At 50.8% G+C, this 114,644-nt stretch carries 116 protein-coding genes, 6 tRNA genes and 1 pseudogene (2 of these 123 only partly in view); 46 read left to right on the forward strand and 77 right to left on the reverse strand.

All coding sequences use genetic code 11. The annotated features are described in order from the left end of the window. A protein-coding gene (locus OGY15_RS15265; protein ID WP_286539895.1) for a VOC family protein crosses the window boundary here: on the reverse strand, positions 1-9 show its 5' portion. The gene continues 558 nt to the left of window position 1, outside the view; only the first 9 of its 567 coding nucleotides appear in the window; its start codon is at positions 7-9; its stop codon lies beyond the left edge, outside the window. A 238-nt stretch (positions 10-247) separates the two neighbouring features. On the opposite strand from OGY15_RS15265, the gene argS reads away from it, so the two are divergent. Both argS and mrdA2 read left to right on the forward strand, forming a co-directional pair. Beyond that, positions 248-1,981 (forward strand): arginine--tRNA ligase, encoded by a 1,734-nt coding sequence (argS, locus tag OGY15_RS15270; RefSeq protein ID WP_101742217.1) that lies wholly within the window; start codon positions 248-250, stop codon positions 1,979-1,981. A gap of 184 nt (positions 1,982-2,165) precedes the next feature. Next, the gene (gene mrdA2, locus OGY15_RS15275) at positions 2,166-4,103 is read left to right on the forward strand and encodes a peptidoglycan DD-transpeptidase MrdA2 (protein ID WP_210905215.1); all 1,938 of its coding nucleotides are present in this window, start codon (positions 2,166-2,168) and stop codon (positions 4,101-4,103) included. Here the strand turns inward: mrdA2 and bglB are convergent. From bglB to tar, 11 genes are all read right to left on the reverse strand, one after another. Further along, positions 4,075-5,214 carry a beta-galactosidase BglB gene (gene bglB, locus OGY15_RS15280; protein ID WP_286539899.1) on the reverse strand — a complete coding sequence of 380 codons (1,140 nt, stop codon included), beginning with the start codon at positions 5,212-5,214 and terminating at the stop codon, positions 4,075-4,077. The genes mrdA2 and bglB overlap by 29 nt on opposite strands. Further along, the gene (locus OGY15_RS15285; RefSeq protein ID WP_278238146.1) at positions 5,215-6,801 is read right to left on the reverse strand and encodes an MFS transporter; all 1,587 of its coding nucleotides are present in this window, start codon (positions 6,799-6,801) and stop codon (positions 5,215-5,217) included. 262 nt (positions 6,802-7,063) lie between these two features. Then, on the reverse strand, positions 7,064-7,456 hold the full coding sequence (flhE, locus tag OGY15_RS15290) for a flagellar protein FlhE (protein WP_187258819.1): 393 nt from the start codon (positions 7,454-7,456) through the stop codon (positions 7,064-7,066). Then, complete coding sequence (gene flhA / locus OGY15_RS15295) at positions 7,456-9,534, reverse strand: flagellar biosynthesis protein FlhA (RefSeq protein WP_151225617.1); 2,079 nt, start codon at positions 9,532-9,534, stop codon at positions 7,456-7,458. Before flhA ends, flhE begins: the two co-directional genes overlap by 1 nt. Beyond that, on the reverse strand, positions 9,527-10,678 hold the full coding sequence (gene flhB / locus OGY15_RS15300; RefSeq protein WP_187258818.1) for a flagellar biosynthesis protein FlhB: 1,152 nt from the start codon (positions 10,676-10,678) through the stop codon (positions 9,527-9,529). Before flhB ends, flhA begins: the two co-directional genes overlap by 8 nt. Positions 10,679-10,836: 158 nt before the next feature. Next, positions 10,837-11,481 (reverse strand): protein phosphatase CheZ, encoded by a 645-nt coding sequence (gene cheZ / locus OGY15_RS15305; RefSeq protein ID WP_029139578.1) that lies wholly within the window; start codon positions 11,479-11,481, stop codon positions 10,837-10,839. A 13-nt stretch (positions 11,482-11,494) separates the two neighbouring features. Beyond that, the gene (cheY, locus tag OGY15_RS15310) at positions 11,495-11,884 is read right to left on the reverse strand and encodes a chemotaxis response regulator CheY (protein WP_210905219.1); all 390 of its coding nucleotides are present in this window, start codon (positions 11,882-11,884) and stop codon (positions 11,495-11,497) included. A 19-nt stretch (positions 11,885-11,903) separates the two neighbouring features. After that, positions 11,904-12,953: a protein-glutamate methylesterase/protein-glutamine glutaminase gene (locus OGY15_RS15315; RefSeq protein ID WP_038641470.1), complete on the reverse strand. Its 1,050-nt coding sequence runs from the start codon at positions 12,951-12,953 to the stop codon at positions 11,904-11,906. Next, positions 12,950-13,822, reverse strand: coding sequence for a protein-glutamate O-methyltransferase CheR (gene cheR, locus OGY15_RS15320; protein ID WP_187252260.1), 873 nt, complete (start codon positions 13,820-13,822; stop codon positions 12,950-12,952). Before cheR ends, OGY15_RS15315 begins: the two co-directional genes overlap by 4 nt. A 19-nt stretch (positions 13,823-13,841) precedes the next feature. After that, entirely contained in the window at positions 13,842-15,443 is a 1,602-nt protein-coding gene (gene tap, locus OGY15_RS15325; RefSeq protein WP_210905220.1) for a methyl-accepting chemotaxis protein IV, read from the reverse strand. Between the two features lie 43 nt (positions 15,444-15,486). Continuing rightward, a complete protein-coding gene (tar, locus tag OGY15_RS15330; protein ID WP_151218860.1) occupies positions 15,487-17,142 on the reverse strand; it encodes a methyl-accepting chemotaxis protein II in 1,656 nt (551 codons plus the stop codon). A 404-nt stretch (positions 17,143-17,546) separates the two neighbouring features. On the opposite strand from tar, the gene OGY15_RS15335 reads away from it, so the two are divergent. Further along, positions 17,547-18,806: a dicarboxylate/amino acid:cation symporter gene (locus OGY15_RS15335; protein ID WP_210905221.1), complete on the forward strand. Its 1,260-nt coding sequence runs from the start codon at positions 17,547-17,549 to the stop codon at positions 18,804-18,806. A gap of 69 nt (positions 18,807-18,875) precedes the next feature. Here OGY15_RS15335 and cheW read toward each other — a convergent pair whose 3' ends face one another. From cheW to flhD, 6 genes are all read right to left on the reverse strand, one after another. After that, the gene (cheW, locus tag OGY15_RS15340) at positions 18,876-19,379 is read right to left on the reverse strand and encodes a chemotaxis protein CheW (protein WP_080858824.1); all 504 of its coding nucleotides are present in this window, start codon (positions 19,377-19,379) and stop codon (positions 18,876-18,878) included. Between the two features lie 20 nt (positions 19,380-19,399). After that, positions 19,400-21,448 (reverse strand): chemotaxis protein CheA, encoded by a 2,049-nt coding sequence (gene cheA, locus OGY15_RS15345; RefSeq protein ID WP_286540072.1) that lies wholly within the window; start codon positions 21,446-21,448, stop codon positions 19,400-19,402. Positions 21,449-21,458: 10 nt separating this feature from the next. Beyond that, a complete protein-coding gene (gene motB / locus OGY15_RS15350; protein WP_151218863.1) occupies positions 21,459-22,388 on the reverse strand; it encodes a flagellar motor protein MotB in 930 nt (309 codons plus the stop codon). Next, the gene (gene motA / locus OGY15_RS15355; protein ID WP_016153442.1) at positions 22,385-23,272 is read right to left on the reverse strand and encodes a flagellar motor stator protein MotA; all 888 of its coding nucleotides are present in this window, start codon (positions 23,270-23,272) and stop codon (positions 22,385-22,387) included. Before motA ends, motB begins: the two co-directional genes overlap by 4 nt. Before the next feature lie 124 nt (positions 23,273-23,396). Beyond that, positions 23,397-23,981: a flagellar transcriptional regulator FlhC gene (flhC, locus tag OGY15_RS15360; protein WP_085951062.1), complete on the reverse strand. Its 585-nt coding sequence runs from the start codon at positions 23,979-23,981 to the stop codon at positions 23,397-23,399. Further along, positions 23,978-24,319, reverse strand: a complete 342-nt coding sequence (gene flhD / locus OGY15_RS15365; protein ID WP_003034622.1) for a flagellar transcriptional regulator FlhD — start codon at positions 24,317-24,319, stop codon at positions 23,978-23,980. The genes flhC and flhD overlap by 4 nt, the downstream gene beginning before the upstream one ends. A gap of 792 nt (positions 24,320-25,111) precedes the next feature. Here flhD and uspC point away from each other — a divergent pair. Continuing rightward, on the forward strand, positions 25,112-25,540 hold the full coding sequence (gene uspC, locus OGY15_RS15370) for a universal stress protein UspC (RefSeq protein WP_286539917.1): 429 nt from the start codon (positions 25,112-25,114) through the stop codon (positions 25,538-25,540). A gap of 17 nt (positions 25,541-25,557) precedes the next feature. Here uspC and otsA read toward each other — a convergent pair whose 3' ends face one another. The 6 genes from otsA to OGY15_RS15400 all read right to left on the reverse strand — a co-directional run bounded on the left by otsA (position 25,558) and on the right by OGY15_RS15400 (position 32,426). Continuing rightward, entirely contained in the window at positions 25,558-26,979 is a 1,422-nt protein-coding gene (gene otsA, locus OGY15_RS15375) for an alpha,alpha-trehalose-phosphate synthase (RefSeq protein WP_210905222.1), read from the reverse strand. After that, entirely contained in the window at positions 26,954-27,757 is an 804-nt protein-coding gene (otsB, locus tag OGY15_RS15380) for a trehalose-phosphatase (protein ID WP_252837682.1), read from the reverse strand. The genes otsA and otsB overlap by 26 nt, the downstream gene beginning before the upstream one ends. A gap of 175 nt (positions 27,758-27,932) precedes the next feature. Beyond that, on the reverse strand, positions 27,933-28,919 hold the full coding sequence (gene araH, locus OGY15_RS15385; protein WP_151218866.1) for an L-arabinose ABC transporter permease AraH: 987 nt from the start codon (positions 28,917-28,919) through the stop codon (positions 27,933-27,935). Between the two features lie 14 nt (positions 28,920-28,933). Beyond that, complete coding sequence (araG, locus tag OGY15_RS15390) at positions 28,934-30,448, reverse strand: arabinose ABC transporter ATP-binding protein AraG (RefSeq protein ID WP_151218867.1); 1,515 nt, start codon at positions 30,446-30,448, stop codon at positions 28,934-28,936. Between the two features lie 115 nt (positions 30,449-30,563). Further along, positions 30,564-31,553, reverse strand: coding sequence for an arabinose ABC transporter substrate-binding protein (locus tag OGY15_RS15395; protein ID WP_151218868.1), 990 nt, complete (start codon positions 31,551-31,553; stop codon positions 30,564-30,566). Positions 31,554-31,868: 315 nt separating this feature from the next. After that, the gene (locus OGY15_RS15400; RefSeq protein ID WP_151218869.1) at positions 31,869-32,426 is read right to left on the reverse strand and encodes a DJ-1/PfpI family protein; all 558 of its coding nucleotides are present in this window, start codon (positions 32,424-32,426) and stop codon (positions 31,869-31,871) included. Positions 32,427-32,969: 543 nt separating this feature from the next. Between OGY15_RS15400 and OGY15_RS15405 the strand changes: the two genes are divergently transcribed. Further along, positions 32,970-33,473 (forward strand): non-heme ferritin-like protein, encoded by a 504-nt coding sequence (locus tag OGY15_RS15405; protein ID WP_151225622.1) that lies wholly within the window; start codon positions 32,970-32,972, stop codon positions 33,471-33,473. Positions 33,474-33,553: 80 nt separating this feature from the next. Here the strand turns inward: OGY15_RS15405 and OGY15_RS15410 are convergent, their stop codons facing one another. Continuing rightward, positions 33,554-33,805, reverse strand: a complete 252-nt coding sequence (locus OGY15_RS15410; protein ID WP_003034595.1) for a DUF2766 family protein — start codon at positions 33,803-33,805, stop codon at positions 33,554-33,556. A 129-nt stretch (positions 33,806-33,934) separates the two neighbouring features. On the opposite strand from OGY15_RS15410, the gene OGY15_RS15415 reads away from it, so the two are divergent. Next, positions 33,935-35,167: an MFS transporter gene (locus OGY15_RS15415; protein WP_286539929.1), complete on the forward strand. Its 1,233-nt coding sequence runs from the start codon at positions 33,935-33,937 to the stop codon at positions 35,165-35,167. A 32-nt stretch (positions 35,168-35,199) separates the two neighbouring features. Here OGY15_RS15415 and OGY15_RS15420 read toward each other — a convergent pair whose 3' ends face one another. After that, a complete protein-coding gene (locus OGY15_RS15420; protein ID WP_151218872.1) occupies positions 35,200-35,838 on the reverse strand; it encodes an RpiB/LacA/LacB family sugar-phosphate isomerase in 639 nt (212 codons plus the stop codon). A 268-nt stretch (positions 35,839-36,106) separates the two neighbouring features. Here OGY15_RS15420 and yecR point away from each other — a divergent pair, with 268 nt between their 5' ends. Together yecR and ftnA are read left to right on the forward strand one after the other, a co-directional pair. Beyond that, the gene (gene yecR / locus OGY15_RS15425; protein WP_151218873.1) at positions 36,107-36,442 is read left to right on the forward strand and encodes a YecR family lipoprotein; all 336 of its coding nucleotides are present in this window, start codon (positions 36,107-36,109) and stop codon (positions 36,440-36,442) included. A gap of 192 nt (positions 36,443-36,634) precedes the next feature. Further along, positions 36,635-37,132, forward strand: coding sequence for a non-heme ferritin (gene ftnA, locus OGY15_RS15430; RefSeq protein ID WP_151218874.1), 498 nt, complete (start codon positions 36,635-36,637; stop codon positions 37,130-37,132). Positions 37,133-37,177: 45 nt separating this feature from the next. Here the strand turns inward: ftnA and OGY15_RS15435 are convergent, their stop codons facing one another. Continuing rightward, positions 37,178-37,417 carry a YecH family metal-binding protein gene (locus tag OGY15_RS15435; RefSeq protein WP_151218875.1) on the reverse strand — a complete coding sequence of 80 codons (240 nt, stop codon included), beginning with the start codon at positions 37,415-37,417 and terminating at the stop codon, positions 37,178-37,180. A 225-nt stretch (positions 37,418-37,642) separates the two neighbouring features. Between OGY15_RS15435 and tyrP the strand changes: the two genes are divergently transcribed. Then, entirely contained in the window at positions 37,643-38,854 is a 1,212-nt protein-coding gene (gene tyrP, locus OGY15_RS15440) for a tyrosine transporter TyrP (protein ID WP_286539934.1), read from the forward strand. A 26-nt stretch (positions 38,855-38,880) separates the two neighbouring features. Here the strand turns inward: tyrP and OGY15_RS15445 are convergent, their stop codons facing one another. From OGY15_RS15445 to uvrY, 12 genes are all read right to left on the reverse strand, one after another. Next, entirely contained in the window at positions 38,881-39,546 is a 666-nt protein-coding gene (locus OGY15_RS15445) for a YecA/YgfB family protein (RefSeq protein WP_151218877.1), read from the reverse strand. Between the two features lie 209 nt (positions 39,547-39,755). Beyond that, on the reverse strand, positions 39,756-40,037 hold the full coding sequence (locus tag OGY15_RS15450; RefSeq protein ID WP_151218878.1) for a heavy-metal-associated domain-containing protein: 282 nt from the start codon (positions 40,035-40,037) through the stop codon (positions 39,756-39,758). Then, a complete protein-coding gene (locus OGY15_RS15455; protein ID WP_151218879.1) occupies positions 40,034-40,390 on the reverse strand; it encodes a mercuric transporter MerT family protein in 357 nt (118 codons plus the stop codon). The genes OGY15_RS15450 and OGY15_RS15455 overlap by 4 nt, the downstream gene beginning before the upstream one ends. After that, positions 40,368-41,510, reverse strand: coding sequence for a transglutaminase-like domain-containing protein (locus OGY15_RS15460; RefSeq protein ID WP_286539939.1), 1,143 nt, complete (start codon positions 41,508-41,510; stop codon positions 40,368-40,370). Before OGY15_RS15460 ends, OGY15_RS15455 begins: the two co-directional genes overlap by 23 nt. Positions 41,511-41,706: 196 nt before the next feature. Further along, on the reverse strand, positions 41,707-42,177 hold the full coding sequence (locus OGY15_RS15465) for an SRPBCC family protein (RefSeq protein WP_151218881.1): 471 nt from the start codon (positions 42,175-42,177) through the stop codon (positions 41,707-41,709). 13 nt (positions 42,178-42,190) lie between these two features. Then, positions 42,191-42,856 (reverse strand): LolA family protein, encoded by a 666-nt coding sequence (locus tag OGY15_RS15470; protein ID WP_286539942.1) that lies wholly within the window; start codon positions 42,854-42,856, stop codon positions 42,191-42,193. Between the two features lie 260 nt (positions 42,857-43,116). Further along, a tRNA-Leu gene (locus tag OGY15_RS15475) sits at positions 43,117-43,203 on the reverse strand. Positions 43,204-43,215: 12 nt separating this feature from the next. Further along, positions 43,216-43,289: transfer RNA gene (locus OGY15_RS15480), tRNA-Cys, on the reverse strand. A 51-nt stretch (positions 43,290-43,340) separates the two neighbouring features. After that, positions 43,341-43,416, reverse strand: a tRNA-Gly gene (locus OGY15_RS15485). 151 nt (positions 43,417-43,567) lie between these two features. Next, a complete protein-coding gene (gene pgsA / locus OGY15_RS15490; RefSeq protein ID WP_043016768.1) occupies positions 43,568-44,116 on the reverse strand; it encodes a CDP-diacylglycerol--glycerol-3-phosphate 3-phosphatidyltransferase in 549 nt (182 codons plus the stop codon). A 55-nt stretch (positions 44,117-44,171) separates the two neighbouring features. Further along, on the reverse strand, positions 44,172-46,004 hold the full coding sequence (uvrC, locus tag OGY15_RS15495) for an excinuclease ABC subunit UvrC (protein WP_210905229.1): 1,833 nt from the start codon (positions 46,002-46,004) through the stop codon (positions 44,172-44,174). Continuing rightward, positions 46,001-46,657: a UvrY/SirA/GacA family response regulator transcription factor gene (gene uvrY / locus OGY15_RS15500; RefSeq protein ID WP_151218899.1), complete on the reverse strand. Its 657-nt coding sequence runs from the start codon at positions 46,655-46,657 to the stop codon at positions 46,001-46,003. The genes uvrC and uvrY overlap by 4 nt, the downstream gene beginning before the upstream one ends. Positions 46,658-46,971: 314 nt before the next feature. Here uvrY and OGY15_RS24850 point away from each other — a divergent pair, with 314 nt between their 5' ends. Then, positions 46,972-47,097, forward strand: a complete 126-nt coding sequence (locus tag OGY15_RS24850) for a hypothetical protein (protein ID WP_502872308.1) — start codon at positions 46,972-46,974, stop codon at positions 47,095-47,097. Positions 47,098-47,116: 19 nt separating this feature from the next. Continuing rightward, positions 47,117-47,341 (forward strand): DUF2594 family protein, encoded by a 225-nt coding sequence (locus OGY15_RS15505; protein WP_016153474.1) that lies wholly within the window; start codon positions 47,117-47,119, stop codon positions 47,339-47,341. A gap of 66 nt (positions 47,342-47,407) precedes the next feature. Here OGY15_RS15505 and sdiA read toward each other — a convergent pair whose 3' ends face one another. The 8 genes from sdiA to OGY15_RS15545 form a co-directional block, all read right to left on the reverse strand. Beyond that, positions 47,408-48,130 carry a quorum-sensing transcriptional regulator SdiA gene (gene sdiA, locus OGY15_RS15510; RefSeq protein ID WP_151218900.1) on the reverse strand — a complete coding sequence of 241 codons (723 nt, stop codon included), beginning with the start codon at positions 48,128-48,130 and terminating at the stop codon, positions 47,408-47,410. 230 nt (positions 48,131-48,360) lie between these two features. Further along, positions 48,361-49,113 carry an L-cystine ABC transporter ATP-binding protein TcyN gene (tcyN, locus tag OGY15_RS15515; protein WP_137397256.1) on the reverse strand — a complete coding sequence of 251 codons (753 nt, stop codon included), beginning with the start codon at positions 49,111-49,113 and terminating at the stop codon, positions 48,361-48,363. Continuing rightward, entirely contained in the window at positions 49,110-49,778 is a 669-nt protein-coding gene (gene tcyL, locus OGY15_RS15520; protein WP_151218902.1) for a cystine ABC transporter permease, read from the reverse strand. Before tcyL ends, tcyN begins: the two co-directional genes overlap by 4 nt. Before the next feature lie 21 nt (positions 49,779-49,799). After that, complete coding sequence (gene dcyD / locus OGY15_RS15525) at positions 49,800-50,786, reverse strand: D-cysteine desulfhydrase (protein ID WP_286539951.1); 987 nt, start codon at positions 50,784-50,786, stop codon at positions 49,800-49,802. A 107-nt stretch (positions 50,787-50,893) separates the two neighbouring features. After that, on the reverse strand, positions 50,894-51,694 hold the full coding sequence (gene tcyJ / locus OGY15_RS15530; RefSeq protein ID WP_151218904.1) for a cystine ABC transporter substrate-binding protein: 801 nt from the start codon (positions 51,692-51,694) through the stop codon (positions 50,894-50,896). 100 nt (positions 51,695-51,794) lie between these two features. Next, on the reverse strand, positions 51,795-52,346 hold the full coding sequence (gene fliZ / locus OGY15_RS15535; protein ID WP_016150547.1) for a flagella biosynthesis regulatory protein FliZ: 552 nt from the start codon (positions 52,344-52,346) through the stop codon (positions 51,795-51,797). Positions 52,347-52,403: 57 nt separating this feature from the next. Continuing rightward, positions 52,404-53,123 (reverse strand): RNA polymerase sigma factor FliA, encoded by a 720-nt coding sequence (locus tag OGY15_RS15540; RefSeq protein WP_003030465.1) that lies wholly within the window; start codon positions 53,121-53,123, stop codon positions 52,404-52,406. Between the two features lie 162 nt (positions 53,124-53,285). Further along, a complete protein-coding gene (locus OGY15_RS15545; protein ID WP_044711118.1) occupies positions 53,286-54,779 on the reverse strand; it encodes a FliC/FljB family flagellin in 1,494 nt (497 codons plus the stop codon). A gap of 255 nt (positions 54,780-55,034) precedes the next feature. Here OGY15_RS15545 and fliD point away from each other — a divergent pair, with 255 nt between their 5' ends. The 4 genes from fliD (at position 55,035) to amyA (ending at position 58,788) form a co-directional block, all read left to right on the forward strand. Next, positions 55,035-56,438: a flagellar filament capping protein FliD gene (gene fliD, locus OGY15_RS15550; protein WP_044711120.1), complete on the forward strand. Its 1,404-nt coding sequence runs from the start codon at positions 55,035-55,037 to the stop codon at positions 56,436-56,438. 15 nt (positions 56,439-56,453) lie between these two features. Beyond that, on the forward strand, positions 56,454-56,861 hold the full coding sequence (fliS, locus tag OGY15_RS15555; protein ID WP_286539959.1) for a flagellar export chaperone FliS: 408 nt from the start codon (positions 56,454-56,456) through the stop codon (positions 56,859-56,861). Beyond that, positions 56,861-57,232 (forward strand): flagella biosynthesis regulatory protein FliT, encoded by a 372-nt coding sequence (fliT, locus tag OGY15_RS15560; RefSeq protein WP_151218906.1) that lies wholly within the window; start codon positions 56,861-56,863, stop codon positions 57,230-57,232. Before fliS ends, fliT begins: the two co-directional genes overlap by 1 nt. Before the next feature lie 68 nt (positions 57,233-57,300). Continuing rightward, positions 57,301-58,788 carry an alpha-amylase gene (amyA, locus tag OGY15_RS15565; protein ID WP_210905232.1) on the forward strand — a complete coding sequence of 496 codons (1,488 nt, stop codon included), beginning with the start codon at positions 57,301-57,303 and terminating at the stop codon, positions 58,786-58,788. 40 nt (positions 58,789-58,828) lie between these two features. Here the strand turns inward: amyA and yedD are convergent, their stop codons facing one another. Beyond that, positions 58,829-59,242 (reverse strand): lipoprotein YedD, encoded by a 414-nt coding sequence (gene yedD / locus OGY15_RS15570; RefSeq protein WP_151218908.1) that lies wholly within the window; start codon positions 59,240-59,242, stop codon positions 58,829-58,831. A gap of 164 nt (positions 59,243-59,406) precedes the next feature. On the opposite strand from yedD, the gene yedE reads away from it, so the two are divergent. From yedE to OGY15_RS15595, 5 genes are all read left to right on the forward strand, one after another. Continuing rightward, on the forward strand, positions 59,407-60,633 hold the full coding sequence (gene yedE, locus OGY15_RS15575; RefSeq protein ID WP_373276874.1) for a selenium metabolism membrane protein YedE/FdhT: 1,227 nt from the start codon (positions 59,407-59,409) through the stop codon (positions 60,631-60,633). Then, on the forward strand, positions 60,630-60,863 hold the full coding sequence (gene yedF, locus OGY15_RS15580; protein ID WP_000790504.1) for a sulfurtransferase-like selenium metabolism protein YedF: 234 nt from the start codon (positions 60,630-60,632) through the stop codon (positions 60,861-60,863). The genes yedE and yedF overlap by 4 nt, the downstream gene beginning before the upstream one ends. Positions 60,864-61,038: 175 nt before the next feature. Continuing rightward, entirely contained in the window at positions 61,039-61,401 is a 363-nt protein-coding gene (locus OGY15_RS15585; protein WP_151218909.1) for a GtrA family protein, read from the forward strand. Continuing rightward, entirely contained in the window at positions 61,398-62,333 is a 936-nt protein-coding gene (locus OGY15_RS15590; protein WP_187252245.1) for a glycosyltransferase family 2 protein, read from the forward strand. The genes OGY15_RS15585 and OGY15_RS15590 overlap by 4 nt, the downstream gene beginning before the upstream one ends. Beyond that, positions 62,323-63,765, forward strand: coding sequence for a glucosyltransferase domain-containing protein (locus OGY15_RS15595; protein ID WP_151218910.1), 1,443 nt, complete (start codon positions 62,323-62,325; stop codon positions 63,763-63,765). The genes OGY15_RS15590 and OGY15_RS15595 overlap by 11 nt, the downstream gene beginning before the upstream one ends. 227 nt (positions 63,766-63,992) lie before the next feature. Here OGY15_RS15595 and fliE read toward each other — a convergent pair whose 3' ends face one another. Next, positions 63,993-64,307, reverse strand: coding sequence for a flagellar hook-basal body complex protein FliE (gene fliE / locus OGY15_RS15600; RefSeq protein ID WP_071696982.1), 315 nt, complete (start codon positions 64,305-64,307; stop codon positions 63,993-63,995). A 216-nt stretch (positions 64,308-64,523) separates the two neighbouring features. Here fliE and fliF point away from each other — a divergent pair, with 216 nt between their 5' ends. The 14 genes from fliF (at position 64,524) to rcsA (ending at position 76,033) form a co-directional block, all read left to right on the forward strand. Next, positions 64,524-66,206 (forward strand): flagellar basal-body MS-ring/collar protein FliF, encoded by a 1,683-nt coding sequence (gene fliF, locus OGY15_RS15605; protein ID WP_151224638.1) that lies wholly within the window; start codon positions 64,524-64,526, stop codon positions 66,204-66,206. Beyond that, positions 66,199-67,197, forward strand: coding sequence for a flagellar motor switch protein FliG (gene fliG, locus OGY15_RS15610; RefSeq protein ID WP_003030443.1), 999 nt, complete (start codon positions 66,199-66,201; stop codon positions 67,195-67,197). Before fliF ends, fliG begins: the two co-directional genes overlap by 8 nt. Then, positions 67,190-67,897: a flagellar assembly protein FliH gene (gene fliH, locus OGY15_RS15615; RefSeq protein ID WP_286539971.1), complete on the forward strand. Its 708-nt coding sequence runs from the start codon at positions 67,190-67,192 to the stop codon at positions 67,895-67,897. Before fliG ends, fliH begins: the two co-directional genes overlap by 8 nt. Then, entirely contained in the window at positions 67,897-69,267 is a 1,371-nt protein-coding gene (fliI, locus tag OGY15_RS15620; protein ID WP_047410431.1) for a flagellar protein export ATPase FliI, read from the forward strand. The genes fliH and fliI overlap by 1 nt, the downstream gene beginning before the upstream one ends. A 21-nt stretch (positions 69,268-69,288) precedes the next feature. Beyond that, positions 69,289-69,732 (forward strand): flagellar export protein FliJ, encoded by a 444-nt coding sequence (gene fliJ, locus OGY15_RS15625; protein ID WP_016153491.1) that lies wholly within the window; start codon positions 69,289-69,291, stop codon positions 69,730-69,732. Next, positions 69,729-70,943, forward strand: coding sequence for a flagellar hook length control protein FliK (gene fliK, locus OGY15_RS15630; protein ID WP_151218913.1), 1,215 nt, complete (start codon positions 69,729-69,731; stop codon positions 70,941-70,943). The genes fliJ and fliK overlap by 4 nt, the downstream gene beginning before the upstream one ends. A 104-nt stretch (positions 70,944-71,047) precedes the next feature. Further along, positions 71,048-71,515 carry a flagellar basal body-associated protein FliL gene (gene fliL / locus OGY15_RS15635; RefSeq protein ID WP_016153493.1) on the forward strand — a complete coding sequence of 156 codons (468 nt, stop codon included), beginning with the start codon at positions 71,048-71,050 and terminating at the stop codon, positions 71,513-71,515. 4 nt (positions 71,516-71,519) lie between these two features. Further along, a complete protein-coding gene (gene fliM, locus OGY15_RS15640) occupies positions 71,520-72,524 on the forward strand; it encodes a flagellar motor switch protein FliM (protein WP_048218013.1) in 1,005 nt (334 codons plus the stop codon). Further along, complete coding sequence (fliN, locus tag OGY15_RS15645) at positions 72,521-72,934, forward strand: flagellar motor switch protein FliN (protein WP_286539977.1); 414 nt, start codon at positions 72,521-72,523, stop codon at positions 72,932-72,934. The genes fliM and fliN overlap by 4 nt, the downstream gene beginning before the upstream one ends. Next, positions 72,934-73,311: a flagellar biosynthetic protein FliO gene (fliO, locus tag OGY15_RS15650; protein ID WP_187253003.1), complete on the forward strand. Its 378-nt coding sequence runs from the start codon at positions 72,934-72,936 to the stop codon at positions 73,309-73,311. The genes fliN and fliO overlap by 1 nt, the downstream gene beginning before the upstream one ends. Further along, a complete protein-coding gene (fliP, locus tag OGY15_RS15655; protein ID WP_252837696.1) occupies positions 73,311-74,048 on the forward strand; it encodes a flagellar type III secretion system pore protein FliP in 738 nt (245 codons plus the stop codon). The genes fliO and fliP overlap by 1 nt, the downstream gene beginning before the upstream one ends. A gap of 9 nt (positions 74,049-74,057) precedes the next feature. Further along, on the forward strand, positions 74,058-74,327 hold the full coding sequence (gene fliQ / locus OGY15_RS15660) for a flagellar biosynthesis protein FliQ (RefSeq protein WP_003030425.1): 270 nt from the start codon (positions 74,058-74,060) through the stop codon (positions 74,325-74,327). An 8-nt stretch (positions 74,328-74,335) separates the two neighbouring features. Next, positions 74,336-75,121, forward strand: a complete 786-nt coding sequence (fliR, locus tag OGY15_RS15665) for a flagellar biosynthetic protein FliR (protein WP_151218915.1) — start codon at positions 74,336-74,338, stop codon at positions 75,119-75,121. Between the two features lie 288 nt (positions 75,122-75,409). Continuing rightward, on the forward strand, positions 75,410-76,033 hold the full coding sequence (gene rcsA / locus OGY15_RS15670; RefSeq protein ID WP_103771252.1) for a transcriptional regulator RcsA: 624 nt from the start codon (positions 75,410-75,412) through the stop codon (positions 76,031-76,033). Positions 76,034-76,087: 54 nt separating this feature from the next. On the opposite strand, the gene dsrB is transcribed toward rcsA, so the two are convergent. Continuing rightward, positions 76,088-76,276: a protein DsrB gene (dsrB, locus tag OGY15_RS15675; protein WP_003030419.1), complete on the reverse strand. Its 189-nt coding sequence runs from the start codon at positions 76,274-76,276 to the stop codon at positions 76,088-76,090. A 163-nt stretch (positions 76,277-76,439) separates the two neighbouring features. Between dsrB and yodD the strand changes: the two genes are divergently transcribed. After that, positions 76,440-76,667, forward strand: a complete 228-nt coding sequence (yodD, locus tag OGY15_RS15680; protein ID WP_286539984.1) for a YodD family peroxide/acid resistance protein — start codon at positions 76,440-76,442, stop codon at positions 76,665-76,667. A gap of 206 nt (positions 76,668-76,873) precedes the next feature. Here the strand turns inward: yodD and OGY15_RS15685 are convergent, their stop codons facing one another. Both OGY15_RS15685 and OGY15_RS15690 read right to left on the reverse strand, forming a co-directional pair. Then, positions 76,874-77,056: a YodC family protein gene (locus OGY15_RS15685; RefSeq protein ID WP_151224641.1), complete on the reverse strand. Its 183-nt coding sequence runs from the start codon at positions 77,054-77,056 to the stop codon at positions 76,874-76,876. A gap of 77 nt (positions 77,057-77,133) precedes the next feature. Continuing rightward, positions 77,134-78,045, reverse strand: a complete 912-nt coding sequence (locus OGY15_RS15690) for a DUF808 domain-containing protein (RefSeq protein WP_210904640.1) — start codon at positions 78,043-78,045, stop codon at positions 77,134-77,136. A gap of 178 nt (positions 78,046-78,223) precedes the next feature. Between OGY15_RS15690 and yedA the strand changes: the two genes are divergently transcribed. After that, positions 78,224-79,144 carry a drug/metabolite exporter YedA gene (gene yedA / locus OGY15_RS15695; RefSeq protein WP_210904639.1) on the forward strand — a complete coding sequence of 307 codons (921 nt, stop codon included), beginning with the start codon at positions 78,224-78,226 and terminating at the stop codon, positions 79,142-79,144. On the opposite strand, the gene OGY15_RS15700 is transcribed toward yedA, so the two are convergent. From OGY15_RS15700 to OGY15_RS15710, 3 genes are all read right to left on the reverse strand, one after another. After that, complete coding sequence (locus OGY15_RS15700) at positions 79,136-79,603, reverse strand: very short patch repair endonuclease (protein ID WP_151224642.1); 468 nt, start codon at positions 79,601-79,603, stop codon at positions 79,136-79,138. The genes yedA and OGY15_RS15700 overlap by 9 nt on opposite strands. Next, positions 79,584-81,014, reverse strand: a complete 1,431-nt coding sequence (locus OGY15_RS15705) for a DNA cytosine methyltransferase (RefSeq protein ID WP_151218917.1) — start codon at positions 81,012-81,014, stop codon at positions 79,584-79,586. Before OGY15_RS15705 ends, OGY15_RS15700 begins: the two co-directional genes overlap by 20 nt. Positions 81,015-81,090: 76 nt before the next feature. Then, positions 81,091-81,783 carry a phosphohydrolase gene (locus tag OGY15_RS15710; RefSeq protein WP_286539993.1) on the reverse strand — a complete coding sequence of 231 codons (693 nt, stop codon included), beginning with the start codon at positions 81,781-81,783 and terminating at the stop codon, positions 81,091-81,093. Positions 81,784-82,223: 440 nt separating this feature from the next. Here OGY15_RS15710 and ompC point away from each other — a divergent pair, with 440 nt between their 5' ends. After that, positions 82,224-83,393 (forward strand): porin OmpC, encoded by a 1,170-nt coding sequence (ompC, locus tag OGY15_RS15715; protein ID WP_151218919.1) that lies wholly within the window; start codon positions 82,224-82,226, stop codon positions 83,391-83,393. A 52-nt stretch (positions 83,394-83,445) separates the two neighbouring features. Here the strand turns inward: ompC and OGY15_RS15720 are convergent, their stop codons facing one another. The 4 genes from OGY15_RS15720 to tnaC all read right to left on the reverse strand — a co-directional run bounded on the left by OGY15_RS15720 (position 83,446) and on the right by tnaC (position 87,556). Next, a complete protein-coding gene (locus OGY15_RS15720; RefSeq protein ID WP_279574340.1) occupies positions 83,446-84,348 on the reverse strand; it encodes a SphA family protein in 903 nt (300 codons plus the stop codon). A gap of 97 nt (positions 84,349-84,445) precedes the next feature. Then, on the reverse strand, positions 84,446-85,696 hold the full coding sequence (gene tnaB, locus OGY15_RS15725) for a low affinity tryptophan permease TnaB (protein WP_286539999.1): 1,251 nt from the start codon (positions 85,694-85,696) through the stop codon (positions 84,446-84,448). A 108-nt stretch (positions 85,697-85,804) separates the two neighbouring features. Further along, positions 85,805-87,220 (reverse strand): tryptophanase, encoded by a 1,416-nt coding sequence (tnaA, locus tag OGY15_RS15730; RefSeq protein WP_151224644.1) that lies wholly within the window; start codon positions 87,218-87,220, stop codon positions 85,805-85,807. A gap of 258 nt (positions 87,221-87,478) precedes the next feature. Next, the gene (tnaC, locus tag OGY15_RS24710) at positions 87,479-87,556 is read right to left on the reverse strand and encodes a tryptophanase leader peptide (RefSeq protein WP_103771344.1); all 78 of its coding nucleotides are present in this window, start codon (positions 87,554-87,556) and stop codon (positions 87,479-87,481) included. Between the two features lie 477 nt (positions 87,557-88,033). Here tnaC and OGY15_RS15735 point away from each other — a divergent pair. Continuing rightward, positions 88,034-88,246 (forward strand): annotated as a pseudogene (locus OGY15_RS15735) (class I SAM-dependent methyltransferase); the annotation flags it as partial. 294 nt (positions 88,247-88,540) lie between these two features. Here the strand turns inward: OGY15_RS15735 and OGY15_RS15740 are convergent. After that, positions 88,541-88,630, reverse strand: a tRNA-Ser gene (locus OGY15_RS15740). Between the two features lie 93 nt (positions 88,631-88,723). Here OGY15_RS15740 and mtfA point away from each other — a divergent pair. Together mtfA and OGY15_RS15750 are read left to right on the forward strand one after the other, a co-directional pair. Further along, complete coding sequence (gene mtfA / locus OGY15_RS15745; protein ID WP_151218921.1) at positions 88,724-89,521, forward strand: DgsA anti-repressor MtfA; 798 nt, start codon at positions 88,724-88,726, stop codon at positions 89,519-89,521. A 99-nt stretch (positions 89,522-89,620) separates the two neighbouring features. After that, a tRNA-Asn gene (locus OGY15_RS15750) sits at positions 89,621-89,696 on the forward strand. A 42-nt stretch (positions 89,697-89,738) separates the two neighbouring features. On the opposite strand, the gene cbl is transcribed toward OGY15_RS15750, so the two are convergent. Both cbl and nac read right to left on the reverse strand, forming a co-directional pair. Beyond that, positions 89,739-90,689 carry an HTH-type transcriptional regulator Cbl gene (gene cbl / locus OGY15_RS15755; protein ID WP_151218922.1) on the reverse strand — a complete coding sequence of 317 codons (951 nt, stop codon included), beginning with the start codon at positions 90,687-90,689 and terminating at the stop codon, positions 89,739-89,741. Between the two features lie 101 nt (positions 90,690-90,790). After that, on the reverse strand, positions 90,791-91,708 hold the full coding sequence (gene nac / locus OGY15_RS15760; protein WP_151218923.1) for a nitrogen assimilation transcriptional regulator NAC: 918 nt from the start codon (positions 91,706-91,708) through the stop codon (positions 90,791-90,793). A 326-nt stretch (positions 91,709-92,034) separates the two neighbouring features. Between nac and OGY15_RS15765 the strand changes: the two genes are divergently transcribed. The 4 genes from OGY15_RS15765 to OGY15_RS15780 all read left to right on the forward strand — a co-directional run bounded on the left by OGY15_RS15765 (position 92,035) and on the right by OGY15_RS15780 (position 97,002). Continuing rightward, positions 92,035-92,110 (forward strand) — tRNA-Asn (locus OGY15_RS15765). A gap of 208 nt (positions 92,111-92,318) precedes the next feature. After that, positions 92,319-93,635 (forward strand): shikimate transporter, encoded by a 1,317-nt coding sequence (gene shiA, locus OGY15_RS15770; protein ID WP_210904963.1) that lies wholly within the window; start codon positions 92,319-92,321, stop codon positions 93,633-93,635. Positions 93,636-93,753: 118 nt separating this feature from the next. Then, positions 93,754-95,208: an AMP nucleosidase gene (locus OGY15_RS15775; RefSeq protein ID WP_151218924.1), complete on the forward strand. Its 1,455-nt coding sequence runs from the start codon at positions 93,754-93,756 to the stop codon at positions 95,206-95,208. 15 nt (positions 95,209-95,223) lie between these two features. After that, a complete protein-coding gene (locus OGY15_RS15780; protein ID WP_286540001.1) occupies positions 95,224-97,002 on the forward strand; it encodes an aminopeptidase P family protein in 1,779 nt (592 codons plus the stop codon). Positions 97,003-97,057: 55 nt separating this feature from the next. On the opposite strand, the gene ptsG is transcribed toward OGY15_RS15780, so the two are convergent. From ptsG to yceD, 14 genes are all read right to left on the reverse strand, one after another. Beyond that, positions 97,058-98,491 carry a PTS glucose transporter subunit IIBC gene (gene ptsG, locus OGY15_RS15785; RefSeq protein WP_151218926.1) on the reverse strand — a complete coding sequence of 478 codons (1,434 nt, stop codon included), beginning with the start codon at positions 98,489-98,491 and terminating at the stop codon, positions 97,058-97,060. Positions 98,492-98,784: 293 nt separating this feature from the next. Then, positions 98,785-99,582: a metal-dependent hydrolase gene (locus OGY15_RS15790; protein WP_151218927.1), complete on the reverse strand. Its 798-nt coding sequence runs from the start codon at positions 99,580-99,582 to the stop codon at positions 98,785-98,787. Positions 99,583-99,592: 10 nt separating this feature from the next. Continuing rightward, positions 99,593-100,597 carry a DNA polymerase III subunit delta' gene (gene holB / locus OGY15_RS15795; protein ID WP_286540005.1) on the reverse strand — a complete coding sequence of 335 codons (1,005 nt, stop codon included), beginning with the start codon at positions 100,595-100,597 and terminating at the stop codon, positions 99,593-99,595. Further along, the gene (gene tmk, locus OGY15_RS15800) at positions 100,594-101,235 is read right to left on the reverse strand and encodes a dTMP kinase (protein WP_151218929.1); all 642 of its coding nucleotides are present in this window, start codon (positions 101,233-101,235) and stop codon (positions 100,594-100,596) included. Before tmk ends, holB begins: the two co-directional genes overlap by 4 nt. Beyond that, positions 101,225-102,247, reverse strand: coding sequence for a cell division protein YceG (gene yceG / locus OGY15_RS15805; RefSeq protein ID WP_187260027.1), 1,023 nt, complete (start codon positions 102,245-102,247; stop codon positions 101,225-101,227). Before yceG ends, tmk begins: the two co-directional genes overlap by 11 nt. Before the next feature lie 2 nt (positions 102,248-102,249). Continuing rightward, complete coding sequence (gene pabC / locus OGY15_RS15810) at positions 102,250-103,059, reverse strand: aminodeoxychorismate lyase (RefSeq protein WP_151218931.1); 810 nt, start codon at positions 103,057-103,059, stop codon at positions 102,250-102,252. 136 nt (positions 103,060-103,195) lie between these two features. Beyond that, complete coding sequence (gene fabF / locus OGY15_RS15815) at positions 103,196-104,437, reverse strand: beta-ketoacyl-ACP synthase II (RefSeq protein WP_151218932.1); 1,242 nt, start codon at positions 104,435-104,437, stop codon at positions 103,196-103,198. Positions 104,438-104,522: 85 nt separating this feature from the next. Next, positions 104,523-104,759 carry an acyl carrier protein gene (gene acpP / locus OGY15_RS15820; protein WP_000103754.1) on the reverse strand — a complete coding sequence of 79 codons (237 nt, stop codon included), beginning with the start codon at positions 104,757-104,759 and terminating at the stop codon, positions 104,523-104,525. A gap of 154 nt (positions 104,760-104,913) precedes the next feature. Beyond that, positions 104,914-105,648, reverse strand: coding sequence for a 3-oxoacyl-ACP reductase FabG (gene fabG / locus OGY15_RS15825; RefSeq protein ID WP_003036255.1), 735 nt, complete (start codon positions 105,646-105,648; stop codon positions 104,914-104,916). A gap of 12 nt (positions 105,649-105,660) precedes the next feature. Next, positions 105,661-106,590 (reverse strand): ACP S-malonyltransferase, encoded by a 930-nt coding sequence (gene fabD / locus OGY15_RS15830; RefSeq protein ID WP_151218933.1) that lies wholly within the window; start codon positions 106,588-106,590, stop codon positions 105,661-105,663. A 15-nt stretch (positions 106,591-106,605) separates the two neighbouring features. Next, positions 106,606-107,559, reverse strand: coding sequence for a beta-ketoacyl-ACP synthase III (gene fabH, locus OGY15_RS15835; RefSeq protein ID WP_151218934.1), 954 nt, complete (start codon positions 107,557-107,559; stop codon positions 106,606-106,608). A gap of 77 nt (positions 107,560-107,636) precedes the next feature. Then, positions 107,637-108,716 (reverse strand): phosphate acyltransferase PlsX, encoded by a 1,080-nt coding sequence (gene plsX, locus OGY15_RS15840; protein ID WP_286540012.1) that lies wholly within the window; start codon positions 108,714-108,716, stop codon positions 107,637-107,639. A gap of 122 nt (positions 108,717-108,838) precedes the next feature. Continuing rightward, complete coding sequence (rpmF, locus tag OGY15_RS15845) at positions 108,839-109,012, reverse strand: 50S ribosomal protein L32 (RefSeq protein ID WP_003036242.1); 174 nt, start codon at positions 109,010-109,012, stop codon at positions 108,839-108,841. A 16-nt stretch (positions 109,013-109,028) separates the two neighbouring features. Beyond that, entirely contained in the window at positions 109,029-109,550 is a 522-nt protein-coding gene (yceD, locus tag OGY15_RS15850) for a 23S rRNA accumulation protein YceD (protein WP_003036239.1), read from the reverse strand. A gap of 197 nt (positions 109,551-109,747) precedes the next feature. Here yceD and OGY15_RS15855 point away from each other — a divergent pair, with 197 nt between their 5' ends. Then, on the forward strand, positions 109,748-110,332 hold the full coding sequence (locus OGY15_RS15855; RefSeq protein ID WP_151218936.1) for a Maf family protein: 585 nt from the start codon (positions 109,748-109,750) through the stop codon (positions 110,330-110,332). 97 nt (positions 110,333-110,429) lie between these two features. On the opposite strand, the gene rluC is transcribed toward OGY15_RS15855, so the two are convergent. Continuing rightward, the gene (gene rluC / locus OGY15_RS15860) at positions 110,430-111,383 is read right to left on the reverse strand and encodes a 23S rRNA pseudouridine(955/2504/2580) synthase RluC (protein WP_187252642.1); all 954 of its coding nucleotides are present in this window, start codon (positions 111,381-111,383) and stop codon (positions 110,430-110,432) included. 574 nt (positions 111,384-111,957) lie between these two features. Between rluC and rne the strand changes: the two genes are divergently transcribed. Then, positions 111,958-114,644: the 5' portion of a ribonuclease E gene (gene rne, locus OGY15_RS15865; RefSeq protein WP_278238166.1), read on the forward strand. It continues 577 nt past the right edge of the window; 2,687 of the gene's 3,264 nt are visible here — the first part of the coding sequence; its start codon is at positions 111,958-111,960; its stop codon lies off the right edge, out of view.

Consider the following 114,644-nt stretch of genomic DNA (forward strand, 5'->3'; position numbering starts at 1 on the left):
GTTCGCCATAATTAAAGCTCATATCCATGTTCAAAGCGGCTAATTTACCCTGTTGCGCAGCCCCAACCAACTGCTGATTTTCTTAAGCGCGATATGAATAATTATACGTAGTTTCAATGTTTATATTTCAGGCTGCTGGCGGTGCTCGCAATGCTGACGGCAACGGGCATTTGCAGTATACTCCCGCCCTTAATTCTTAAACTGGTGCGGTCAATTTTAAGCCGCTTCATAAATGTAAGGTATTCCGGTGAATATTCAGGCTCTTCTCTCAGAAAAAGTCAGTCAGGCCATGATTGCTGCAGGCGCGCCTGCAGATTGCGAACCACAGGTTCGTCAGTCAGCAAAAGTACAGTTCGGCGACTATCAGGCTAACGGCATGATGGCTGTCGCGAAAAAACTGGGTATGGCGCCGCGACAACTGGCTGAGCAGGTGCTGACTCATCTGGATCTCAACGGGATCGCCAGCAAAGTAGAAATTGCGGGCCCGGGCTTTATTAACATTTTTCTCGATCCGGCATTTCTGGCGCAGCACGTTCAGCAGGCGCTGACCTCCGATCGTTTGGGCGTCACCCAACCGGCTAAACAAACCGTTGTGGTTGACTACTCCGCACCTAACGTCGCGAAAGAAATGCACGTTGGTCACCTGCGTTCCACCATCATCGGTGACGCTGCCGTGCGTACGCTAGAGTTCCTTGGTCACAATGTTATCCGCGCTAACCACGTCGGCGACTGGGGCACTCAATTCGGTATGCTCATCGCGTGGCTGGAAAAACAGCAGCAGGAAAATGCCGGAGAGATGGCGCTGGCTGATCTGGAAGGTTTCTACCGTGATGCGAAAAAACATTACGACGAAGATGAAGCCTTCGCAGAACGCGCCCGTAGCTATGTTGTGAAGCTGCAAGGCGGCGACGAGTACTTCCGTGAAATGTGGCGCAAACTGGTCGACATTACCATGTCACAAAACCAGTTAACCTACGATCGCCTTAACGTTACCCTGACCCGTGACGACGTCATGGGTGAAAGTCTGTACAACCCGATGTTGCCTGGCATTGTGGCCGATCTCAAAGCGAAAGGTCTGGCTGTTGAAAGCGAAGGCGCTACCGTCGTATTCCTTGATGAGTATAAGAACAAGGAAGGCGAACCGATGGGCGTTATCATTCAAAAGAAAGATGGCGGCTATCTCTACACCACGACCGACATCGCCTGCGCCAAGTATCGTTATGAAACGCTGCATGCCGATCGCGTACTGTATTACATCGACTCCCGTCAGCATCAACACTTAATGCAGGCCTGGACCATCGTGCGTAAAGCAGGTTATGTGCCGGACTCCGTACCGCTGGAACACCACATGTTCGGTATGATGCTGGGTAAAGATGGTAAACCGTTCAAAACACGTGCGGGCGGCACGGTAAAACTGGCCGATCTGCTGGATGAAGCGCTGGAGCGCGCACGTCGTCTGGTGGCAGAGAAGAACCCGGACATGCCTGCCGACGAGCTGGAAAAACTGGCGAATGCGGTCGGTATCGGCGCGGTGAAATATGCGGATCTGTCGAAAAACCGTACCACCGACTACATCTTCGACTGGGACAACATGCTGGCATTCGAAGGCAATACCGCACCGTACATGCAGTATGCTTACACCCGCGTACTGTCCGTATTCCGTAAAGCGGATATCGACGAAAGCGCGCTGGCAAATGCGCAGGTGATTATCAACGAAGATCGCGAGGCTCAGTTGGCTGCGCGTCTGCTGCAGTTTGAAGAAACGCTGACCGTTGTTGCACGTGAAGGTACACCGCACGTGATGTGTGCTTACCTGTACGACGTTGCCGGTCTGTTCTCCGGTTTCTATGAGCACTGCCCTATCCTTAGCGCTGAAAACGAAGAAATTCGTAACAGCCGCCTGAAACTGGCACAGCTGACGGCGAAAACGCTGAAGCTGGGTCTGGATACACTGGGTATCGAAACCGTAGAACGTATGTAAGTGTGCTAAAAAAATCAGGCCTGAGTTCGGATGTCGGACTCAGGCCTTTTTTATTTCCGTAAAGGGCTATCTGTAACAACTCACAAGGAATGACACATTTCCGTAGAGAGATGGAACATTTTTTGCCTGTCATCCCGGTTATGCCTCCGTATTATTAGGCGGCGAATTAATCGGGTACGGTTCAATGACATTCAGAGATTTTGAGGCGGAAGAAAAACTCTTCCAGCGGCGTGTATTGGTAGCCTTTGGCCTGGTGGTCATCTGCTTTGGCATCCTGATTTACAATCTCTACAACTTACAAATCTGTCAGCATCAGTATTACACCACCCGGTCGAACGCAAACGACATCAAAATGCTCCCCGTGGCCCCAACGCGTGGCATGATTTACGATCGCAACGGCATCCCGCTGGTGCGTAACGTCACCTGGTATGACATTTCCGTTACACCTTACAAAATCAGCGATATGAATGCCTTGATTGAGCAACTCACGCCCATCGTTGATCTCACCCCTGACGATATTGACCAGTTTCGCCATGAATTGAAAACCAGCAGCCGCTATCGCCCGGTCGTGCTAAAAAATGCGCTGACCGATGTGGAAATCGCCCGTTTTTCGGTTAACCAGTTTCGTTTCAGCGGCGTCAATATCAACAGCTATGAAGACCGCCAGTACCCTTATGGCGCGGCGCTGGCACATGTCCTTGGCTATGTTTCAAAAATCAATGATAGCGATCTGAAAACGCTGGATAAAAAAGGTCTGGCAGAGAATTACGCCGCCGATCACAACATCGGGAAACAGGGTATCGAGCATTATTACGAAAATGAACTGCATGGGAAAACCGGTTATCAGGAGGTGGAAGTTGATAACCACGGACGCATCGTGCGTCAGATCAAAGATGTGCCACCCGTTGCCGGAAAAGATATCCATCTGACGCTGGACCTGCACTTGCAGCAATACATTGAGAGCCTGTTAGCGGGCCAGCGGGCCGCGGTTTTGGTTGAAGATCCGCACGACGGCTCCGTGCTGGCAATGGTCTCAAATCCCAGCTATGACCCCAACCCGTTTGTCAAAGGCATCAGTTATCAGGACTACAACAAGCTGCTTCAGGATAAAGACCTGCCATTGATCAACCGCGTCACCCAGGGATTGTATCCTCCCGCCTCTACGGTTAAACCGTATATGGCGATGTCAGCGTTACTGGACGGCGTGATTACGCCGCAGACCAGCTTCTTCGGTGCGCCCACCTGGACCCTCCCTGGCACCGATCGACATTACCGGGACTGGAAAAAAACCGGCCACGGTATGTTGGATGTCACCAAAGCGATTGAAGAGTCTGCCGACACGTTCTTTTACCAGGTGGCGTATATGATGGGAATTGACCGGATTAACAGCATGCTCAGCCAGTTTGGCTATGGCAAACCGACCGGCATCGATCTTGATGAGGAGTATAACGGCCTGCTCCCGAGTCGCGAATGGAAACAGAAAGTGCATAAAAAAGCCTGGTATCAGGGAGATACCATTTCGGTTGGTATCGGTCAGGGCTACTGGATTGCCACGCCTATCCAGATGGTAAAAGCCATGGTCGCACTGATTAACAACGGCAAGGTTATCGCCCCTCACCTGCTCCTTGATGAAGAAAGTGGAAAAGCCATCACGCCGTATCAGGCTCCCGAAGCACCCACACAAATTGCTTCTGCTTCATCACCCTATTGGGGATTGGTGCGTCAGGCGATGTTCGGCATGGCGAATGAACCAAACGGCACGGGGTATAAGTTCTTTCACACCGCGCCTTATGGCATTGCCGCAAAAAGCGGCACATCACAGGTCTTTAGCCTGAAAGAAAATCAGACCTACAATGCGAAAATGATCCCGATACGCCTGCGCGACCACGTGTTCTATACCGCGTTTGCGCCGTATAAGAACCCGAAAGTCGCTGTGGCGTTAATTCTCGAAAACGGCGGCAGCGATGGCGTCACCGCCGCGCCGGTCATGCGTCAAATAATGGATCATCTGTTTGATCAGCAGGACAACATTGCACCAACAGAGACAACTGAACAAGCAGGTCCGATAGCAGCGGCACTATCGGACGCCGATATCAAAAATACTTACGCAAGTATTCGGTAAGGCACAGCATCGCCATCGCCTGTCCGTAAGGCATGGAGGTCCGCGGGATGTTGCGGTAGAAATCGAGATTGTGACCCATTCCGGTCCCAAACGAGGTATGCAGCAATTCACCTTCCGGTGAAATATGTTGCACAATGCCTCTGATGGCTTTTTCGGCTACTGCTGCATAGTCTTGTCCGACATAGCGTTTACGTACCGCCTTGAGGATCCCATAAGCAAATCCGGCGGTAGCCGATGCTTCCAGATACGACTGCGGGTCGTCCAGCAAGGTGTGCCACAGTCCGCTTTCATCCTGGCACTTCGCCAGCGCCGCGATTTGCGCATTCAGAACCTGCACCAGATAGCGATGCACGGCATTGTTTTCCGGCAAATCAAGTAACTCAAGGAAGTCCGGAATAACTATAGTTAACCAGCTGTTGCCACGCGCCCAACGCGCGTTGGCGAAGTTATGCTGCCCTTCATAGTTCCAGCCGTGGAACCACAACCCCGTTTCTTTATCCATCAGGTTTTGTACGTGCAGCAGGAACTGATAGGTTGCCTCTTCAATATACTCGGGACGGTTAAGCAACTTGCCAATCTTCGCCAGCGGTAAAACCGTCATCATCAACGTGTCATCCCACATCTGCTGATGATTTTCTTCCGCCAGCGTAATGTGTTGCATACCGCCGAAATCAGTGCGCGGCATATCATGCATTGCCCACTCAGCCCAACTGTCGAGCCACGGCAGATACACGGGATTACGCGTCTCTTCATAGCGATACGCCAGCGTTAAAAACGGCGCCATGGTGTTAACGTTTTTGGTTGTTGCGCCTTCAGCAAAGCGATCGGCAAACCAGCTGTTGATGATATCGCGCATCGTTGCATCGCCGGTTTGTTGATAATACTGATACATTCCGTACAAGCCGACGCCGTGCGTCCACTCCCATCCCGCCCAGCCCTTGGTATCGATAACACGCCCGTCATCCAGGCGTAACAAGAACTCGCCGGTCTCATCATGAATATTGACCAGGTTATGCGTCACCTTTTTGATCAACGCTTTTAATTCATCCCTGGCAATAAAATGTTCTGGCTGACGCAACAATGGGCTGTGTTTAACCGGGTAAACAATCATTTACTTAACCTCTGTCAATGTCGAATTCAATGCGGCACCCTTTTCCAGCTTCGGAGCCGCGGGTTTATTACGATTCAGGTAACCAATATTGTTGTTACCCCAAAGTGATTCATATGGCATGCCCGACAGCATCTCTACGGTGGCGCGTCCTTTCGTGGAAAGTCCTTCCAGCACAGGTCGCCCAGACTCACGCATTTTTGCCGTCTCTTCACGCAGGGTACTGTGTGTTTGCAGGTTCAGTTTAAAGCACAGGGAAACCAGGAAGCCCAGTGCCAGAACAATCAGCGTGCCGCAGCTCAGAATTAACAGGATGGTATGGCTGACTGCCGCAGGCTGCATGCCCTGACCGGAGACAAAACCGGACAACTGCATAATAATCCCCACCAGCATCACAGCCCCCGCCTGCGACGCTTTACGTGTTAACGTCATAATGCCGGCGAAGATCCCTTCGCGACGCTGGCCGGTAATCACTTCGTCAACGTCGGCGATATAGGTGTAGATATTCCAGGGAACGTAATTGATGCCGCCACGTCCCAGACCCGCCACGGCGGATACCAGCAGCAACAGAGAATAAACATCGCTGAGCCCGGCGTAATACAGCCCCGCGTAGGAGAGTGAACTGAGGCCAAACAGGACCACCACCATGCGATAAGACGGCGCGGGTCCGAAACGGATGCACAATGGGATCATGGCGATAACGGCAATAAACTGGAAGATAGCCATCGTACCCAGCAGATTTGACGCCATCGATGCTTCCTGCATCAGCACAAACACCACATAATAAGTAAAGACGGCGTTGAAAACGTCCTGCGCAATATAGCCGCCAAGATACATACCTAAATGTTGGCGAAAGATACGGATACGTAGCGTTGAACTCAGTTCAACAAGCAAGCGGTTCATACTCTGGCTAAAGGTCAGGCTTTTCTTCTCTTCTTCAGCTTGCAGGGCCGCCTGGGTCCACTCTTCCCGCGGGCGTTCCCAGGTAAAGAACCAGACGAAAGTCAGCATCAGTGCGCACAGCACTGAGAACACCAGACTGGCGTAGAAAAAAGACACCGGATTGTCTTTGCCAAACAGCGTCAGCAGAACACCGGGTAAGAATGAGGCCAGAATGGCTGACATTTGCGCCATCGAAATACGCGCGCCGGAGAATTTGGTTTTCTGTTTAAAGTCATCGGTCATTTCAGGCACCAGAGTTTCGTATGGCACCAGAATCATGGTGTAGACCACGTCAAAAATCAGATAGGTGAGTAGGTAGTACCAGAATCCCATATCCCCCACCCACATTAGCGAGTAACTAAAGACACAAGGGATCCCCAACAGAATAAAAAACTTACGACGCCCAAAGCGTTTACCGAGCCAGGTTGAGCCAAAGTTATCGGTTAAAAAACCCATTAACGGACTCACGATGGCATCCAGCACCCTGGCGGTAGCAAAAATAAAGGTCGCTTCGATAGGCGTCAGACCACAGAACGTGGTGTAGAAATAGAGCAGCCAGGCCGCGGTTAATGCCGTGGTGCCTGCGCCTAAAAAATCGCCAGAACCGTAGGCAAAATAGTTAACCAGGCCAATTTTTCGTGTCTTCATTGCCGTTACCCCTGCACATTATTGGGAGGCCCCACAATCCTCGCTTTGACATAGGGCATCCTTACAGGGCCACAGTAAAAGCTAACAGCAAGTGAAACCTTTCTATTTCTGCCAGGGGGATTCGCAAAATGGCAACAGCACAAAGAGTCCGGCAACGTATGTCACCTATTTTATAAAACAGTGTTTCTATTTAATCAAAGAGGCGGGCTAAAATTGCGAAGCAGCCAGCAGTTTCTGCTGCTGGCATGAATAAAGGAAAGCGTTAACGATAGTTCACAATTACCTGATTGCGCTGAACTTGCAAGGCAGGGATCAGGCGACCACCTCCTGGCACTTCCCAGACAAAGTGCATCGGTTCAATGGCGGGAACATTATTGAATCCGTTCGTGGTCCCGCTTTGCCCGTCCAGCTCAACACAGCGGGATTGAGAACATAAACGCACCCGTAAACCCGCGGGCGTTGGACCATTAAGCTCATAACGCCAGGCCACCAGCGTCATCAACCCCGAGACTGGCTGACTGGGAACCAGTGGCGCAGACGAGGCTGACTGACCACGGTAGTTTAACGTAATTCCCATTCCGCTGGCCTGCCAGGCCCCTTCTCCGGCAGCCTGCACCAACAGAGGAAAAAACAACAACCACAGTAAATTACGCATTATTTGCCTCCAATTGTCGCCGTCATGCGGATATGGCGGTTGTCGGAAAGCTCCATGTTAGATAACACCACCAGTTGCGGTATGCTGCGGCGTAAAAAGCGTGCCAGTAATGGACGCAAGGCATGATTAACCAACAAGACCGGCGGCGCACCCAACATTTCCTGACGGGCAAGCGCTTCCTGAGTCTGGGCCAGTAGTCGGTCTGCCAGTCCTGGCTCCAGCCCACCACCGCCCTGCAGCGCCTGTAGTAACAAACGTTCGAGCGGGGTATCAAGACCGATAACCTGAACTTCTTCATTACCCGGGAACCACTGCTGAGTGATAGCGCGTCCTAACGCCACACGCACCACCGCAGTAAGCTCATGCGGATCGTTTTGCAGCGGCGCATGTTCAGCCAGCGTTTCGAGAATGGTACGCATGTCGCGAATCGGGACTTTCTCGTCCAGTAAGTTCTGCAGCACTTTATGCAGCGTAGTGAGCGTCACGACACCAGGGACCAAATCTTCCGTCAGTTTTGGCATTTCCTGCGAGACGCGATCGAGAAGCTGTTGCGCCTCCTGACGGCCAAATAGCTCAGCGGCGAACTGTCCAATCAGGTGATTCAAATGCGTGGCGACAACGGTACTGGCTTCAACTACCGTAAAGCCCTGAATTTGCGCCTGTTCCTTCAATGCGCTTTCAATCCAGATAGCGTCCAGACCGAAAGCCGGATCAACCGTTTTCTCCCCCGGCAGCGACCCGGCGGCGGTACCCGGGTTAATGGCCAGCCAACGCCCCGGATAGGCGTCACCGCTGCCAATTTCCACCCCTTTCATCAAAATACGATAGCGGGCCGGCTGCAGATCCATATTGTCACGGATGTGTACCACCGGCGGCAGGAAGCCCATATCCTGAGCAAATTTCTTACGAATACTGCGAATTCGCCCCAGCAATTCGCCATCCTGCTGAAAGTCCACCATCGGGATCAGGCGATAACCCACCTCCATACCCAGGGAATCCTCCAGCTGTACGTCGTTCCATGTGGCTTCAACCACGGAGTTATTTTCCGGCATTTTCACCGGCTGCGGTTCATCCGGGGCCTTTTGTTCACGACCTCGCATCCACCAGGCCAGAGCCAGTAACGCGGCGGTAAACATCAGAAACACCAGGTTCGGCATGCCCGGAACCAGACCCAAAAGTCCAAGCACCGCCGCGCTGAGCAGCATGACGCTGGGATTACTGAACAACTGGGTCACCATCTGTTCGCCGACGTCCTGGTCGGTACTCACGCGGGTCACGATAACCCCCGCCGCAGTGGAGATAACCAGTGCAGGAATTTGAGCCACCAGCCCGTCACCGATAGTCAGCAGGGTATAACTTTCCGCTGCGCTACCCATGCTCATGCCATGCTGCAATACCCCGACCAACAGTCCGCCGACCACGTTGATCACCATGATCAAAATACCGGCGATGGCATCACCACGTACGAATTTACTCGCACCGTCCATAGAGCCGTAGAAATCCGCTTCCTGGGTCACTTCTGCGCGTCGCTTTTTGGCTTCATCTTCGCCAATCAGACCGGCATTCAAATCCGCATCAATCGCCATCTGCTTGCCGGGCATACCATCCAGCACGAAGCGTGCGCCAACCTCGGCGATACGCCCGGCACCTTTGGTGATTACCATAAAGTTAATGATGACGAGAATGACGAAGACCACGATACCGATCGCAAAGTTACCGCCCACCAGGAAGTGACCAAAAGCTTCAACCACCTTCCCCGCCGCCGCCGCACCGGTGTGTCCTTCCATCAAAATGATACGCGTAGACGCGACGTTCAGCGCGAGGCGTAATAAGGTGGTAAACAGCAAAATCGTCGGGAATGCGGCAAACTCCAGCGTACGCTGGGTGAACATGGCCACCAGCAGCACCATAATCGACAGCGCGATGTTAAACGTGAACAGCAAATCGAGGACGAAAGCCGGCAGCGGCAGCACCATCATCGACAGGATCAGCAGGATGAGGATCGGTCCGGCAAGGATTTGCCATTGCGTGGATTTCAGGTTGCTGGGCAGACGCAGCATCGCGACCAGATTAGCCATCAGTAGTCTTCTCGTTCATAAAATCCAGTGCTTCAGGCACCGGAAGGTTTTCAGGTTGTGGTGGACGCTTGCCGCCGGCGAGACGCCAACGTTTGAGCTGCCATACCCATGCCAGAACTTCGGCAACGGCGGCATATAATTGCCCCGGTATTTGCTGACCAATCTCAGCATGACGATACAGCGCACGCGCCAGTGGCGGCGCTTCTAACGTAGGGACCCGATGCTCGGCGCCAATCTCACGAATGCGCAGCGCCACCAGACCCGCGCCTTTGGCAACAACTTTTGGTGCGCTCATTTTGTTCTCGTCATACTTCAAGGCCACCGAATAGTGCGTAGGGTTGGTAACAATAACGTCCGCTTTCGGCACATCCGCCATCATGCGACGTTGTGCCGCCGCACGCTGCATTTGGCGTATTTTGCCTTTAACGTGCGGGTCACCTTCGCTTTGCTTAAATTCGTCCCGGATATCCTGGCGCGACATGCGCAGCTTTTTCAGGTGGCTGTAAATCTGAAAAAAAACGTCAAATCCCACCATCGGAATGACGCCAAGCACCACTAACAGCGCGCACATGCCGACTAAATCGAGGGCATTGCCCATCGCCGTAATTGGTGATTCTGCCATTAACCGCATCATCTCCGGCCACTTGTGCCAGAGGTAAAATCCAGCCACGCTGCCTACCAGCGTAGACTTCAGTATCGCTTTGAGCAGTTCCGCCCCGGTTTGCGCTGAAAACATGCGTTTTATGCCCGGCAACGGATTCAGCTTTGAGAACTTAGGCTGCAGAGATTTACCGCTGAAAATTAAGCCGCCAAGCATCACCGGGGAGATTAATGCCACCAGAACAACGCCGGTAATCAAAGGTAACAGCGCAATCATCGCGTCTTTGATCAGCAGGATGATTTGGCTGAGGATCAGATTTGGGTCGTTGACCATACTGTGGTCAAAACGTAATCCGGCCGACAGCATGCCGGCCAGTCTGCGGGCAAGCGACTCCCCACCAATCCAGATAATGCACACGCCCACCAGCAAAATAAGCAGTGAGGTCAGCTCTTTGGATCGGGGGATCTGCCCTTCTTCCCGTGCTTTTTCAAGTCGGTGGGGTGTGGGGGCTTCTGTTTTGTCGTCGTCGCTTTCTTCTGCCACGCATCAGACCCTGGATAGAGATATAGGCGAGAATGATGCCAGAACAGCCATCCAGCAATGGGAAGAGTAAGCGGTAAAAAAGACGGGATTTATAGCTTTAAGCAGAATTGCGTAAGAACCGGATGAGAGGCCAGCGCCCCACATCCGGCAAATAGCCATCAGAATCCGAGGCTATCCAGCAGGTCATCAACCTGATCCTGGCTTGCCACCACGCCGGCTTTTGAGGTGTCAACCTGCGGGCCGTTCAGCAAGCTTTCGTTTTCACGTTTTGGACGAGCGCCCTGCTCCGGAATATTTTCCAGCAGAACCATCAGCAGCTGACGTTCAATCTCCTGAATAACATCCATCATACGCTTGATGACCTGACCGGTGAGGTCCTGGAAATCCTGCGCCATCATGATGTCCAGCAGTTGGGCGTTGGTAAAGCTGGTATGACCGGGGACATCGCCAAGAAACTGGCGGGTATCAGTGACCAGTTCACGGGCGTCAGACAGCTCGATCGGATTTTCGAACCACTCATCCCAGCGTTTGGTCAGGTCTTTGGCCCCTTTTTCCATCGCATCCTGGTGCGGCTGCGAAGCTTCCACGCTGTTCAGCGCCCGCTCTGCCGCCTGTGCGGTCATCTGCACAACGTAATCGAGACGATCGCGGGCATCGGGAATCGCTTCTGCCGCTTCGGCAATAGCCTGATCCAGCCCCAGTTCACGCAGGCTGTCGCGCAGCATTCGGGTCAAACTGCCGATGCGCGCGATGATGTCCCCTGCTGAGTGTTCGTCAGCAGGTTTAATTTGTGGTTGCATCATCATTATCACACCCTCACATGCCCAGTTTCTCAAAGATTTTATTGAGTTTCTCTTCCAGCGTCGCTGCCGTGAACGGTTTCACGACATACCCACTGGCACCTGCCTGTGCTGCCGCAATGATGTTCTCTTTTTTCGCTTCCGCCGTAACCATCAGCACCGGCAGGGATGACATTTCGCCATCGGCACGAATGGTTTTCAGTAGTTCCAGACCATCCATGTTCGGCATGTTCCAGTCGGAAATGACAAAACCAAATCCACCTGCCTGCAGCTTATTCAGCGCGTCCACGCCATCTTCAGCCTCTTCAACATTGTTGAATCCCAGCTCTTTGAGCAGGTTACGCACGATGCGACGCATGGTGGAAAAGTCATCCACAACTAAAAACTTAAGCTCTTTGTCCGCCATAAAAAAATAAACTCCTGATTCAAATACGTATTGCCTGTCCGGCACTGATTTTCGCCAGCATTTGCTGGCTTACCTGGCTAAGATCGACCACTTCGCTTACGCCACCCATATTGATGGCCTCGCGCGGCATGCCGAACACCACACAACTAGCTTCGTTTTGCGCAATGGTCCAGGCACCCGCCTGATTCATCGCTAACATTCCGGCGGCACCATCGTTGCCCATACCCGTCAGGATCACACCCACGGCATTACGCCCCGCATGTTTTGCCACCGAATGGAACAGCACATCCACTGAAGGTCGATGCCGGTTAACCGGCGGACCATCATGAATTTTGATCTGGTAGTTCGCCCCGCTGCGCGCCAGTTCCATATGCTTATCGCCAGGCGCGATATACGCATGCCCTGGCAGCACACGCTCCCCGTCCTCAGCCTCTTTCACGGTTATCTGACACAGTTTGTTCAGACGTTCGGCGAATGAACGGGTAAATCCTGGCGGCATATGCTGGGTAATAAGAATACCGGGACTTGAAAGCGGCAATGGCTGGAGTACATGCCGAATTGCCTCTGTTCCTCCGGTTGAGGCACCAATCACCAGCAGTTTTTCCGAACTGAGTAACGGCCCCGCTTTCAAGGTCGTCGGAGCCGCCATGGGTTTATGGGCCGCCAGTTTTGCCCGTGACGCGGTGCGGATCTTCTCAGCGATCATCTCGCTGTAGGCCAACATCCCTTCACGGATCCCCAGTTGTGGTTTGGTGACAAAATCGATCGCACCCAGTTCCAGCGCCCGCAACGTGACCTCGGAACCTTTACCGGTCAGGGAAGAGACCATAACCACCGGCATTGGACGCAGGCGCATCAGTTTCTCTAGAAAGTCGAGGCCATCCATGCGCGGCATTTCCACATCCAGCGTCAGGACGTCGGGATTGTATTTTTTGATTAAATCCCGGGCGACTAACGGATCTGGCGCCGTTGCCACCATTTCCATATCACTGTGGCTGTTAATTATTTCGGTCATGATCTGACGCATCAGCGCGGAATCATCGACCGACAACACCCTGATTTTACTCATGCTTTATCCTTACCTGGCGCATGCGCATACACGGTCTGTCCACGCAGGCTAAACTCGCGCACGAGGTTGCTAAAGTTTTCTGAATGACCTGCAAACAGCAGCCCATCGGGTTTAAGAAGTGGAACAAAACGGTGCAAAATGTCCTGCTGCGTCGTTTTATCGAAATAGATCATTACGTTGCGGCAGAATATGGCATCGAATGGCCCTGGCACGTTGTACTGTTTATCCAGTAAATTCACGCTGGAAAATTCAACATGTCCCGCCAGTTCCTGCCGAACGCGTACCAGTCCCTCATGCGGGCCGGTGCCACGCATGAAATAGCGCTGCAACTGCTGGGGTGACAGCGTTTTTAGCTCATCGAGGCGGTAAATACCGGCTCTGGCTTTTTCCAGCACTTCGGTATCAATGTCGCTGGCAAAAACACGCCAGCGACCCGGGGCCATACCTAAGGTATCGGCGAGCGTAATCGCAATGCTGTACGGCTCTTCTCCGGTTGACGCCGCAGCGCTCCAGACGCGGTATTCACCGCTACGCCGACGCGCATGATCTGACAGCACCGGAAAATGGTGCCCTTCACGAAAAAACGCGGTCAGGTTGGTAGTCAGGGAGTTAATAAAGGCCTGCCACTCAGCACTGTTCTGGTTAGCTTCCAGCATGCTGAGATAGCGACCAAAGTCATCCAGCCCCAGGGTACGCAGACGACGAACAAGACGGTTATAAACCATGTCCCGCTTATGGTCGGCCAGTACGATCCCCGCACGCTGGTAGATTAATTGACATATCCGACGAAAATGCGCGTCAGACAGCGCGAGGCGCTGGGTCATCTGTAACAATAATGACGTTTGCCCGGAGGGCAGAGATGATGTCATAGCGCCTTCTCAATCACATTCAGGATACAACGGGCACAACCTGCGGCTGCGCCAATTCTTGTTTTGCTACGGTTTGCTCTTCAAGCTTAAAAAATGCGACACAGGCTGAAAGATTATCGGCCTGGGTGGCGAGTTGTCCGGTGGCGGACGCGGCTTCTTCCACCAGCCCGGCGTTTTGCTGCGTCACTGAGTCCATCTGGCTGACAGCCTGCGCCACCTGCTCAATGCCTTTACGCTGTTCATCAGAAGCTGAGGCAATCTCGCCCATAATGTCGTTAACCCGGGTAATCGAGCTGACGATTTCAGTCATGGTCCGCGCTGCCATATCAACCAACCGCGATCCCTGATGCACTCGGGTGACAGACTCCTCAATGAGCCCTTTTATTTCTTTCGCCGCCTGCGCGCTACGACTTGCCAGATTGCGTACCTCTCCGGCGACGACGGCAAAACCGCGCCCCTGCTCACCCGCGCGAGCGGCCTCGACCGCCGCATTCAGCGCGAGGATATTGGTCTGAAAGGCAATGCTGTCAATCACGCCGATAATGTCGCCAATTTTCTGCGAGCTGGCGGAAATCTCATGCATGGTGCTGGCGACCCGGGACGTCTGTTCGCCGCCTTTATGCGCGGTATCGGCTGCACTTTTGGCAATTCCTGACGCCTGGCGCGCGTTATCAGCATTCTGCCCGACGGTTGCGGTCAGTTGTTCCATGCTAGCCGCCGTTTGCGCCAGAGCCGCCGCCTGCTGTTCAGTCCGGGAGGACAAATCGTTGTTGCCCATCGCGATCTCTGAAATGCCGCGATGCATGGCTGAGCTGCCCTGGCGAACTTCGCTTACCGTTTCACGCAGTGCCTGCTGCATCTTCTTCAGGCTGGCAAAAATGGCCGAGATCTCATTGCGCCCATAAACCGCTACCGGGCGGGCCAGATTACCCGCGGCAATGCTGTCAAAATGACTGCCAATAATCGCCAGCGGCTGGACAATCATCTTGCGCGACCAGTACAACGCCGCACTGGTTAACAGCGCCGCCAGTATCACCATCGTAGCGAAAATCACCCCCGACATATGGTAATTTCTCTGGCTCTGCTCTCCTGCCGTTTGCAACACGCGGTCGATGTTGCTCTGCCATGCATTCACATTCGCATCAAAAGCATCTTGAGCCGCCTGCACCGGTGCGGTCAGAAAATCTGACAACTGATTGTTTTCAAGCCAGGTGGCCTGATGCGCGAGATCGCTGTGCCACTGATTGAAACTTTTCTCCGTCGCGCTAAACAGCGCCTTGCCTTGTTCCGTCGTATCCGACGTCGCCATAAAGCGTTTAAACATCAATTCAGACTGCGCAAGGCTATCGCGCGCGAGGGTCATCAGGGTTTTGATGTCCTCTGGCGGATAGCTCAGGGCGGTCAGCGTCCCTGCCTTATTAAGGGCCGTACTGGCCTGTAATAACACAGCGCGGGTTTGGGCCAGCGCAGCGCGTTGCTGATTACTCCGTTCGACCTGATTCAGATTCTGAAAACCGTCCCGAAATGCCCAGAAGGACAAGCCATTACTGCCAATCTGCAAAACACCGCAGAGGATTAAAATCAAAAACAGCGTGGTCGAAATTCGAATACGATTAAACATCAACGCTCCCATCGGGCGGCACTGGCCGCGGTTTAACTATCAGTCAAAATGTTTCCCAATTCGTATCTTGTTCAATGTTCTGGCGTGGGTTAGAAGCGCTCACCGCCGCAGGTAATCGAGCATCACGCGGCTTAGACGGCGCAGGGCGTGACGCAAGACGGAAAGTCGACACCGACTGCGTCAGACGGCTGGCCTGTTCTTCAAGAGCAGCGGCCGCAGCGGCCGATTCCTGTACTAAAGAAGCATTCTGCTGCGTAACGCGATCCATCTCAGAGACTGCGAGCGCAACCTGATCAATCCCCCGGCTTTGCTCGTCGGAGGCCGAGGCAATCTCGCCCATAATGTCAGTCACCCGCGTCACGGCATTCACGATGTCGTTCATCGTTTCTCCTGCGCTTTCTACCAGTACGGAACCGGTATCCACGCGGGAAACAGAATCTTCAATCAACGCTTTGATCTCTTTCGCCGCCTGCGCACTGCGGCTTGCCAGATTACGCACTTCGCCCGCAACTACGGCAAAACCACGACCTTGCTCACCGGCACGTGCCGCTTCAACCGCCGCGTTCAGTGCGAGAATGTTGGTCTGAAAGGCAATCCCATCAATGACGCTGATGATGTCGGCAATTTTCTTCGAGCTATCAGCGATTTCATGCATGGTGTTCACCACGCTATCAACCACTTTGCCGCCATGCTGCGCAGTATCGGAGGCACTTTTCGCCAGTTGCGAAGCCTGACGCGCGTTGTCCGCATTTTGCTTCACGGTTGCGGTCAGTTGTTCCATGCTGGCGGCGGTTTCTTCCAGCGCAGATGCCTGCTGCTCAGTACGAGATGAAAGATCGGTGTTGCCGCTGGCAATTTCGCTGGTCCCGGAATAAATCGCATCAGAGCCTTCACGCACCAGGGTGACGGTTTCCGTCAGCGAACGCTGCATATGATCAACCGTACTGGCCAGCTCGCCGATTTCGTTACGACCGCTGACGGCCAGAGTCGCGGTCAGGTTACCGCTGGCGATTTCCCGAATATGGGCAATGACGCGAGCCAGAGGATTAAGCAAGGTATGACGAATGCCATACCACACCACCACCAGAATCAGTACCAACACGACGGCCAGCACGCCAAGCTGCCATTGGGCGAAGTGGTAATCCCGTGCGCTTTGATCAAATGCCTGAGCATAAAGCTTCTCGCTCACGCTGGCGTACTTGCCCAGCGCCTCGCCGAGCGCATTTTGCATTCCCTGAGTTGGTTGCGCGAAATAGGCATCCATATTGCCGTTCTCCAGAAACTGAATCAGTTCTGTCAAAGCCGCATGGTATTGCTGATATTTCTCCTCAACATTGCCGCTGGCTTCAGCCATCTCCGGTAACGGGGTGATGTTTTTAAAATTTGCGTAATGCGTATCCGCCTGCGCCAGAGAGGCTTTCGCATTCTTCAGCAGATCGTTTTTCGCGCTGCTCTGCTGGTTAGACGCATCCATCATCATGCGTGCAGAAGAACGGCTTAAATTGATTCGTGTTTGCAGCATCAGATCCCATGTTGAGGTGAGTTCACTTTGCTGCTGTCGTAAATCGTTAGAGATAACAAAACTTTGTTGATTCTGCTGCAATGAAGAAAACAACAGACCACCGGAAACAAGCTGTAGCAGTGCGAAAACCCCCAGCACCATCATCAGCATTGTGACAACGCGGATACGGTTAAACATAAGGCACCTTCCTGAAAACGAGTTATCAACGTTATCGGCAGTGGCTGAGATAACTTTACGTTTGCGAAAAGGAAATCCTGAGAGACGGGAAGCCTGGCGGAAGGACGGTAAGACAGGGTTTGGTAACCACAAATTATTCACATAAAAACATCATGATTATCATGTATATAACATGCTCATTCCTTTGTGAACATGCCCAGATTGGATGAAATAGCCACCCTTGTGTGATTGAGATCACACATACACATTGTAAATACCACAACAAAATGAATAAAAAATTAAAAAAAGTTGTATCAGGTGGCGCTTTAATTCAATTTATATGATGAATATTTCGTTACCACTTAATAAGTATAAAAAATGAGTAACCGATCAATAAATGTTAAATCCTTACTGAGGGCTTTTTAGTGGCAAATGCAAACAAACTCACGTTGTTTATCGTGATCTTCATGCTGGCAGGGATCCTGTCAGGTGCGGTGATCCACTCTTATGCCTCTCCCGGCGTTGTGACCGCCTGGGCCGATAATATTACGCTTCTCACCGACATCTTTTTGCGCCTGATAAAAATGGTGATCGCACCTTTAGTATTCAGCACCCTGACCGTCGGCATTATGCGCTTGGGAGAAACATCCACCATCGGGCGCGTAGGTGGGAAAGCGATGATCTGGTTTATCAGCTCTTCCATACTGTCTATTCTGGTCGGTCTGTTTGTGGTTTCTCTTGAGCAACCCGGCAGCGGACTGAATCTGGCGATCCCGCAGGAAGCCACTGATACCGGCCTGGCCGTAGGCGGCATGAGCCTGAAAGGTTTTCTGACTCACACCATCCCAACCAGCATAGCTGAGGCGATGGCCAACAATGAGATCCTGCAAATTGTGGTGTTCTCAATGTTCTTCGGTATTGGAGGAGCATCGCTTGGTGAAAAATTCAACGCGCCACTGGTTGCCGCGCTGGATGTGGTCTCCCACATAATGCTGAAGGTGACGGGTTACGTGATGTACGTTGCGCCACTGGCCATTTTTGCCGCCATTTCCTCAGTTATCTCCACCCAGGGTCTGGGGATCCTGCTCAATTATGCGTCGTTCATCGGCGGCTACTATGTGGCTATTTTGCTGACCTGCCTGGTTCTACTGGCAGTGGGTTATATCATGCTGAAAAAAGAGGTTTTTCGCCTCATGAGCATGCTGAAGGATCCTGTTCTGGTGGCATTCACGACCAGCAGCTCTGAAGCCGCTTATCCGAAAACGCTGGAGCAATTAACCAAATTTGGCTGTTCGCCCAACATCGTGTCATTCGTATTACCTATAGGTTATTCGTTTAACCTGGTCGGCTCGATGGTCTACTGTTCCTTCGCCTCTATGTTTATCGCGCAGGCCTATAATATTCACCTCTCCTTTGCCGAAATTACCGTCCTGATGCTAACGCTGATGCTGGCGTCTAAAGGAATTGCAGGTGTGCCGCGTTCAGCGCTGGTGGTACTGGCGGCGACCATCCCGAGCTTCAATATTCCGGTTGCCGGAATTCTGCTACTGATGGGGATTGACCACTTCCTGGATATGGGACGTTCAGCAATCAACGTATTAGGTAACGGGATTGCAACGGCAATGCTGGCACAGAATGAGGGTTTACTGGAAGAAGAACCAGAACTGGTCGAGCGGGAAGCGTAAAAGATAATAATGCCGGATGGCGCGATGCTTATCCGGCCTACAAAGTTCGTCGTTGTAGGCCGGAAGCGGTTACGCTACGTGACTCGCGGCAATATCCAGCAGCGCCATTTCTTCGCTGTTTAGCAATTTCTCAATATTGACCAGAATCAGCATCCGGTCACCCAACGCCCCCAGCCCCGTCAGGTATTCCGTCGACAACGTAACCGCGAATTCCGGTGCCGGACGAATTTGCTCCGTCGTCAGCGACAGTACATCCGAGACGCCATCCACCACAATTCCGACCACCCGCTGACCCAGGTTAAGCACAATCACTACGGTGTTTTCGTTGTAATCGACATCGCTCTGGCTAAACTTCACACGCAGGTCAACAATCGGCACAATCACACCGCGCAGATTGGTGACGCCTTTGATAAACGCAGGTGTGTTAGCAATACGCGTCACCTGATCATAGCCACGGATTTCCTGCACTTTCAGGATATCGATACCGTACTCTTCATCCCCCAGCGTAAACACGAGGAATTCCTGACCTGACGGTTCGCCGGCCAGTTTAGTTACATTACTCATACCGGTCATATTATTCCCTTCTCACTCAATCAGGCGGCTGTGATCGCCACACGTTGTTCGCGGTTTAACCCCTGCAATGCAGAGACATCGACAATCAGCGCAACGCTGCCGTCGCCGAGGATCGTCGCTGCAGAAATACCAGGCACCTTCCGGTAGTTGCTTTCCAGGTTTTTGACGACCACCTGGTGTTGGCCAATTAACTGATCGACCAGCAGTGCATAGCGACGACCCGCACTTTGTAAAATCACCACAATTCCTTGTGTTGCTTCGGTTTTTGCGCCTTCAACCTCGAAGACTTTCCACAACTCAACCAGCGGTAAATACTCGCCGCGCACTTCCAGAACGCGCTCTCCCCCGGCAAGCGGATGAAGATCTTCTTCGCGCGGTTGCAGTGACTCCATCACGGCATTCAGCGGCAGGATAAAGACTTCATCCGCCACGCGTACGGACATCCCGTCGAGGATCGCCAGCGTCAGCGGCAGCAAAATTCGAATGGTTGTTCCCTGTCCCTGTTTGGACTGGATTTCAACATGGCCCCCCATCTCCTGGATATTGCGCTTCACCACATCCATACCCACGCCGCGACCCGAGACATCCGTCACCTGTTCAGCGGTTGAGAAGCCAGGGGCGAAGATCAGCATGCCGACTTCATCATCACTCATATTTTCGTGGATCGGCATGCCCTGAGAGACAGCTTTGGCGAGGATACGCTCGCGATTCAGACCAGCACCATCATCAGTGACTTCAATACAGATATTTCCGCCCTGATGCTCTGCGGAAAGCGTCAGATTACCAATTGGGCTTTTTCCGGCTTCAAGACGTTTTTCCGGCAGTTCGATACCGTGATCGAGGCTGTTACGTACCAGGTGCGTCAACGGATCGATAATGCGTTCAATCAGGCTCTTGTCGAGTTCGGTTGAGCTACCCACCTGCGTCAGTTCGACCTGTTTACCCAGCTTACCGGCCAGATCGCGCACCAGACGAGGGAAACGGCTGAACACATATTCCATCGGCATCATTCGAATCGACATCACCGACTCTTGCAAGTCGCGGGCGTTACGTTGTAACTGCCCCATACTGGTGATGAGATCGCCATGATTAACGGGATCCAGTTCATTAGAGCGCTGAGCCAGCATTGACTGGGTGATGACCAACTCGCCGACCAGGTTAATGAGCTGATCGACCTTCTCGACTGCTACGCGGATGCTGGTCGACTCGCTGGCGCGGGCTGGTTTGTCACGCTCCGCGCGGCCATGTGGCGCGTCACTGGCGGCGGCTTTTACCGCTGGCACAACGGCAACCGGCTGTGGCTTCGCGGCAACGGCTAGCGCTTCTACTTCTGCTTCTGCTTCAGTTTCAACGGCTGCAGGCGCAGCGCTGACGGTTTCAAATTCAATCTGATCAGCCTCAATCACAAAGCAGAGTACCGCGATGATGTCATCTTCCGCGAGGTTGCCATCAAGCGTAGCTGACAGCGTGTCGCTTCCTTTCACCACGTCGGTTAAGGTTGCCAGATTCCCTAGCTCTTCTTCCAGTAAATCCACTTCACTGGCTTTCAATCGCGAGAGAATAATGCGTTTCTTACTCTCTTCACAGACGGGTTCAGACTTTGCACCTGCCTCTTCCTGCATTGCTGTACTTTCAGCAACGCTCAGTTTAGCGGTATTGACCACCAACGGTGCGGTTTCACCTTTCGCTTCGAGCGCTAGCTGGCGTAACGCATTGCAAATGTACTCAAAGCTGGCGGCATCAGGCTCCTCTGAGCTTTTATAGGCGTCGAGCTGTTCCTGCATAATATCTTTCGTTTCCAAAAACAGGTTGATAATGTCGGCATTGAGCTGCATCTCGCCACGCCGCGCTTCATCCAGCAGGTTTTCCATCAGATGGGTCGTTTCCTGCAAAATGGTAAAGCCGAAGGTGCCCGCCCCGCCTTTTATCGAGTGCGCAGCACGAAAAATCGCATTCAGCTGTTCGGAATCCGGGGCTTCAGGAACCAAATCAAGCAGGTGTTGCTCCATGTCAGCCAACAGTTCGTCAGCTTCATCAAAAAATGTTTGATAAAAATCGCTTATATCCATGCTCACGCTATCACCTCGGATTGGCTGGTGGCGATGTGGGAACGCTTGCCGGCGGGAGTTCCGCAGGCTGTTGTAAGACACTTACCGGCTCATTCTGGCTTTCAGCGTTTTCATGCAAAATGGCCTCTTCCGCCTGCTTATTGAGAACCAGCAGGCTTATACGGCGGTTGATAGCGTCATCGGGACCGCGATCGCTCAGACGCATCGTGGCGGCCATACCTACCACACGTAATACTTTTCCATCATCCAGACCGCCGCTAACCAGCTCGCGTCGCGATGCGTTAGCACGATCAGCAGACAGCTCCCAGTTGCTATACCCTTTCTCACCATTGGCGTAAGGGTAATCATCCGTATGACCGGAAAGGCTGATTCTGTTTGGGATCCCGTTGAGCACTGGTGCGATGGACCGCAGGATGTCGCGCATATACGGTTCGACCTCCGCGCTACCGGTCTTAAACATCGGGCGGTTCTGGCTGTCGATAATCTGTATTCGCAACCCTTCCTGAACTAAATCAATTTTCAAATGCGGGCGTAGCGCGCGCAGTTTGGGGTCCGATTCAATCAGTTGATCAAGATCGCCGCGAAGTTTGCTCAACCGACTTTGTTCCATGCGTTTTCTTAAATCATCAATATTCGGCTGCTTATTCACCTCTCCCTGCTGCTGGGTGTAATCATCCCCGCCGCCTGGAATTGGGCTTTGGCTATTCGAAATGCGATTTCCCCCGGTTACCGCGGTGGCCAGCGGCGTACGGAAATATTCGGCAATCTGGATCAATTCTTTAGGGCTGGAGATGGAAATGAGCCACATCACCAGAAAGAAGGCCATCATCGCGGTCATAAAATCGGCGTAGGCGATTTTCCACGAACCATGCGCCCCACCACCGTGACCTTTATGCTTGCGTCGCTTTACAACGATAATGGGATGAGCCTGATTTTTCATGCGTCCTCGGTCGTCTGCTGCGCAGTTGGATTTCTCACCGCACGAACATGCTCTTCCAGTTCGATAAACGAAGGACGTTCGCTGGAATACAGAGTCTTACGACCAAATTCAACGGCAATTGGCGGCGCGTAACCATTCAGGTTAGAGAGCAGAGTTATCTTCACACACTGCATCATTTTGGTTGTTTCAGCACTTTTCTGGCGTAAAACGCTGGCGAGTGGAGAAATAAATCCATAGGCCAGTAAAATACCGAGGAATGTCCCTACCATCGCATGCGCAATCAGCGAACCCAGTTCCGCCGCCGGACGGTCAGCGGAAGCCAGAGCGTGAACAACCCCCATAACAGCTGCCACGATCCCGAACGCCGGTAATGAATCCCCCACCATCGCCAGGCTATTGGCAGGGACTTCGGCTTCACTTTCGTGAGTCTCAATTTCTTCGTCCATCAACGCTTCAATTTCAAACGTGTTCATGTTGCCGCTGATGATCAGACGCAGATAATCGACAATAAAATCAAGCATCACGGCATCTGCGAGAATACGTGGATAGCTGGCGAAGATTTCACTTTCTTTGGGGTTTTCGATATCGCGCTCAAGTGAGAACATGCCCTGCTGACGTGACTTGGCCATCAGGCGGTACAGCAGCGCCAGCAGATCCATATACATCGCTTTGGTGTATTTTGAACGACGGAAAAGCATCGGGATCGCTTTCATCGTCCCCTTGATGGCTTTCCCGTTATTGCCGACGATGAATGCCCCAATACCCGCGCCACCGATAATCACCAGCTCAGCCGGTTGATAGAGTGCCCCAAGGTGTCCGCCGGTCATCATGTAACCGCCGAAAACTGTACCAATAACAACCAGGTAACCTAATAAGATAAGCACGACATCATCCTTTCGCAATTGACTATGACAGGATGCGCAGTCGGGCAGTTAACTTGAGGTCAGGGCAAAAAAAAGCAGCGGTAATCGCTTACCGCTGCTGGAGTGTTTGTCCACACCGTATCAGTTAAACAGCTTGTTCGATCTGTTCATCCAGCAGTTGTGGAATAATATCGGCAGCATTCTGGGAAAGTTTACGTCTTTTTACGGCCCGTGACGGCGGTTGGCATAAACTGCAGGCGAAGCTGCCCGCGGGTTGGTGTGCGTGGGTGATAAAATTCCCGCCGCAACAATTGCATCTGGACAATTCTAGCAACCCACTGTCGACAAAACGCACCAGCGTCCAGGCGCGAGTTAACGCCAGCAACGGGCCTTCTTCCGGTTGTGGACATTGCTCAAGATACAAACGATACGCCTTGATTACGGCATCAACACCGCTGCACAAACCGGTTTTGAGCAGGAATTGCCATGCGTTACAAAACATCGAAGCATGAATATTTTGTTCCCACGTCATAAACCAGTCGGTGGAAAAAGGTAACATCCCTTTTGGCGGAGGACTGCCGCGTAATTCTTTGTACAGCTTGATAAGTCGACCGCGGCTTAATTGCGTTTCGCTCTCCAGCATTTGCAAACGAGCGCCCAATGTGATTAATTCCATTGCCAGCTGAATATCACGCGCTTCCTGAACAATGCTTTTTTCGCTCATCATCAAGCCCTTTTCTTACGCGCTGCATCATCGATGTCGCTTAACAGGCGTGTTGAAAGCATGATACCGGTATGTATTTGCTGGAGATCATCAACGCGAGAGTCTTGCGTCAGGCGAGTAACAGTCTGGTGATCGTCGAAACGGAAATGGCATACCAGTTGGTTGGTTTCAGCCAGTTTGACCATTTGAGGAAGTGTTAATGTTGCCAACGTATCCGCCATCTCTTCGCTGATACCAAGGCGAAACATCGCAGATGCTTTGTCCTGAACGATCAAACGTTGTGCAAGCAATAAATATGACAAATTGATGTCATAAATGTGTTTCAGCAACTCGGATGTATGCATTATTTGCATCCATAATAACCAACATTATTTTTATGCGGTAAAACCGCACCCCGTGATGTCGCCGGGAAGGCCCGGTAAAAAAAAAGCAAAAGGTCAAATACATAGCAGCGTGACGGCACTTACGCGTTGTCTAAACAGTCCTTTTTCAGAAGGCCGTATTCCTTACAAGCTCACATCAATTCTTACAAATGTCTAAGATTTTTCCTAATTCGACGCAACTCTACCCGCCACCCGTTACACATACAACGGAGCCATGCCGCGAATTTGAAGAATATGTGACGCAGATCACATAAACCAGCCAAACACTTAACATAAATCCATCAGCACAGCTTTTACTTTGCTTATTTTTTAATCCAACAATCTCCATTTCAATTCCTTTGGGACGAATATTCTTGCAATAAAAGCGAATAGTATTTTGTTCACAAACGTTAATATCACATTGTAAAATAGCGAGCTTGATCACATTATTTATGCAAAACACCGTTTCAATTAAACGCTTTATAAACAATAACTTAAATATTAAGAGTGATTAATTAATACCGGCTTGTGATAACCAGTAGAATGTTAAAATATGTTTATTTTTTATTAACACATTGTTTTCATTAGCAGTGAGTTTTACTTAAGTACCCTCAGTGTATTTACAAGTTATATGGCCCAATTATTCTATTTATAAGAATAATTAATGAATAATCATGACGGTATTCACACTATCCAGGAAGGAATGGTTGCAGTATGGAGTAAGCTGAGTAATGCTAAAAAATCCTCTCATAATTCTTAAAAAAGGAGTGAGTTATGAGCTACACACACATTCTTGTTGCGGTTGCCGCCACACCTGAAAGCCAACAGTTGTTAGCCAAGGCAGTTTCAATCGCCCGTCCTGTCAATGCCCGTATTAGCCTGATAACTCTGGTCTCAGACCCTGAACTTTATAATCAGTTTGCAGCCCCCATGCTGGAAGACCTGCGCGAAGTGATGCAAGAGGAGACTCAGGATTTTATCAACAAGCTCGGCAAAGAAGCGCAGTACCCCATTGAACATACCTTTATCACCTATGGGGCACTGAATGACCATATTCTGGACGTATGCCGGAAACACGCGGTCGATCTGGTCATTTATGGCAACCATAACCACAGCTTCTTTTCGCGCGCGTCCTGCTCAGCGAAAAACGTAGTTAGTGCCAGCCAGGTGGATGTTCTACTGGTTCCACTGGCTGGAGATTGAATTTCGTTTTTGGCGCGTCACGCCAGTTTTGAGCAGGAAGAAACTTGATCAGACAATGACTGTTTACTCTGGCGTGGGGAGACTTTTTCCAAATCGCAAATGAACCTCGCCTGCCAGTTGTCGATATCATTTTTAATGATAGTCTCAAGCATCTCAGCGTGGCGGGTAATACGCTCACCGAGCGGCATTGTCAGCGCCTGGTTTAATGCGCCAGCCACTTCATCCCGGTCATACGGGTTAACGATAAGCGCGGAAGTTAGCTCATTCGCGGCGCCGGCAAATTGTGATAACACCAGAACACCGGGGTTGGCTGGATCCTGTGCAGCCACGAACTCTTTCGCCACCAGGTTCATACCATCGCGCAGCGGTGTCACCAATCCGACATCGGAATAACGGAAGATCTTCATCAGCAATTTACGATCAAAGTACTGGTTCAGATAATAGAGCGGCGTCCAGCCCAACTGCCCATATCTGCCGTTAATCCGCCCCGCTTCGGTCTCCAGCTGATGGCGAATATCCTGGTAGGCCTGCACCTCTTCACGCGACGTTGGCGCGATCTGCGTATAGCGAATTTTGCCGTGATGCTGCGGATAATGTTCCAGCAGAGCTTCATAGGCCTGAAAGCGCTCCGGCAAACCTTTGGAGTAATCCAGACGCTCAACCGAAAAAATATTCTGCACGTTTTTAAGTTCTGCTTTTAACTGCGCGAGCTTCGGCGGCAGAGGCCCGGAAGCCTGTCGGGCAATCTCATCCGGCTCGATACCGATGGGATAAACCTGCGTGCAAAACGCTTTTCCCCATGCCCGGTGGTGTTTTTCGCCGTGTGTGGACACCTGAGTCTGAGCGGCCAGACAATCCAGAAAAGCCTGGCGATCGTTTTCGGTCTGGAAACCGAGTAAATCAAAATCACACATTTGTTCCAGCAGCGCCTGATGTGGGGGTAGCGCATTAAAAATTTCAGGCGTTGGGAAAGGAATATGCAGGAAAAAACCGATGCGGTTATTCACACCGCGTTTACGCAGTTCGCTGGCAAACGGCAACAGATGGTAATCATGAACCCAGATGATGTCGTCTTCGCTCAGCAGCGGCAGCAGTTTATCGACCAGCAAGGCATTCACCCGCTGGTAACCTTCCCATGCAGGACGCTGAAACTGAACCAGGTCCAGGCGATAGTGAAATGCGGGCCATAAAACAGCATTCGAAAACTGACAGTAATATTCTTCGTAATCCTGTTCGCTCAAATTAAACGAAGCCCAGGTAATATTGCCACGTGTGACTTTTTTTAATGGTTTGTCTTCATTACCTGTGTCACCACTCCAGCCAAACCACAGGCCACCAGCAGCTTTCAGCGCGCCCAGCACACCAACGGCAAGTCCGCCTGCGCTCCCTTTATCATCGGGTGAGGCGATACGATTAGATACTACGACTAAACGACTCATAGCCACCTCTTCTGTTTTTCGTTACTTTCGATTCTTGCTGCGAAGAGTTAATTTGCTCCAGCCAGTGCCAGACATCCTTAACGCTATCCAGTCGCCACGCGGCCTGCGTCGCTCCGCTCCCTACTTTTACAGAAATACCCCCAGCGCGATTAATTACGCCAAACCCTGTCTCATCCGTCAGATCGTCACCGAAAAAAACGGGGATCCGTCCGGCAAAAGGCGCTTCCTGCATAAATGCGGCGATCGCATCGCCTTTATTGATGCCCTTCGGTTTTATCTCCACGACGCATTTCCCGTGCTGCACAGCCAGTTGCGGCCATCTGCGCACAATCTGTTCAGCCAGGTGAATTAGCGTCGCTTCATGCTCAGGCGACTGACGATAGTGCAGCGCGAAAGCCATACCTTTTGCTTCAAGGGTTGTGCCCGGCATCGCCGCCAATGCGGTGTGTAATAGCTCCGCTGCTTCACGCTCAGTATCCTCAGCCAGGCGCACGACATGGGTTTGACCATTGATGTCACGGCGTTCAGCCCCATGTACTCCGGCAAGCGGAAACCGAAAGGGGTCGGTCAGCACGTCTAGCTCAGCCATCGAGCGCCCTGAAATCAATGCCAGCGCCCCCGCATTATGCGTCGCCAGCTGATGTAATAATTGCAGGATTGTCTCAGGGACAACGACCTGGTCTGGATAGGGTTTGATCTCAGCCAATGTTCCATCAAGATCAAAAAAGTAAGCACAGTTTGCAGATTGTTCAGGGGGTAAGATCAGTGATGCTGTCACCCGGTTATCCTCCTCATCATGGTTTGTACGCCGCGCGGATCGCGCCGTATATATGATGTATGACGGATATAAGTATAGACAGTGTGACCATGCTCGCCATTTGGAAAAACAATCGCCAGCCGGGTAGCGGCTGGCGATGAGCTGAAGCTAGACTAAAAAGTTGGGGATAAAATAATCAAACGGTACGCTTCGCTTTTTGCTTGTAACGGTCGAAGATCACCGCCGCCAGCAGGATAAGACCACGAACGACATACTGCGCGAACGGAGAGATATTCAGCAGGTTCATCGCATTCTCAACCGTACCCAGGATCAACACTCCAGCCACCACATATGAGATTTTTCCGATGCCGCCTTTGAGCGAAACGCCCCCTAACACGCACGCAGAAATCACGATCAGCTCATAGCCTATTGAGGTCATTGGCTGACCACTGGTCATACGTGATGCAAGGATAATTCCGGCAATGGCGGAGACCAGCCCGGAAAGAATAAAGATAATAATCTTGGTACGAACAACCGGAACCCCAGCCAGGCGTGCCGCCTCTTCATTGCCCCCGATGGCCAGCGTATTACGACCAAATGTGGTTTTATTCAGTAGTAAGCCAAAGGCGATGAAACAAACGACCGTGATCCAGATTGGCGCCGGCAGACCAAACCAGTTAGCGTAACCGAGCGTGAAGAAGCGCTCGTCTTCAATCCCCACGGCCTTACCGTCGGAAATAATATAGGCCAGACCGCGTACAATCTGCATGGTCGCAAGGGTGGTGATCAGGGCATTAATTTTTAAACGCGCAATCACGAACCCATTAACCAGACCGCATAGAATACCGAGCAGCAGCCCGGCAGCCACGCCAATCCACAGGCTTTCGGTCATGTTAATGACCACGGCAGTGGTGACCCCAGCGCAGGCAATCACGGACGCAACGGACAGGTCAAAGTCACCGGATGCCAGGCAAAATAGCATTCCGCACGCAACCATACCCGACATCGATACCGCCAGCCCCAGCCCCTTCATGTTGATGAAAGTTGCAAAGTTTGGCACAAACAGGGAACAAACGAGGAACAGCACGGCAAACACCACCAGCATCCCGTACTGATCCCAAATGCGGCCAAGATTTAGCGCCGACTTCGCAGCACCTGAACCCGACGTAGAAACGGAAGACATCATTCTCTCCTTATTCAGGCTACAGCCTGGCTGACTTTAGGCATAGCAAGGCTTAACGCCTGGCGCTCATCCGCCTGTTCATGAAGTAATTCTCCAGCGATTTCGCCTTCTCTCATCACCACAATACGGTCGGCGACACCGAGCACCTCTGGCAGGTCACTGGAAGCAAACAGCACGGCCACGCCGCGCGCCGCAAGGGCATAAATCACGTTATAAATTTCATGCTTAGCGCCCACATCAATGCCGCGTGTAGGTTCGTCCAGCAAGATCACCTTCATCTCTTCCGATAACCAACGACCAAGAATAGCCTTCTGCTGATTACCGCCAGAGAGGTTCATAATCAGTTGCTCCGCGCCCGGCGTTTTAATATTGAGTGAACGAATATGGTGATCGGCATTGGTCTCTTCCCAGCCGTTGTTAATCACGCATCCTCCCAGAACATGTTTACGACGCGCGCTAATGTTGATGTTGTTACGCACCGAATGGACCGGAATAATCCCTTCTGCTTTACGATCCTCCGGGCACAGCATCATCCCCGCTTCAATGGCATGGCTCGGTTTACGGATATCAATCGGTTGTTGATCAATAAACACCTGACCTGCCGTAATTCGTGTACCGCCAAACAGCCCTTTCATCAATTCACTACGTCCAGCCCCCACCAGACCAAACAATCCGACAATTTCACCGCTTCGCACCGATAAACTGATCGGCGTACGCACGCCAGGGGCTTTTACCTCATGCAAACGCAGGCGCTCTGCACCATACGGTCTGGATTTCCAGCCATAAATATCGCCAAGGTCGCGCCCAACCATCGCCTGTACCAGCGCATCGTGATCGACCTGCTGCATGTCCGTAAACGTTTTGACGTAATGACCATCTTTAAACACGGTAATGGCATCGCTGAGGGCAAAAATCTCCTCCATACGGTGCGAAACGTACAAGATGATGCGTCCTTCATTGCGCAACTCGCGGATAACGCGAAACAGATTCTCAATCTCACGTGCTGACAGGGAGCTGGTCGGTTCATCAAACGCAATAATTTTGGCGTTTCGCGCCAGCGCTTTCGCAATCTCCACCATCTGCCATTGACCGATGGAGAGGTATTTCAATGGTGTGTCGGGATCGATATCCATGCCCAGATGCTTAAGCTGGATCCCCGCTTCATAGTTCAGCAGCGAGCGGTTCACAATTCCGCCTTTATGCGGCAACTGGCCTAGATAAATATTCTCGGCAACGGTCATTTCCGGGACGAGATGCAGCTCCTGATAAATAATGGCGACACCGGCATTAAGCGCAGCAGTGGTGTCCGCAAACGAAACCTCTTGTCCGCGGATCGTCAAAGATCCCGTTGTTGGCGCATAGTTACCGCTGAGAATCTTTAAGAGTGTTGACTTCCCGGCGCCATTTTCGCCCATCAGCGCATGCACCTGACCGGCATAGCAGTCGAAACTGATATCCGTAAGCGCTTTAACGCCGGGGAACGTTTTGCCAATGCCGCGAAATGAGAGATACGGGGTAGACTGTTGCATAACGTCTCCGTGAATCAGATCTTTATGCCGGATAGCGGCGTTGCCTCATCCGGCCTACTGAGTACGCAATTCGTACGCCGGACAAGACGCATTGACGTCGCATCCGGCGTTTATGTTACTTACCGCCTAAGCCTTTCTTCGCGAGCTCTTCTTTGAAGTTATCGCGGGTAATCAGCACTACATCCGTCACTTCGGTAAACGCCGGAGGCTCTGCACCTTTTGTCACCCAGTTGTAGAGCATTTCGCTTGATTTATAGCCGTGAACGTCCGGGCTTGGCAGCAATGAGCCGTAGAACCCAGTCGCTTCGCCTTTGGACAGTTCGCTTACTGCATCAACGCCGTTGATACCAATACCAATTACGTTTGGTGCTTTGAAGCCCTGCCCTTCGGTCGCACGTACGCCGCCCAGCACGGTGTTGTCGTTCATGCCGACAATCAGCCAGTGTTTGACTTCAGGATGCTGAACCAGCATAGAGTTAGCGGCATCGAATGCGCCGGGGATATCATTTGATTTAGTTGGGACCTGGTAGATCTGTTTTTCCGGGAAGCCAGCGGCTTTAAGCGCTTCCATTGAACCAGAAGTACGACGACGTGCGGTGTCGAGTTCGTTCGCAGTTATAGCCATCACGGCGGTGGATTTCACATCCCAGCCGCGTTTTTGCATCTCCTTGTACAGTTCCTGACCCTGGCGCTCACCAATTTTGGTTGCCGCCATCATCACTAACGGCACGGTCTCCATCGGCTTGCCTTTGGCGTTGGCAAACTGGTCATCAACGGCAATGACTTTCATATCGTAGCCACGTGCCTTCGCCATAATGGCAGGCCCGAGTTTAGGATCCGGGGTACAAATGACAAACCCTTTTGCGCCACTGGCAGCGAGGCTGTCGATGGCGTTAAGGGTTTTCTCACCATCCGGAACGGCAATTTTGATCACCTCAAAGCCAAGGTCTTTACCGGCTTTATCGGCAAATTTCCATTCTGTCTGGAACCACGGTTCTTCCGGCTGTTTAACCAGGAAACCGAGCTTCATGGATTCAGCGATAGCGGATTGTGACATAATGGCAGCCAGACCGATGGCAGCCAGCGCTTTAGTGAATTTGTGCATGGTTAACTCCAGCTTTAACGTTCTTTTATGTAGGGTAAAATCAGACGATTTTTTGTAATTCGGACGTAAAACAAGGCATTACCTTTTATTGATAAGATCAATGCCAGTGCTGAGAGTATTTTTAGCGGGAAATTGATTCTCCATAAGAGAGCGGCATCACACCACAGAATTACAGTAATTGCGTACATAAATTCAGCGGGAAATGACATAAAAAAACGCGGTTTTGTCGACGGGAAAAAAGAGGAATAGCAGATTAGTCCATAACATCAGCCAACGAATCCTTGTTCCCGAATACCGAAGCATTCGGGAAAATGATTACCATTGGTAATAAATGTGGTCAGCGTGATCGCGAACCGGAGTGTCGTCGCCCAGCAGACGCGCCGAAAGCGTCAGCGCGAAATCGAAAATATGCCCTAATCCTTTGCCGCTAATCAGATTGCCATCTTCAACCACCGGCGCATCGATATATTCCCCATCGGTGACGTTTTGCCACAGCTCTCCAGAGCACACGTAGCGACGCCCCTTCAGCAGACCGTTGCCGCCCAACACCCGTGCAGCCGCAGAACACACCGGGCAGATGAGTTTCCCCTCATCATCATGACGAGCCACAAACCGGATAACCGCCTCACTGGCGGCAAGGTTAACGCTACCCTGCGGCCCGCCAGGCAACACGATGGCATCGTAGAGATACGACTGACGCGCGGCCAGCGTGCTGTCCGTTACCATCGGTACGTCATGGTAACTCACCACCGCGCGTGACTCCGCGCAGGCCAGCGTTTCAACCTCGATATTCAGTCGACGCAGAATATCAATGGTAACTATCGCCTCCGCCTCTTCAAAACCGGGTGCCAGCAGCACCGCGACTTTCTTCATATGTAACTCCTCGCTTTATCCACATAAACGAAACAATTAATGACGAATAGTTCTGGCCGTTAAATTTCTCAATTTGATTAAAACTGATCTGGCACAAAAAATTAGCTATCAGATCATTAATCCGATCGTGAAATTGCTTCGCAGCATGAACAGATAATCATCAGGAGCCAGACAATATCTTATTGTGGAAAATATTTTTGTGATTTAAAACACCATTTCATTATTGAAATTTGGATTTAATAACATAAATATCAACTCGTTGCATTCATGTCATCTATATGCAAAGAGAGCAGAAGCACAGATGGGGTGATGACAATATGTAAAAAAACATAAATACACAGATTTAAGGATTTTCTTATGTCGAAGCAAGCGTTATGCTGATTCACGATCGGGAGCGAATATAATTCGCGATCGCTAAAGGACCGGCGGAACGGATTTATTCTGCTAACAGTTATAATTGTACGTAGAGATGTAGTGCAGCGGCAGCCCGTTGTACTGGCGTTAGTAACGTACATCCCCCTTTCTGTAAATAAGGATATTGATATGGCTGCAGTTGGAATTGTTCATAAACTCAACACCCAAATGAACCTCGAGTTCTACGCATCGAATCTTTACCTGCATCTTAGTGAGTGGTGCTACGAACATAGCCTGACAGGTACCGCAACGTTTCTGCGCACTCAGGCGCAAGGTAATGTGACTCAAATGATGCGTATGTTCAATTACATGAAAAGTGCCGGGGCTAACCCCATCGTCAAGGCCATTGATGTTCCGGGTGATGAGCTGACTTCCCTTGAAGAATTGTTTCAGAAAACGTTGGACGAATATCAACAGCGCGCGAGTAAGCTCTCGCGCTTAACCAATGAAGCTGAAGCGTTAAACGATGCACCAACGATCGATTTTCTTCACGACCTGGAGAAAGAACAGCAGCAGGATGGTGTGCTGTTGCAGACGATTCTTGATGAAGTCCGCAGCGCCAAACGTGCAGGGCTGTGCATGGCGCAAACCGATAAGCACCTGCTTAACGTTGTTAACTATCAACAGCACTGATATCTGACGCCCCAACATCTGCGCCTCCCATTCTGCGAGGCGCAAAAAAACCTTTCTAAAACCTGAAACAACGGTTTATTTTAGTGAGATTCATTCTGCGGCGTGAATTTCAACTCGATCAAGGCAACCGCTTTTTGTATTGCACGCATTGTGACCGGATCGGCACCTGCAGGATGGCTGGAAAAATCGATGCTTTTCAGCTGGCTGGACATTTTCTCCCGAACTTCTACCGGGGCAATAACATCAAGAACATCCAGAATTTGCTTGATAACCAGCTGACAGGCAACAACGTCCGAGAGCAGTTCCTGATCGGCATTCAGTGTTTGGGACATAGTGAGCTCCTTATAGAAAGGTCGTCATAGTACCCATTCAGCGCTCGAAACGATAGCCGCACACGCATTACGAATACGCTGAAACTAAAAATAGTTCCAGTCAGTTTCTTTTGAGATGGCAAGCACAGCATGAGTGAAAAGTTAGCGGTTGAGAACAAACGCGGTCTTTCCCCGGCAGCATTACTTGTTGCCGGAGCTTTCTTTATGGAGTTTATCGACGGTACGGTAATTGCCACCGCCCTGCCTGACATGGCCATTAGTTTTGGCGTGCAGGCGGTAGATCTGAACATTGGCATTAGCACCTACCTGATCACTCTCGCGGTACTGCGTACCACACCTAAACATCAATTGATCACTGCTATTGCGACCCTGACGTGGCCCGCATTAGTCGCGCCTATTATTGGTCCTCCTTTGGGAGGATTCATCACCAGCTACGCCAACTGGCGCTGGATTTTCTTTATTAATGTTCCGCTGGGAATACTGGCGATTGTGCTGGCGCTACGTTTTATCCCGGATATTCATGACGACGAGCGCCGCCCGTTCGATATCGCGGGGTTTATCGCGACCTCTGTTGCGATGGTTAGCCTGGTGTATGCCATAGAGTTATTGGGAGCTCAGCAGCCGCAGGGCTGGCTGACCGCAGGGCTTCTGGCGCTAGGGGTAATGACCTTCCTGTTTGCTCTGCATCATTTTCGTCGCACCGCCTGGCCGATGAATCGTCTGGATGCCATGAGCGTTCCTACTTTTCGCGTCACCATGTACGGTGGGTCGCTGTTTCGTGCTTCAATCAGCGCAGTACCATTTTTGCTGCCGTTAATGTTCCAGGTCGGTTTCGGCATGAACGCTTTTCACGCGGGTTCGCTGGTACTGGCGGTATTTGTGGGCAATCTGACGATTAAACCTGCTACTACGCCGTTGATACGCCGGCTGGGCTTTAAGAAACTATTGCTGATCAACGGCGCACTGAACGTCCTGGCGTTGCTGGCCTGCGCATTGATCACGCCACAGACCCCCACCTGGGTTATATTACTGGTGTTGTATCTGGGCGGCGTGTTCCGCTCTGTTCAGTTTACCGGCGTCAGCACGCTCACTTTTGCGGACGTCCCCGCTTCACAAATGAGCTACGCCAATACGCTGTTCAGTACGGCAACACAATTAGCGGTAGGTTTAGGTATTTCATTAGCCGCTATTGGGATCCGCATCGGCGATGATATCAGTGAATGGCTGGCATTAGGCAATATTCCAGGGAGCAGTTTCCGGTTGGCCTTTGTCATGATTGCCATTATTTGTCTTGTCGGTATGGTGGATACGCTGCGACTCGCCCCGGATGCTGGAAGCGCAGTATCAAACAAGAACAGATAGCCCGGCAGGTGTCCCCCCCGGGCCAACAGAATTTAGCCAATTATCTCACGGACAAATGATTCAATCGCTTTGTCCTGGCAGTTCTCAAAGAAGCACTGCTGGAAGCGCGGGCCAGACACGGCGGTTTTCACCAGCTCAGGATCGATAGCGCGCAACGTGTCCAAATAGTTTTCTTTTACCACCGCCGCTTTCACTTGATTCAGTATACCAGCGTTACGCACCTGGGGCTCTTTACGCTCAGGTGGGTAACCTTCGCCGTTACGACCAGTGAACGCTTTCTCAAACATATAGCGCACATTCAACTCAGCACCCCAGCCAAAACCCTTGGCAAATGCCAGAGATAGCGCATTGCCGTTGTTGATCTGAGAGAACAAGAATGCGTCTGCCGGATCGAGGCAGTAACCACACACCACGCCCGGATGTATATTCAAAGACATCATTGCCCCCTGGCCCGTACCGCACCCCGTGACGACAAAATCCACCGCTTTAGAATTAAGCAGGATGCTGGCCATGATACCTAAATGGATGTAGGTCAGATGATGGTCATTTTCGTCGTTCATCCCGACGTTATACACGGGAAAACCTTTCTCATCCGCGACGGCCTTAAGCTCGTTATGAATGATGGCATTTTTGCTTGCCTGGCTGTTTTCCATCATCAATGCAATTTTCATTCTTTAATCTCCTGAATGCGCTGCGGTGATCCGCTGAAAGTCATAACATTCAGGCCACATTACTATTTTGCAAACTCACTTTCAAATTTAATGAAATTTGGTTTTATAAAATAATGAAGTGCTCACATTTTTCCCTCGGCAGATCAGAATGGCCTCAATAAAATGACGTCGTTGCGATTAATCGCAGGTGATCTTCAGGCTATTCAAGCCATTGCTGAGGCAGCACGTATGCCATGATGTCGTATCTCCGTATTTTCAGAGCGATCACATGAAGACCTTTATCCTTGCCCTTTTGCCGCTCGTGCTGACAGGATGCACTATTACTAAACAGGCGCAGGTCAGTGAAGCCAGCGCCATCACCGGCGTGGTTCGCCTGACCTACAACCAGGCCATACTGCAAACGGCCCGTACTGATGACTACGTTACCCAAGGAACCGCGACCAAAGAGTGTCAGCGCCTGGGTTATGCCAACGCAATGGCGTTTGGTCAACCGGTTTCAACCTGTAGCGTATATGCCGGTTCTCTGTGCTTAAATACCAAAATTACGCTCGCCTGGCAGTGTCACGGTGTCGCAATCCGCCAATCACCTTCCTTCAATTATTAATATTTCCGACCAGCATATTATTGCTGGTCTTCTGCCTTTTCATTATTTGTATCCTGAGTTTAATAGCGTTAATGCGTTTTATTCCCATTCGTATTTTTGATAAATAATTATATTATTTTACCTTTTGCAAATAATTAAATAACAAATTATAGTGACGCCACGTCAATATATTAACGTTTGTGGAGCAGAACCATGCTAAAAACAGAAATGATCGACCAACTGAATGAGCAGATGAACCTTGAATTGTATTCATCGCTGCTCTACCAACAGATGAGCGCGTGGTGCAGCTATCACAGCTTTGAAGGTGCCGCCGCGTTTTTGCGCCGTCACGCCCAGGAAGAGATGACGCATATGCAGCGTCTGTTTGATTACCTCACCGACACCGGCAGTTTGCCGCGTATTAACACGGTCTCTTCCCCTTTTGCTGAATATGCGTCTTTAGACGAACTGTTCCGTGCGACTTACGAACACGAGCAGTTAATCACTCAGAAAATTAATGAGCTGGCACACGCGGCAATGACTCACCAGGATTATCCAACATTTAATTTCCTGCAATGGTATGTTGCCGAGCAGCATGAGGAAGAGAAATTATTTAAATCTGTCATCGATAAGTTATCGCTGGCAGGGAAAAGTGGTGAAGGTCTTTATTTCATCGATAAAGAACTGGCTACGCTTGATACACAGAATTAATGTTGTGAGGTAATGAGGGCAACCCGCCATCATTACCTATTAATATCAGTGGCGGCAGATCTTGCTTTCGTGCGTAGAGAAGCCGTCTTCTTTTGCAATAAATTTTCCCTTCGCTGCTAAAAAAGCCACCAGTTCAGCTGCCGTCATATCCGTCGCAGAGCAAGTGTGAAAACGCGCCTGATCGCCAAACCGTGCCGTGATCGCCGCTTCAAGGCTGGCATTTGAATACTGCTCGCCAGATTCAATCATCATGTTGAGCACTTCGTGACCGTGAATAGATTCCATACTACCTCCTCAATAAAAGCCGTAGCCTAATGTGAACTGCATGGCGTTGCATTGCGCTAACGCAGGTTTATTCGCAGATAAGTGTCATTTGGTATACATCTTAAAGCATAAAATATCGTAAACATAAGTTTACAATCATTGTAACGGTGATTTGACGAAAATAGCGTTTTGCCTTAACCTGCGCCGCAGATATAACCATTGATTATCTCTGGGACAGAGGAAAGCGTGAAAAACAGAACCCTGGGTAGTATTTTTATCGTGGCGGGAACCACGATTGGCGCCGGTATGTTGGCAATGCCGTTGGCTGCAGCAGGCGTGGGATTTAGCGTCACGCTGGTATTGTTAGTGAGTCTTTGGGCGTTAATGTGCTACACCGCGCTGTTGCTGCTTGAAGTGTATCAACATGTACCGGCCGACACCGGGCTGGGTACGCTGGCAAAACGTTATCTTGGTCGTTACGGACAATGGGTAACGGGCTTTAGCATGATGTTCTTAATGTACGCCCTGACGGCAGCGTATATCAGTGGCGCGGGTGAACTGCTGGCTTCCAGTATCAGCGACTGGACCGGAACCACTCTTTCTCCGACCACAGGCGTGCTGCTGTTCACCTTTGTTGCCGGTGGTGTCGTTTGCGTGGGGACTTCGCTGGTCGATCTGTTCAACCGTTTGTTGTTCAGCGCCAAGATAATCTTCCTGGTGGCGATGCTGGCCCTGTTAATGCCGGATATCCATAAAGTAAACCTGCTTACGCTGCCGCTACAGCAGGGGCTGGCGCTGTCCGCCATTCCGGTTATCTTTACTTCGTTCGGTTTTCACGGCAGCGTCCCCAGTATCGTCAGCTATATGAACGGTAACATCCGTAAACTGCGTTGGGTGTTTATCACCGGTAGCGCCATTCCGCTGATCGCCTATATTTTCTGGCAACTGGCTACGCTCGGCAGTATTAACTCGTCCACGTTCATGGGGCTGTTAGCCAACCACGCTGGCTTAAACGGTTTATTGCAGGCATTGCGTGAAGTCGTAGCGTCGCCACACGTCGAACTGGCGGTGCATCTGTTTGCCGATCTTGCGCTGGCGACCTCTTTCCTCGGCGTCGCGCTGGGATTATTTGACTACCTGGCCGACCTGTTCCAGCGCCGTAATACCGTAGCGGGAAGAATGCAAACTGGCGTGGTGACCTTCGTGCCGCCGCTGGCATTCGCGCTATTCTATCCACGTGGCTTCGTTATGGCGCTAGGTTATGCGGGCGTTGCCCTGGCAGTGCTGGCGCTGCTGATCCCCTCGATGCTGGCATGGCAGAGCAGAAAACAGAATCCGAAGGCTACCTACCGCGTGGCGGGCGGTGCTCCGGCGCTGGCGCTGGTATTCTTGTGCGGCATTGTGGTGATCGCAGTACAGTTCTCTATTGCAGCAGGATTACTACCAGAAGTGGGTTAAAACAAAAGGGGCTTTCGCCCCTTTTATTAATGCAAACAGCACTGCTTATATTTCTTGCCGCTGCCGCACGGGCATGGGTCATTACGCCCTACTTTGGCATCCACTTTTACCGGTACCTTGACCGGCGTTTCCTGGGGATGCGCCATCCACCAGGCATGCAGATCCAGCGCTGCCAGTCGAATGGCATCCACGCTCTCTTCAAACGCTTCTGGTGTCAGTTTCTCAACCACCGCAAAGTTCTCTTCCGTGCCATGCAACGCGATAGCCTCGAGCGCTGGTTTTAACGTGTCTGGTAACGTAGACCAGTCCGACAACGCAACGCCGCGCATATAACCGAAGCACCATTCTTCAACGATGGTCAGTTCATGCTCGTCAATTTCACGCAAACCAAACAGCGGCTCAAACTGATCAGGATATTCATCCAGACGATCGGCCGTATCCGCCATATGTTGAAACGCCAGGTTCATGAAACGCGTCATTTCTTTTTCGGAGGACCAGCGAGGAACATACTGCGCGCCGCCCCAAATAGCGACCAGCCACTGCTCCGGTTCAATTTCATACGGTGAACTCAGCACCGCCGTCAGTAAACCATCCAGTTCTGATACATCCAGAATAGCCTTGTCTGTGTTGTACTTTGTCAGTACATCATCCAGCCATTCCAGTTCGCTTTCGTTTAATGGTCCCGTTTTCATAACGCTTTTCCTTAGTCAAAAAATCTTGCCTGTGATCATCCTACATGGCTGGAGGGATAACAGATACAAATGGGCATATGCGGCTTACAGCTGCCGCTTGTTCAGGTTAACAGGAAAAGTGGAGAATTCCGGAAGTTAACGCACAAAAGAGAACACGAAGCCGCCGGGCATCATACCGGGAAAACACAATAAAACCACCCGCAGGTGGTTTACTGTTGCTCAATACGGTTGAGCGTTGCGGTATAACCCGTTTTCGCTACTGCGTTAAGTAGAATATCGGTTGAAAAACCTTCAGGCACGATCGCTTCTGCCTGCCGGGTCTTGAGGGAGGATTTTGCTTTAATCACGCCGTCAGTGTCACGTAGCGCCTGATTGACCGAAATAACGCACAACGAGCAGGTCATGTTTTGTATATCCAGCACCACTTTTTGGTTGGCCGCCTGAGCCCACAGCGGTAACAGCAAGCATGCAACTAACGTGAAGATCTTCATTCAACTACCTCATAAAACCAGGCTACAAGCGTTGGGTAAAATAGGACAGGTAAAATCAACGCCAGCGCGCACCAGTAAAAAATGCGCGCTTGCTTCAGCGTTAACCACCCGGAGCACCACAGCCGTTTGGAAAAATAGAGCCGCCAGAAGACATGCAATAATAATCCCAGGGATAGCAGCACCAGAGGCGTACGCAAAAACTCAAACCGGGTAAAGATGGCAAAGCTCGCCGCCGAAATACCAAACAGCAGGTATAACAGCGGCCCAACGCAGCATAAACCCGCGGTGACTGCCGCCGCAGCGGCTGTCAATATAGTGAGACCCGCCCCTTTAGCGTTGTTCTGTAGCGACATAGCTGTAGGAGAACGCTTTAGGATCATAGAAATTAATCGGGTCGCCATCGACTTCAGCATAAGGATAACCAAAGTTGTTCATCGCGCCCTGCTCCGTTGCCGGATACAGCTCAAAATCACGCCCGTAGTTGAATCCAACCCAGTTCATTTCCCAGTTGCCAAACAGGTAGGTATTCACGGCCTGGACATCGGCGTCCTGATGCGATTTTTTCTCTGCCAGACGCATTTTGGTCACGTCAGCGGGATCGCAAGGTAACCAGCCGTAACCTGCCAGATAGAATTCGGCGCGGCAGTGTTGTCCGCCGCTCACGTCGGCGACTCCCGCGCTGTCGGCTTTGCCAAAAGCGCTTTTCGAATAACGTTCAAGCTTATTGGCTTTGCCCAGACGGATGCCAAACAGTTCACGCGCCGGAATGCCGCTGGCGCGCGCGAGAGCCACAAAAACGGAGCTCATGTCGGTACATTTGCCTTTGAGCATACCGCTTTTCAAGATCTCGGCCACATCACCCGTGCCACAGCCAATAACGTCGTTATCGCGTTCCATATGACTGCTGACCCATTCGTAAATCAGACGTGCTTTTTTCAGCGGGTCCGTCTCATTACCGGTGATTTTACGCGCGGTTTCCAGAACCAGCCCATCAACAGGGGTGTGTGCCGTTGGCAACAGGTACGGTTTTACATCCAGCGGATAAATAATCTGCTCGGGCGCTTGCCAGGTTTTCAGCGCGTTGTGCTTCAGCGGTTCCCAGTCGGCGGTTTCAATATCAATATTAACGTCAATCAACAATTCGCCCTGCGAATCAGGCCAGGTGGCAAACAGCGTTTTCGCACCATAGGTATTATTGGTGGTGACGTACGCCTGCTTATAGTTCCCACTAAAGGCAAGCGCTGTCATTTGTTGAAACGCGGTATCCACCGGTAGCGGGATCCACAGTTTCACCACGCCGCTCGATCCCTTTGGAGGGTTGAGTTTATACGTTTGTGATAAGACAAAGCGTCGACGCGTCACTGGCGCGCCTGAAGGCTCTGCGGCGCTTACCGTCTGGCTTAAAACCGCTGGGCCGACTAAACCGGCGGCGGAAAGGAGAACGCTATTTTTGAGAAATTGTCGACGTTGCATTAGTGTCTGTCCATGTTGTAAGAGTTGTGCTACGGAAACCGTATACGATCATCACAGCAGACAGACGCTGATAATAAAGGTGAGTCGATGGAGGCTATTCATCAATAACAGACCTGTTAACTGTGAATGAAATGAAAAACTACGTGGCCGCTATTAAGCCATTTACAGGCAAAAAAGTACAGTAACGAGGACGAGTTCAGTATACATACACATTCGTTGCCAGTTTGCGGGCTAACCCTCTTGCTCCCTCGCGCATGACCGTATCGTGATTCCACCGAAAAGCGGGGGCTGCCAGCAGTGCAAGATAATTCATCCAGCGGATCGTGGTGCGGACGTTCCAGTCATATCTGACGAAAGTCTCTGCGCCATTGGCGGAAAAAGACCATACGCCTCGCCCTTCCACCGCGCCGCTGGCTTGTCCTTCAAGCAGAGTGCAGGGCTGAATATTCAAGACGTTGATATCAAAGGTTAAGCGATAAGGGAGCACGCCTTTCCAGGTATAACGGTGCAGCGCCCCAATACCCTGCATGTCCCCTTTCTTTATCTCAACGATACGTTCCAGACTTCCCCACCATTCCGGCCACTGGTCCGGATGAGAAAAAACATCCCATACATCCTGAATTGAAGCCTCAACCCGCCAGAGCGTGGAAAACTGATAGTCAGCCATAGTCAAGATTCCCTCAAGGCGTGAAGAAATTGGCGGGGAAACGGATGTTGATAATCATAGCATCCAGCAGAACGGTTTCTGATCGCTGACCATCAGGCGCATAGCTGATCACTTTGGCAGGGAGTCCGTGATAATTATCCAGCCAGATGTCGTAGCGGTGAACACCATCAACAACCATGGTTCCCGGCCCAACCACGGACACGCGGGTTGTCGCCCGTCCTGCAATGCTCTCCTGACCAACGATGGTCGTTGTACCCGAGCGCTGCAAATGGCGAATATTACCCAGCAACACGCCAATATCAGAGCGATCCACCCGATGACCGCGCTCATCCTGGATCAATGAATTGGTGGGCGATAGGTGGAAAATGGGCAATGTACCCACACCGAATGGCCATAATGTCACTTTACCGCTGACAGGATTAAAGATAACCACTGCACCTGAATGCGGCTGGGTAAAATCCATTCGCACGTAGCCGGGTTTTTGATAGCTGTAGCGAATGATTTTGCTTTCACCCAACGGCGACGAGGAGCGCAGCATAACCTGATAAGAAGTCATGTTAGTGAATGAGCGTTGTGAAACCGCAATCGGATCGATGATCCTGCCAGTCTGCGAAAATGCTGCGCAACTCAAGACAAGTAATGCCGCAAACACGACTAGCGGAGAAAATGAGACGCTCATGACCGCCCCTGTATCAGCACTCTCTGCCAACAGGCGTCATCACCTGTCGATACTTTTATTATAGGTCTTAAATTGCGAGCCATTCCCCACTCGCGCCGATTCGCAAATAGAAAGATTGGCAACAATGGGGGTTTTGAGGTCGGTTAACGCATCAAGCAGATTTACCTGCCGCAAGTTATCCAGAATAACAGGCACAAAAAAACCACCCGTAGGTGGTTTCACGACACTGCTTATTGCTTTGATTATTCTGTTCTTTCCCATGGTACCCGGAGTGGGACTTGAACCCACACAGCGCGAACGCCGAGGGATTTTAAATCCCTTGTGTCTACCGATTCCACCATCCGGGCTCGGGAAGAAATTGGAGGCGCGTTCCGGAGTCGAACCGGACTAGACGGATTTGCAATCCGCTACATAACCGCTTTGCTAACGCGCCGAAATCTTCTGGCTTTTCAGCCGACATCCGCAATTGCCGATGTCTTTAATCTGGAGCGGGAAACGAGACTCGAACTCGCGACCCCGACCTTGGCAAGGTCGTGCTCTACCAACTGAGCTATTCCCGCATCACCAAGTAACTTTGTTAATCACTTGATTTTGTTATCGTCTGGCAATCAGTGCTGCCGTTCGATGCGTTGCATTCTACTTACCTGACGCAATGAGTCAACGATATTTTTCACCACTGACGATCGTTTGCTGAAATTTGCGTCGAAACGATCACTGTTCAAGCAAATCTCCCCATGCAGCGCTCAAATACTGGAACATTGACCACAAAGTCAGTATCGCGGCAACGAAGAAAAGTGCGATCCCTGCGTACTCAACCCAGATATTTGGACGCCAAAGCAGCCATGCCAACGCGGCCATTTGGGAAGTAGTTTTCACTTTTCCGATCCAGGACACTGCCACACTGCTGCGTTTACCCAGTTCAGCCATCCATTCACGCAGCGCAGAGATAATTATTTCACGCGCGATCATCGTGGCGGCAGGCAGCGTCACCCACCAGCTGTGATAGTGTTCGGTCACCAGCACCATCGCGATAGCCACCAGCACTTTATCAGCGACCGGATCGAGGAAGGCGCCAAAACGCGTGCTTTGGTTCCAGCGACGCGCCAGAAAACCGTCAAACCAGTCGGTGACCGCCGCGATACAGAAGATCAGCGCGCAAACGAAGGGAGCCCAGGTGAATGGCAGATAAAACGCCAATACAAAGAATGGGATCAGGATGACGCGAAACAGCGTGAGCAACGTAGGGATATTAAATTGCATATGACGGATAACTATCTGTTGTCAGTGAAATTACCCCTATGTTGCTACAGAGGGCTTAATGTTTCAACGAGTAGAAGATCTTTTCTGCCAGAGCTTGCGAAATACCCGGCACTTTTGCAATTTCTTCAATGCTCGCGTTACGAAGACCTTGCAAACCGCCCATATATTTCAACAACATCTGCCGACGTTTTGGTCCAACGCCCTCAATGGTTTCCAGCGTGCTGGTACTTTTCACCTTCGCCCGTTTTTTACGGTGTCCGCTAATCGCATGATCGTGAGATTCATCGCGGATATGCTGGATAACGTGCAACGCAGGCGAATCCGGTGGCAGGCTAAAGCCCTCTCCTTCCGGCTCAAAGAACAGCGTTTCCAGGCCGGCTTTACGATCGGCCCCTTTTGCCACCCCCAGCAATAGCGGATGTTGTTTGTCCCAGGGAACGTCCAGCTCAGCAAAAACGGCTTTCGCCTGCCCCAGTTGACCTTTACCGCCGTCGATCAAGATAACGTCCGGAATCTTACTTTCTTCAATCGCCTTACCGTAACGCCGACGCAGAACCTGATTCATGGCCGCATAATCATCACCCGGCGTAATGCCAGTGATGTTATAGCGACGATACTCCGCACGCAGCGGTCCATTGGCATCAAATACCACGCAGGAGGCAACCGTCTGCTCGCCCATCGTATGACTGATATCAAAGCACTCCATGCGTTTTACTTCCGGAAGCTTCAGTACCGATGCCAGCGCCGTCAGACGTTGTGTAATCGTCGACTGCTGGGAAAGCTTCGTGGTTAACGCCACTGCCGCATTAGTTCGCGCCAGCTTCAAATAACGGGCGCGATCGCCTCGTGGTTTCGTCTGAACATTAATCTTCCGCCCAGCCAACTCAGACAAAGAATCCGCCAACAAGGTTTTATCGCTAAGCTTAAAATCGAGCAGGATCTCACCGGGTAAGGTGCGCATCTGACTCCCCTGCAGATAAAACTGTCCGACGAAGGTTTCTACGACCTCGCCGAGCTCTGTTCCACCAGGCACTTTCGGGAAATAGCTGCGACTGCCTAACACTTTACCCTGGCGAATAAACAGAACGTGCACACAGGCCATGCCTGCATCAAACGCCACGCCGATGACGTCCAGATCGTCTCCAGTATTAGAAACAAACTGTTTTTCGGTCACGCGGCGTACGGCCTGAATTTGGTCACGAATGCGCGCAGCCTCTTCAAATTCGAGACTCTGGCTGGCCTTTTCCATCCGGGCGATCAGTTGGGTCAATACCTGATCGTCTTTCCCGGACAGGAACAGACGAACGTAATCAACCTGCTGCGCATACTCTTCCTCACTCACCAGGCCCGCCACACACGGACCGAGGCAGCGGCCAATCTGATATTGCAGACATGGACGCGAGCGGTTGCGATAAACACTATTTTCGCACTGACGAATAGGGAATATTTTCTGCAACAGCGCCAGCGTTTCACGTACCGCATAGCCGTTAGGGAACGGGCCAAAGTACTCGCCTTTGGCGTGCTTTGCGCCACGATGCATTGCGAGGCGAGGATGGGTATCGCCGCTGAGGAAAATAAAAGGATAGGATTTATCGTCACGCAGCAAAACGTTATAGCGCGGCTGATACAGCTTAATGTAGTTGTGCTCAAGCAGTAACGCTTCGGTTTCGGTGTGCGTTACCGTGACATCAATCTGCTGTATTTGCGCGACCAGCGCTTCGGTTTTACGCGACGCGAGGTTGCTACGAAAGTAGCTGGAAAGCCTTTTTTTCAGGTCTTTCGCTTTCCCGACATAGATGACCGTCCCGGCGGCATCATACATGCGATAAACGCCGGGCTGACTGGTCACGGTTTTCAGGAAAGCTTTAGCATCAAACTGATCGGTCACTGGCTTGTTAATGTCTCCGCATTACACAGGCCATGGCGAATTGCCAGGTGAGTCAGTTCAACATCGCCGTGAATGTTTAATTTACTGAACATTCGATAACGATAACTGTTCACCGTTTTAGGACTAAGATTCAGCTGTTCTGAGATCTCATTGACCTTCTGACCTTTGGTGATCATCAGCATAATCTGCAACTCACGTTCAGACAAACTGGCAAACGGGGTTTCCGTTTTCTCAGGCTCAATCTGGCTGAGCGCCATCTGCTGAGCGATGTCGGAGGCTATATAACGTTGGCCGGAAAAAACCGAACGAATCGCACTTACGACCTCCTGGGGCGCAGCCCCTTTGCTGAGATAGCCCGCGGCTCCTGCCTGCATGACTTTTGCAGGCAACGGATTTTCGGTATGGACAGTCAGCATGATCACTTTAATGTCAGCCGTTGAACGCGCAATTTTACGCGTTGCCTCAAGGCCACCAATACCGGGCATATTCATGTCCATCAGCACAACGTCAACGGCGTTTGAGCGGCACCATTTTACCGCATCCTCGCCGCAGCACGCCTCGCCGACAACTTTAATGCCTTTTATATCTTCAAGAATGCGTCGTATCCCTGCGCGCACCAGTTCGTGGTCATCAACAAGAAAAACGTTGATCAAAGGAATATCTCCAGAATAGGGATAACGCTACCGATAGTTAATCGGTCCTATGTTAACGGGTTTTATCTCAACTTTGAAATGTAAAAAACACCTGTCTTTCGATTTTGCTCTCGTTTTTGGAAATTAGATTGTACGAAGAGTGGAAACATTCAGTACTGATAACCTTTTGCCACGGTTATATCTGTGTAGCTGTTTCATAATGGTGACAAAAAGATCATATTCCTTCGCTGAATGCAAACCAAGCAGTCAAAGTTGTAACAATAATTAACGAGTAAAATACTCGAAATAAACAACAACTGGAGAAAATATATGCGCTGCAACAAGTTGTTTATTTTAATGTCCGCACCTCTCAATTGCACAAAAAACAACCACTGATATTTTTAGCCTCGCTTATGGTATACTCCGCCGCCTTAAGATTTGACATCGCACTTTTTCATTGAAACATAACGAGGAAAATAAATGAGTACGCCTGACTTTTCCACTGCTGAGAATAACCAGGAACTGGCCAATGAAGTCACCTGCCTGAAAGCCATGTTAACGCTGATGCTGCAGGCAATGGGTCAAGCCGATGCAGGACGCGTGATTCTTAAAATGGAAAAACAGATCGCACTGATTGAAGATCAATCACAGGCTGCGGTATTTTCCAGCACTGTTAAGCAAATTAAACAGGCTTACCGCCAGTAATAAGAAACCGGCTGAGAGCATCGCTATCAGCCGGTTTTGCGTCTGAAACTCAGAACGATAATTTACTCAGATAAGCCCGGTTGCAGCGGCATAACAGGCGATCTGCGTTTTGTTTGGTGCATTAAATTTCTTTTGCATATTTTTCTGGTGAAAGTTAACGGTATTTTCAGAAATCGACAGAATTATCGCTATCTCTGAAGAGGTTTTCCCCTCCGCCGTCCATTTCAATATTTCTTTTTCCCGCTTACTAAAGCGCATCTCTGGCGCCATGACCATGTCATCTTCCAGCCGCGTCAGTACCGACAAACTTTCCCGCACCAGTAGTTGCATCCTGAGCTCTACCTCATCGCTGGCAAAACAACTATTACGGACACTCGCACGCGATACCGATAAAAAACCCAACGCCCGATTAGGCAACATTAAGCATTGCGTCATTCCTTTCCGTAAACCGTGATTGCGCGCAGCATCCCACAGGGGCTGTGCATCGCGAAATAAGGAATCGTTCCAGGGTAAATGCCCCTGACTGAAGTTTTCAGGTTTCAGCACCGGGTCAATCGCAAAATAATTCTCGGACTGATAATGCGCCACCCAGGCTTTGGGATACGTCGTGTGAAGCGACGTTTTAGGCCGGGTAAAAGGTACGGGATGACGAACACAGAGCGCGTAAAAGTCGAACTCTAAATGCTGCGTCTGTTGTTGTAATTCGTTATAGACATCCTCTGCTGTCGCCATTTCCTGAAAGCGTAACAGCATGCTCCGTCGCCAGGTGAAGAAATCATGACCCTGCATACTAAGTGGTAATACCCCTGAGATTGATAATCATCCAAACATATGAAACAAGCTAACACATAAATGTATTTTATATATGTAAATTATCGGACAACTGAGCAATTACTTGAGCATTACTCAACGGCGGAAGAAAGTAACAGCATTAAACGTTAATAATAAAGCAATAATTATAAATAGTTATGCGAACAGCACTCGCTAAAAACAATTTAGACGAGTGCTGCATGCACTATTTATTGCATCAGAAACTTTTCAAGAAACTGACGGGTTCGTGGCTGCTGCGGATGCGTGAATAAGGATTTCGCTGGCCCTTGTTCTACTATCCGTCCTTGATCCATAAATATCGCCCGATCGGCCACGTCACGCGCAAAGCTCATTTCGTGCGTCACAATCACCATCGTACGCTTTTCCTGAGCCAGTTGACGGATGGTATTAAGTACCTCGCCAACCAGTTCAGGGTCGAGCGCAGAGGTCGGCTCATCAAAAAGAATCACCTCAGGGCGCATCGCCAGCGCTCGGGCAATAGCCACACGCTGCTGTTGTCCACCGGACAAGCGACGTGGATAGCTGGTTTCTTTACCTGCCAGCCCGACTTTTGCCAGCAGTTCGCGCGCACGCGCTATGGCTTCGGCTTTCGGCTCGCCTTTAACAATCACCGGACCTTCAATAATGTTTTCCAGTACCGTACGATGCGGGAACAAATTAAAGTTCTGGAACACAAAACCCACATGCTGGCGCAACTGACGAATCAGGCCTTTTTGCTGAGTTAACGAACGCGCGGTATCGATCGTAATCTCACCGACTTTAATGGTGCCCGCCTCCGGTTGCTCCAGCAAATTAATGCTTCTCAGCAGCGTGGTTTTGCCCGAACCGCTCGGCCCGATAATTGCCACCACTTCACCGGGTTTGACGTCAAGATCGATCCCATGAAGCACCGTTTGTCCATGAAATTTTTTGACCAGGTTTCTGACTTCGATAGCACTCATTTCGGCTCTCTCTCCTGGCGGTTCAGTTGCTCTTCAAAATAGTTTTGCAGTGCAGAAAGCACCGTTGCCATCACCCAATAAATCAACGAGGCCGCCAGATACATCGTGAACACTTCCAGCGTACGCGAGGTAATCAATTGCGCCTGACGGAACAGTTCCGGTACCTGAATAGTCGCGGCCAGAGAGGTGTCTTTCACCAGGCTGATAAAGCTGTTGCTCAGCGGTGGAAGTGCAACCCGCGCAGCCTGCGGCAGGATCGCCCGACGCATGGTTTGCCAGCGCGTCATACCAATACTGGCCCCCGCCTCCCACTGCCCCTTATCGATGGAAGAGATTGCCGCACGCAGCGTTTCCGCAGCGTAAGCGGCTGTATTAAGCGACAAGCCAATCATTGCTGCCGGGATGGGGTCCAGCTCAATACCAAACTGCGGCAGACCGTAATAAATCATAAACAGCTGGGCAATCAACGGTGTTCCGCGAAAGACAGAGATATAAAAGCGCGCCAGCCAGCGCACAGGCAGCAGTGGCGACAGACGCATCAGTGCCAGAATAAACCCCAGCACAAGGCCAAAGAACATCCCGCCGATACTCAGTTGCAGCGTAAAAACCGCGCCTTTGAGCAGATACGGCAGAGAATCAATCACCAGTTGGATACTTTCTTGCATTAGCGTTTTTCTACCTGGTCGTTACACGTGAGGATGGTAGGCAAACAGCGCAGGCGCCCCACCAGTATGGATAAAGAGAATTGGCCCTTCATCTTTGAAGCGTTTCTGGCTGATGCCGTCAATAAGACCCGCCATTGCCTTGCCGGTATACACCGGATCCAACAAGATGCCTTCGAGGCGCGCCAGCAGTTTTACTGCCTCCATGCCCTCTTCGTTTGGCGTACCGTAGCCCGGCGCAAAATAATCATCCCATAACAGGATATCCGCAGTGGCCGTCAGCTCCAGTTCACGGGCAATATCCTGCTGCAGCGTAACAACTTTGGGTTTTTGATCCGCCACGCTGCGCGAGACGGTCACACCGATAAGTTCAACGTCTGGCATCAGTTGCTCCAGCCCCACCGCCAGTCCGGCATGCGTTCCAGCGCTACCCGACGCGACCACCACGGAAGAGAGCGAAACGGCCCCTTCACACTGCTGGGCAATTTCCAGCGCGCTTTCCACGTAGCCCAGCGCGCCCAAAGCATTAGACCCCCCAACCGGGATCACATAAGGCCGAAACCCTTGCGCTTCAATCCGCGTCGCGAGCTCCTGCAACTGCGCATTCGGATCGGTTAGCGCATCGCACATTTCGATCTGCGTATTAAACAGGTCCAGCAGCAGACGGTTGCCATTGCTAAGATAGTTTTCAGCCGTGGTGCCAATCGGATTTTCCAGCAGCGCCACGCAGTGCAGACCAAGTTTAGCCGCAACCGCCGCTGTCTGGCGAACGTGGTTAGACTGAATCGCACCTGCGGTTATCAGCGTATCCGCGCCTTCACGCAGCGCGTCTGCGGCCAGAAACTCCAGCTTACGCAGCTTATTTCCGCCCATGGCCATCGGCGTGACGTCATCGCGTTTGATGAAAATATCGCGCCCGAGAGAGTCTGAGAAGCGCGGAAGATATTCGAGCGGCGTTGGCGCGCCAATAAATTCCAGACGTGGAAAGCGCGTTAAGTTATGCAGTGGCATATAGCCTCCGGTATTCGTTGTTGTGATGTTCTTTTTATTATGCACGTTCAGGCGCAATGAAATAAAAAAAGGCGCTGTTAAAGGCGCCTTTTTTCATCGGGTGACGATTATTTCGTCACATCCGCTCCAAACCATTTTTCAGACAGAGCCTTCAGCGTACCGTCTTTTTGCATTTCAGCAATGGCTGCATCAACCGCTTTCAGCAGATCTTCATTGCCTTTACGCAGCGCCACACCGGATTCCTGGCGGGAGAACGCTTCGCCAGTGACGGCCAGCGTATCTTTGGTTTTCTTGACCAGATCAAGCGCGGCCAGACGATCAACCAGAATGGCGTCAATACGGCCTACGCGCAGATCCTGATATTTGGTCGGGTCATCGTCATAGGTACGAATATCCACGCCCTGTACGTTCTGGCGCAGCCACTCTTCATAGTTGGTGCCCAGACCAACGCCGACTTTTTTACCTTTCAGATCGGCGGCGGTCTTAATAACGCCTTCATTGCCTTTCTTCACCAGTGCCTGAATGCCGGAGACCGTATACGGGGTAGAGAAATCGTATTTTTTCTTACGTTCGTCAGAGATAGTCACCTGGTTGATCACCACGTCAATACGTTTGGAATCAAGAGAAGCCAGCATACCGTCCCATTTGGTCGGTTTCAGCGTGGCTTTCACGCCAAGGTGCTTTGCCAGTTCCTCGGCGAACTCCACTTCGAAACCGGTCAGTTTGCCGTCATCGCCCTGAAAACTAAACGGGGGATAGGTCCCTTCCAGGCCCACCAGCAGCGTGCCGCGCTCTTTAACTTTATTTAACAGACCTTCATCTGCATAAGTCTTCACGCTCATTCCGGCGACAAGTGCAACAGCCATTACACCCATCAGAGCCTGACGTCCCAGAAGTGCTAATTTCATAGTTACCCCGAATATTGTCATTAGTGACTATCATTTATGACTAGAGTGTAAAGCGTTTGCGGTGATCCACAAACACGACTCTGTTACACCTTATTCGTTTTTAATATATATCAGAACTGGCTGTCCAGGAGGATTTCTGCATATGCCCTATATGCGTATGGGCTTTAAACTGCTCATACTTACGTAAGGCGATACGGTAATTGTTGGTGCTGGTTTCCGGCAGCCACGGGGCAAGGTTTTCGTCGAGGAACCCTTCCTGCAGCAGATCGTGAGAGATATTTTGTTCGGTCAGGTGATTCCCGAGGCGGCGCAGGCGGACAACGTATTCGCGGACTGTACCGTGGCTCATTTCAGTCTGCTCAAATAAAAACTGTTTGAAACCGATAATGTCAAAAAAGTCGCTCTGCTCTTTGCAATGCAAATCACCGCAAAAACGACACAGTGCCACCCACTCTTTTTTCTCCTGCTCCCACTCGGCTTCATCCAACAAAGTGTCCAGGCGGGCGATGGCGATTTTATTCACAATTTGCCCGCGACGAACCAGCGTGATCCTGTCGAGCAACTTAAAGCAATGGGCGCAATGCGTCTGGCTGTGTTTGAAATCTTTGAGGTAGCGGCTTAGAGGCCGTCTTTTTGATTGCTGCACCGTCATGAGAACTCCTGGTAGTCAATTCGTAATGCGGCATTGTTCAAGGGTAATGATGTACCCCTATAGCTTACCCAGCTTGGTGCGTAGACGTTTGATGGCCTGACTGTGCAACTGGCTAACCCGTGACTCCCCGACTTCCAGTACCGCGCCAATCTCTTTCAGATTCAGCTCTTCCTGGTAGTACAGCGTTAACACCAGCTTTTCGCGCTCCGGCAACGCCTCGATCGCGTCCATCACGCGCTGGCGGAGGTTACCCTCAAGAAGCTGTTGTAACGGGTTTTCCTGCTGATGTTCTTCCGTCACCAGCTCAATACTATCGCCATGCTCTTCCCGCCACTCGTCGTAGGAGAAGAGTTGGCTGTTATTGGTATCGAGCAACATCTGACGATACTCTTGCACAGGAATAGCCAGACGCGCCGCCACCTCGGTTTCCGTCGCGTTGCGTCCTAATTCCTGCTCCAGTTGCCCCATCGCCTGTGCCACTTCGCGAGCATTGCGCCGAACGCTACGCGGCACCCAATCCCGGCTACGTAGTTCGTCCAGCATTGCTCCACGAATACGCTGCACTGCGTAAGTGGTAAATGCCGTTCCTTGCAAAGCGTCATATCGGTCAACGGCATTCAATAACCCGATGCCGCCCGCTTGTAGCAGGTCATCCAGTTCTACGCTCGCCGGCAAACGCACCTGAAGGCGCAATGCTTCGTGACGCACCAACGGTACATAACGCTGCCACAGCGAGTGTTTATCCATTACACCTTCAGCGGTATACAGTGAATTCACGATAAACAGCCCTGCGTTAAATGAGTTATCGGCATGATTATCCGTTTCTGCAGGGGTTTTAATCGGGTGAATAGTGGGTGAAATGGGGGGTTATTTAGGGGTTATGGGTAAAGCCGAATGTAAAAAACCCCGCCGGAGCGGGGTTTGCGCGATAAGCGTAAATTAACGCAGCAGAGACAGAACGTTCTGCGTGGTCTGGTTAGCCTGTGCCAGTACAGAAGTACCTGCCTGTTGCAGAATGTTTGCACGAGACATGTTGGACACTTCGGTCGCGTAGTCAGCATCTTCGATACGGCTACGGGCTTCAGACAGGTTGTTTACGGTGTTACCCAGGTTGGTAATGGTAGAGTTGAAACGGTTCTGTACCGCACCCAGGTCGGAACGCAGGTCAGCAACTTTCGCCAGTGCCGCGTCGATTTTAGCCAGCGGGCTATCGGTTTTGGTGGTAGCCACTTCGTTCAGAGCTGCACCTGATTTGAAGTCGTGACCTTTAACGCTGGAGGCCAGGTACTGTTTACCAGCAACAGTTGCCACTTCAGTTTTGCCGTTCACACCACCAAACTGCACCGCTGCCTTCTGAGAAACACCAGCAGCATCCGTATAATCAACTGTTTTAGCGGTGATAGTACCGGTTTTAGCATCGTAATCAGCAGCGTAGTATTTGCCGTTGTTTTCCAGTGCATAACCGCCATCAATTGCTTTGCCGTTTTTGTCTTCAAAAGACATTTTAACCAGCGTGGTGTTACCCGCGGTAGCACCTGCAACGCCAGCACCAACTAAAGCTGTTGCTGCTGCAGTAGTGTCTGGTTTAGTGGCAGCGACGTCCACAACCTGGTTCTTAGTCACTGTTTTAGTATCAGCCAGGGTTACTGTATTTTCTTTAGCGCCAATAGTAACGGCAGTACCAGCAACAGTAGCTTTATACATCCCGTTACCAGCAGATGAACCGGTTACGTTAACGTAATAACTGCCATCTTTTTCATTAAACTGGACAGTTGCTGTACCCGTTGCACCGGTACCACCAGTAGCCGTGTCAATATCGGCACCAGTAATCGCAGCAAAGGTATCTGTACCATCTTTATAGGTTGCAGCAGTACCAACAGCAGTTGCTTTAGTGGTGTAAGCATCCTGCACGCTCAGGCTATCCAGACCCAGCGTTTTGGAGTTGATTTCTTTCAGGTTGATATCGATGGTTTCGCCATCGTTGGCACCGACCTGGATGGTCAGGGTGTTGTCTTTCGCCAGCACTTTCACGCCGTTGAACTGGGTCTGACCGGATACGCGGTCGATTTCGTTCAGACGCTGAGTGATTTCAGCCTGGATAGAGTCGAGGTCAGACTGGGAGTTAGTACCAGTAGAAGACTGAACCGCCAGCTCACGAACACGCTGCAGGTTGTTGTTGATTTCAGACAGAGAACCTTCAGTGGTCTGCGCGATGGAGATACCATCGTTGGCGTTACGGGACGCCTGAGTCAGACCTTTGATGTTAGAGGTGAAGCGGTTAGCAATCGCCTGACCAGCAGCATCATCTTTCGCGCTGTTGATACGCAGACCAGAGGACAGACGCTCGATAGCGGAGCTCAGAGAAGACTGAGATTTGTTCAGGTTATTCTGGGTCAACAGCGACAGGCTGTTTGTATTGATGACTTGTGCCATGATCTTTTCCTTATCAATTACAACTTGATGTTATTGGGCTGTTGCCCACGGTTTCTCACCGTAACCCTTGTATCGGCACCTTAATTTCGAACTTTAGAAAATTTTTACTTTCCGTCGTTTTTTTTCTTAGCCGCTGAAATACCCTCTATATGCACCACTATTCCGCGCATTATTTTTGCAAAACTATTATTAAACTTTGCGCGCAGATTGCCGATAAAGCGGTTAACTACTGTTTGCAATCACAAGGAATTAGGCATGCCTTCATTTACATCACTGGGCGTTGGTTCGAACTTACCGCTGGATACATTGCTGACAAACTTAACCACTGCTGAGAAAAAGCGTTTAACGCCGATTACCCAGCAGCAGAGCGCTAACACCTCGCGTCTGACCGCGTATGGCACGCTGAAAAGTGCATTAGAAAAATTTCAGACGGCGAACACCGCACTAAACAGTGCCGATCTGTTTAAAAGCACCACAGCCACCAGCAGCACAGAAGATTTAAAAGTCAGTACCACCGCAGGCGCTGCTCCAGGGAAATACACCGTCAGCGTCACTCAACTGGCGCAAGCACAGTCATTATCGACTACGGCAAAAATTACCTCGACTAAAGAACAGTTAGGCGATACCAGCGTCGATGAACGTACGATTACGATTTCGCAGCCAGGCCGTAAAGAACCACTGGAAATCAAATTAGGCAAAGGTGAAACCTCTCTGGAGGATATTCGTGATGCCATTAACGACGCGGACAGCGGTATTTCCGCCAGCCTGGTGAAGGTTAAAGAAGGCGACTACCAATTGGTGTTAACCGCAGAAAGCGGCACTGAAAGCGAAATGACCATCTCAGTATCAAATGATTCGAAACTGAGCGATTTACTGTCCTATGACAGCAAAGCGGGCAGTGGGAAAATGAAGCAACTGGTCGGGGCGCAAAATGCGCAATTGACCGTCAACGGCATTGATATTGAACGTCAAAGCAATACCGTAACTGACGCACCGCAGGGCATCACGCTCCAACTAACCAAAGAAGTAAAAGATGCGTCGATCACTGTAACAAAAAGTGATGAAAAGGCCACAACGGCAATTAAGGCCTGGGTAGAAGCCTATAACTCGCTGGTGGATACCTTTGGCACGCTGACTAAATATAAAGAAGTAGAACCGGGTGAAGCGGCCAGCGCAGACAACGGCGCGTTACTGGGTGATAGCGTTCTCCGTACCATTCAAAACGGCATTCGCGCGCCATTTGCTAACAGCGGCAGCGAATCCCCGTTTAAAACCATGTCTGAGATCGGCATTACGCAGGACGGTGGTACCGGCAAGCTAAAAATCGATGAAGAAAAGCTGGCTAAAGCTCTGAAAGATAATACCGCTGCCACTCGCGAACTGTTGGTTGGCGACGGCAAAGAGACCGGTATTACCACTAAGATTGCCACCGAAGTAAAAAGCTATCTGGCCGATGACGGCATTATCGATAATGCGCAAGACAATATTAACGCCAACCTGAAACTGCTGACTAAGCAGTATCTGACCGTAAGCAACAGTATTGATGAAGTCGTGGCACGTTATAAAGCCCAGTTTACCCAACTGGATTCCATGATGAGTAAGCTGAACAGCACCAGTACGTATTTGGGTCAACAATTTGCTGCGATGAGTAATTCCTGATAACACGAGGTAAGCATGTACACCGCGAGCGGTACCAAAGCCTATGCACAGGTCAGCGTGGAAAGCGCCGTGATGAGCGCCAGCCCACATCAGCTGATTGAAATGTTGTTTGATGGCGCGAACAGTGCTCTGGTGCGCGCTCGCCTGTTTATGCAACAGGGCGATATCGTCGCTAAAGGCGAGGCTCTAAGTAAAGCCATTAACATTATCGACAATGGTCTGAAAGCGGGGCTGGATCAAGAGAATGGCGGCGAAATCGCCACCAACCTGTCCTCACTGTACGACTATATGATCCGCCGTTTACTGCAAGCTAACTTGCGTAATGATTGTCAGGCTATTGAAGAAGTCGAAGGGTTGCTCGGCAACATTGCGGAAGCCTGGAAACAGATCTCACCGAAAACGACGTCCCAGGAGTCTCGTTAATGACCTCAGCCGTGGAGTTTATCAACCGTTGGCAGCGCATCGCGCTGCTCAGTCACTCACTGCTGGAACTGGCGCAGCGCGGTGAATGGGACCTGTTACTGGAACAGGAAGTTACCTATCTGCAAAGTATTGAAGTGGTCATGGAAGAGCAAACTCCACCAGGCATTACGCGAAGTATTCAGGATTTAGCCGCCGGGTACATTAAACAGACGCTGGATAACGAACAGTTACTCAAAACATTGTTGCAGCAGCGCCTGGATGAGCTCAGCAATCTCATCGGTCAATCGACCCGCCAGAAGACGCTAAATAACGCCTATGGTCGTCTTTCCGGCATGCTGTTAGTCCCCGACGCCCCCACTACCCCACAATAATTTCCCGTCTCGTCTGAATAATCTTCCATACTCCAGAGGTCGGCCAAACGACTTCTGGAGCACGGAAGATGAAAAATCCCACGTTATTGCAGTTTTTTCACTGGTATTACCCCGATGGCGGTCAACTGTGGCCCGAGCTTGCCGAACGCGCAGGCGGGCTCAATGACATCGGCATCAACATGGTATGGTTGCCCCCCGCTTATAAAGGCGCTTCTGGCGGTTATTCGGTGGGTTACGACTCTTATGATCTGTTTGATCTGGGTGAGTTTGACCAAAAGGGAACCGTCGCCACCAAATACGGCGATAAGAATCAACTGCTGGCAGCGATAGACGCGCTGAAACACAATGATATTGCCGTCCTGCTGGACGTAGTGGTTAACCACAAAATGGGCGCGGATGAGAAAGAGAATATCCGCGTCCAACGGGTTAACGCCGACGATCGCACACAAATAGACGATGAGATCGTTGAATGCGAAGGCTGGACGCGCTACACCTTCCCTGCCCGCGCAGGCCAGTACTCGCAATTCATTTGGGACTTTAAATGCTTCAGCGGCATTGACCATATCGAGAACCCAACCGAAGACGGTATTTTTAAAATCGTTAACGATTACACCGGCGAAGGCTGGAACGATCAGGTTGATGATGAATTGGGTAACTTTGATTACCTGATGGGCGAAAACATCGATTTCCGTAATCACGCCGTGACCGAGGAGATCAAATATTGGGCACGCTGGGTAATGGAACAAACCCAGTGCGACGGCTTTCGCTTAGATGCCGTGAAACATATCCCGGCATGGTTTTATAAAGAGTGGATTGAGCACGTGCAGGAGGTGGCACCCAAGCCGCTGTTTATCGTCGCCGAATACTGGTCCCACGAAGTCGATAAGCTACAAACCTACATCAATCAGGTGGAGGGAAAAACCATGCTGTTCGACGCCCCTTTGCAGATGAAATTCCACGAAGCCTCCCGTCAGGGTCGCGATTACGACATGAGTCAGATTTTCACCGACACCCTGGTGGAAGCCGATCCGTTTCATGCCGTCACGCTGGTTGCCAATCACGACACCCAACCCTTGCAGGCGCTGGAAGCCCCCGTCGAGCCGTGGTTTAAGCCACTGGCTTATGCGCTGATCCTGTTGCGCGAAAACGGCGTGCCGTCAGTCTTCTATCCTGACCTCTACGGCGCACATTACGAAGACACCGGCGGCGATGGCGAAACCTATCCTATCGATATGCCGATCATTGAACAGCTTGATGAACTGATCCTCGCGCGCCAGCGCTTCGCGCATGGGGTACAGACGCTCTTTTTCGATCATCCTAACTGTATCGCCTTTAGTCGCAGCGGAACGGACGACGATCCAGGCTGTGTGGTTGTTATGTCTAACGGCGATGACGGAGAAAAGACCATCAATCTCGGCGCGAATTACGGCAATAAAACCTGGCGTGATTATCTGGGTAATCGCGAGGAAAGCGTGGTTACCGATGATAACGGCGAAGCAACATTTTATTGTAACGGCGGGAGCGTCAGCGTGTGGGTCATTGAAGAAGTGATTTAAAACTCAACCCCGGTGGCCATAGGCTACCGGGGCGTACGGCTTATGGCAGTGGCGTAGCCAGCGGCGTTTTCTTTAACGCGTCAGCGCACTCCTGCGTTGGGCGATCGACCCGTTGCAGCGTCATACCGTCATATTCCAGCGTATTGCCTTCACGCTCAATCTCATACAGCTCGCGTTTCACCGTCACGTTGGTGAGATCGCCAGAGAGCATCGTTAGCTTGCCCGGCAGCGCGATCACTCGCTGCCACTGGCGACAGTCCAGCGTATCGCCCTCTTTTGTTACCACCAGACTGGCGATCGCTTCCGGACTCACCAGGCTGCGTTGCGGACCTTTTGACTGCCAGTACCCTTCCAGACCTGCTGGCGCTGGCGTCTTCACCACGTCGTTATAATTTTCTACTTCGGCGCATCCGGTTAGCGCCAGAAATACACCAACGATTGCTAATTTTTTCATCATTCATCCTGCATGCGAAGAAAATGGGATTGTGGCATTAAAGGCCTGATGTCGCCAGCCTTTCAGCGGTGTTGATAAAGATTGATCCAGGCAGTGTTAACTCTTATTACTCATAGTCAAAAATTCTGATCGGTGTAGTATCCACACTTCTTGTTACATACCTTCTGAGTTCAGAGGCAAAACGCATGTCATGGCAACACTTCAAACAGGCCTGGTTAATTAAATTTTGGGCCCCCGCCCCTGCGGTCATCGCAGCGGGTATTCTCTCCACTTATTATTTCGGCATTACGGGAACCTTCTGGGCCGTTACCGGTGAATTCACTCGCTGGGGTGGTCAAATCCTGCAGTTGTTTGGCGTTCACGCCGAAGAGTGGGGATATTACAAGCTGATTCATCTCGAAGGTTCTCCCCTGACCCGCATTGACGGCATGATGATCCTCGGTATGTTCGGGGGCTGTTTTGCCGCCGCGCTGTGGGCCAACAACGTCAAATTGCGCATGCCACGCAGCCGGGTGCGCATTATGCAGGCCGTTGTCGGCGGGATGATCGCCGGATTCGGCGCCCGGCTGGCGATGGGCTGCAACCTGGCCGCATTCTTCACCGGCATTCCGCAGTTCTCGCTACACGCCTGGTTTTTCGCGCTGGCAACGGCAATTGGCTCTTGGTTTGGCGCACGCTTTACCCTGCTGCCGATGTTTCGTATTCCGGTCAAAATGCAGAAAGTTTCCGCCGCTTCTCCGCTAACCCAAAAACCGGAGCAGGCCCGTCGCCGTTTCCGCCTCGGCATGCTGGTGTTTATCGGCATGATCGGCTGGGCATTACTGACTGCGATGGATAAACCCAAGCTCGGTCTGGCGATGCTATTTGGCGTTGGGTTCGGTCTGCTGATTGAACGGGCGCAAATCTGCTTCACCTCCGCCTTCCGCGACCTGTGGATTTCCGGTCGCACTCATATGGCAAAAGCGATCATCTTCGGGATGGCGGTCAGCGCCATCGGTATCTTTAGCTACGTGCAACTGGGCGTCGAGCCTAAAATCATGTGGGCGGGTCCAAATGCAGTGATCGGCGGCTTGCTGTTCGGCTTTGGCATCGTTTTAGCAGGCGGATGTGAAACCGGCTGGATGTACCGCGCCGTTGAAGGTCAGGTACATTACTGGTGGGTTGGTCTGGGCAACGTTATTGGCTCGACCATTCTGGCTTACTACTGGGATGATTTTGCTCCCGCGCTTGCCACCAACTGGGACAAAGTGAATCTGCTCAACACCTTCGGTCCGCTCGGCGGTCTGCTGGTAACCTATCTGCTATTGTTTGCCGCGCTGATGCTGATTATCGGCTGGGAAAAACGCTTCTTCCGTCGCGCAGGGCTGACGCCTGCCAAGGAGTCTGTATGAAAAACATCGTGCCTGATTATCGCCTCGATATGGTCGGCGAGCCGTGTCCGTACCCGGCTGTTGCTACGCTGGAAGCGATGCCGCAATTGAAGAAAGGTGAAATTCTGGAAGTGGTAAGCGATTGCCCGCAGTCAATCAACAATATTCCACTGGATGCGCGCAATCACGGCTATACGGTGCTGGATATTCAGCAGGATGGCCCAACGATTCGCTATTTGATTCAGAAGTAATGCAATTCTCCCGTTGTCTGACGCAGCGGGAGAATGTTCAGTGATTAAACATGCCTCAACATCAGATGCAAGACTTTATGTTCCCGCCTTTGTTTCATCTACTTAACATCATAGGTCGATCGTTCCATGATCAGATGGTAAACTGTCAAACCCTAAGAATTCGCTGATTTTTATAATGTTTAAACTATTCGCAAAGTACACATCAATAGGGGTCATCAATACGATCATTCACTGGATTGTCTTTGCTATATGCATATACGGCCTGCACACCGGACAAGCTCTCGGTAATTTTTCTGGTTTCCTCGTGGCGGTATCATTCAGCTTCTTTGCTAACGCAAGATTCACTTTTAAGTCAACGACGACAACCATGCGCTACATGCTCTATGTTGGCTTCATGGGAACGCTAAGCGCTGCTGTAGGATTATGTGCTGATAAGTCAGGTATGGCGCCTATCATCACTTTAATTTTATTCTCAGCCATCAGTTTGGTATGCGGTTTCATTTATTCTAAGTTCATTGTCTTTAGGGATGCGAAATGAAAATATCTTTGGTTGTTCCTGTCTTTAACGAAGAGGACGCGATACCAATTTTCTATAAAAATGTTCGCGAATTTGAAGAACTCAAAAAGCATGAAGTAGAAATCGTATTCATCAATGATGGAAGTAAAGACGCAACAGAATCAATGATCAACGCGCTTGCGATATCTGATAGGCTCGTGGTTCCTGTTTCTTTTACCCGTAATTTTGGAAAAGAACCGGCTATATGTGCAGGACTTGACTATTCCACTGGTGAAGCCGTCATTCCGATCGATGTTGACCTACAAGATCCCATTGAAGTTATTCCGGCCATGATAGAGAAATGGCAGTCAGGTGCAGATATTGTACTTGCAAAGCGTTCTGACCGTTCTACCGATGGGAAACTAAAGCGTAAAACCGCTGAATGGTTTTATAAATTACACAATAAAATCAGTAATCCAAAAATAGAAGAGAACGTTGGCGACTTTAGACTCATGTCCCGCCATGTAGTAGAGAACATAAAACTCATGCCAGAACGTAACCTATTCATGAAAGGCATCCTAAGCTGGGTTGGTGGCCGCACTGATGTCGTCGAATACACTCGAGCCGGGCGTATTGCGGGTAACTCAAAATTTAACGGCTGGAAATTATGGAATCTTGCGTTAGAGGGCATTACCAGTTTTTCGACGTTTCCACTTCGGATTTGGACTTACATCGGTTTTTTTGTCGCTGCTTTATCCTTCTTGTACGGAGCCTGGATGATTGCCGATAAAATATTTTGGGGAAACCCGGTAGCAGGATATCCGTCTATTATTGTTTCTATTCTATTCCTTGGTGGTGTTCAGCTAATTGGAATAGGTGTATTAGGCGAGTACATCGGAAGAATATATATCGAAAGCAAGCAGCGCCCACGCTATATAGTTAAAAAACAAGATGGAAATAAAAATGTTTTCTAAACTCGACAAGAAATTACTCTTAATTTACTCAGGACTGGCTCTATTATTCATCTATCCTTTAATACAAGCTGGAATATACTATAGGGACGACTTAGATAGATCCATAAGTGGGTATTATGGTTGGCGTGGCTTAGGCCGTCCTTTTGCAGATATTTTAGCAAGATTTTTTTCTGCAAGTGGTCATTACAATCTTGACTTATTTCCGTACACGATGCTCGCGTCCTGTGTCTTTTTAGGTGCCTCTTCACTTGCGCTCAGCAAACATTTGATCAGATCAGATGTTGCAAATGCTAAAATGGTTGCCGCACTTTTAATATTCAATCCATTCATTCTGCAAAATATCGCTTATCGATACGATAGTCTGGGAATGTCTATCGCTTTTTTCCTTGCAGTAATTGCGTATACGTATTCAAATAAAAACCTGACACTAGAGGTTGCAACAAAACTAATATCAGGAGTATTAGCCTTAACATTGTATCAGCCATGTGCAAACATTTTTATTGGTTTACTTGCTATTGACGTAATGATTATAGCGATAAAACAACACGTAAAAGTCAAAGAATTCGTAATCTTTTTATTTAAGAAAACAGCTCTATTTTTATCGTTTTACATTATCTATATGTTTTTCTTTTCTCCAAAAAACAACTCTCGCGCAGAGCTAATACCTTTGGATAAAGGAGGACTGGATTACCTTATTGGGACGTTAGCATCATTAAAAGCGTTAGTCCTTGCTTATCTTTATCATCCGGTTTACATCTATTTCGCAATCCCGATATTAATAATCTGCGTGTTTATGCTCATTACTTATCGTGCACACATCGGAAATATCGTGTCTTTTATTCTATATGGGGCCATTTCTTTTTTAATATTCATTGTTTCTCTTATGGGGCCAACCATATTGCTTCAGGATGCCCCCGTACTCCCACGTACTTTAGTCTCCTTTTCAGTTATAATGGTTATAATTGCTATACCAATCATGCATTTCTCTCCTCGCCTAAAATATATGGCACTGATGCCTGTCATTGCTTCATTTGCCTTTAGCGCTCAGTTGGGCAACACAATGAAAGCTCAACAAGAATATGAAGATTTTGTTTTCAACATGATTGCGCAGGATATTGCAAATCATAAGAGCATCGTTTCGATTGGAACTGTAGGCCAGTTAAATGCAAATGAAAGAGCAAAACTGATAATAGAAAACAAACCGCTTATAGGTCATTTCGTTTTTCCAGCCACTGAGTTTTTAGCATCCTTCCAATTAATTAACAAAGGATTATTACAAACACAGCATGGTTATAGTGATGTGCAAGAGAATAAAATTAAACTGGCTAATATGATAAACAAAGGAATCAAACCTGTATCCTCTAACCAGTATTACTCATTATTTATTTCAGATAACACCGCTATAGTCTTTTTGGGAAAATACAATAATTAGCTATTACGAGCCCTCATACTGAAATTTGAGGGCTTTTTCTTCGATAAGATGAGACTCATGACGACGGCTCAGCATCAGGCATGCCTTACGGTACAAACAGGAAATTTCACTGAGATAAAATGCCGGGAGTTTGACCGATGTGATGTGCATCCATGCACTTTTATATTAAACCGCAGATAGTGACGCAAAAAGTATGTGGTTTAATAAATATCATTAGGTTAGTGAACCTACACCTGCATCGACATCACTTCCTGATACGCCGACACCAGTTTGTTACGCACCTGAATCCCCATTTGCATTGAAACTGACGCTTTTTGCATATCGGTCATCACATCATTCAGCGCAATACCCGGTTCACCGAGGGTAAATTTCTCAGCCTGCACACGGGACGCGGTTTGCACATCGCTGATCCTGTCTAACGCCGCATGCAGTTGACCGGCAAAGCTGACGGTCGGTTGTGGCTGCATATCCTGCATTTTTGCTGACATCGCCGTAGCCTGTAGCTGGCTGATAACCCCTTCAATCCCCTGTATTGCCGACATTCTGATCCCCTGGATGATTTTTTACGTAGTTGAGATTACCAGTTAGTCAATAAGATAAAGGCGTTAAATAACGATAAAAAACCACGGTTTTTAACGCATAGAAAAATTCGAAACCGCAAATAATGAGACCGTCAATTTTTCGAGTTTGCTGACCCGGGAGTGAGTCTTGTTCCACTTTGCAAAAAACGCCGTCCACGATAAGCCACGAGGTGCGAGATGAGTGCGACAGCATCGACTGCAACCCAGCTTAAACCTCTCGAGTGGTTAAATCGCCTGCGTGCGAATCCCAGAATTCCTCTGATTGTGGCGGGAGCCGCTGCCGTCGCTATCATCGTGGCGATGGTTCTGTGGGCCAAAGCGCCTGACTACCGTACGCTGTTCAGCAATCTTTCCGATCAGGACGGTGGCGCAATTGTTACCCAACTGACGCAGATGAACGTTCCCTATCGTTTCACTGAGGGAAGCGGCGCGATTGAAGTTCCTGCCGACAAAGTCCATGAACTGCGTTTACGTCTGGCGCAGCAAGGCCTGCCCAAAGGCGGCGCGGTGGGTTTTGAGCTGCTGGATCAGGAAAAGTTTGGTATCAGCCAGTTTAGCGAGCAGGTCAACTACCAGCGCGCACTGGAAGGTGAATTAGCCCGTACCATCGAAACACTGGGACCGGTAAAACGCGCCCGCGTGCATCTGGCAATGCCAAAACCGTCGCTGTTTGTACGTGAGCAAAAAGCGCCTTCTGCCTCCGTCACCGTCAATCTCGAGCCGGGTCGTGCACTGGATGAAGGTCAGATCAGTGCGGTCACGCATCTGGTATCCAGCGCTGTTGCAGGGTTACCGCCAGGCAACGTTACGCTGGTCGACCAGGCGGGGCATTTATTAACCCAGTCGAACACCAGCAGCCGCGACCTTAACGATGCGCAGCTGAAATACGCCAGCGACGTCGAGGGCCGCGTTCAGCGTCGTATCGAATCGATTCTGTCGCCAATTGTCGGCAACGGTAATGTTCATGCGCAAGTCACCGCGCAGCTTGATTTTGCCAATAAAGAGCAAACCGAAGAACAGTACCGTCCAAACGGTGATGAGTCTCAGGCCGTGCTGCGTTCTCGTCAGTTGAACGTCAGTGAGCAGATCGGTAGTGGAGCACCAGGCGGCGTGCCGGGCGCATTGTCTAATCAGCCAGCACCCGCCAATACTGCGCCAATCGCCAACCCACCGGCGAATCAGCAAAACGCGCAAAATACGCAAAACGCGCAAGCGACGAATAACAGTAATAATGCGGGCCCGCGCAGTACTCAGCGCAATGAAACCAGCAACTATGAAGTCGACCGTACTATTCGCCACACCAAAATGAACGTTGGCGATGTGCAGCGTCTCTCGGTGGCAGTAGTCGTCAACTATAAAACCTTGCCAGACGGCAAACCGCTGCCGTTGACCGCCGAGCAGATGAAGCAGATTGAGGATCTGACCCGCGAGGCGATGGGTTTCTCCGATAAGCGTGGTGACACCCTGAACGTGGTTAACTCTCCCTTCACGGCGACTGATGACTCAGCTGGCGAACTTCCGTTCTGGAAACAGCAGTCCTTTATCGATCAGTTAATGTCCGCTGGCCGTTGGTTGCTGGTTCTGTTGGTGGCCTGGATCCTGTGGCGTAAGGCTGTTCGCCCACAGTTGGTCCGTCGTAACGAAGAAGCGAAAGCGATACAAGAACAAACACGTATCCGTCAGGAAACCGAAGAAGCGGTAGAAGTTCGCCTCAGCAAAGACGAGCAGACCCAGCAACGTCGTACGAACCAGCGTCTGGGCGCAGAAGTCATGAGCCAACGTATTCGTGAAATGTCAGATAACGATCCGCGCGTCGTGGCGCTGGTCATTCGCCAGTGGATGAGTAACGATCATGAGTAATGCCCTTACCGGTACCGACAAAAGCGTCATTCTGTTGATGACCATTGGCGAAGATCGCGCGGCGGAAGTGTTTAAGCACCTCTCCACGCGCGAAGTTCAGGCGCTCAGTACAGCGATGGCGAACGTACGCCAGATCTCCAACAAGCAGTTGACGGAAGTACTGGCCGAGTTTGAACAAGAAGCCGAGCAGTTTGCCGCGCTCAATATCAACGCTAACGAATATCTGCGCTCCGTACTGGTGAAAGCGTTGGGCGAAGAACGCGCCTCCAGCCTGCTGGAAGACATTCTGGAAACCCGCGATACCACCAGCGGTATTGAAACGCTCAACTTTATGGAGCCGCAAAGCGCCGCCGACCTTATCCGCGACGAGCATCCGCAGATTATCGCCACCATTCTGGTACACCTCAAGCGGGGCCAGGCGGCTGATATTCTGGCGCTGTTCGACGAACGTTTACGTCACGACGTGATGCTGCGTATCGCTACTTTCGGCGGCGTCCAGCCTGCCGCGCTGGCAGAACTGACCGAGGTACTAAACGGCCTGCTCGATGGCCAGAATCTCAAACGCAGCAAAATGGGCGGCGTGAGAACGGCGGCAGAAATTATCAACCTGATGAAAACTCAGCAAGAAGAAGCGGTTATTACCGCCGTACGCGAATTCGACGGCGAACTGGCGCAGAAAATTATCGACGAGATGTTCCTGTTCGAGAACCTGGTGGACGTCGACGATCGCAGTATTCAGCGCCTGCTGCAGGAAGTGGATTCCGAATCACTGCTGATTGCTCTGAAAGGTGCCGAACAGCCGCTACGCGAGAAGTTCCTGCGCAACATGTCGCAACGTGCTGCCGATATTCTGCGCGACGATCTCGCCAACCGCGGTCCGGTGCGTTTGTCGCAGGTGGAAAACGAACAGAAAGCAATCCTGCTTATTGTGCGTCGTCTGGCAGAAACCGGCGAGATGGTGATAGGCAGCGGCGAGGATACCTATGTCTAACGAATTACCGTGGAAAGTCTGGACCCCGGACGACCTCGCCCCACCGATGGCGGAGTTCGTACTGGCCGACCACAGCGAAACGCCGCTGTCAGAAGAGACAGAAGAGCCAGAGCTTTCCCCTGAACAACAGCTTGAACAACAGCTCGCACAGTTGCAAATGCAAGCCCATGAGCAAGGTTATAACGCGGGTCTGGCAGAAGGTCGCCAAAAGGGTCACGAACAAGGTTATCAGGAGGGTCTGAGTCAGGGGCTGGAACAAGGCCAGACCCAGGCACGCGCGCAGCATGCCCCCATCCATGCCCGCATGCAGCAGTTGGTGAGCGAGTTTCAGAATACCCTGGATGCGCTGGACAGCGTAATTGCCTCACGCCTGATGCAAATGGCGCTGGAAGCGGCGCGTCAGGTTATTGGTCAGACGCCAATCGTGGACAACGCTGCGCTGATTAAGCAAATCCAACAGCTGTTGCAACAGGAACCGCTGTTTAGCGGTAAGCCGCAGCTACGCGTACATCCCGACGATCTCCAGCGTGTGGAAGAAATGCTCGGTGCCACACTCAGTCTGCACGGCTGGCGACTTCGCGGCGACCCGACGCTGCATCACGGCGGCTGTAAAGTCTCCGCCGACGAGGGCGACCTGGATGCCAGCGTCGCCACGCGCTGGCAAGAACTCTGCCGTCTGGCAGCGCCAGGAGTCGTGTAATGACCACACGCCTGACTCGCTGGCTCAATACGCTGGACAACTTCGAAGAGAAAATGTCGCTGCTGCCTGCGGTACGCCGTTATGGTCGCCTGACTCGTGCCACCGGGCTGGTACTGGAAGCCACAGGTCTACAGTTGCCGCTGGGCGCCACCTGCGTCATTGAACGTCAGGACGGCAATGAAACACAGGAAGTCGAAAGTGAAGTCGTGGGCTTTAACGGCCAACGTCTGTTTCTGATGCCGCTCGAAGAGGTCGAAGGCGTTCTGCCCGGCGCACGCGTGTATGCAAAGAACATTGCCGGAGAAGGTCTGCAAAGCGGGAAGCAATTACCGCTTGGCCCTGCTCTGCTCGGGCGTGTGCTTGACGGCAGCGGAAAACCGCTCGACGGCCTGCCCGCCCCGGACACCACCGAAACGGGGGCATTGATTACACCGCCGTTTAACCCCCTGCAACGCACCGCGATTGAACACGTTCTGGATACTGGCGTACGCCCTATCAACGCATTGTTAACCGTCGGACGCGGTCAGCGTATGGGTCTTTTCGCAGGTTCCGGCGTCGGTAAAAGCGTCCTGCTCGGCATGATGGCGCGCTATACCCAGGCCGATGTTATCGTCGTCGGTCTGATTGGCGAGCGCGGTCGCGAAGTTAAAGATTTTATTGAAAATATTCTCGGCGCTGACGGTCGCGCACGCTCGGTGGTGATTGCCGCTCCGGCAGACGTTTCGCCGCTGTTACGTATGCAAGGCGCGGCTTATGCCACGCGTATCGCCGAAGATTTTCGCGATCGCGGACAGCACGTATTGCTGATTATGGATTCCCTCACCCGTTATGCGATGGCGCAACGTGAGATCGCGTTGGCGATCGGCGAACCACCGGCAACGAAAGGTTATCCACCCTCGGTATTCGCTAAATTACCGGCGCTGGTCGAACGTGCCGGGAACGGCATTCACGGCGGCGGTTCAGTCACCGCATTTTATACGGTACTGACTGAAGGCGACGACCAGCAGGATCCGATTGCCGATTCCGCGCGCGCGATTCTGGACGGCCACATCGTCTTGTCCCGTCATCTGGCTGAGGCGGGCCACTATCCGGCTATTGATATTGAGGCTTCTATTAGTCGCGCCATGACCGCGCTCATTAGTGAACAACACTATGCGCGGGTGCGTAACTTTAAACAGCTGTTATCCAGCTTCCAACGCAACCGCGATCTGGTCAGCGTGGGCGCGTATGCCAAAGGCAGCGATCCGATGCTGGATAAAGCCATCGCCTTATGGCCACAACTGGAAGCATTCTTACAGCAAGGTATTTTTGAAAGAGCTGACTGGGAAGATTCTCTGCAGGCTTTAGAACTGATTTTCCCTGGTGTGTGATTAAGCAGGAGAGCATAGGTCATGGCACAACATGGTGCATTAGCAACATTGAAAGACCTGGCTGAAAAAGAGGTAGATGACGCCGCTGTCTTATTGGGAGAGATGCGTCGTGGCTGTCAGCAGGCGGAAGAGCAGTTGAAAATGCTGATCGATTATCAGCATGAGTATCGAAACAATCTGAACAGCGACATGGGCCAGGGTATTACCAGCAATCGCTGGATCAATTACCAACAATTTATTCAGACGCTGGAAAAAGCGATTGAGCAACATCGCCAACAGCTCAATCAATGGACGCAGAAAGTAGACCAGGCATTGAACAGTTGGCGCGACAAAAAACAACGTTTACAGGCGTGGCAGACACTGCAGGACAGACAAACTTCGGCGGCATTACTGGCCGAAAACCGCCTGGATCAGAAAAAGATGGATGAATTTGCTCAGCGCGCAGCTATGAGGAAACCCGAATGATTACTTTACCCCAACTGATTACTACCGACACCGATGTAGCCGCAGGTCTTCAGTCAGGCAAAGCGGTAGATTCACCCGAGGATTTTTTAGCGATACTGGCTGGCGCATTAGGTGTGGGCGACGCACAAGGTAAAGCCGCCCCGCTGTCGCTGGCCGATTTACAGGCGGCAGGCAGCAAACTGCAAAAAGGGTTGTTGCAAAAAAATGGTGACCCAACACCGTCGCTCAAGTTAAGTGAACTGCTGGCGCAAAAAGAGATACATAGCGATGCCTCCCTTGCCGACATGACTGACGCCCAGCAACTGTTGTCAGCCCTCACGCCATCGCTGAAAGCGAATGCTATGACAACATTAGGTAAAGTGAATCAGCAGGATGAAAAAAACACCTCGCTGAGCGATGACGATCTCGCCAACCTGAGCGCGCTGTTCGCTATGCTGCCAGGCCAACCGCTGACCACACCAGCCGTTGACAGCACGCCTGTACCTGTTGATGCGACGCTTTCAACGTTAACACGCGGCACGGCACATGGCGCTATCGCTGATAACGCGGGCGATTTGCTGCCCGGTGATGCCAAAAAAGGCAAAGCGAATAATGCGGCACCTGGTGGTAGCGTAGATCAGACCAACACTCCGACGCTAACCCCGCTGACGGCAGCGGCGGCGACCCGAGCAGAAATTGAAAGCTCCCCTTCACCGACCAGCATTGGCGTGACGGCGGCGCCGTTAAGCGGCCCGCAGCCCCATGCACAACCGTTACCGACAGCCGCACCGGTGCTTAGCGCGCCATTGGGAAGCCACGAATGGCAGCAAGCACTAAGTCAGCACGTTACGCTGTTCACGCGCCAGGGTCAGCAAAGCGCAGAACTGCGCTTGCATCCGCAGGACCTGGGCCAGGTGCATATTTCCCTCAAACTGGATGATAACCTCGCTCAGCTGCAAATGGTTTCGCCGCACAGTCACGTGCGCGCAGCGCTGGAAGCTGCGTTACCAATGCTGCGAACTCAACTGGCTGAAAGCGGGATCCAGCTTGGACAAAGCAATATCAGCAGCGAAAGTTTTGCTGGCAATCAGCAATCTTCCGGGCAGCAACAGCAGGCGGGTCGCGCCCAGGGACAAGATATTTTTGCCGCTGAAGATGACGCCGTACTGGCAACGCCTGCCTCACTGCAAGCCGCAGCACGTGGTGATGGAGCTGTAGACATCTTCGCCTAACGCCAGAGGTAGCATGATTATCCGCGTCTTTTCCACGCTTTGTCGTGGACAGGACACGGGATAATCAGCCCATAAGCTGTACCGAAACAGGAAGCCCGTATCTGATGACTGACTCCGCGATTAACAAAAAAAGTAAACGCGCTATTTGGATCCCTCTGCTGGTATTAATTACCCTCGCCGCCTGCGCAACTGCGGGGTATAGCTACTGGCGCATGCAGCAGCAGCCGTCCGCCAGCGTCAAAGCGGAACCGGCTCCACCGCCTGCCCCGGTGTTCTTCGCGCTGGACACTTTTACCGTCAATTTGGGTGATGCGGACCGAGTGCTGTATATCGGTATCACGTTGCGCATGAAAGACGAAGCAACGCGTTCACGTCTGAACGAATATCTGCCAGAAGTACGCAGCCGCTTGCTGCTGCTGTTCTCTCGTCAGAACGCAGCCACGCTTGCCACTGAAGAAGGTAAGCAACAGTTGATTGCCGCCATCAAAGAGACGCTCGCGACTCCGCTCGTTGTTGGACAACCCAAACAGGTTGTCACCGACGTTCTTTATACAGCTTTTATTCTGCGGTAAAGACATGGGCGACAGTATTCTTTCTCAGGCTGAAATCGACGCATTGCTTAATGGCGATAGCGAGACTAAAGACGAACCCATTTCCGGTATCGCAAAAGAAAGCGATATTCGTCCTTATGATCCCAACACCCAGCGCCGCGTGGTACGTGAGCGTTTACAGGCGCTGGAGATCATTAACGAACGCTTCGCGCGCCAGTTCCGTATGGGATTATTTAACCTGTTACGCCGTAGCCCGGATATTACCGTGGGTGCGATCCGTATCCAGCCCTACCACGAATTTGCGCGTAATTTACCCGTTCCGACCAACCTGAACTTAATCCACCTGAAGCCACTGCGCGGTACGGGTCTGGTGGTGTTCTCTCCGAGTCTGGTATTTATCGCTGTAGACAACCTGTTTGGCGGCGATGGCCGCTTCCCGACCAAAGTGGAAGGTCGTGAATTTACCCATACCGAACAGCGCGTCATCAACCGCATGTTGAAGCTGGCGTTGGAAGGCTACAGCGATGCCTGGAAGGCCATCAATCCGCTGGAAGTGGAATACGTTCGTTCGGAGATGCAGGTGAAATTTACCAATATCACCACTTCACCAAATGACATTGTGGTGAATACGCCATTCCACGTTGAGATTGGTAACCTGACCGGTGAATTTAACATCTGTCTGCCATTCAGCATGATTGAACCGTTGCGCGAGCTGCTGGTGAATCCACCGCTGGAAAACTCGCGTAATGAAGATCAGAACTGGCGCAATAATCTGGTGCGTCAGGTTCAGCATTCTGAGCTGGAGCTGGTGGCAAACTTTGCCGACATTCCGCTGCGGCTATCCCAGATTTTAAAACTAAAACCCGGCGATGTACTGCCGATTGAAAAACCCGACCGCATTATTGCTCATGTGGACGGCGTGCCTGTACTGACCAGCCAGTATGGCACTGTGAACGGTCAGTATGCGTTACGCGTAGAACATCTGATAAACCCGATTTTGAATTCGCTGAATGAGGAACAGCCCAAATGAGTGATATGAATAATCCGTCCGATGAGAACACTGGCGCATTGGACGATCTGTGGGCTGACGCGTTAAACGAGCAAAAAACCACGCCTACCAAAAGTGCGGCTGATGCGGTATTCCAGCAGTTAGGTGGCGGCGACGTCAGCGGTGCCTTGCAGGACATCGACCTGATCATGGACATTCCGGTCAAACTAACCGTCGAATTAGGCCGTACCCGTATGACCATCAAAGAGCTGCTGCGCCTGACGCAGGGTTCGGTCGTCGCATTGGATGGTCTGGCTGGCGAACTATTGGATATTCTGATCAACGGCTATCTGATTGCTCAGGGTGAAGTGGTAGTCGTCGCGGATAAATACGGCGTACGTATCACCGACATTATTACCCCCTCTGAACGTATGCGCCGTCTGAGCCGTTAATCATGAATACCCAGGCGACAGTTTCTCAGCCGGCCGCCGTCCCCGGCTCACCGCTGGTGCAGGTCAGCGGTGCGCTGCTCGGGATTATCGTATTGATCCTGGCTGCGGCCTGGGCCATTAAACGTCTGGGATTTGCTCCCAAAAGCGCCGGTACGCGCGGACTGAAAGTTGCGGCGAGTACCTCACTGGGCCCGCGTGAGCGCGTGGTGATTGTTGAGGTTGAAGATGCACGGCTGGTGCTGGGCGTTACCGCCTCGCAAATTAACGTCCTGCACACCCTGCCCCCGGTCCCTGCCGATGCAGAAGAAAAAACGGCCTCCCCCGCGGATTTCCAGGCCATGATGAAAAGTTTGCTCAAGCGTCCCGGGAGACCCTGATGCGCCGTTTGTTACTCCTCACGCTGGCAGGCTTATGGCTTTTCAGCCCCGTTGCCCTCGCCGAGCTCCCAGGCCTGGTTAGCCAGCCGCTGCCAGGCGGCGGACAAAGCTGGTCTTTGCCAGTGCAAACGCTGGTGTTTATCACCTCGCTGACATTCTTGCCCGCCATTTTGCTGATGATGACCAGCTTCACTCGCATCATCATTGTTTTCGGCCTGCTACGAAATGCGCTCGGAACACCCTCTGCGCCGCCAAACCAGGTGCTACTCGGGCTGGCGCTATTTTTGACCTTTTTCATCATGTCGCCGGTAATCGACAAAATCTACGTCGATGCATATCAGCCCTTCAGCGAAGAGAAGATCTCCATGCAGGAAGCCATGGAGAAAGGCGCGCAACCGCTGCGTGAGTTTATGCTGCGCCAAACCCGTGAAGCAGACCTGGCGCTGTTCGCCCGTCTGGCAAACAGCGGTCCACTACAGGGACCAGAAGCCGTACCGATGCGGATTTTGCTTCCGGCCTATGTCACCAGCGAGCTGAAAACGGCATTCCAGATAGGCTTTACCATTTTTATTCCGTTTCTGATTATCGACCTGGTTATCGCCAGCGTGCTGATGGCGCTCGGGATGATGATGGTTCCACCCGCCACGATCGCGCTGCCGTTCAAGCTGATGTTGTTTGTACTGGTGGACGGCTGGCAGCTGCTTGTCGGCTCGCTGGCACAAAGCTTTTACAGTTAGAGGCGCGAAATGACTCCTGAATCGGTCATGATGATGGGCACAGAGGCGATGAAAGTCGCCCTGGCCCTTGCCGCACCTTTACTGTTGGTCGCCCTCGTCACGGGTCTAATCATTAGTATTCTGCAGGCGGCGACCCAGATTAACGAAATGACGCTGTCCTTCATTCCCAAAATTGTCGCGGTTTTTATTGCCATCATCGTTGCCGGTCCGTGGATGCTTAACCTGCTGCTCGACTACGTGCGTACGCTGTTCAGCAATATCCCTTATATCATCGGGTAGATGACATTATGTTGCAGGTGACCAGCGTTGAGTGGCTCCACTGGCTGAATCTTTACTTCTGGCCTTTGCTGCGCATCCTGGCACTCATCTCGACGGCTCCTATTCTCAGCGAGCGCGCCATCCCCAAACGGGTAAAACTGGGGCTGGGATTGATGATAACCGTCGTTATCGCCCCGTCGATTCCCCCGGTAGATGTCCCTATCTTTTCTGTTGAAGCGTTATGGCAAGCAATGCAACAGATCCTCATCGGCATCGCCTTAGGCTTTACCATGCAGTTTGCGTTTGCTGCAGTGCGCACCGCCGGGGAATTAATTGGTCTGCAAATGGGCCTCTCATTTGCAACATTCTTCGACCCTGGTAGCCGTCTGAATATGCCTGTCCTGGCGCGACTGATCGACATGCTCGCGATGCTGTTGTTCCTGACCTTTAACGGCCATTTGTGGCTGATTTCGCTGTTGGTCGATACCTTTCATACGTTGCCCATCGGCGGTAATCCGGTGAACAGTAATGCCTTTCTCGCGTTGGCGCGTGCGGGTAGCCTGATTTTCCTCAACGGACTCATGTTGGCACTGCCGATAATGACGCTGCTACTCACACTCAACCTTGCACTCGGCTTGTTGAATCGCATGGCACCGCAGCTGTCGATTTTCGTCATCGGTTTTCCACTCACCCTTGCCGTGGGTATTTCATTAATGGCGGCCCTGATGCCATTAATTGCGCCGTTCTGCGAGCGATTATTCAGCGAGATTTTTAATTTGTTGGCTGATATTGTCAGCGAAATGCCCGGGAAATAATAACCCTTAATTTTTATCCTGCTTTACTAAGGATTATCCTAAATTTAAAAAGCAACAACATCCACCAGGATATACCTGTCGCGGCTTATTTGTTTTTGTCTCACTCACATAAAGCAACATTTACTTTACTTTAAGATGTTTCCTGGCAAATTATACGCAACTTTACGGGATAGTAATTTCGCCTGAAAAACAGCGAAAGCGTCATCTTAGGTCGTTATTATTCCGTTTAGTTGTGATGAAATAATCAGGTAAGGGGAATTATCGTTACGCATTGAGTGAGGGTATGCCATGTCAACGATTATTATGGATTTATGCAGTTACACCCGGCTAGGGTTGACCGGATATCTGGTGAGTCGGGGGGTGAAAAAAAGGGAAATCAACAACATTTCCAGCGTTGATGAGCTCAGTCTCGCCTGTGTCTCTCAGCAACCCGCTGTGGTGTTTATTAATGAGGACTGCTTTATCCACGATCCTGCTAACAGCCAGCAAATAAAGCAAATCATTAATCAGCATCCCGGCACATTATTTATTGTGTTTATGGCAATTGCCAATGTGCATTTTGATGAATATTTATTAGTAAGAAAAAACTTATTGATCAGTTCTAAGTCGATTAAACCAGATTCACTGGATGAACTCCTTGGCGATATTCTGAAAAAGGAAGTGGATATTGTCATTGATGTAAATCTGCCGACCTTGTCATTAAGCCGCACCGAATCCAGTATGCTACGCATGTGGATGGAGGGCCAGGGAACAATACAGATATCAGATCAAATGAATATCAAAGCCAAAACCGTGTCATCCCATAAGGGGAATATAAAACGAAAGATAAAGACGCATAATAAGCAAGTGATCTATCACGTTGTGAGACTCACAGATAACGTTACCAATGGTATCTTTGTGAATATGCGCTAAGACGTTCTGACTGGTGGCGACTCCACCAGTCAGAATCAAAAAGCTGAACTCACCTCACTCCACTTTTTCCACAAAGATACCATCCTGATGACCTGACTCATTAAAGAACCAGATACCGAGCGGGTAGTCTTCCAGCGAAACGAGGTACATGGTGCCTTCACTAAATTCTTCAATAGCCAGTACCACGCCCGGTCGACGAGGACCGCCGTCCGTTTTGACTGTAACCCGATCATTCACCTTCATCGTTTTCCTCCTGTGGCTTTGTGCCAGTGTAGAACAATTTCCTTTTTCTGGCAGCGCCCGGCTCGTGCGATTGCGGGTTTTATCGACGGTCTATACTTAAGTTGTGCGTATCTGATGTTGGGATACGCTCCCCCGGTATCCTTAACGGTTGAGAGGTATGAGGATGAAAACCGCGAAAGAGTACAGCGATACGGCCAAACGTGAAGTCAGCGTCGATGTGGACGCGCTGCTGAAGGCAATCAACGAAATCTGCGAGAGTGAGATTCATCGTAGTCAGGATGACCCGGAACGCGTCAGCGTCGATGGGCGTGATTACCATACATGGCATGAACTTGCCGACGCGGTCGAGCTTGATATCCATGATTTTAGCGTGTCGGAGATCAATCGCTGACTGAGGGCGAAAAAAATCCCGGCCCTTATCGGGTCGGGATCAAGCTTGCTTATGCAAGAAGCACTTGAAAATTCGTTACACCAGGAAATCTGATGTGAAACAAACCTTATCTGCAATTTTTTTGCCTGACAAGTAAATAATTCTCACCAAAATGATAAATATAACTAATGGTTGAGAGTTCACCAGGTTATCTTCAAGCCAGGTGTTCAGGCATCCTGGCAGAGCGATCTTCGCTCACCCGACACCAGTTCATCTTCACGGAATGCTTCCCGTTTGACGCCAAAGCCGTCGTACCAGCGACATTCCACCATTCCGCTGGCATACCCGGTAACGATCATGCGTGGGCCCCCCTCTTTGGAGGTGACTTCCTCACTGACAGAAAAGACCATACCTGCCTCCTGTATCAAGAGAAACCTTTACACCTTAGACGACAAAGAGGCGTTTTGCGTAATCATCTCTGCGACAATTAGTGCGAAACTCCGCGTAGTCTGGCGACGGCTTTCACCAGCAGCACCACGACCCCGCCAATGATAAAACCGAGCACCAGATTCAGCAGGGTCGGAAGCATTAGCGCAATCAATGCACTTTGCTGTTGGGAAAAATGTTCAATCGCATGATGCAACGGTGATATCCCGTGTACCACGATTCCACCACCGACCAAAAACATCGCCAGCGTACCCACCACAGAGAGGGTTTTCATCAGCCAGGGAGCGACCACCAGCAATCCTTTCCCCAGCGACTGGGCAAGCGCGCTACGTTTTTCTGCCAGCCAGTAGCCAATATCATCGAGCTTAACGATAATCCCAACCAGGCCGTATACCCCCACGGTTACGACTAACGCGATGCCTGATAACACCAACACCTGATTCAGCAGTGGCGCATCCGCGACGATACCCAGCGTAATCGCGACAATCTCGGCAGATAAGATAAAATCGGTACGTATCGCCCCTTTGATTTTATCTTTTTCAAAGGTGAGAGGATCCTGCGCCGCCAACGTTGTCAGACGCTGCTGGCGCTCCTCTGGAGTCTCTTTGTGCTTACGCGCTTGCAAGGTATGGAGAATTTTTTCTGCCCCTTCAAAACAGAGAAACGCCCCGCCAACCATTAATAAAGGGGTGATCGCCCACGGAATGAAGGCGCTTATCAATAGCGCCAATGGCACAAGGATAACTTTGTTAATAAATGATCCTTTTGCCACGCTCCAGACTACCGGGAGTTCACGGTTCGCCCGCACGCCTGAGACCTGCTGCGCGTTAAGCGACAGGTCATCCCCCAATACACCCGCCGTTTTTTTCGCGGCCAGTTTTCCCATGACTGAAATATCATCCAGCAGCGTGGCGATATCATCGAGTAAGGTCAGTAAGCTACTTCCTGCCAAAGTTTTAATCCTCAATATTATTTTTTTGCAGCCATAAGTATGAAGTAAAACACGCAATGCTGAAACTGACCTTTCTGGTCAACATTTTTTTAACATCAGTACGTAATTATAAATCTCGCCAGCACGATAGTTTTGACGTTTACTATGTTGCACCTTTTTATTTCCACCGTGAGGGATTATGCGTTTCAGGCAATTGTTACCGCTTTTCAGTGCGCTATTCGCGCTGTACATCATTTGGGGTTCCACGTACTTCGTTATTCGTATTGGCGTTGAAAGCTGGCCGCCGTTGATGATGGCCGGCGTGCGTTTTCTCTCTGCCGGAGTGTTATTAACACTTTTTTTACTTCTTCGCGGACACAAGCTACCGCCTCTGCGCCAGCTCCTGAACGCCGCGTTAATTGGTATCCTGCTGTTGGCCGTGGGTAATGGGCTGGTTACCGTTGCAGAACATCAAAATGTTCCTTCCGGTATTGCCGCCGTAGTGGTCGCCACCGTCCCGCTGTTTACGCTGTGCTTTAGTCACTTTTTTGGCATCAAAACACGCAAACTGGAATGGATAGGGATAGCTATTGGTCTCGCCGGGATCATCATGCTGAACAGCGGCGGCAATTTGAGCGGTAATCCATGGGGCGCTGTTTTAATCCTGATTGGCTCAATGAGTTGGGCGTTTGGTTCAGTGTACGGCTCACGCATAACCCTGCCCGTTGGCATGATGGCAGGATCCATAGAAATGCTCGCCGCCGGTCTCGTGTTGATGTGCGCCTCACTACTTTCCGGGGAAAAATTGACCACTATGCCGACGTTTTCAGGCTTTATGGCGGTAGCCTATCTGGCCCTGTTTGGCTCTATTATTGCCATTAATGCCTATATGTACCTGATCCGCAACGTCAGTCCGGCACTCGCCACCAGCTATGCCTACGTGAATCCGGTGGTCGCCGTACTGTTGGGTACCGGTCTGGGAGGAGAAAGTCTGGCGCTCATCGAATGGCTGGCGCTTGGGGTGATCGTGTTTGCGGTGGTACTGGTCACACTCGGTAAATACCTGTTCCCTGCTAAAGCGGACGCCATTGTGACTCCATCGGAGAAGACGTTACAGTAAATGAATACCAAGCGTGTCGATCTGCGCGCTGGCGCCACCGCCGCAGATCCACTCGACGACACGTTCGGACAATGCTTCATCCCCCAGCTTTTCGCGCCCGCGCAGGGCGCACTCCCAGACAATCAGTACTCGCCAGCCCAGAGCCTGCAGCTTTTCGCAATCCCGCGCGTCACGCTGGACATTTTTGCCTATTTTTTCCAGCCAGAACGTCGTTCGTGTAGCGGGGACTTTGAATAAATAGCAATGGTGATGATGCCAGAAACAGCCGTGGGTAAAGAGAACACAACGATACTCATCCACCACGAAATCAGGGCGACCGGGTAACGTCGCATCTTGCACGCGAAACGTTACCCCCTGCTCTGTCAGCACACTGGCAAGGCGTTTTTCAATTGCGGTATCACGGGTGGCAATCGCCCGCATATTTTTACTGCGTGTTGCCTTATCGTGAACGTCTGCCATGCAGGTTCTCTTTCTCGCGAAGGGTAACCGCTTGTTTGATTTTTGGCTCCAGCAGCCTGGCAACTGCCGCAAATGCCGGGACGACCACCGAATTACCAAACTGGCGATAAGCCTGGGTATCCGACACAGGGATCCTGAACTGATAGCCCTGGGGGGATTCAAATCCCATCAGGCGCGCGCACTCTCTGGGCGTGAGCCTGCGCGGGCGGTGTTGCTGATTCTGCGGGTCATCAAAATCCTTTTCCCCCAGCGCCATGTCCCAACCGCGGTCAATAAGGATCTCGGCGCCATCCTTATAATAACGCGCCGATAATGTGCGCGTTACACTATGGGGATTGCCAGGATACACCATACCATAGCCGAATCCATTCCCCCGCGCCTGATGCTTTTTCGCATAGCGATAGAGATATTTCCACAGCACCGGCGTCAGCACATATTTCGCCTCGACGGTTGGCTCAAGCAGCTCCGCCAGCGTAGTACGCCGCTGTGGATAACGGGAGACAATATCGCGCAGCGTGAAGTCTGATTTCAAATTCAGTTCGCGGCGAAAACCGACGAGCACAATCCGTTCACGGTGCTGTGGCAAAAAATGTTGCCCATCGATAATCTTCGGATCATCCGGACCGTTATCGTGCGCATCCGCCACGTCATAACCCAGTTCATCCAGGGTTTGCATAATGATACGAAACGTTTTTCCCTGGTCGTGACTCTTCAGGTTTTTGACGTTTTCGAGCACAAATATCGCTGGTCGACGCGCATCAATGATACGTACCACATCAAAAAATAGTGTACCTTGCGTATCGCAGGCGAAGCCATGAGCTCGTCCTAACGCGTTTTTCTTGGATACACCAGCGAGAGAGAATGGCTGACAAGGGAAACCCGCCAGCAACACGTCATGCTGCGGAACATGCTGACGAATATGCTCCGCCGCCTGTTGGTCGCTAACCCCATCATGATGGCTGAGCGTAATATCACGAATATCTTCATTAAAGTGGTGCTGTTGAGGATCACAGTAGTGATTCGCTTTATAGGTGCGCACCGCATGCTTGTTCCACTCGCTGGTAAAGACGCACTGCCCGCCAATCGCTTCAAAACCGCGACGAATTCCGCCAATACCAGCAAAAAGATCGATAAAGCGAAAAGCATAATGGGGATGATGCGCGGGCGGTGTCGGCAACATAGCGTTCAGATGAGCCAGCTCAGCGTCGCTCAACCGATGCCACGTTTCATTGGCAACAACGCGCTTAAAGATGGCCGGACTCCAGCGATTCTCACCAACACCATTCAGATGAGCAACCAGCGTTTTCACGTCATATATTTCAAGCAACTTCGCCAAAATCACCTGTGCGGCGGCCTCGTTATCATCTGTCATTGGGTTCATGGAGCCTGCTACTGAAAAATTATCCTGCATACATTTAACCGACCGAAATAGATAACTGACAGATTAACATAAAATAGCGCGGTTGACGTGGCGGCTGTACTGACGACTAACGCGCGATAAAGGGTTGAATCGCTTCAAGATCCAGCTTTTCATATTCTCCTTTTAACTCCGCACTCAGCTTCGCCATGTATGTCAGCAAGAAGTCAGCATTATGCTGCGCCAAACGCCGCCCCTTTTCGGTTTGCATCGTCAGCGGCAACGTTAATAATTTGGTCTGGAAGTGATCGAGCGCGTACTGTTTATCATCGAGGCCACGTTTCCGGGCCAGTGGATCTTCCGCATCAAATAACGCCACGCCTAATGCGCCGGACACGGCAAATACCCGCGCTAAACCAATCGCACCCAGCGCCTCCAGCCGGTCTGCATCCTGCACAATTTTGGCTTCAGGGGTTTCTGGTACGATTTTGGCGCTGAAACTGTGTGCCTCAATAGCATGACACACGGCAAATAGCCGTTGTTGTGGAAAATCAGGGAAATCGCTCATCAAAACCCCACGCGTTTCCTGAGCTGCCAGTACCGACGAACGATGACGATCGGGATGGTTCTTCGGCAAACTGATGAGATCATGGAAGTAGCACGCCGTCAGCACCACCAGCCAGTCAACGGCCGTATCTGTGTTCAGCTTTTGTGCCGTCGTCCACACGCGGCGAAAGTGAAAGATGTCGTGGGCAGCGTCGTGCTCTGAATGGTTTTCACGTAGCCAGGTTTCAAATCGCGACTGCCAGTCGTGGAGTTCCATGCTCTCTCCCTTTACATAAAGAAAACCACCTTAGCAACAATTTTTACTCCGAACCACTGTCCGCCCTCTTTTATAGCAAAATTCAATTATTAAATAATATTTATAACGAATATCAATTTATAACTTCTGCATGTAGCATTGATAATAAATCATCAAGAATCCACGAGCAGCAATAATAAAAACACATACAATACACATAGCAAATACTAAAACCAAAAAGCATAAACCAGTTGATAAATATACATTTATACGTTGAATGAAAACGATAAGTATATATAGAAATGATTTAAAACACCCAAATTGAAACATTCTGAAATATTTAAAATATAATTGTTACATGTTATATTTTAAATTAAATGAACTTCATGGATAGTATCGAAATGTAGTTTTCAGGACATCACTACATATTCATTTTAATTATTAAATAAAGGGAATACATAATGAAAAGAAAAGTACTGGCACTGCTTCTCCCTGCTTTATTAGCTGCAGGCGCAGCAAATGCGGCTGAAATCTATAATAAAAACGGCAATAAACTGGATCTGTACGGAAAAGTCGATGGTCTGCGTTATTTCTCTGACGATGCAGGCAGCGACGGTGACATGACCTATGCGCGTGTGGGTTTTAAGGGCGAAACACAGATCAACGATATGCTGACTGGCTACGGTCAGTGGGAATATAACATTCAGGCTAACGGCACCGAAGGCGACAAAGGCGACTCCTGGACTCGTCTGGCTTTCGCAGGCTTAGGCTTTGCTGAAAACGGCACCTTCGATTACGGTCGTAACTATGGCGTCGTTTACGACGTTGAAGCCTGGACCGATATGCTGCCAGAATTCGGCGGTGATACTTACACTCAGACCGACGTGTATATGCTGGGTCGTACCAACGGCGTGGCTACCTATCGTAACAAAGGTTTCTTTGGTCAGGTTGATGGCCTGAACTTTGCTTTGCAGTATCAGGGTAATAATGAAGGTAGCAGCGTAGGTCAGGAAGGTTCTGGCAATAGCGAAAACCGCAAACTGGCGAAAGAAAACGGCGACGGTTTCGGTATGTCTACCTCCTATGACTTTGACTTCGGTTTAAGCCTCGGCGCAGCGTACTCGAGTTCTGATCGTACTAACGAGCAAGTTTCTGCTGGCCGTGGCGATCGTAGCTATGCCAATAAATACGCAGGCGGAGATACAGCGGATGCCTGGACTGTTGGCGCGAAATATGACGCTAACAACGTATACCTGGCTGCAATGTATGCCGAAACCCGCAATATGACCGCTTATGGTGATGACAAAGGCGGTATCGCCAACAAAACGCAGAACTTCGAAGTTGTTGCACAATACCAGTTTGACTTTGGTCTGCGTCCATCCGTTGCATTCCTGCAATCTAAAGGTGTCGACTTAGGTGGCTGGGATCACCATAGCAATGGCACCCCACGCTACACCGATAAAGACCTGGTCAAATATGTTGATGTGGGTATGACTTACTACTTCAACAAAAACATGTCCACCTACGTTGATTACAAAATCAACCTGCTGGACGAAGACGACAGCTTCTATGAAAGCAATGGTATCGCGACTGACGACATCGTTGCCGTTGGTTTAGTCTACCAGTTCTAATTGCTGCACAAACAAACAAGCCCGTTTCTTCTGAAGCGGGCTTTCTACATTTTTAGAGTGGGACAGAAGCCTTAAGATAAAGCTGGGAGCCTTCAGGTCGGTTACGCACATCCATTTCTTTCTGCCATTTCAACGTCATCAGCCAGCCCTTGTCATTGGCATAACGAATAGAAGGACCAAGAGAAAAGGCCCGCGCTTTAGCCGGCGCTGAATTCAATCCGTTGTCATTGGTGGTCTGTATAAATGTGTACCCACCAATGCCAAACACCCAACCATTTCCCACTGCCCATCCTAATGCATAATCGGCATGAAAAGCCTGGCCTGACTTCGTATGACTCTCCTGATTACGTCGATTAACGTCATACATCATTTTGATATCCGCATTAACACCTTGTTGCGGAATATAGCTAATTGCCCATACAGGTTGCACAGCCCAGTAGTTTCGCCCCAGGCTGGCGGGATCAGACTGGCTGTAATTACCTGTTGGTGCAAATACATCAACGCCCAGCACATAATGAAGGTCACGCAAGGGATGAAAACCTAATGCTGGCCCCAGTGTGATGTCTCCCAAACCCTGGCGGGTATATTTCCGCCCATATGATTTAGCCGTGATATCGAGCAATGGCAGGATGGAATGAAACGCCAACTGTCCCCCCAGAAGGCGCTGTTCCGTAACCCAAATAATACGCGGCGCTAGGATATTGACGTTCATACTGAAGCCCGGCCCTGAAATATCATGACCTCTGCTGTCACGCACGTGGTCATACCGTGCGCTGCCTCCGTACAACAGGGTATGTATTCCTTCGGCAGGAAGAAACCCTGACATATAGTTTTCCAGACCATCGGGATAAATACCCGGTCCGTTTCCCTCGGAGGCTACCACCGAAGGCGCTGCAAGCAGAAAAGCTACGCCTGGCAAAATCCTTTTCATCCTCTTTATCATTTTGCTATCCATTGATACTGTTTACCTGAAGGAAATACGGATCAATATTGATGCCCGAGGGCAAAACTGAGCAGTTTCACTAAAAATTAAGATTCTTGTCCGTTATCACTCACACCAGTTTTGGTAAAATATTCAGTACATTACCAAACCAACAGAAGATCACGATGATACCAAAAATAATAACTACGGCGGGGATAATCCGCCCTCCCCATACAGTAAACATCTGATTCGGAAACTTTTGCCTTGATTTCAAGGCCAGCACGGCCGGAATAATAACAGCCCAGATCGTTGCACATAATCCTGCCCCACCGATCCCATAGATAAATCCGTTAGGGAATAACAGGTAAAGCACCGTTGGCGGCAAAAACGTCAGCATTACTGTTTTAAATCGTCCAGAATGGGAATTGTCGAATTTGAACAGATCGGCAAGAAAGTCAAATAGTCCTAATGTAACGCCGAAGAAAGAACTGGCCACGGCCAAATTAGAGAAAACGAGTAAACAGAACTCAATCACGCCACTCTGATTAGTTCCCAAAAAGGACCCCACCAAAGCATCGACATTACCGCCAGAAGCAATTATACCTTTAAAACTCTCACGAGGGATGTTACCCATCGTACAATATAGCCAAAACAAATAAACAACCAATGCCAGAAAAGATCCCAGCACAACACTTTTTATCAATTTATCTTTTTTCTTTCCGTAGCAGATGATTAGGCTGGGGATATTACCATGAAAACCGAAGGATGCCAGGCATACCGGAATGGCCATAAATATATAAGGAAAAAACGAGCGACTTTCTTCGTTTACTCCACTTACCCCACTTAAAATTGAGTAATCGACCTGAAAGAAAAGCGAACCAAAAACAATCACGAAAGCAAGAATTTTAATCCCAAGAAATAATGATGTAATCCGACTTGCAGCCAATGAGCTAAACCATAATACAGTTGCTACAAACAGCGCGGTACAAACACCAATGATTCGTGGGTTAACATGACCATCAGAATGCATAGATATCGTTTCACTAATAATAGCTCCATTTGCTGAAATATATGCATAAGTCAATATATATAAAACAAAGGCAACTGTCGCACCGCTAATCACATTCCATTTATTACCAATTAAATCTTTTGTAATTGTGTTAAAACTGGAACCGACAGGATAATTTAAATTGGCTTCCAGAAGTAGCAATCCTGAGTGCAACATTGAAAACCAGGATATAATTAATATAAATGCCCCCCAGAAAAACCAAGCGCCGGCGAGATCAACGGGTAATGCAAACATCCCTCCACCTATTACGGTGCCAGCAATCACCATAATCCCCCAAAAGGATGAATGCTTTGAATTGGAATTTTCTTCCATACGAGCCTCTTTTCATCAGTTGTATTTATTCACTATCATATTAATTTTATAAAAATGTGAACCATGAATAGCTATGAGATATAGCCATTCATGGTCAATTATTGACTATCAGATTTCTTTCAATCGAGCAGTAAAGTGACGTAGAACTTTAGGTTCATATGTAAAAGTTAATCCTTTAATATTTTTGGCATTTTCTTTCACATGACTAAAGGCTTCAATAATGAAATCCATATGCGATTGCGTATATGTCGCACGCGGAATGGTTAAACGTAACAACTCAGCCGGACACGGTAACTGAACTCCCGTTTTAGGATCCCTGCCGAGTAAAAATGAACCAATCTCTACAGCGCGAATGCCAGCGACTTTATAAAGTTCGCATGCCAGCGCCTGTGCCGGGAATTGTTCAGCAGGAATATGCGGTAATAATTTTCCAGCATCCACGAATGCCGCATGTCCACCAGCTTGCTGACAGGTCACACCAATAGCTTCAAGACCATCAACCAGATACTGAATCTGTGCAATACGATAGGCCAGCCAATCCTGGTTCATGCCATCAGTTAGACCGACGGCCAGACGTTCCATTGCTCCGCCTTCCAAACCACCATAGGTAGGGAATCCCTCCTGCACCACACAAAGCGTCCGGCATTCGGTATAGACATCAAAATAGCTGTCATCTTTAATACAGAGCAGCCCCCCCATTGGCACCATCGCATCTTTCTTCGCTGACATAGCCAGCATATCCGCATATTTATAGGTTTCGCGTGTAATCTCCTCGATGCTCCAGTCCTTATAAGCTGTTTCCCTTTGCTGAATGAAATATGCGTTCTCTGCAAATCGAGCGGAATCCATCACCACTGGAATATCGTATTTTTTCGCCAGCTGATATGTTGCTTTCAGGTTTGCCAGTGAAACCGGCTGACCACCGGCAGAGTTACACGTTATCGTAGCCACAATATAAGGAACATTATTTGGGCCTACCTCCTGGATACCTTCTTCCAGTTTATCCAGGTCGAAATCCCCTTTGAAATCACAACGGACTGCAGTATCAAATGCTTCTTTGATATAAACATTTCGGACAGTACAGCCATTAATTTGACTGTGTCCCTGAGTTGTATCGAAGAAGTAGTTTGAGAACACAACCATTTTACTTCTGTCCAATCCCTTTTCTTGCTCACGCTTACGGATTAATACAGGGATATAAATCTGCTCAGCACCACGGCCCTGGTGAGTCGGAATAGTATATTGATATCCAAAAATATTCTTAACCGCATCTGCAAGCGCATAATAACTGCGGCTTCCGCTGTATGCTTCATCTCCCCTTAGCATTGCTGCTTGCATATTTTGGGTAACAGCGCCAGTACCGCTATCTGTCAATAAATCAATAAAAACATCCTCACTATCAAGCAGGAATGGGTTCATTCCGGAATTAATAATCGCATTTTCACGGTGCTCCCGCGTTGTACGTTTTACGGGTTCAATAACACGAATACGGAATGGTTCTGGTAAATGTTTAAAGTTATTCATGGAATATTTCCTGTATTAGATATACACATACCACGCCTGCAGTAACTCATAGGCCTGAATTACTGAAGCATTTTAAATATTGATGAACAACCCATATAAATTTTATCCACACATCTCTACACCCGTTATCTACGCCTAAACCCACACGTAAACCAGGTATAACAAGATTATGCAGCAAATAAATTATGAATTATTCAAGGCATACAAAAAACAGAAAAAAGTTTCTGTTCACATTGTATGAATAGGAAGGAGTAAAACTTAAGGGCGATGATTGACAATCATCGTGTCGATGTTGAACCACTTAGAAGTCAGATATGTATTAAATAAGCTAATCATTAGATATCAACTCTTATTAAACATGACAACATCATTATAGCATGGCGATTTTTTGTCTATTAGCAGTTAAAGTTATTGTGATTAAAATCACGATAAATTAGACATGTGCGATATATCCATTACTCAACAGCATTGCATTCACATCAATGTAACATCACGCTAGTGCGCCAATATAGTAATTAGGATATCCCTAACCACCTAATCAAGAAAGCATTAAATGAACCATTGTTTTCATTTGGCATGTATACTGGAGAGAATTTTCAATTCAGATCACAAATTTCATTCCAGAGGATTATTGAGTTCCGAGGATACATTCGTATCTGTTGCCTCACCCGACTAAGGCAAACTGGACATTTCCTGGGCGAACAAATACCGATTGTTCCCAAGCATTTCCACGAAAAATGATTTAATACATAGTGAGAAGGATTTTATGAATATCAGTACGATTATCTCCTCCACAGATCGCATAAAACTCGTCGCTGGCTAATGCCTGGCGGTAAACTGCTGGTTGAAGTACATACCTTTGATGAAGTGAAACGTCAGGGCATGGCAAGCCCAGCCTGGCATGATGAAGAATATCTCCATCTTCTGAGTGACAACGGTTTCACTGTACTACAGCACCCTGATGGTCACGTTTGGCCGGTTAGCGATACATTCGAAGGAAAACTGAACGTTTGGCTGGCAGAAAAGAAATAATCATGTAACTCCATGAGAAAGTATCGACCCAGTCATCCCCAGGGCTGGTACTAATAAGTCGAGCCGACGTACTTCAATGTCATACGACTTAGCTCACAAAATGAAGGACATAGTGGTAATTTCCTACCGGGAACGCTGGGTAAGTGATAACGTATTCGACGGTCAGTTTGTTCAAAATATACCAACAAGATATGGCAGATAGTTATTCGGAAGGGTATATCGAGTGAAAGACTGAGGAAGAAAATTTTAGATAGAAACCATTAAAAACAGCCAGTTACTGGTAAGTAGTGGCGGAGAGAGGGGGATTTGAACCCCCGGTAGAGTTACCCCTACTCCGGTTTTCGAGACCGGTCCATTCAGCCGCTCTGGCATCTCTCCGTTTTAGCGGTTGCCATGATGCCAGGTAATTTGGCATTTTAACAGACCCAGTTCCGTCAATTTCGTTCAAGTGACGAGTTTGCGAGCAAAACGATGATTAAGTGGCCCTGGAAAGAACAAGAAACAACCCGGAGTGATGACTGGCCGTGGGATGACGCCCTGGCCATTCCCCTTCTTGTAAATCTCACCGAGCAAGAACAAGCCAGACTTATCGCCCTTGGCGAGCGCTTTTTGCAACAAAAAAGACTGGTCGCACTGCAGGGGTTTGAGCTGGACCCGCTGAAAAGTGCTCGTATCGCTCTGCTTTTCTGTTTACCTGTTCTGGAATTAGGGATCGAGTGGCTCGACGGGTTTCACGAAGTGCTCATCTACCCAGCCCCCTTCGTCGTGGACGATGAGTGGGAAGACGATATTGGGTTGGTGCATAATCAACGCGTTGTACAATCCGGACAGAGCTGGCAGCAAGGCCCGATAATCCTCAATTGGCTTGATATTCAGGATTCCTTTGATGCCTCCGGCTTTAATCTGATCATCCATGAAGTGGCGCATAAGCTTGATATGCGTAACGGCGATCGCGCCAGCGGTGTTCCGGCGATCCCCCTGCGCGATATTGCCGGTTGGGAACACGATCTGCATGCCGCAATGAACAACATTCAGGATGAAATCGATCTGGTTGGGGAAACCGCATGTAGCATAGATGCCTACGCAGCAACGGACCCGGCCGAATGCTTTGCCGTGTTATCCGAGTATTTTTTCAGCGCGCCTGAATTATTTGCTCCGCGTTTTCCTGCCTTATGGCAACGTTTCAACCAATTTTATCGCCAGAACCCTATGGAGCGGTTACGCGATACCCGAGAAGACGACGATTATCGCTCACCAAATGTGCATTAACACTGAATTTGAAGATTAATTAACCAATTGAAATGACGTACTAATTTTACTGTTGACACCTCATGATGAGGTCAGTAATATGCGCCTCGTTCACACGATTCCTCTGTAGTTCAGTCGGTAGAACGGCGGACTGTTAATCCGTATGTCACTGGTTCGAGTCCAGTCAGAGGAGCCAAATTTAAGAAGCCTGCTCAGGAAACTAAGCAGGCTTTTTGCATTATATTTGATAATCAATCACTGTTTCATCCGGTTCCATCGCCTGGCGTTTGATTTCATCGACGGATAGCCCTGCGTTGCATAGCTCGATGAATCGCCAGACGTAGTTGCGCTGCAATTGCCCGCGTTTCAGCCCCAGCCAGACGGTATTCGCATCAAATAAGTGCCTGGTATCCAGTCGGGTCAAGCCCCCCTCTTCCTGCTCTACGCTGGATTGCTCCGCCACTAGCCCAATACCCAGACCCAACGACACGTAAGTTTTAATCACATCAGAGTCCTGGGCGCTGAGGATAATATCCGGAACCAGCCCTTTGCGAGCAAACGCCTCATCGATACGGGAACGCCCCGTAATCCCCTGCCGATACGTAATCAGCGGCCAGTGGGCGATGGACTCCAGCGTGAGAGGAGACGTTTTCACTAAGGGATGGTTGTGGGGAACAAGCAGGCTGTGGTGCCAACGAAACCAGGGAAATGCCACTAGCAATGGGTCGCTACTAAGTCGCTCACTGGCAATCCCGATGTCTGCCCCGCCATTTTGCAGCAGTACGTCAATCTCCTGCGGTGTACCCTGGATAAGTTCCAGTCGCACCTCAGGAAAGAGCTCACGAAAAGCTTTAATCACCGCGGGCAGGCTATAGCGCGCCTGTGTATGCGTGGTGGCGATCGTCAGGATACCGGAGGTGTCATTAGTAAACAGATCCGCCAGTCTACGAACGTTGCTGGCTTCATTGAGAATACGCTCGGCAATAACCAGCAAGGCTTTGCCCGGTTCAGTCATGCCCAGCAGACGTTTACCGCGACGGATAAAAATCTCAATGCCAAGTTCATCTTCTAGCTCACGAATATGTCGGCTGACACCCGACTGCGAGGTGTACAGTATATTCGCGACTTCTGTCAGGTTGTAATCCTGACGGGCCGCCTCGCGGATTATTTTAAGTTGCTGGAAATTCACTTTTTGCTCCGGACACATCAGACATTACGCTATTGTTAAAGTCTGATGCCCGGCATAACAAATAATAAAAACCTGAATCTTATTCCTCGCGGGAATAAGCTTTAACTAACCAGCTGCAGCTCGCGGTTTTCGAGCGTTGGACGGCTGACCAACGACAGCAGAATCTCTTTCACCGCCTGTGCCTGCGGCGATAAGCTCCCTCTGGCTGAGACATTCAATGATAATGGCAGATTCATCGATGGGGTTGTTATTCGCGCCATCCAGCCATTTGCAGCATTGCATAATGAACGAGCCGCCGACTCAGGCAATACAGTCACGCCCATACCGCTGGCAATGGCAGCGGTTAAGGTGGCAATAGAATCAATTTCGCCAATAACTTTGGTCGTTAAGCGACGAAGCGAAAATGCTTCATCCACGCGCAGGCGAACTGCACTGTAATCCCGTGGCAAATACAGATTCATCTGCGCCACCGCGGCTAAATCAACGCTTTGCCCCGGGCACTCACGCGTCCCGACCAGGTAAAGATCCTCTTTAAGCAGCGGTTGGCTGCATATACCCGCCACAGGCGATCGCTCGTAGAGTACCGCCATGTCTAATTGCCCACTGAGCAGCTTATCATTCAGCACCGTCCCACTGTTTTCATGCAAATAGACCAACACATCGGGCAGCTCGGCACGTACAGTCTGTAATAATGGCATCGTAATAGATGACGCGGCCGTCCCCGGTGCGAGACCAATAGAAACCTGGCCCCCCAAGGTCTGCCCCACGTTATTGACCGCAAGTTGCGCCTGCTCGCACTGACGTAAAATCGTCCGGGCATGGGTATACAACACTTTCCCAGCTTCCGTCGGCGTGACGCCGCGTTTGGTGCGAATCAACAACTGCTGATCCAGTTCGCCTTCAAGCGTAGCAACCTGCTGGCTCAGCGCGGGTTGCGCGATGTGCAATACTTCCGCGGCCTGCGTCAGGCTACCAATATCGACGATTTTTACGAAATATTTCAGTCGTCTGAAGTTCATTTTGCCTCCTGTCGGAATACCAGAACCCGTGCTGGCAGTCATTGAATTCAGGATTGCAAGATGCTTGCCAGTTTCATCACAAGTCATGTTTTATGGTTAAAACTGCGTAATGTCAGGAGTAAAGGTGCAGGATGAGCAGTTTGCTCATCGGTATCTCTCATTCTGGTTGCCCAAGAAGAGGTAGACGCGCACCACAATGGGGCAAACGTATAAAAAGATGTAAAGATCGCCGCTTTGCTGATTTTGTCAGCAAACGATCGCGCAAATGAATTTACCCCTTTGACAAGCATCCTCGCCCTCGCTAATATGCGCCTCGTTCAAACGATTCCTCTGTAGTTCAGTCGGTAGAACGGCGGACTGTTAATCCGTATGTCACTGGTTCGAGTCCAGTCAGAGGAGCCAAATTTAGAAAAGCCCGCTTTATAGCGGGCTTTTTGCTTTTCTGTTTTTCATTCGTCTTATTTTTCATGTAACCCTCTGGTGAGGGAGATAATCGTTTTCTCTTCCCGTCTGTCGCGGTAATCTCATAACGGTCGTTAATATATCGACTGCAATGTGTGTAACCCAATTCGAATACTAATAACTAAAAGACAGTACAGACAGGATAACTATGGATTCCACCCTCACCTCCACGGGTCCTCAACAGGACACCTCTTCGCTTGTTCGTGCCCGTCGTGCTGCGCTTGGTAGCTTCGCTGGCGCCGTGGTCGACTGGTATGATTTTCTGCTTTATGGCATCACCGCCGCGCTGGTATTTAATCGCGAATTCTTCCCGCAGGTCAGTCCGGCGATGGGAACGCTTGCCGCATTCGCCACCTTCGGTGTCGGTTTTTTGTTCCGTCCGTTAGGCGGGGTGATCTTCGGCCACTTCGGCGATCGCCTGGGTCGTAAACGCATGCTGATGCTCACCGTCTGGATGATGGGGATTGCCACTGCGTTGATCGGGATTATTCCTTCCTTTGACGCCATTGGCTGGTGGGCTCCTGTGCTGCTGGTGACGCTGCGCGCCGTTCAGGGATTCGCCGTGGGCGGTGAATGGGGCGGCGCGGCGTTGCTCTCGGTCGAAAGCGCGCCGAAAAATAAAAAAGCCTTCTACAGCAGTGGCGTTCAGGTTGGTTACGGTGTCGGGCTACTGCTTTCTACCGGTCTGGTCTCGCTGATAAGCTCGCAAACCACCGATGAGCAGTTCCTGAGTTGGGGCTGGCGTATTCCGTTCCTGTTCAGCATTGTGCTGGTTTTGGGCGCATTGTGGATGCGTAACAGAATGGATGAATCTGCCGAATTCGAACAGCAGCAGCAGACACATCAACCTGAGAAAAAACGGCTGCCGGTAGTTGAGGCGTTAATCCGGCATCCCGGTGCATTTTTAAAAATTATCGCCCTGCGCCTGTGCGAACTGCTGACGATGTATATCGTCACTGCGTTTGCCCTCAATTACTCCACGCAGAACCTGGGACTTCCCCGCGAGCTTTTTCTGAATATCGGGTTGTTAGTCGGTGGACTGAGCTGCCTGACCATCCCCTGCTTTGCCTGGCTTGCCGACCGGTTTGGTCGACGACGCGTCTACATTACCGGCGCGCTGGTCGGTACGCTGAGCGCCTTCCCATTCTTTATGGCGCTTGAAGCACAGTCTATTTTTTGGATCGTGTTCTTCGCGATTATGCTGGCCAACATTGCACACGATATGGTGGTCTGTGTGCAGCAGCCTATGTTTACCGGTTTGTTTGGCGCAAGCTATCGCTACAGTGGCGCGGGCGTGGGTTATCAGGTGGCAAGCGTAGTTGGCGGCGGTTTTACCCCCTTTATTGCTGCAGCACTGGTCACATTCTCGGGCGGAAACTGGCACAGCGTGGCCATTTATCTGATGGCCGGTTGTCTTATTTCCGCTGCCACCGCGTTGCTGATGCGGGATAAACAGCACGGTTAAGCCCGGATGCGAAGACCCTTCGGTCTTCGCACTATCTTCCTCAACGTCTGACTTTTGTTTCACATTCCTGTGACATACTATCGGGAGAGCAGTACATCTGTGGAACAAGGAGACAGACATGAACAATAAGGGCTCCAGCCTGACCCCAATTCAGGCACTGGATAAACTGGACGCGCTGTACGAGCAGTCGGTTAAAGCACTGCGTAGCGCCATTGGTAAGTATATTGAAACAGGGACGCTCCCTGACGTAATCGCCCGCAATAATGGTCTTTTTGTTTACCCATCGCTTTGTGTAACCTGGGATGGCAGCGCCACCAATCCCCCCAAAACCCGCGCCTATGGCCGTTTTACCCATGCGGGATGCTATACCACAACGATTACCCGTCCGTCACTTTTTCGCCCCTATCTTGAAGAGCAACTCACGCTACTGTATCAGGATTATGATGCGCATATCTCCGTGGAGCCGTCGCAGCATGAAATCCCTTATCCCTATGTCATTGACGGCTCTGAACTGACGCTCGACCGCTCGATGAGCGCCGGATTGACACGCCATTTCCCGACCACAGAGCTATCACAGATTGGCGATGAAACAGCAGACGGTACCTATCATCCGGCAGAGTTCTCTCCGTTGTCTCACTTTGACGCCCGACGGGTAGATTTTTCGCTGGCACGACTGCGTCACTACACGGGAACGCCGGTTGAACACTTCCAGCCGTTTGTGCTGTTCACTAACTACACCCGCTACGTCGATGAGTTCGTGCGCTGGGGTTGCAGCCAGATCCTCGATCCGGACAGCCCCTATATTGCACTGTCGTGCGCGGGCGGGATCTGGATCACCGCGGAAACTGAAGCGCCAGAAGAAGCCATCTCCGATCTCGCCTGGAAGAAACATCAGATGCCTGCCTGGCATTTAATCACCGCTGACGGTCAGGGGATCACGCTGGTCAATATCGGCGTTGGCCCGTCTAACGCCAAAACCATTTGCGATCATCTGGCCGTACTGCGTCCTGACGTCTGGCTGATGATTGGTCACTGCGGCGGCCTGCGTGAAAGCCAGGCAATTGGCGACTATGTTCTGGCCCATGCTTATCTGCGTGACGACCACGTGCTGGATGCCGTACTACCGCCGGACATTCCAATTCCGAGCATCGCGGAAGTGCAACGCGCACTGTATGACGCCACCAAAGAAGTCAGCGGTATGCCCGGTGAAGAGGTTAAACAGCGCTTGCGTACCGGTACTGTCGTCACCACCGACGATCGTAACTGGGAGCTACGCTATTCCGCTTCTGCGCTGCGTTTTAACCTCAGCCGCGCGGTAGCTATCGATATGGAAAGCGCCACCATCGCCGCTCAGGGCTACCGCTTCCGCGTCCCTTACGGCACGCTGCTGTGTGTTTCCGATAAACCGCTCCATGGTGAGATCAAACTACCTGGCCAGGCCAACCGTTTTTATGAAGGTGCCATCTCTGAGCATCTGCAAATAGGTATCCGGGCTATCGATCGTCTACGTGCTGAAGGCGACCGACTGCACTCCCGTAAATTACGTACGTTCAACGAACCGCCGTTCCGTTAAGGCCTGAAGGTAACTATGCATAACTCAACTCCTCTTTCCGCCCTGCGCAACCTGCTGATAGCGCAGGGGCTGGATGGCATGATTGTTCCGCGCGCCGACGCTCACCAAAGCGAAGATTGTACGCCGCATGACAATAAGCTGGCCTGGCTGACCGGTTTTAGCGGCTCTGCGGGACTCGCGTTGGTCCTGCGCGACCGCGCATTGATGTTTGTCGATGGACGTTATCAGGTCCAGGTACGCAATGAAGTCTCGCTGGATGATTTTGAAATTCACCATTTACACGATGAGCCGCTGGCCGACTACTTACAGTCTCACGTTGCAGCGGGTGCACGTATCGCTTTTGAACCGCTACTAATGGTCAACAGTCAGTTTGAAGCGCTTTCGGCAACTCATTGCGAACTGGTGCCTCTTGAACAAGATCCTTTCGACCAGGTATGGCTTGACCGTCCGGCAGCACCCTGCGGCATCATTCGCGAAATGCCCATTGAAATCAGCGGAGAAAGTAGCACGCAAAAACGTGCCCGCGTCGTAGAGTTGCTCGCCCAACACCACGCTGATGTTCTGGCGATCACGCTGCCGGATAACATTGCCTGGCTGCTGAATGTGCGCGGTTCGGATCTGGCCATGGTGCCTGTGCCATTTTCGTTTGCCCTGCTTCATCGCAGCGGCGAGCTGGAATGGTTTGTGGATAGCAACAAAACGCAGCAGCTCCCCGCATCGCTACTGAATACGCTGACGCTGCTCCCGCAAGAGAATTTCCTTGCGCGCTGCCAGGCGTTAGCCAAGGGTAAACGCTTCCTGGTTGATAAAGACTACGCCCCGGTCGCGTTGCGCTTTGCCATTGAAGAACATGGCGGCGATGTCTTATGGTCCCCCGACCCCATTACCTTAATGAAAGCGCATAAGAACGATGTTGAACTGGCGGGCTATCGGGAATGTCATGAACAGGATGGCGCGGCCTGGGTTAACTTCCTCGCCTGGCTGGCGCATGAAGTCCCCGTGCGCGAAGCTGCAGGCAATCCGGTCACCGAACTGGAAGCACAGGCAAAACAACTGGAATTTCGCCAGCAACAGCCGGGATTTATCGAGCAAAGTTTCAGCACGATTTCGGCCTCTGCCAGCAATGCGGCGATGTGCCATTACCATTCCAGCGAAAAAACCAATACGCCAGTTACCACTAAGGCCATGTATCTGAATGATTCCGGCGGTCAGTACCAAAATGGTACAACAGATACGACGCGTACCCTCGCATTTGGTCCACAGGATCCGCAGCGTCGCCTGCATTATACCGCCGTGTTGAAAGGCTTTTTGTCGCTTATCTCGCTTCAATTTCCTACCGGTATCCAGGGACATCAACTGGATGCCTTTAGTCGTCGGGCGCTGTGGGATTTAGGTCTGGATTTTGATCACGGTACCGGACACGGTGTGGGTCATCAGCTACTTATCCATGAGCAACCCCATCGTATTGCCAAAAAAGTTAACCCCTGGCCCCTGGTTGCGGGCAATATCATTACCATCGAGCCGGGTTATTATCTGGCCGGACAATATGGGATCCGTATTGAGAATCAGGTTGAGATTATCAACAGTCGCCCTGGCTTCTGTCGTTTCTCAACGCTGACGCTGGTGCCGATTGATTTGAATCTGGTTGAACTGCATCTGCTCAGCGATGCAGAGAAACAGTGGATTGATGATTACCACCAGCAGGTCAGAGAGACGTTATCTGCACGCGTAAATGCAGAGGCTCGTCCGTGGCTATTCGCCGCCACCGCGCCAATCCGCGTTCAGGTAAATTAAGGCAATAAAAAAGGCAGCCCGCAGGCTGCCTTAGTTCTCCCCAACATCTTACAGCTTAGCTGTTACGGATGTACTCATCCATTTCAGTTTTCAGGTTATCGGACTTGGTACCGAATATAGCCTGAACACCGGAACCTGCTACCACCACGCCCGCTGCACCCAGTTTCTTCAGGCCAGCCTGATCAACTTTGGCAACATCAGCCACGCTGACACGCAGACGGGTGATACACGCATCGAGGTTAGTGATGTTTTCTTTACCGCCGAATGCTGCAACCAGAGCCGGAGCCATTTCACCGGATGCCCCCGCTTTGCTGTCTTCGGTAGCATCTTCACGACCCGGAGTTTTCAGGTCCAGTGCTTTAATCAGCACACGGAAGATGGTGTAGTAAACGATCGCATAACCGATACCGACAATCGGGAACAGCCACAGTTTGCTGCTGTTACCGGACAGAACGATAAAGTCGATCAGACCGTGAGAGAACGACGTACCGTCACGCATGCCCAACAGGATGCAAATCGGGAATGCCAGACCAGCCAGAATGGCGTGGATGACGTACAGGATCGGCGCCACGAACATGAAGGAGAACTCGATCGGCTCGGTAATACCGGTCAGGAACGAGGTCAGCGCTGCGGAGATCATGATACCGCCCACTTTCGCGCGGTTCTCTGGTTTAGCAGAGTGCCAGATAGCGATAGCGGCAGCCGGCAGACCGTACATTTTGAACAGGAAGCCACCGGACAGTTTGCCCGCTGTCGGGTCACCCGCCATATAGCGAGGGATATCGCCGTGGAAAACCTGGCCCGCAGCGTTGGTGTATTCACCGATCTGCATCTGGAATGGAACGTTCCAGATATGGTGCAGACCAAACGGTACCAGGCAGCGTTCAATAAAGCCATAGATACCGAACGCCACGACCGGGTTCTGGTATGCAGCCCACTGAGAGAACGTCTGAATAGCCGTGCCGATCGGCGGCCAAATGAAGGACAGAACCACACCCGTGAAGATGGCAGCCAGACCAGAAATGATTGGAACGAAGCGCTTACCCGCAAAGAAGCCAAGATACTCAGGCAATTTGATACGGTAGAAGCGGTTGAACATATACGCTGCAATCGCACCGGAGATAATCCCCCCGAGAACACCCGTATCCGCAAGGTGTTTAGCAGCGATCTCTTCAGCAGGTAAATGCAGAACCAGCGGCGCAACAACAGCCATGGTTTTAACCATGATGCCATAAGCAACAACGGATGCCAGTGCAGATACGCCGTCGTTGTTGGTAAAGCCTAACGCAACACCGATGGCAAAAATCAGCGGCATGTTTGCAAAAACAGATCCGCCTGCTTCTGCCATTACGTGCGATACAACGGCTGGCAGCCAGCTGAAGTTAGCGGAACCGACACCCAGCAGGATACCTGCAATCGGGAGTACGGATACCGGCAGCATCAGCGATTTACCGACCTTTTGCAGGTTAGCAAATGCATTCTTAAACATAATTAGGAGTGCTCCTGAGTATTTGTGCTTTTCTACGTTCTCACGCATTAGCGAGGGGGGAGAACCTCGCCGTGTACAGGGCATCTAAGTACCCTTTATTTATTACACAGAGTAAAATAATTCAGTTTATTTTTGTTTGACGGCTATCACAATTCGGTCGTAGATGGCCGCAAAATCCGCACATTCCGATAAAATGCGTTTCTGAATGTGTCAAACCAGTTGTCCACCGCCCATTTTAAGGCGGTGAACTTTACTCGCTTTAGTTATTAATTACGAGCTTTAAAAAAAGTCAGTTAACGAACTGATTGCAGGCGAGAAACGTTGATATGAAACAGGCGGGCAAAGTTATCAGTGGTTGCCTGCGCCAGTTCTTCAACGGCAACACCTTTCACTACGGCCATGTACTCTGCAACGTCACGAGTCATGGCGGGTTGGTTCTCTTTTCCACGATGCGGAACAGGCGCAAGGTAGGGAGAATCCGTCTCAACCAACAGCCGATCCAGAGGAACATAACGCGCGGCATCACGAAGCTGATCAGCGTTACGGAACGTGACAATACCGGAAAACGAGATATAAAATCCGAGATCCAGCAATTTGCCTGCCGTTTCTCTGTCCTCTGTAAAACAGTGTAGTACGCCGCCACAATCCGTCACTTTTTCTTCACGCAGAATAGACAGCGTATCGGTTCGCGCATCACGGGTATGCACGATAACCGGCTTCTGTAACTCACGGCCAATTTGAATATGGTGGATAAAAGATTCCTGCTGGCGCACCTTGGTTTCTGGCGTATAGAAATAGTCCAGCCCGGTCTCCCCCATAGCGACAACGCCCTCTTCGGCGGCAAAACGGCGCAGGTCTTCAACATCATAGGTTTCGTCCTGATTTAACGGATGCACGCCGCAGGAAAAAACCACATTGTCACGTTCGCCGACCAGTTCGCGCATACTGCGGTATCCTGGCAGAGTGGTCGCGACGGCAAGACAGAATTTCACATCGCGTGCGGCAGCTTTCGCCAGCACGTCATCCACGTCCTTATGCAGAGATTGATAATCCAGGCCATCAAGATGGCAGTGCGAGTCGACTAAAAACATAATGTCTCTCTCAAAGATGGGGAACAGGCAATACGGCGCCTGGTTGCAGGTAATGTTCAATACGCAGGATAAGATCGGTTAACACCAGTTCGCGGTTTAAACCCGTCACGTTCAGCAACTGCTGACGGCAATGACAAACGTCACCGAGTATCGCCTGTATTTGGGCAACGGATAACCGCTCAGCGATAGAAGATATCAGGTCCAGAGCATCTGGATTCGTTAAATGGGAAACTCCGTATGGGCGTTTCAACGCATCCGTCAACAATGTTGCCAGCCAGTGTAAACGGGTGGGAGCCTGATCGTGATTTAACGCCGCGAGCAGTATATACCAGTCACCTGTGTTTAATGTGTTCGTCAGTGCCGCACAAAAATCGGTGCGGTGCGACCAGCTTTCGGCCTGTAACAGCGTCAGGGCCGCACCAGGCGAACCTGCGCTAAGGCGTAACGCGCTCAACAGCGCTTCTGACGACGCTGTTACTTCACGGGCAAGCCAGGAAGTTGCATATGACTCAGGCGGCGGCGCAAGATGTTGTAACCGGCAGCGGCTGCGTAATGTCGCCAGCAAGCGAGCTGGCTCTGTGCTGGCAAGGAAAAACCAGGTTTGCGCGGGCGGTTCTTCCAGCGTTTTCAGCAACGCATTAGCGGCAGCATCGGTTAGCTGAGCAGCATCAGGGATCCACACCACTTTAGCACCGCCAAGGCGCGAATGTTCGTAGAGCTTTTCACTGACTTCGCGTACCGCATCAACCCCCAGTGCGCTTTTGCCTTTTTCCGGCAACAGCGAATAGTAGTCAGGATGCGTCCCCGCCTGCATCAGTTGACAGCCCCGGCACTGACCACAGCTTTTATGCCCTTCCGGTTGCTGACACATTAAATAGCGGCTGAGCGCGTAAATCAGTGCGTCGTCGCCCATGCCGGGTAATGCCTGAATCAGTAACGCATGGTGACCACGACCCACCTGGTAGCTGGCTACCAGTTTTTCAAAATCCGGTCGTAACCATGGGTACCATTTCATGCGCCCTGCTCCTTCACCCACTGGGTGATGGTATTACGGATATCAGCCATTACAGCCTCCAGCGGCTGCGTAGCATCAATAGTACGAATGCTGGCGTCTTTAGCGGCGAGTTCAAGATAGCGTGCGCGGGTGCGATTAAAGAAATCAAAAGATTCCTGCTCGATACGATCCAGCTCGCCACGAGCACGGGCACGTTTTAAGCCGACTTCTGGAGTTACATCCAGATAGAGCGTCAGGTCCGGGCGAAAATCGCCGAGCACCGCATCGCGCAGGGTTGCCAGCATGTGTTGATCGATGCCGCGTCCGCCGCCCTGATACGCTTGAGTCGACAGATCGTGACGATCGCCAATAACCCATTTACCTTTTGCCAGCGCAGGTTTAATAACGGTTTCAACCAGTTGCACGCGCGCGGCGTAGAACATCAGAACTTCGGCTTTGTCGGTAATAATTTCGTCACCAACCGACTTAATGTCCAGCACCAGACTTCTTAGTTTCTCTGCAAGCTGCGTTCCACCAGGCTCGCGGGTAAACACCATGTCACGAATACCGAGTTGCTCAAGTGTCTCAACCACCACGTTACGCGCAGTGGTTTTTCCGGCGCCTTCCAGGCCCTCGATGACGATATAGTTACTGCCCATTTTTTTCCTTAAGCACTTTCAGGTAATCCTGCACGGACCGATTATGGCTGGCAAGATTGGTGTTAAACGTGTGGCCGCCTTTACCGTCAGCCACGAAATAGAGATACGGCGTTTTGGCTGGATGTGCTGCGGCCTGTAACGAAGCCTCGCCCGGCATGGCAATCGGGCCAGGCGGCAGCCCCGTAATGGTATAGGTGTTATAGGCGGTTGGGGTATCTAAATCCACACGCGATAATTTGCCATTATACCGTGCCCCCATTCCGTAAATCACCGTCGGATCGGTCTGCAAACGCATGCCAATACGTAAGCGGTTAATAAACACTGAAGCCACCTGGTCGCGCTCGCTGGCAACCGCGGTTTCTTTTTCAATAATAGAGGCCATGGTGACCAACTGGTTTTTATCCTGATAAGGCAGGCCGTCTGCGCGTCCTTCCCAGACGGCATCCACCGCTTTAACCATTTTCTGATGCGCGCGTTTTAGCAGCGCCACGTCGGTGGTATTCGCGGTATACATCCAGGTATCTGGCCAGAACCAGCCTTCCACCCATTGCGGGTTTTCCAGCTTCAGCGCCTGGGCAACGGTCTCGTAACTATCATCACTTAGCGTATGTTTGATATACGGCGCATCGCGCAGTTGTTTGAGGTAATCACTCAGACGCATCCCTTCAACCAGACGTAACGGGAACTGCGCCTCTTTGCCACTTTCCAGCAGTTGCAGCATATCCCGCACCGTCATGTCAGGCGTAAAACGGTAGGTTCCTGCTTTAAAATGTGACAGGTCGGGTTCAACACGCAGCAGCCACTGGAACACGCGCGGGCGATTGATAACTTTGTCCGCATACAGCTGTTCGCCAAGAGCCAGACGGCCCGTACCCGCTTTCAGCGTAAAAATCGTCTCTTCTTTAATCAATAACTTACTGTCCGCCAGATGGCGAACTTTCCACATTCCCACTCCTGCGGCAATGCCCAGCACAACCAGCAATAACAGGACAACGAGTAACAGTTTTTTCATGACTAATTCGGGTGCTCACAAAGTGGGGCTAAAAAATCGAATAACAAACGTGAAGACAGCAGTGTGTCGCCACAGGCACGCACGGGAATAACAGGCATTAAGGCATTACAGACGACGATTTCATCGGCCTGCATAACCTCTTCCAACCCGGCATACTTTTCGACAATACTGAACGACGATTGTGCCAGCATCCGGATACAGAATTGTCGCATAATGCCATTCACGCCAGCCTGTTCCAGCCGGGGAGTGTAAACCACATCACCCTTACGCCAGAACAAATTAGCCGCACAGCATTCCGTAACCCATCCCTCACTGTCAAGAACCAGTGCTTCATCTGCGTCCGTCTGCTCAAGATGAGAGCGAATCAACACCTGCTCGAGTCGATTCAGATGCTTAAGTCCAGCAAGCAGCGGATTACGTCCCAGACGCACAGGGCTTAACGCCAGGGTTATTCCTTCTTGCCGCCAACGATCGTAATGATCGGGCCAGGCAGAAACAGAGAGTATACGTGTGGCACTGTGACAACTTGTACCACTATAGCCCCGCCCGCCACTGCCTCGGCTGATAATGACTTTCAACACGCCGCGCGCGTGCCCATGCGCCAGCATTTTCATTTCACTTTGCAGTGCTGACCAATCTTCGAAAGAGATCAGCAATTTTTGGCAGGCATCCTGTAAACGTGCGAGATGCGCTGAAAAGAGGCAAATTTCGCCGTCGATAATACGCGCAGTGGTAAAACAGCCATCCCCAAACTGGGTTGCTCGATCGCTTGCGGACAGCATATTCTGCTCGCAGCCATTAATTAAGAACATGGTGGCTCCTTATTTCTGGTCCGCTAGTTTGGCAGGATGAGTAACACAGGACAAGGGCAGAAAACTGAATAAAAAAAGGCCCGACAAGCGGACCTTTTTTAGTTTACTACCGATGCTGGCGCATCACCTGACGGAGTTAAATCTTTTTAAAGATTAAAGAGCCGTTGGTGCCGCCAAAGCCGAAGGAGTTACACAGCGTGTACTCCAGACCACTAACCTGACGCGCTTCGTGCGGAACGAAGTCCAGGTCACAACCTTCATCCGGGTTATCCAGGTTGATGGTTGGCGGAATAGCCTGATCACGCAGCGCCAGGATAGAGAAAATGGACTCTACCGCGCCCGCCGCACCCAACAGGTGTCCTGTCATGGATTTAGTGGAGCTGACCATCACACGGCTTGCCGCATCGCCAAAGACAGATTTCACTGCCTGGGTTTCCGCTTTATCGCCTGCCGGAGTGGATGTACCATGTGCGTTGACATAACCGATTTGACCCGCTTCAATAGCCGCATCACGCAATGCGTTGACCATGGCCAGTGCTGCGCCTGCACCGTTTTCTGGTGGCGACGTCATGTGGTAAGCATCGCTGCTCATACCAAAGCCAACGACTTCAGCATAAATTTTTGCACCGCGCGCTTTCGCATGTTCGTACTCTTCCAGTACAACCATGCCTGCGCCGTCGCCCAGCACAAAGCCATCACGTTCTTTGTCCCACGGACGGCTTGCCGCTTGCGGGTTATCATTACGTGTAGACAGCGCTCGTGCCGCGCCAAAACCACCCACGCCCAGCGGCGTACTGGCTTTTTCTGCACCACCCGCAACCATCGCGTCCGCATCGCCGTATGCAATGATACGTGCAGCATGACCGATGTTATGCACGCCTGAAGTACAGGCGGTCGCGATGGAGATGCTTGGCCCTTGCAGGCCGTACATGATGGTCAGGTGACCTGCCACCATATTAACAATCGTCGACGGAACGAAGAACGGGCTGATCTTACGCGGTCCACCATTTACCAGAGAGGTATGGTTTTCTTCGATAAGACCGAGACCGCCAATACCAGAGCCGATGGCGGCGCCAATACGGTGGGCGTTCGCTTCCGTTATTTCGAGGCCAGAATCCTGCATGGCCTGAACGCCAGCGACAATTCCATATTGAATGAAAGCATCCATCTTGCGCTGTTCTTTGCGCGAGATAATGTCTTCACAGTTAAAATCCTTTACTAAGCCAGCAAATTTCGTTGCATAGGCGCTAGTATCGAAATGGTCGATCAGGCTGATGCCACTCTGACCGGCAAGGAGAGCTTTCCAGGTAGACTCTACGGTATTGCCGACAGGAGACAACATGCCCAGTCCGGTCACAACTACACGACGCTTAGACACGGTTGTCCTCCAGGGAGGGAAAATAATTCAAGTGGGATAAAAAGATAAAACTCAGGCGGTCGAATGACCGCCTGGAGATGTTCACTTACGCCTGGTGGCCGTTGATGTAATCAATGGCAGCCTGAACGGTAGTGATTTTCTCAGCTTCTTCGTCCGGAATCTCAGTATCAAACTCTTCTTCCAGAGCCATTACCAGCTCAACGGTGTCAAGAGAATCCGCGCCCAGGTCTTCAACGAAGGAAGCATTGTTGGTTACTTCTTCCTGCTTAACGCCCAGCTGTTCGCCGATAATTTTCTTAACGCGTTCTTCGATAGTGCTCATACTCTTAAATTTCCTATCAAAACTCGCTTTCGCGATGGTTTTCGTAGTGTATAAAATGTTGAAAAATTTGCAACTAAATCCCGGCAGGTCTTACCACGATTTTACGTTATTTTGAGGCCAAGACCTACAATAACGCAAATATTTTTCATCGTGGTTAAACCATGTACATCCCGCCGTTGACGTGCAAAGTCTCACCTGTGATGTAACTTGCTTCGTCAGAAGCTAAAAATGCAACCGCACTGGCGATTTCCTGAGCGCCGCCAAGGCGACCCGCAGGAACCTGCGCCAGAATACCCGCACGCTGATCATCAGACAGCGCACGCGTCATGTCCGTTTCAATAAAGCCCGGAGCAACAACGTTTACAGTAATGCCACGAGACGCAACTTCGCGCGCCAGTGATTTACTGAAGCCGATCAGACCTGCTTTCGCCGCAGCGTAGTTAGCCTGACCCGCATTTCCCATGGTACCAACCACAGAACCGATAGTGATAATACGCCCATGACGCTTTTTCATCATAGCGCGCATTACCGCTTTTGACAGACGGAAAACAGATGACAGGTTGGTTTCGATGATATCGTTCCACTCGTCATCTTTCATGCGCATTAACAGGTTATCACGAGTAATCCCAGCATTATTGACCAGGATATCGACTTCACCAAATTCTGCGCGAATATTTTCCAGAACCGATTCGATAGATGCCGGATCGGTCACATTCAACATCAGACCTTTACCATTTGCACCTAAGTAATCACTAATAGCCTGCGCGCCGCTTTCGCTGGTTGCAGTACCGATAACTTTCGCGCCACGGGCAACGAGTGTCTCAGCAATTGCGCGGCCAATGCCACGGCTTGCACCAGTAACCAGCGCGATTTTTCCTTCAAAACTCATGGTCTTCCTCTTTTATTGCTCTAGCGCCGCAGACAGTGCCGCCGGCTCATTCAGTGCCGAAGCAGTCAGGGTGTCAACAATACGTTTCGTCAAACCGGTCAGAACTTTGCCCGGACCAACTTCATACAAGTGCTCAACGCCCTGGGATGCCATAAATTCAACGGTTTTAGTCCACTGAACCGGGCTGTATAGCTGGCGAACCAGCGCATCGCGAATAGCGTCTGCGGTGGTTTCGCACTTCACGTCGACGTTGTTCACAACCGGAACGGTCGGTGCGTTAAAGGTGATTTTTTGCAGCTCAACGGCCAGTTTCTCAGCAGCTGGCTTCATCAGCGCGCAGTGAGAAGGAACGCTGACCGGCAGCGGCAGAGCGCGTTTCGCCCCCGCAGCTTTACATGCTGCGCCAGCACGTTCTACGGCTTCTTTGTGTCCGGCAATAACCACTTGACCCGGTGAGTTAAAGTTTACCGGTGAAACCACCTGGCCTTCAGCAGACTCTTCACATGCTTTAGCGATAGCAGCGTCGTCCAGACCGATAATCGCAGACATGCCGCCAGTGCCTTCCGGTACGGCTTCCTGCATGAATTTGCCGCGCAGTTCAACCAGACGTACGGCATCGGCAAAACCGATAACACCCGCACAGACTAGCGCAGAGTATTCGCCCAAGCTGTGACCTGCCATCAGCGCAGGTGTTTTACCACCCTGCTGCTGCCATACGCGATAAAGCGCGACAGATGCGGTCAACAGTGCTGGCTGCGTCTGCCAGGTTTTATTCAGTTCTTCGGCCGGACCCTGCTGAGTCAGCGCCCACAGATCATAGCCCAGCGCAGCCGATGCTTCAGCAAAAGTTTCTTCAACAATTGGGTAGCTTGCTGCCATTTCAGACAACATCCCAACGGTCTGGGAACCCTGCCCCGGAAACACAAATGCAAATTGCGTCATGTTTAAATCCTTATACTAGAAACGAACCAGCGCGGAGCCCCAGGTGAATCCACCCCCGAAGGCTTCAAGCAATATCAACTGCCCAGCTTTTATACGCCCGTCGCGGACGGCTTCGTCCAGCGCGCACGGTACGGAGGCAGCAGAGGTATTACCATGTCTGTCGAGCGTCACGACAACATTATCCATCGACATACCCAGCTTTTTCGCTGTTGCGCTGATAATTCGGAGGTTTGCCTGATGCGGTACCAGCCAGTCCAGCGCAGAACGATCGAGGTTATTTGCTTCCAGCGTTTCATCAACGATGTGTGCAAGCTCAGTCACCGCGACTTTAAAGACTTCATTACCTGCCATCGTCAGGTGAATCGGGTTCTCCGGATTCACGCGATCGGCATTAGGCAACGTCAACAGCTCACCATAGCGGCCATCAGCATGTAGATGGGTGGAGAGAATACCTGGTTCTTCTGATGCGCTCAGTACAACCGCACCCGCGCCATCACCGAAAATAATGATCGTGCCGCGATCGGTTGGATCACAGGTACGCGCCAGAACATCAGAGCCCACCACCAAAGCATGCTTCACTGCGCCAGACTTAACGTACTGGTCGGCAACGCTCAGGGCATAGGTGAAACCGGCACAAGCGGCCGCAACGTCAAACGCCGGGCAGCCTTTGATCCCCAGCATACTTTGGATCTGGCATGCCGCGCTTGGAAATGCGTGAGTGGATGATGTGGTGGCAACCACAATCAGACCAATTTGTTCTTTGTCGATGCCCGCCATTTCAATTGCATGGTTTGCGGCGGCAAAGCCCATCGTCGCAACTGTTTCGTTTGGCGCTGCAATATGGCGTTCACGGATACCTGTACGAGTGACGATCCACTCATCAGATGTCTCGACCATTTTTTCCAAATCGGCGTTAGTACGCACTTGTTCAGGCAGATAGCTGCCAGTACCAATAATCTTCGTATACATGTACGCTCAGTCACTTTTTGGTTATATACCGCTACGAGCAAATCGCCGGTACGCTGGCAGCATTCACAAACGCACCGTTATCTGTGTGCTCGCGAGTTTGCGCTTTCGCCACCGTCCAGCAGTTCGAATCCAGCTGGGTATACAGATTCCAGGCGAGCGGCAATTCGTTGAGGAAGTTGTCGCTGCACCGCCTGCACTGCCTGTTCAATCGCGACTTCAAATGCTCGCTGATTGGCCGCACCATGACTCTTAATCACCGTGCCGCGCAATCCTAACAGACAGGCGCCATTATACTGGTCGGGGTTGAGGTGACTAAATCGCCTTGTCAGGCTTTTTTGTAACCAACGTTTTAATAACAGCAGCCACCACGACCGTTTTTTACCCTCACCCTGAGATTTCAGCAATGAAAGGAACATTCTGACAACACCTTCCATCGTCTTTAATGTGACATTACCCGTAAAGCCATCACAGACCAACACATCCGTTTTGCCGGTCAGCAACTCATTGGCTTCAAGATAGCCGATATAATTGATGGAAGGGATTGTTTTTAGCACTGCAGAAGCATCCCGAATACTGTCGAGACCCTTAGTTTCTTCTTCACCGATATTGAGCAACGCAACACGAGGCCTGGCAATGCCAACCACCTCTTCTACCAGCACGGAACCCATGACGGCAAATTGCACCAACATCGTGCTATCACAATCCACGTTGGCGCCTAAATCCAGCACCACCGTTTTACCCTTTTGCTGATGCGGTAAAACCGTCACCAATGCGGGACGTTCAATCCCCTCAAGGGGTTTGAGCAATAATTTCGCAAGTCCCATTAGCGCGCCTGTGTTACCGGCGCTCACACAAGCTTGCGCTCGACCTTCTTTCACGAGCTCCAGGGCAACACGCATTGAGCTTCCACGACTGGCGCGAATAGCTTGCGAGGGCCGGGCATCACTGGCAATAACTGACTGAGCAGGAATAATCTGCAGACGTGAACGTTGTTCGAAGTCAGCTTTGGCAAGTAATGGCGTGATTGTATCGGGATCCCCGACTAAAAGAAGTGTGAGTTGCGAGTTAGAATTCAGTGCCTGCAATGCTGCAGGCACTGTCACGGTAGGGCCAAAATCTCCCCCCATGACATCTAACGCCAGGGTTAGACGTGTCAAGGTATCGTCGCTGCCCGGTTAGGTGTTTCCCCAGTTACCCGGGGAAAGCCTCACTAAGCTTCATCACGCGTGTACTCTATGTCTTTCTCACCGTAGTGGGAAAGTCATTGAGTCATGCGTGATTACTTAGCGATTACCTTACGGCCGCGGTAGAAACCGTCGGCAGTGATGTGGTGACGCAGGTGTTGTTCACCAGAAGTTTTGTCTACAGACAGGCTGGTGACTGCGGTCAGAGCGTCATGAGAACGACGCATGCCACGTTTGGAACGGGTTGGTTTATTCTGTTGTACGGCCATGGACCTTACTCCTCAATTACTTACGCTTTAAGCTGGCTAATACGGCAAATGGGTTTGGTTTTTGCGCTTCATCAGGCAATTCGCCAAAGACCATGTCCGCCTCGGACACTTCACAGTGTTCAGAATCATGCACCGGAACTACCGGCAAGGAGAGGATAATCTCATCTTCAACCATTGCAAGCAGATCGATTTCACCGAATTCGTTAACCTCAATCGGCTCATACGCTTCCGGGAGTGCTTCAGCCTGTTCGTCAGAACGGACAGGACTAAAACAATATGTTGTGTGTACATGAAGTGGGAACGGTTTCCCGCAACGCTGACATTCGAGCGTAACCGAAACCTTCGCATCACCGGTTATAACGGCAAGACGCTGGTTATCGATAGCGAACGACATGGAGCATTCCACATCACTGTCCACACTGACTACAGAATCGGCGACACGCTCAACCAGATCAGAAGTATAGATACCTTCATAATCCAGGCGTTTTTGAGCCGTACGAACCGGATCAAGAGTCAGGGGTAATTTTACCTTTTGCATAGGGCGCGCATATTAACTTTGTAACGTCATATAGTCAAAGAAAAAGGCAGCCTGTGGTTGCCTTTTGCCAATAATTCGCACACATTGCGGGTCATCGACTTAAAATCGCTCAACACAAGCCAATACAGCCAGCTTGCAGGACGAAGTCCATAGTTTAAAATGGCTCTCATCAATACGCTATATGCGAGGGAAAAAATATGCCTCAACTTATTCTTGCTTCCACCTCTCCCTGGCGTCGCGCTTTACTGGAAAAACTGGCTATTCCGTTCGAATGCGCAGCACCTGAAGTTGATGAAACGCCGTTACCGGGCGAAGCACCGCGTCACCTGGTGTTGCGACTGGCGCAGCAAAAAGCGCAATCACTCGCCCACCGTTATCCCTCGCATCTGATTATCGGATCCGATCAAATTTGTGTTCTTGATGGTGAAATAACCGGTAAACCATTAACAGAAGAAAATGCGCGCCAGCAATTACTCAAAGCCCGTGGCAATATTGTGACGTTTTATACCGGTCTTGCGCTGTATAATTCTGCAACCGGACATTTACAAACTGAAGTTGAGCCGTTTGACGTTCATTTTCGTCATTTAAGCGAAACTGAAATTGAAGATTACGTGCGCAAAGAGCGTCCGCTGCATTGTGCCGGTAGTTTTAAAAGCGAAGGATTGGGTATAGCACTCTTTGAGCGCCTGGAAGGTCGCGATCCAAATACCTTGATCGGTTTACCACTGATTGCATTATGTCAAATGCTGCGGCGGGAAGAGATGAACCCGCTGAACGCATGATTAAAGAACTGCTGACAGGCGTAATCACGTAGGCCTGATAAGACGTTTACGTCGCTATCAGGCCTACAAATTTAGCGCGATAAAATCGCAACGCGCATCAGCCTTTGCTGCGTAATACTTCGAGACAGCGCTTCAACTGCTTATCCATCGGCGCTTCAATACGCATCACTTCCCCCGTCCCCGGATGAGTAAACTTCAATGCTGCGGCGTGCAAAAACAGCCTGCTCAACCCGGTATCCGCCAGTTGCTTATCGAACTCGCGGTCGCCGTAGCGATCGTCAAAGGCAATCGGATGTCCGGCATATTGCGTATGCACACGAATCTGGTGCGTGCGTCCGGTCACCGGACTGCAGCGCACAAGCGTAGCAAACGCGTAGCGCTCTTCCACTTTAAAGCGTGTTTCCGATGGTTTGCCTTCCTGATTCACCCGCACGATACGCTCGCCGCTTTGCAGAATGTTCTTTAACAGCGGCGCCTGCACGGATTTAACATGCGACTGCCACTGGCCTCGGACCAGCGCGAGGTAGTCTTTCTGCATGCCTTTTTCACGCAGTTGTTCATGCAACGAACGTAAGGCTGAGCGTTTTTTGGCTACCAACAGCACACCGGATGTATCCCGATCGAGGCGATGCACCAGCTCAAGGAAACGCGCTTCCGGACGCAGCGCGCGTAAGCCTTCAATGACGCCAAAGCTAAGTCCGCTGCCGCCGTGCACGGCCGTGCCCGAAGGTTTGTTAAGCACCAGAATGTGGTCATCTTCATATAAAATGACATCGGTCAGCGCCGCGACCTTCTGCAGATTTGGTGAAATGGCCTCTTCTTCACGTTCAGCGACACGCACAGGTGGAATACGCACAATGTCCCCGTCTTCGAGTTTGTACTCGGGTTTAATGCGTTTTTTGTTCACCCGCACTTCGCCTTTACGCAAAATGCGATAAATCATACTTTTCGGCACGCCCTTAAGCTGGGTGCGCAAAAAGTTGTCGATGCGTTGCCCTGCTTCGTCGGCAGTAATGGCAACTGTTTTTACGGCTGGAGTCTCTGTTTTCATGGGGGCCGATTTTAAATAGCCATCAAGATTCGCGCCACACATTTTTCTATGCTTATATTAACTGCTATACCTTATTACTTAAGTTTGACATCGCCGATTTGGTGGTTATTAAAGCAATCACTACGCGGAAGTGAAAAAACTGTGAGTAACCGGGTGATAAATGGCAAAAGTCATCTTGCTATAACAAGGTTAGCAGTGGAATAATGAGGTTGTTTCCGTGTTGAATCTTGTTAAAACAAGAACTTTTCCGGAATGACCCAATTTTGCCCGACCGATCATCAACGCAGCAATGGCGTAAGACGTATTGATCTTTCAGGCAGTTAGCGGGCTGCGGGTTGCAGTCCTTACCGGTAATAAGGAAGCTTCTCTGGAGAGTAACACCCAGACTGTTCCCCTGATAATTGCGCTGTGTTTCCGTATGAAATACAGGCAACCGACACTCTGCGCCTCTTTGAGCTGACGATAACCGTGAGGTTGGCGACGCGAATAGACACGAGGCCATCGGTTCACACCCGGAAAGGCATTACTCTGCCCGCAGCTTAGTCGTCAATGTAAGAATAATGAGTAAGTTACGATGAAAAGAATGTTAATTAACGCGACTCAGCAGGAAGAGTTGCGTGTCGCCCTTGTAGATGGGCAGCGTCTGTACGATCTGGATATTGAAAGTCCTGGACACGAACAGAAAAAAGCCAATATCTATAAAGGCAAAATTACCCGTATTGAACCGAGTCTGGAAGCTGCTTTCGTTGATTACGGCGCTGAACGTCACGGTTTCCTCCCGTTAAAAGAAATTGCCCGCGAATACTTCCCCGCTAACTACAACTCCCATGGTCGTCCCAACATAAAAGACGTGTTGCGCGAAGGTCAGGAAGTCATTGTTCAGATCGATAAAGAAGAACGCGGCAATAAAGGCGCTGCGCTGACCACCTTTATCAGCCTGGCGGGGAGCTATCTGGTTCTGATGCCGAACAACCCGCGCGCGGGCGGCATCTCCCGTCGCATTGAAGGCGACGACCGTACCGAACTGAAAGAAGCACTGGCAAGTCTGGAACTGCCTGATGGCATGGGGCTTATCGTGCGTACCGCAGGTGTCGGCAAATCCGCCGAAGCACTGCAGTGGGACCTGAGCTTCCGCCTGAAACACTGGGAAGCGATTCAAAAAGCCGCTGACAGCCGCCCTGCTCCGTTCCTGATCCACCAGGAAAGCAACGTTATCGTTCGCGCATTCCGTGACTACTTACGTCAGGACATCGGCGAAATCCTCATCGACAACCCAAAAGTCATGGAGATGGCGCGTCAGCACATCGCTGCATTGGGGCGTCCGGATTTCAGCAGTAAAATCAAACTGTACACCGGTGAAATCCCGTTGTTCAGCCACTATCAAATCGAGTCTCAAATTGAGTCTGCGTTCCAGCGAGAAGTACGTCTGCCGTCCGGCGGCTCAATCGTAATCGACAGCACTGAAGCGCTGACCGCTATCGATATCAACTCCGCACGCGCAACCCGCGGCGGCGACATCGAAGAAACAGCGTTCAACACAAACCTTGAAGCAGCCGATGAAATTGCTCGTCAGTTGCGCCTGCGCGACCTCGGCGGCCTGATTGTTATCGACTTTATCGATATGACCCCGGTTCGCCACCAGCGTGCGGTTGAAAACCGTCTGCGTGAAGCTGTGCGTCAGGACAGAGCACGTATTCAGATCAGCCATATTTCTCGTTTCGGTCTGCTGGAGATGTCTCGTCAGCGTCTGAGCCCGTCGCTGGGTGAATCCAGCCATCACGTGTGCCCGCGCTGCTCCGGCACCGGTACCGTACGTGATAACGAATCACTGTCGCTGTCTATTCTGCGTCTGATCGAAGAAGAAGCGTTGAAAGAAAATACGCAGGAAGTTCACGCTATTGTTCCTGTGCCGATCGCATCCTATCTGCTTAACGAAAAACGTACCGCGGTAAATGCCATCGAGACGCGTCAGAACGGGGTGCGCTGTGTGATCGTGCCAAACGATCAGATGGAAACCCCGCACTACTCCGTGCTGCGTGTACGCAAAGGGGAAGAAACGCCTACCCTGAGCTACCTGCTGCCGAAACTGCATGAAGAAGCGATGGCATTGCCGACGGAAGAAGAATACGTCGAGCGTAAACAGCCAGAACAACCGGCGCTGGCCACCTTTGCGATGCCAGACGTGCCGCCAGCCCCTGCACTGCAGGAGCCAGCTACGAAAGCCGTTGCGCCTAAAGCTGCTGTTGCGACCACAGCTGTCGCCGCACAGCCGGGTTTGATTAGTCGTTTCTTTGGCGCTCTGAAGTCCATCTTCAGCGGTAGCGAAGAAGTAAAACCGGTTGAACAACCTGCGCCGAAAGCTGAAGAGAAAACGGAACGCCAACAGGATCGTCGTAAACCGCGTCAGAACAATCGTCGCGACCGTAACGATCGTCGTGATAATCGCGACAACCGTGGTGACCGTGACAACCGTAACGAGCGTTCAGAAAGCGGCGAAAATCGCGAAGAAAACCGCCGTAATCGTCGTCAATCACAGCAGCAAAATGCGGAAGCACGTGATAACCGCCAGCAATCCACTGACATTGCAGACAAAACGAAGTCAGGCGATGAGCAGCAGGCTCCGCGTCGCGAACGCAACCGTCGTCGTAACGATGATAAACGTCAGGCACAGCAGGAAGTTAAAGAGCTGAACCAGGCTGAACAACCAGTGCAGGATACCGAGCAGGAAGAGCGCGTACGTCAGCCTCAAACTCGCCGTAAACAGCGTCAGTTGAGTCAGAAAGTTCGTTTCACAGACAGTCCGGCAGTCGAAACCGAAGTGGCTACCGCCGCCGTGGTCGCTGAAACAGTTGTCACTCAGCCTACTGAACAGTCTGCACCGGTACAGCGTACCGAACTGGCGAAAGTTGATCTGCCAGCTGTCGTCGCAACTGAGCAGGAAGACAACAGCGAAGCGCGTGACTCCAATGGCATGCCGCGTCGTTCCCGTCGCTCTCCTCGCCATCTGCGCGTAAGTGGACAGCGTCGTCGCCGTTACCGTGACGAGCGTTACCCGGTTCAGTCGCCGATGCCGTTAACCGTCGCCTGCGCCTCTCCGGAATTAGCGTCCGGTAAAGTATGGATCCGCTATCCTGTCGCTCGTCCTCAGGATCAGCAGAGTGAAGAGCAACGCGAGCAGGAAATGGTCCAGCCGCAAACAGCACCAGTAGCCGTAGAGCCTCAGGTTGCTGCAGCAGCTGCAGAACACATTGTGGACACTCC

The organism is Citrobacter sp. Cu231, from assembly GCF_030332265.1.
In the GTDB taxonomy this organism is placed as follows: Bacteria; Pseudomonadota; Gammaproteobacteria; order Enterobacterales; family Enterobacteriaceae; genus Citrobacter; species Citrobacter meridianamericanus.

What these genes read in the sequence shown, in the direction of transcription:
- OGY15_RS15720 (WP_279574340.1), bottom strand. Translation starts at nt 84,348, where the DNA reads ATGGATAGCAAAATGATAAAGAGGATGAAAAGGATTTTGCCAGGCGTA.
- OGY15_RS15435 (WP_151218875.1), bottom strand. Translation starts at nt 37,417, where the DNA reads ATGGAATCTATTCACGGTCACGAAGTGCTCAACATGATGATTGAATCT.
- fliF (WP_151224638.1), top strand. Translation starts at nt 64,524, where the DNA reads ATGAGTGCGACAGCATCGACTGCAACCCAGCTTAAACCTCTCGAGTGG.
- tar (WP_151218860.1), bottom strand. Translation starts at nt 17,142, where the DNA reads ATGTTTAACCGTATCCGCGTTGTCACAATGCTGATGATGGTGCTGGGG.
- ftnA (WP_151218874.1), top strand. Translation starts at nt 36,635, where the DNA reads ATGCTAAAAACAGAAATGATCGACCAACTGAATGAGCAGATGAACCTT.
- fliH (WP_286539971.1), top strand. Translation starts at nt 67,190, where the DNA reads ATGTCTAACGAATTACCGTGGAAAGTCTGGACCCCGGACGACCTCGCC.
- yedA (WP_210904639.1), top strand. Translation starts at nt 78,224, where the DNA reads ATGCGTTTCAGGCAATTGTTACCGCTTTTCAGTGCGCTATTCGCGCTG.
- araG (WP_151218867.1), bottom strand. Translation starts at nt 30,448, where the DNA reads ATGCAACAGTCTACCCCGTATCTCTCATTTCGCGGCATTGGCAAAACG.
- OGY15_RS15595 (WP_151218910.1), top strand. Translation starts at nt 62,323, where the DNA reads ATGTTTTCTAAACTCGACAAGAAATTACTCTTAATTTACTCAGGACTG.
- OGY15_RS15410 (WP_003034595.1), bottom strand. Translation starts at nt 33,805, where the DNA reads ATGTCCCAAACACTGAATGCCGATCAGGAACTGCTCTCGGACGTTGTT.
- dsrB (WP_003030419.1), bottom strand. Translation starts at nt 76,276, where the DNA reads ATGAAGGTGAATGATCGGGTTACAGTCAAAACGGACGGCGGTCCTCGT.
- ptsG (WP_151218926.1), bottom strand. Translation starts at nt 98,491, where the DNA reads ATGTTTAAGAATGCATTTGCTAACCTGCAAAAGGTCGGTAAATCGCTG.
- OGY15_RS15285 (WP_278238146.1), bottom strand. Translation starts at nt 6,801, where the DNA reads ATGAAGACACGAAAAATTGGCCTGGTTAACTATTTTGCCTACGGTTCT.
- fliD (WP_044711120.1), top strand. Translation starts at nt 55,035, where the DNA reads ATGCCTTCATTTACATCACTGGGCGTTGGTTCGAACTTACCGCTGGAT.
- otsA (WP_210905222.1), bottom strand. Translation starts at nt 26,979, where the DNA reads ATGAGTCGTTTAGTCGTAGTATCTAATCGTATCGCCTCACCCGATGAT.
- fabD (WP_151218933.1), bottom strand. Translation starts at nt 106,590, where the DNA reads ATGACGCAATTTGCATTTGTGTTTCCGGGGCAGGGTTCCCAGACCGTT.
- fliL (WP_016153493.1), top strand. Translation starts at nt 71,048, where the DNA reads ATGACTGACTCCGCGATTAACAAAAAAAGTAAACGCGCTATTTGGATC.
- pgsA (WP_043016768.1), bottom strand. Translation starts at nt 44,116, where the DNA reads ATGCAATTTAATATCCCTACGTTGCTCACGCTGTTTCGCGTCATCCTG.
- yecR (WP_151218873.1), top strand. Translation starts at nt 36,107, where the DNA reads ATGAAGACCTTTATCCTTGCCCTTTTGCCGCTCGTGCTGACAGGATGC.
- OGY15_RS15470 (WP_286539942.1), bottom strand. Translation starts at nt 42,856, where the DNA reads ATGAGCGTCTCATTTTCTCCGCTAGTCGTGTTTGCGGCATTACTTGTC.
- OGY15_RS15775 (WP_151218924.1), top strand. Translation starts at nt 93,754, where the DNA reads ATGAACAATAAGGGCTCCAGCCTGACCCCAATTCAGGCACTGGATAAA.
- yceD (WP_003036239.1), bottom strand. Translation starts at nt 109,550, where the DNA reads ATGCAAAAGGTAAAATTACCCCTGACTCTTGATCCGGTTCGTACGGCT.
- motB (WP_151218863.1), bottom strand. Translation starts at nt 22,388, where the DNA reads ATGAAAAATCAGGCTCATCCCATTATCGTTGTAAAGCGACGCAAGCAT.
- fliI (WP_047410431.1), top strand. Translation starts at nt 67,897, where the DNA reads ATGACCACACGCCTGACTCGCTGGCTCAATACGCTGGACAACTTCGAA.
- flhD (WP_003034622.1), bottom strand. Translation starts at nt 24,319, where the DNA reads ATGCATACATCCGAGTTGCTGAAACACATTTATGACATCAATTTGTCA.
- sdiA (WP_151218900.1), bottom strand. Translation starts at nt 48,130, where the DNA reads ATGCAGGGTCATGATTTCTTCACCTGGCGACGGAGCATGCTGTTACGC.
- OGY15_RS15420 (WP_151218872.1), bottom strand. Translation starts at nt 35,838, where the DNA reads ATGAAAATTGCATTGATGATGGAAAACAGCCAGGCAAGCAAAAATGCC.
- OGY15_RS15585 (WP_151218909.1), top strand. Translation starts at nt 61,039, where the DNA reads ATGTTTAAACTATTCGCAAAGTACACATCAATAGGGGTCATCAATACG.
- OGY15_RS15415 (WP_286539929.1), top strand. Translation starts at nt 33,935, where the DNA reads ATGAGTGAAAAGTTAGCGGTTGAGAACAAACGCGGTCTTTCCCCGGCA.
- OGY15_RS15700 (WP_151224642.1), bottom strand. Translation starts at nt 79,603, where the DNA reads ATGGCAGACGTTCACGATAAGGCAACACGCAGTAAAAATATGCGGGCG.
- dcyD (WP_286539951.1), bottom strand. Translation starts at nt 50,786, where the DNA reads ATGCCACTGCATAACTTAACGCGCTTTCCACGTCTGGAATTTATTGGC.
- tcyL (WP_151218902.1), bottom strand. Translation starts at nt 49,778, where the DNA reads ATGCAAGAAAGTATCCAACTGGTGATTGATTCTCTGCCGTATCTGCTC.
- OGY15_RS15460 (WP_286539939.1), bottom strand. Translation starts at nt 41,510, where the DNA reads ATGCAACGTCGACAATTTCTCAAAAATAGCGTTCTCCTTTCCGCCGCC.
- OGY15_RS15465 (WP_151218881.1), bottom strand. Translation starts at nt 42,177, where the DNA reads ATGGCTGACTATCAGTTTTCCACGCTCTGGCGGGTTGAGGCTTCAATT.
- araH (WP_151218866.1), bottom strand. Translation starts at nt 28,919, where the DNA reads ATGTCTTCCGTTTCTACGTCGGGTTCAGGTGCTGCGAAGTCGGCGCTA.
- OGY15_RS15710 (WP_286539993.1), bottom strand. Translation starts at nt 81,783, where the DNA reads ATGGAACTCCACGACTGGCAGTCGCGATTTGAAACCTGGCTACGTGAA.
- flhE (WP_187258819.1), bottom strand. Translation starts at nt 7,456, where the DNA reads ATGCGTAATTTACTGTGGTTGTTGTTTTTTCCTCTGTTGGTGCAGGCT.
- tnaB (WP_286539999.1), bottom strand. Translation starts at nt 85,696, where the DNA reads ATGGAAGAAAATTCCAATTCAAAGCATTCATCCTTTTGGGGGATTATG.
- ompC (WP_151218919.1), top strand. Translation starts at nt 82,224, where the DNA reads ATGAAAAGAAAAGTACTGGCACTGCTTCTCCCTGCTTTATTAGCTGCA.
- tap (WP_210905220.1), bottom strand. Translation starts at nt 15,443, where the DNA reads ATGTTTAATCGTATTCGAATTTCGACCACGCTGTTTTTGATTTTAATC.
- rpmF (WP_003036242.1), bottom strand. Translation starts at nt 109,012, where the DNA reads ATGGCCGTACAACAGAATAAACCAACCCGTTCCAAACGTGGCATGCGT.
- uspC (WP_286539917.1), top strand. Translation starts at nt 25,112, where the DNA reads ATGAGCTACACACACATTCTTGTTGCGGTTGCCGCCACACCTGAAAGC.
- OGY15_RS15505 (WP_016153474.1), top strand. Translation starts at nt 47,117, where the DNA reads ATGAGTACGCCTGACTTTTCCACTGCTGAGAATAACCAGGAACTGGCC.
- fliM (WP_048218013.1), top strand. Translation starts at nt 71,520, where the DNA reads ATGGGCGACAGTATTCTTTCTCAGGCTGAAATCGACGCATTGCTTAAT.
- cheR (WP_187252260.1), bottom strand. Translation starts at nt 13,822, where the DNA reads ATGACATCATCTCTGCCCTCCGGGCAAACGTCATTATTGTTACAGATG.
- pabC (WP_151218931.1), bottom strand. Translation starts at nt 103,059, where the DNA reads ATGTTCTTAATTAATGGCTGCGAGCAGAATATGCTGTCCGCAAGCGAT.
- fliE (WP_071696982.1), bottom strand. Translation starts at nt 64,307, where the DNA reads ATGTCGGCAATACAGGGGATTGAAGGGGTTATCAGCCAGCTACAGGCT.
- mrdA2 (WP_210905215.1), top strand. Translation starts at nt 2,166, where the DNA reads ATGACATTCAGAGATTTTGAGGCGGAAGAAAAACTCTTCCAGCGGCGT.
- shiA (WP_210904963.1), top strand. Translation starts at nt 92,319, where the DNA reads ATGGATTCCACCCTCACCTCCACGGGTCCTCAACAGGACACCTCTTCG.
- amyA (WP_210905232.1), top strand. Translation starts at nt 57,301, where the DNA reads ATGAAAAATCCCACGTTATTGCAGTTTTTTCACTGGTATTACCCCGAT.
- fliJ (WP_016153491.1), top strand. Translation starts at nt 69,289, where the DNA reads ATGGCACAACATGGTGCATTAGCAACATTGAAAGACCTGGCTGAAAAA.
- OGY15_RS15855 (WP_151218936.1), top strand. Translation starts at nt 109,748, where the DNA reads ATGCCTCAACTTATTCTTGCTTCCACCTCTCCCTGGCGTCGCGCTTTA.
- holB (WP_286540005.1), bottom strand. Translation starts at nt 100,597, where the DNA reads ATGAAATGGTACCCATGGTTACGACCGGATTTTGAAAAACTGGTAGCC.
- cheY (WP_210905219.1), bottom strand. Translation starts at nt 11,884, where the DNA reads ATGGCGGACAAAGAGCTTAAGTTTTTAGTTGTGGATGACTTTTCCACC.
- OGY15_RS15545 (WP_044711118.1), bottom strand. Translation starts at nt 54,779, where the DNA reads ATGGCACAAGTCATCAATACAAACAGCCTGTCGCTGTTGACCCAGAAT.
- OGY15_RS15455 (WP_151218879.1), bottom strand. Translation starts at nt 40,390, where the DNA reads ATGTCGCTACAGAACAACGCTAAAGGGGCGGGTCTCACTATATTGACA.
- cheA (WP_286540072.1), bottom strand. Translation starts at nt 21,448, where the DNA reads ATGGATATAAGCGATTTTTATCAAACATTTTTTGATGAAGCTGACGAA.
- tmk (WP_151218929.1), bottom strand. Translation starts at nt 101,235, where the DNA reads ATGGGCAGTAACTATATCGTCATCGAGGGCCTGGAAGGCGCCGGAAAA.
- yceG (WP_187260027.1), bottom strand. Translation starts at nt 102,247, where the DNA reads ATGAAAAAACTGTTACTCGTTGTCCTGTTATTGCTGGTTGTGCTGGGC.
- yedF (WP_000790504.1), top strand. Translation starts at nt 60,630, where the DNA reads ATGAAAAACATCGTGCCTGATTATCGCCTCGATATGGTCGGCGAGCCG.
- fliG (WP_003030443.1), top strand. Translation starts at nt 66,199, where the DNA reads ATGAGTAATGCCCTTACCGGTACCGACAAAAGCGTCATTCTGTTGATG.
- fliT (WP_151218906.1), top strand. Translation starts at nt 56,861, where the DNA reads ATGACCTCAGCCGTGGAGTTTATCAACCGTTGGCAGCGCATCGCGCTG.
- OGY15_RS15780 (WP_286540001.1), top strand. Translation starts at nt 95,224, where the DNA reads ATGCATAACTCAACTCCTCTTTCCGCCCTGCGCAACCTGCTGATAGCG.
- tcyJ (WP_151218904.1), bottom strand. Translation starts at nt 51,694, where the DNA reads ATGAAATTAGCACTTCTGGGACGTCAGGCTCTGATGGGTGTAATGGCT.
- fabG (WP_003036255.1), bottom strand. Translation starts at nt 105,648, where the DNA reads ATGAGTTTTGAAGGAAAAATCGCGCTGGTTACTGGTGCAAGCCGTGGC.
- nac (WP_151218923.1), bottom strand. Translation starts at nt 91,708, where the DNA reads ATGAACTTCAGACGACTGAAATATTTCGTAAAAATCGTCGATATTGGT.
- OGY15_RS15450 (WP_151218878.1), bottom strand. Translation starts at nt 40,037, where the DNA reads ATGAAGATCTTCACGTTAGTTGCATGCTTGCTGTTACCGCTGTGGGCT.
- tcyN (WP_137397256.1), bottom strand. Translation starts at nt 49,113, where the DNA reads ATGAGTGCTATCGAAGTCAGAAACCTGGTCAAAAAATTTCATGGACAA.
- OGY15_RS15790 (WP_151218927.1), bottom strand. Translation starts at nt 99,582, where the DNA reads ATGTTTTTAGTCGACTCGCACTGCCATCTTGATGGCCTGGATTATCAA.
- flhA (WP_151225617.1), bottom strand. Translation starts at nt 9,534, where the DNA reads ATGGCTAATCTGGTCGCGATGCTGCGTCTGCCCAGCAACCTGAAATCC.
- rcsA (WP_103771252.1), top strand. Translation starts at nt 75,410, where the DNA reads ATGTCAACGATTATTATGGATTTATGCAGTTACACCCGGCTAGGGTTG.
- OGY15_RS15685 (WP_151224641.1), bottom strand. Translation starts at nt 77,056, where the DNA reads ATGGTCTTTTCTGTCAGTGAGGAAGTCACCTCCAAAGAGGGGGGCCCA.
- tnaC (WP_103771344.1), bottom strand. Translation starts at nt 87,556, where the DNA reads ATGATTAGCTTATTTAATACATATCTGACTTCTAAGTGGTTCAACATC.
- cheW (WP_080858824.1), bottom strand. Translation starts at nt 19,379, where the DNA reads ATGACCGGTATGAGTAATGTAACTAAACTGGCCGGCGAACCGTCAGGT.
- fliS (WP_286539959.1), top strand. Translation starts at nt 56,454, where the DNA reads ATGTACACCGCGAGCGGTACCAAAGCCTATGCACAGGTCAGCGTGGAA.
- OGY15_RS15400 (WP_151218869.1), bottom strand. Translation starts at nt 32,426, where the DNA reads ATGAAGAAAGTCGCGGTGCTGCTGGCACCCGGTTTTGAAGAGGCGGAG.
- rluC (WP_187252642.1), bottom strand. Translation starts at nt 111,383, where the DNA reads ATGAAAACAGAGACTCCAGCCGTAAAAACAGTTGCCATTACTGCCGAC.
- fliK (WP_151218913.1), top strand. Translation starts at nt 69,729, where the DNA reads ATGATTACTTTACCCCAACTGATTACTACCGACACCGATGTAGCCGCA.
- acpP (WP_000103754.1), bottom strand. Translation starts at nt 104,759, where the DNA reads ATGAGCACTATCGAAGAACGCGTTAAGAAAATTATCGGCGAACAGCTG.
- OGY15_RS15445 (WP_151218877.1), bottom strand. Translation starts at nt 39,546, where the DNA reads ATGAAAACGGGACCATTAAACGAAAGCGAACTGGAATGGCTGGATGAT.
- tnaA (WP_151224644.1), bottom strand. Translation starts at nt 87,220, where the DNA reads ATGAATAACTTTAAACATTTACCAGAACCATTCCGTATTCGTGTTATT.
- fabH (WP_151218934.1), bottom strand. Translation starts at nt 107,559, where the DNA reads ATGTATACGAAGATTATTGGTACTGGCAGCTATCTGCCTGAACAAGTG.
- OGY15_RS15590 (WP_187252245.1), top strand. Translation starts at nt 61,398, where the DNA reads ATGAAAATATCTTTGGTTGTTCCTGTCTTTAACGAAGAGGACGCGATA.
- mtfA (WP_151218921.1), top strand. Translation starts at nt 88,724, where the DNA reads ATGATTAAGTGGCCCTGGAAAGAACAAGAAACAACCCGGAGTGATGAC.
- fliQ (WP_003030425.1), top strand. Translation starts at nt 74,058, where the DNA reads ATGACTCCTGAATCGGTCATGATGATGGGCACAGAGGCGATGAAAGTC.
- fliR (WP_151218915.1), top strand. Translation starts at nt 74,336, where the DNA reads ATGTTGCAGGTGACCAGCGTTGAGTGGCTCCACTGGCTGAATCTTTAC.
- OGY15_RS15405 (WP_151225622.1), top strand. Translation starts at nt 32,970, where the DNA reads ATGGCTGCAGTTGGAATTGTTCATAAACTCAACACCCAAATGAACCTC.
- cheZ (WP_029139578.1), bottom strand. Translation starts at nt 11,481, where the DNA reads ATGATGCAACCACAAATTAAACCTGCTGACGAACACTCAGCAGGGGAC.
- fliN (WP_286539977.1), top strand. Translation starts at nt 72,521, where the DNA reads ATGAGTGATATGAATAATCCGTCCGATGAGAACACTGGCGCATTGGAC.
- OGY15_RS15705 (WP_151218917.1), bottom strand. Translation starts at nt 81,014, where the DNA reads ATGCAGGATAATTTTTCAGTAGCAGGCTCCATGAACCCAATGACAGAT.
- OGY15_RS15395 (WP_151218868.1), bottom strand. Translation starts at nt 31,553, where the DNA reads ATGCACAAATTCACTAAAGCGCTGGCTGCCATCGGTCTGGCTGCCATT.
- yodD (WP_286539984.1), top strand. Translation starts at nt 76,440, where the DNA reads ATGAAAACCGCGAAAGAGTACAGCGATACGGCCAAACGTGAAGTCAGC.
- bglB (WP_286539899.1), bottom strand. Translation starts at nt 5,214, where the DNA reads ATGATTGTTTACCCGGTTAAACACAGCCCATTGTTGCGTCAGCCAGAA.
- fliP (WP_252837696.1), top strand. Translation starts at nt 73,311, where the DNA reads ATGCGCCGTTTGTTACTCCTCACGCTGGCAGGCTTATGGCTTTTCAGC.
- fliZ (WP_016150547.1), bottom strand. Translation starts at nt 52,346, where the DNA reads ATGACGGTGCAGCAATCAAAAAGACGGCCTCTAAGCCGCTACCTCAAA.
- yedD (WP_151218908.1), bottom strand. Translation starts at nt 59,242, where the DNA reads ATGAAAAAATTAGCAATCGTTGGTGTATTTCTGGCGCTAACCGGATGC.
- OGY15_RS15315 (WP_038641470.1), bottom strand. Translation starts at nt 12,953, where the DNA reads ATGAGTAAAATCAGGGTGTTGTCGGTCGATGATTCCGCGCTGATGCGT.